The sequence below is a fragment of the Streptococcus mitis genome (genome assembly GCF_001579045.1).
In the GTDB taxonomy this organism is placed as follows: Bacteria; Bacillota; Bacilli; order Lactobacillales; family Streptococcaceae; genus Streptococcus; species Streptococcus mitis_D.
Genome location: NZ_KQ970261.1, coordinates 208205 through 308263 on the forward strand (window position 1 = coordinate 208205; position 100059 = coordinate 308263).

General features: G+C 39.4%; 85 protein-coding genes and 4 pseudogenes (1 of these 89 running past the window's edge). 8 read left to right on the plus strand and 81 right to left on the minus strand.

The genetic code is table 11. The annotated features are described in order from the left end of the window. The 8 genes from SMIDD28_RS01010 to typA all read right to left on the minus strand — a co-directional run. Positions 1 to 902: the 5' portion of a cell division protein FtsQ/DivIB gene (locus SMIDD28_RS01010; RefSeq protein WP_061424032.1), read on the minus strand. The gene continues 343 nt to the left of window position 1, outside the view; the window shows 902 of its 1245 coding nt (coding positions 1–902); it begins with the start codon at positions 900 to 902; its stop codon lies beyond the left edge, outside the window. Positions 903 to 911: 9 nt separating this feature from the next. Continuing rightward, positions 912 to 1970: a UDP-N-acetylglucosamine--N-acetylmuramyl-(pentapeptide) pyrophosphoryl-undecaprenol N-acetylglucosamine transferase gene (locus SMIDD28_RS01015; RefSeq protein ID WP_061424033.1), complete on the minus strand. Its 1059-nt coding sequence runs from the start codon at positions 1968 to 1970 to the stop codon at positions 912 to 914. 1 nt (position 1971) lies between these two features. Continuing rightward, positions 1972 to 3324: a UDP-N-acetylmuramoyl-L-alanine--D-glutamate ligase gene (gene murD / locus SMIDD28_RS01020; protein WP_061424034.1), complete on the minus strand. Its 1353-nt coding sequence runs from the start codon at positions 3322 to 3324 to the stop codon at positions 1972 to 1974. Next, positions 3321 to 3560 (minus strand): hypothetical protein, encoded by a 240-nt coding sequence (locus tag SMIDD28_RS11960; RefSeq protein ID WP_081103194.1) that lies wholly within the window; start codon positions 3558 to 3560, stop codon positions 3321 to 3323. Before SMIDD28_RS11960 ends, murD begins: the two co-directional genes overlap by 4 nt. Positions 3561 to 3580: 20 nt before the next feature. Next, the gene (locus SMIDD28_RS01030) at positions 3581 to 4222 is read right to left on the minus strand and encodes an ABC transporter ATP-binding protein (RefSeq protein ID WP_061424036.1); all 642 of its coding nucleotides are present in this window, start codon (positions 4220 to 4222) and stop codon (positions 3581 to 3583) included. Position 4223: 1 nt separating this feature from the next. After that, complete coding sequence (locus SMIDD28_RS01035) at positions 4224 to 6245, minus strand: bacteriocin-associated integral membrane family protein (RefSeq protein ID WP_061424038.1); 2022 nt, start codon at positions 6243 to 6245, stop codon at positions 4224 to 4226. 522 nt (positions 6246 to 6767) lie between these two features. After that, on the minus strand, positions 6768 to 7022 hold the full coding sequence (locus tag SMIDD28_RS01040; protein WP_050306033.1) for a DUF3165 family protein: 255 nt from the start codon (positions 7020 to 7022) through the stop codon (positions 6768 to 6770). A 19-nt stretch (positions 7023 to 7041) separates the two neighbouring features. Next, complete coding sequence (gene typA / locus SMIDD28_RS01045; protein WP_000164108.1) at positions 7042 to 8883, minus strand: translational GTPase TypA; 1842 nt, start codon at positions 8881 to 8883, stop codon at positions 7042 to 7044. A 161-nt stretch (positions 8884 to 9044) separates the two neighbouring features. Here typA and SMIDD28_RS01050 point away from each other — a divergent pair, with 161 nt between their 5' ends. Further along, positions 9045 to 9770, plus strand: coding sequence for a 16S rRNA pseudouridine(516) synthase (locus SMIDD28_RS01050; protein ID WP_061424040.1), 726 nt, complete (start codon positions 9045 to 9047; stop codon positions 9768 to 9770). Positions 9771 to 9803: 33 nt separating this feature from the next. On the opposite strand, the gene SMIDD28_RS01055 is transcribed toward SMIDD28_RS01050, so the two are convergent. Together SMIDD28_RS01055 and SMIDD28_RS01060 are read right to left on the minus strand one after the other, a co-directional pair. Further along, complete coding sequence (locus tag SMIDD28_RS01055) at positions 9804 to 10187, minus strand: rhodanese-like domain-containing protein (protein WP_061424042.1); 384 nt, start codon at positions 10185 to 10187, stop codon at positions 9804 to 9806. After that, the gene (locus SMIDD28_RS01060) at positions 10187 to 10456 is read right to left on the minus strand and encodes a YqgQ family protein (RefSeq protein ID WP_061424044.1); all 270 of its coding nucleotides are present in this window, start codon (positions 10454 to 10456) and stop codon (positions 10187 to 10189) included. Before SMIDD28_RS01060 ends, SMIDD28_RS01055 begins: the two co-directional genes overlap by 1 nt. Before the next feature lie 63 nt (positions 10457 to 10519). Between SMIDD28_RS01060 and SMIDD28_RS01065 the strand changes: the two genes are divergently transcribed. After that, on the plus strand, positions 10520 to 11428 hold the full coding sequence (locus SMIDD28_RS01065; protein WP_001222592.1) for a LysR family transcriptional regulator: 909 nt from the start codon (positions 10520 to 10522) through the stop codon (positions 11426 to 11428). A 207-nt stretch (positions 11429 to 11635) separates the two neighbouring features. On the opposite strand, the gene SMIDD28_RS01070 is transcribed toward SMIDD28_RS01065, so the two are convergent. The 9 genes from SMIDD28_RS01070 to SMIDD28_RS12465 all read right to left on the minus strand — a co-directional run bounded on the left by SMIDD28_RS01070 (position 11636) and on the right by SMIDD28_RS12465 (position 21758). Next, positions 11636 to 12838: a hypothetical protein gene (locus SMIDD28_RS01070; protein WP_231075094.1), complete on the minus strand. Its 1203-nt coding sequence runs from the start codon at positions 12836 to 12838 to the stop codon at positions 11636 to 11638. A 16-nt stretch (positions 12839 to 12854) separates the two neighbouring features. Further along, positions 12855 to 15617: an AAA family ATPase gene (locus SMIDD28_RS01075; RefSeq protein WP_061424048.1), complete on the minus strand. Its 2763-nt coding sequence runs from the start codon at positions 15615 to 15617 to the stop codon at positions 12855 to 12857. A 129-nt stretch (positions 15618 to 15746) separates the two neighbouring features. Then, on the minus strand, positions 15747 to 16052 hold the full coding sequence (locus tag SMIDD28_RS11965) for a hypothetical protein (RefSeq protein WP_231075096.1): 306 nt from the start codon (positions 16050 to 16052) through the stop codon (positions 15747 to 15749). Positions 16053 to 16063: 11 nt separating this feature from the next. Then, positions 16064 to 16672 (minus strand): hypothetical protein, encoded by a 609-nt coding sequence (locus tag SMIDD28_RS11970; RefSeq protein ID WP_231075097.1) that lies wholly within the window; start codon positions 16670 to 16672, stop codon positions 16064 to 16066. Between the two features lie 84 nt (positions 16673 to 16756). Continuing rightward, positions 16757 to 17173 (minus strand): hypothetical protein, encoded by a 417-nt coding sequence (locus SMIDD28_RS01085; RefSeq protein ID WP_061424050.1) that lies wholly within the window; start codon positions 17171 to 17173, stop codon positions 16757 to 16759. A gap of 192 nt (positions 17174 to 17365) precedes the next feature. Then, positions 17366 to 17548: a hypothetical protein gene (locus tag SMIDD28_RS11975; protein WP_231075099.1), complete on the minus strand. Its 183-nt coding sequence runs from the start codon at positions 17546 to 17548 to the stop codon at positions 17366 to 17368. 101 nt (positions 17549 to 17649) lie between these two features. After that, positions 17650 to 17898 carry a hypothetical protein gene (locus SMIDD28_RS11980; RefSeq protein ID WP_231075101.1) on the minus strand — a complete coding sequence of 83 codons (249 nt, stop codon included), beginning with the start codon at positions 17896 to 17898 and terminating at the stop codon, positions 17650 to 17652. Between the two features lie 51 nt (positions 17899 to 17949). Then, entirely contained in the window at positions 17950 to 18927 is a 978-nt protein-coding gene (locus SMIDD28_RS01095; protein WP_061424051.1) for a PspC-like choline-binding domain-containing protein, read from the minus strand. Between the two features lie 26 nt (positions 18928 to 18953). Further along, positions 18954 to 21758, minus strand: coding sequence for an SEC10/PgrA surface exclusion domain-containing protein (locus tag SMIDD28_RS12465; protein WP_061424053.1), 2805 nt, complete (start codon positions 21756 to 21758; stop codon positions 18954 to 18956). A gap of 339 nt (positions 21759 to 22097) precedes the next feature. Between SMIDD28_RS12465 and SMIDD28_RS01105 the strand changes: the two genes are divergently transcribed. The 3 genes from SMIDD28_RS01105 (at position 22098) to SMIDD28_RS01115 (ending at position 24187) form a co-directional block, all read left to right on the plus strand. Next, positions 22098 to 22661 carry a DUF3990 domain-containing protein gene (locus SMIDD28_RS01105; protein ID WP_061424055.1) on the plus strand — a complete coding sequence of 188 codons (564 nt, stop codon included), beginning with the start codon at positions 22098 to 22100 and terminating at the stop codon, positions 22659 to 22661. Further along, complete coding sequence (locus tag SMIDD28_RS01110) at positions 22658 to 22870, plus strand: hypothetical protein (protein WP_000603807.1); 213 nt, start codon at positions 22658 to 22660, stop codon at positions 22868 to 22870. Before SMIDD28_RS01105 ends, SMIDD28_RS01110 begins: the two co-directional genes overlap by 4 nt. 411 nt (positions 22871 to 23281) lie before the next feature. Continuing rightward, positions 23282 to 24187, plus strand: a complete 906-nt coding sequence (locus SMIDD28_RS01115; RefSeq protein ID WP_061424057.1) for a helix-turn-helix domain-containing protein — start codon at positions 23282 to 23284, stop codon at positions 24185 to 24187. 37 nt (positions 24188 to 24224) lie between these two features. On the opposite strand, the gene SMIDD28_RS01120 is transcribed toward SMIDD28_RS01115, so the two are convergent. From SMIDD28_RS01120 to miaA, 5 genes are read right to left on the minus strand one after another with little or no spacing between them, the layout of a single operon-like run. Further along, positions 24225 to 24980 carry an SDR family NAD(P)-dependent oxidoreductase gene (locus tag SMIDD28_RS01120; protein WP_061424059.1) on the minus strand — a complete coding sequence of 252 codons (756 nt, stop codon included), beginning with the start codon at positions 24978 to 24980 and terminating at the stop codon, positions 24225 to 24227. Positions 24981 to 25000: 20 nt separating this feature from the next. After that, positions 25001 to 25930 carry a ribonuclease Z gene (rnz, locus tag SMIDD28_RS01125; protein WP_061424060.1) on the minus strand — a complete coding sequence of 310 codons (930 nt, stop codon included), beginning with the start codon at positions 25928 to 25930 and terminating at the stop codon, positions 25001 to 25003. Between the two features lie 14 nt (positions 25931 to 25944). Then, entirely contained in the window at positions 25945 to 26568 is a 624-nt protein-coding gene (locus tag SMIDD28_RS01130) for a hypothetical protein (RefSeq protein ID WP_061424062.1), read from the minus strand. After that, the gene (gene hflX / locus SMIDD28_RS01135) at positions 26561 to 27799 is read right to left on the minus strand and encodes a GTPase HflX (protein WP_061424064.1); all 1239 of its coding nucleotides are present in this window, start codon (positions 27797 to 27799) and stop codon (positions 26561 to 26563) included. The genes SMIDD28_RS01130 and hflX overlap by 8 nt, the downstream gene beginning before the upstream one ends. Continuing rightward, positions 27792 to 28676, minus strand: a complete 885-nt coding sequence (gene miaA / locus SMIDD28_RS01140; RefSeq protein ID WP_061424067.1) for a tRNA (adenosine(37)-N6)-dimethylallyltransferase MiaA — start codon at positions 28674 to 28676, stop codon at positions 27792 to 27794. Before miaA ends, hflX begins: the two co-directional genes overlap by 8 nt. Positions 28677 to 28796: 120 nt before the next feature. Here miaA and SMIDD28_RS01145 point away from each other — a divergent pair, with 120 nt between their 5' ends. Continuing rightward, positions 28797 to 28967, plus strand: coding sequence for a DUF3042 family protein (locus SMIDD28_RS01145; protein WP_001051780.1), 171 nt, complete (start codon positions 28797 to 28799; stop codon positions 28965 to 28967). Positions 28968 to 29017: 50 nt separating this feature from the next. Here SMIDD28_RS01145 and SMIDD28_RS01150 read toward each other — a convergent pair whose 3' ends face one another. The 28 genes and pseudogenes from SMIDD28_RS01150 to SMIDD28_RS01285 all read right to left on the minus strand — a co-directional run bounded on the left by SMIDD28_RS01150 (position 29018) and on the right by SMIDD28_RS01285 (position 62531). Continuing rightward, positions 29018 to 29857 carry a thymidylate synthase gene (locus SMIDD28_RS01150; protein WP_061424069.1) on the minus strand — a complete coding sequence of 280 codons (840 nt, stop codon included), beginning with the start codon at positions 29855 to 29857 and terminating at the stop codon, positions 29018 to 29020. A 96-nt stretch (positions 29858 to 29953) separates the two neighbouring features. Beyond that, the gene (locus SMIDD28_RS01155; protein WP_061424071.1) at positions 29954 to 30913 is read right to left on the minus strand and encodes an ROK family glucokinase; all 960 of its coding nucleotides are present in this window, start codon (positions 30911 to 30913) and stop codon (positions 29954 to 29956) included. 126 nt (positions 30914 to 31039) lie between these two features. Continuing rightward, positions 31040 to 31210, minus strand: coding sequence for an Ltp family lipoprotein (locus SMIDD28_RS12470; protein ID WP_225208335.1), 171 nt, complete (start codon positions 31208 to 31210; stop codon positions 31040 to 31042). After that, positions 31196 to 32074: pseudogene (locus SMIDD28_RS01160) on the minus strand (Ltp family lipoprotein); the annotation flags it as partial. The pseudogene SMIDD28_RS01160 and the gene SMIDD28_RS12470, both read right to left, overlap by 15 nt. A 49-nt stretch (positions 32075 to 32123) precedes the next feature. Beyond that, complete coding sequence (locus tag SMIDD28_RS01165; RefSeq protein ID WP_061424076.1) at positions 32124 to 32741, minus strand: alpha/beta fold hydrolase; 618 nt, start codon at positions 32739 to 32741, stop codon at positions 32124 to 32126. Next, positions 32742 to 34463, minus strand: a complete 1722-nt coding sequence (gene pabB, locus SMIDD28_RS01170; protein WP_061424078.1) for an aminodeoxychorismate synthase component I — start codon at positions 34461 to 34463, stop codon at positions 32742 to 32744. It lies immediately after the preceding gene. Between the two features lie 73 nt (positions 34464 to 34536). Continuing rightward, complete coding sequence (locus tag SMIDD28_RS01175; protein WP_061424079.1) at positions 34537 to 40422, minus strand: ZmpA/ZmpB/ZmpC family metallo-endopeptidase; 5886 nt, start codon at positions 40420 to 40422, stop codon at positions 34537 to 34539. A gap of 2 nt (positions 40423 to 40424) precedes the next feature. Then, on the minus strand, positions 40425 to 40988 hold the full coding sequence (locus tag SMIDD28_RS01180) for a TIGR01440 family protein (protein ID WP_061424081.1): 564 nt from the start codon (positions 40986 to 40988) through the stop codon (positions 40425 to 40427). Between the two features lie 114 nt (positions 40989 to 41102). Continuing rightward, positions 41103 to 42794, minus strand: coding sequence for a cache domain-containing sensor histidine kinase (locus SMIDD28_RS01185; protein WP_061424082.1), 1692 nt, complete (start codon positions 42792 to 42794; stop codon positions 41103 to 41105). Continuing rightward, positions 42791 to 43528, minus strand: a complete 738-nt coding sequence (locus SMIDD28_RS01190) for a response regulator transcription factor (protein WP_061424083.1) — start codon at positions 43526 to 43528, stop codon at positions 42791 to 42793. Before SMIDD28_RS01190 ends, SMIDD28_RS01185 begins: the two co-directional genes overlap by 4 nt. A gap of 70 nt (positions 43529 to 43598) precedes the next feature. Then, a pseudogene (gene msrB, locus SMIDD28_RS01195) lies at positions 43599 to 44710 on the minus strand (peptide-methionine (R)-S-oxide reductase MsrB). Positions 44711 to 44719: 9 nt separating this feature from the next. Beyond that, positions 44720 to 45286: a redoxin family protein gene (locus SMIDD28_RS01205; RefSeq protein WP_061424086.1), complete on the minus strand. Its 567-nt coding sequence runs from the start codon at positions 45284 to 45286 to the stop codon at positions 44720 to 44722. Between the two features lie 19 nt (positions 45287 to 45305). Continuing rightward, positions 45306 to 46016: a thiol-disulfide oxidoreductase-associated membrane protein CcdA2 gene (ccdA2, locus tag SMIDD28_RS01210; protein ID WP_061424087.1), complete on the minus strand. Its 711-nt coding sequence runs from the start codon at positions 46014 to 46016 to the stop codon at positions 45306 to 45308. A gap of 420 nt (positions 46017 to 46436) precedes the next feature. Further along, positions 46437 to 47351: an Rpn family recombination-promoting nuclease/putative transposase gene (locus SMIDD28_RS01215; RefSeq protein WP_061424088.1), complete on the minus strand. Its 915-nt coding sequence runs from the start codon at positions 47349 to 47351 to the stop codon at positions 46437 to 46439. 144 nt (positions 47352 to 47495) lie between these two features. After that, a complete protein-coding gene (locus SMIDD28_RS01220; protein WP_061424090.1) occupies positions 47496 to 48044 on the minus strand; it encodes a GNAT family N-acetyltransferase in 549 nt (182 codons plus the stop codon). A 536-nt stretch (positions 48045 to 48580) separates the two neighbouring features. Then, complete coding sequence (nadE, locus tag SMIDD28_RS01225; RefSeq protein ID WP_061424091.1) at positions 48581 to 49405, minus strand: ammonia-dependent NAD(+) synthetase; 825 nt, start codon at positions 49403 to 49405, stop codon at positions 48581 to 48583. Continuing rightward, positions 49402 to 50862, minus strand: a complete 1461-nt coding sequence (locus tag SMIDD28_RS01230; RefSeq protein WP_061424094.1) for a nicotinate phosphoribosyltransferase — start codon at positions 50860 to 50862, stop codon at positions 49402 to 49404. The genes nadE and SMIDD28_RS01230 overlap by 4 nt, the downstream gene beginning before the upstream one ends. 115 nt (positions 50863 to 50977) lie before the next feature. Continuing rightward, the gene (locus SMIDD28_RS01235) at positions 50978 to 51466 is read right to left on the minus strand and encodes a DUF6773 family protein (protein WP_061424099.1); all 489 of its coding nucleotides are present in this window, start codon (positions 51464 to 51466) and stop codon (positions 50978 to 50980) included. After that, on the minus strand, positions 51456 to 51665 hold the full coding sequence (locus SMIDD28_RS01240) for a helix-turn-helix transcriptional regulator (protein ID WP_001107500.1): 210 nt from the start codon (positions 51663 to 51665) through the stop codon (positions 51456 to 51458). The genes SMIDD28_RS01235 and SMIDD28_RS01240 overlap by 11 nt, the downstream gene beginning before the upstream one ends. 447 nt (positions 51666 to 52112) lie before the next feature. After that, positions 52113 to 52841, minus strand: coding sequence for an ABC transporter permease (locus SMIDD28_RS01245; RefSeq protein WP_061424101.1), 729 nt, complete (start codon positions 52839 to 52841; stop codon positions 52113 to 52115). Between the two features lie 15 nt (positions 52842 to 52856). Further along, a complete protein-coding gene (locus SMIDD28_RS01250) occupies positions 52857 to 53702 on the minus strand; it encodes an ABC transporter ATP-binding protein (RefSeq protein ID WP_081103166.1) in 846 nt (281 codons plus the stop codon). 384 nt (positions 53703 to 54086) lie between these two features. Further along, positions 54087 to 54497: a GNAT family N-acetyltransferase gene (locus SMIDD28_RS01255; RefSeq protein WP_081103168.1), complete on the minus strand. Its 411-nt coding sequence runs from the start codon at positions 54495 to 54497 to the stop codon at positions 54087 to 54089. Between the two features lie 329 nt (positions 54498 to 54826). Then, positions 54827 to 55312 carry a hypothetical protein gene (locus SMIDD28_RS01260; RefSeq protein WP_061424103.1) on the minus strand — a complete coding sequence of 162 codons (486 nt, stop codon included), beginning with the start codon at positions 55310 to 55312 and terminating at the stop codon, positions 54827 to 54829. A 21-nt stretch (positions 55313 to 55333) separates the two neighbouring features. Beyond that, positions 55334 to 57247 (minus strand): AAA family ATPase, encoded by a 1914-nt coding sequence (locus SMIDD28_RS01265; RefSeq protein ID WP_061424105.1) that lies wholly within the window; start codon positions 57245 to 57247, stop codon positions 55334 to 55336. Positions 57248 to 57319: 72 nt separating this feature from the next. Next, positions 57320 to 58249 carry a PspC-like choline-binding domain-containing protein gene (locus tag SMIDD28_RS01270; protein ID WP_061424107.1) on the minus strand — a complete coding sequence of 310 codons (930 nt, stop codon included), beginning with the start codon at positions 58247 to 58249 and terminating at the stop codon, positions 57320 to 57322. Between the two features lie 17 nt (positions 58250 to 58266). Then, positions 58267 to 59358 carry a DUF6287 domain-containing protein gene (locus SMIDD28_RS01275; RefSeq protein WP_061424109.1) on the minus strand — a complete coding sequence of 364 codons (1092 nt, stop codon included), beginning with the start codon at positions 59356 to 59358 and terminating at the stop codon, positions 58267 to 58269. An 11-nt stretch (positions 59359 to 59369) separates the two neighbouring features. Continuing rightward, positions 59370 to 59726 (minus strand): hypothetical protein, encoded by a 357-nt coding sequence (locus tag SMIDD28_RS01280; RefSeq protein ID WP_061424111.1) that lies wholly within the window; start codon positions 59724 to 59726, stop codon positions 59370 to 59372. 3 nt (positions 59727 to 59729) lie between these two features. Next, positions 59730 to 62531: an SEC10/PgrA surface exclusion domain-containing protein gene (locus SMIDD28_RS01285; RefSeq protein WP_061424113.1), complete on the minus strand. Its 2802-nt coding sequence runs from the start codon at positions 62529 to 62531 to the stop codon at positions 59730 to 59732. A gap of 192 nt (positions 62532 to 62723) precedes the next feature. On the opposite strand from SMIDD28_RS01285, the gene SMIDD28_RS01290 reads away from it, so the two are divergent. After that, positions 62724 to 63650 carry a helix-turn-helix domain-containing protein gene (locus SMIDD28_RS01290; protein ID WP_061424115.1) on the plus strand — a complete coding sequence of 309 codons (927 nt, stop codon included), beginning with the start codon at positions 62724 to 62726 and terminating at the stop codon, positions 63648 to 63650. A gap of 125 nt (positions 63651 to 63775) precedes the next feature. Here SMIDD28_RS01290 and SMIDD28_RS01295 read toward each other — a convergent pair whose 3' ends face one another. From SMIDD28_RS01295 to SMIDD28_RS01355, 14 genes and pseudogenes are all read right to left on the minus strand, one after another. Next, entirely contained in the window at positions 63776 to 65140 is a 1365-nt protein-coding gene (locus SMIDD28_RS01295; protein WP_061424117.1) for an amino acid permease, read from the minus strand. 75 nt (positions 65141 to 65215) lie between these two features. Further along, positions 65216 to 65698 carry a transcription elongation factor GreA gene (gene greA, locus SMIDD28_RS01300; protein ID WP_000818768.1) on the minus strand — a complete coding sequence of 161 codons (483 nt, stop codon included), beginning with the start codon at positions 65696 to 65698 and terminating at the stop codon, positions 65216 to 65218. A 61-nt stretch (positions 65699 to 65759) separates the two neighbouring features. Further along, the gene (gene mltG / locus SMIDD28_RS01305) at positions 65760 to 67424 is read right to left on the minus strand and encodes an endolytic transglycosylase MltG (RefSeq protein ID WP_061424119.1); all 1665 of its coding nucleotides are present in this window, start codon (positions 67422 to 67424) and stop codon (positions 65760 to 65762) included. 80 nt (positions 67425 to 67504) lie between these two features. Beyond that, positions 67505 to 67999 (minus strand): GNAT family N-acetyltransferase, encoded by a 495-nt coding sequence (locus SMIDD28_RS01310; RefSeq protein ID WP_061424121.1) that lies wholly within the window; start codon positions 67997 to 67999, stop codon positions 67505 to 67507. Beyond that, positions 67996 to 68457 (minus strand): GNAT family N-acetyltransferase, encoded by a 462-nt coding sequence (locus SMIDD28_RS01315; protein WP_061424123.1) that lies wholly within the window; start codon positions 68455 to 68457, stop codon positions 67996 to 67998. Before SMIDD28_RS01315 ends, SMIDD28_RS01310 begins: the two co-directional genes overlap by 4 nt. A gap of 9 nt (positions 68458 to 68466) precedes the next feature. Next, complete coding sequence (gene murC / locus SMIDD28_RS01320) at positions 68467 to 69801, minus strand: UDP-N-acetylmuramate--L-alanine ligase (RefSeq protein WP_061424125.1); 1335 nt, start codon at positions 69799 to 69801, stop codon at positions 68467 to 68469. 10 nt (positions 69802 to 69811) lie between these two features. Then, positions 69812 to 70429, minus strand: coding sequence for a divisome accessory protein ZapJ (locus SMIDD28_RS01325; protein ID WP_061424127.1), 618 nt, complete (start codon positions 70427 to 70429; stop codon positions 69812 to 69814). A gap of 47 nt (positions 70430 to 70476) precedes the next feature. Beyond that, entirely contained in the window at positions 70477 to 73575 is a 3099-nt protein-coding gene (locus tag SMIDD28_RS01330; protein ID WP_061424129.1) for a pilus expression-regulating Snf2 family helicase, read from the minus strand. 92 nt (positions 73576 to 73667) lie between these two features. Continuing rightward, positions 73668 to 74834, minus strand: a complete 1167-nt coding sequence (locus SMIDD28_RS01335; protein ID WP_061424131.1) for a MalY/PatB family protein — start codon at positions 74832 to 74834, stop codon at positions 73668 to 73670. A gap of 7 nt (positions 74835 to 74841) precedes the next feature. Continuing rightward, complete coding sequence (locus SMIDD28_RS01340; RefSeq protein WP_061424133.1) at positions 74842 to 75936, minus strand: cystathionine gamma-synthase; 1095 nt, start codon at positions 75934 to 75936, stop codon at positions 74842 to 74844. Positions 75937 to 76093: 157 nt separating this feature from the next. Further along, a complete protein-coding gene (locus SMIDD28_RS12000; RefSeq protein ID WP_231075121.1) occupies positions 76094 to 76816 on the minus strand; it encodes an ABC transporter ATP-binding protein in 723 nt (240 codons plus the stop codon). A 186-nt stretch (positions 76817 to 77002) separates the two neighbouring features. Then, a pseudogene (locus SMIDD28_RS12005) lies at positions 77003 to 77776 on the minus strand (ABC transporter ATP-binding protein); the annotation flags it as partial. A gap of 375 nt (positions 77777 to 78151) precedes the next feature. After that, positions 78152 to 80110: pseudogene (locus tag SMIDD28_RS01350) on the minus strand (peptide ABC transporter substrate-binding protein). 205 nt (positions 80111 to 80315) lie between these two features. Then, positions 80316 to 81938, minus strand: a complete 1623-nt coding sequence (locus SMIDD28_RS01355) for a putative polysaccharide biosynthesis protein (protein ID WP_061424137.1) — start codon at positions 81936 to 81938, stop codon at positions 80316 to 80318. A gap of 105 nt (positions 81939 to 82043) precedes the next feature. Here SMIDD28_RS01355 and SMIDD28_RS01360 point away from each other — a divergent pair, with 105 nt between their 5' ends. Then, entirely contained in the window at positions 82044 to 83489 is a 1446-nt protein-coding gene (locus SMIDD28_RS01360; RefSeq protein WP_061424139.1) for a UDP-N-acetylmuramoyl-L-alanyl-D-glutamate--L-lysine ligase, read from the plus strand. Between the two features lie 45 nt (positions 83490 to 83534). On the opposite strand, the gene SMIDD28_RS01365 is transcribed toward SMIDD28_RS01360, so the two are convergent. The 15 genes from SMIDD28_RS01365 to SMIDD28_RS11795 form a co-directional block, all read right to left on the minus strand. Beyond that, positions 83535 to 83726 carry a CsbD family protein gene (locus SMIDD28_RS01365; protein ID WP_000051184.1) on the minus strand — a complete coding sequence of 64 codons (192 nt, stop codon included), beginning with the start codon at positions 83724 to 83726 and terminating at the stop codon, positions 83535 to 83537. Positions 83727 to 83826: 100 nt separating this feature from the next. After that, a complete protein-coding gene (locus SMIDD28_RS01370) occupies positions 83827 to 84477 on the minus strand; it encodes a DUF1803 domain-containing protein (protein WP_061424141.1) in 651 nt (216 codons plus the stop codon). Next, entirely contained in the window at positions 84461 to 84973 is a 513-nt protein-coding gene (locus SMIDD28_RS01375; RefSeq protein ID WP_061424143.1) for a YiiX/YebB-like N1pC/P60 family cysteine hydrolase, read from the minus strand. The genes SMIDD28_RS01370 and SMIDD28_RS01375 overlap by 17 nt, the downstream gene beginning before the upstream one ends. Positions 84974 to 85059: 86 nt before the next feature. After that, positions 85060 to 85995 carry a manganese-dependent inorganic pyrophosphatase gene (locus tag SMIDD28_RS01380; RefSeq protein WP_061424144.1) on the minus strand — a complete coding sequence of 312 codons (936 nt, stop codon included), beginning with the start codon at positions 85993 to 85995 and terminating at the stop codon, positions 85060 to 85062. A gap of 92 nt (positions 85996 to 86087) precedes the next feature. Then, positions 86088 to 86288 carry a hypothetical protein gene (locus SMIDD28_RS01385; RefSeq protein WP_061424146.1) on the minus strand — a complete coding sequence of 67 codons (201 nt, stop codon included), beginning with the start codon at positions 86286 to 86288 and terminating at the stop codon, positions 86088 to 86090. Continuing rightward, positions 86278 to 86562 carry a GIY-YIG nuclease family protein gene (locus SMIDD28_RS01390; protein WP_061424148.1) on the minus strand — a complete coding sequence of 95 codons (285 nt, stop codon included), beginning with the start codon at positions 86560 to 86562 and terminating at the stop codon, positions 86278 to 86280. The genes SMIDD28_RS01385 and SMIDD28_RS01390 overlap by 11 nt, the downstream gene beginning before the upstream one ends. Further along, on the minus strand, positions 86552 to 87301 hold the full coding sequence (locus SMIDD28_RS01395; protein ID WP_061424150.1) for a tRNA1(Val) (adenine(37)-N6)-methyltransferase: 750 nt from the start codon (positions 87299 to 87301) through the stop codon (positions 86552 to 86554). Before SMIDD28_RS01395 ends, SMIDD28_RS01390 begins: the two co-directional genes overlap by 11 nt. A gap of 52 nt (positions 87302 to 87353) precedes the next feature. Further along, complete coding sequence (locus SMIDD28_RS01400) at positions 87354 to 87716, minus strand: S1 RNA-binding domain-containing protein (RefSeq protein WP_061424152.1); 363 nt, start codon at positions 87714 to 87716, stop codon at positions 87354 to 87356. Position 87717: 1 nt separating this feature from the next. Continuing rightward, positions 87718 to 89118, minus strand: a complete 1401-nt coding sequence (locus SMIDD28_RS01405) for a bifunctional Cof-type HAD-IIB family hydrolase/peptidylprolyl isomerase (protein ID WP_061424154.1) — start codon at positions 89116 to 89118, stop codon at positions 87718 to 87720. 621 nt (positions 89119 to 89739) lie between these two features. Then, positions 89740 to 89979 carry a 30S ribosomal protein S18 gene (rpsR, locus tag SMIDD28_RS01410; RefSeq protein WP_000068664.1) on the minus strand — a complete coding sequence of 80 codons (240 nt, stop codon included), beginning with the start codon at positions 89977 to 89979 and terminating at the stop codon, positions 89740 to 89742. Positions 89980 to 90010: 31 nt separating this feature from the next. Next, positions 90011 to 90481: a single-stranded DNA-binding protein SsbA gene (gene ssbA, locus SMIDD28_RS01415; protein WP_061424159.1), complete on the minus strand. Its 471-nt coding sequence runs from the start codon at positions 90479 to 90481 to the stop codon at positions 90011 to 90013. Between the two features lie 11 nt (positions 90482 to 90492). Further along, complete coding sequence (rpsF, locus tag SMIDD28_RS01420) at positions 90493 to 90783, minus strand: 30S ribosomal protein S6 (RefSeq protein WP_001151785.1); 291 nt, start codon at positions 90781 to 90783, stop codon at positions 90493 to 90495. 163 nt (positions 90784 to 90946) lie between these two features. Continuing rightward, positions 90947 to 97648, minus strand: a complete 6702-nt coding sequence (locus tag SMIDD28_RS11520; protein WP_061424161.1) for a Rib/alpha-like domain-containing protein — start codon at positions 97646 to 97648, stop codon at positions 90947 to 90949. 318 nt (positions 97649 to 97966) lie between these two features. Beyond that, a complete protein-coding gene (locus tag SMIDD28_RS01430; RefSeq protein ID WP_061424163.1) occupies positions 97967 to 99052 on the minus strand; it encodes a YSIRK-type signal peptide-containing protein in 1086 nt (361 codons plus the stop codon). Positions 99053 to 99351: 299 nt separating this feature from the next. Continuing rightward, positions 99352 to 100059 (minus strand): mucin-binding protein (locus tag SMIDD28_RS11795; RefSeq protein WP_196756345.1); only part of this gene is annotated, 708 nt, incomplete at its 5' end.

A 100059-nucleotide genomic window follows, 5' to 3' on the forward strand; every position in this document is an offset into this window, starting at 1 on the left:
GTCACCTTGCTTGGGGCTAGTTCCACCTTTTGGATAGCAGATTTGAGTTCGGGGCTAATTTGAGAAAGTTCTGAGACAAAAGCCTTGATTTGTTCACTATCATTAAAGAGAACTGATATATAAGTTTCTGGCAGACTGACCAAACTCACCGCACTGGTCTCAAGCTGACCGCTGGAAAGAATAGGATAATGATTTTCACCAGAAACATAGTAGGCAACAATATCGTATTCTTTAACCTTGATAGTAAACTTGGTTGGAAATTGATAAACAAGCTGAGCTGATTCAACCCAATAATTAGACTTAATCTGCTCTTCATATTTTGCCTTATCTAGCAGAAGGTTAATCGTATAATCCGAATCCTGAATGCCTGAAGCCTGTCGAATATCATCAGCCGTAGTTTGTACCGTTCCCTCAACATGAATATCCTTCATGGTCGCATAAGGACTGAGTAGGTAGGCAGAGACAATCAATAAAAGCAGACTTGGAAATAAAATCGTTAGAGCTCGTAAGATATGGAGGCCAGGAATCTTTGCTTTGGCTGGTTTTTCCTTTGTAGCCTTTTTAGCAAGCTTTTTATCCTGGTTCTCCTTCTCTGTAGATTTTGATTCCTCTTTGGATACTTCTTTTTTGACGTCTTCTGACTCTTCTACTTTTTCCTCAGACTCTTCCTTAGCTGATTCTGGGTCCTTTGGGTCAGATTCACTCTCTTGGTCTTCAGTTTCATCTGAATCTTCAGATTTTGAAGCCATTCGAGCTTGTCTTTCCTTTTCCTTCTCCTCAGCTAGGGCTGCCTCTTCTTCAGCCTTCTTTTTTAAATATTCTTGGTTTCGTTTCTGCCATTCTGATAACTCTTTCAATTCTTCGAGGATTTCTTTGCCCTCATTTTTCTTATCTTTTGACATTTACTTTCCTTATGATAAATCTTTTTTCAATAATTGATAAAAATCTGCTAGAGATTTCAATTCCTTAGAAGCCTTCATCTTAGCTTGGTAATCTTCCTTGTGGCTTAGTAAGTGAGACAGCTTCTCTTCCAAACTATCCAAGGTCAAATCGCTTTCTTGAAGCTCTTCTGCATAGCCTTTCTTAACAAAGTAGGCTGCATTTTCAATCTGGTCTCCACGACTAGCTTCACGACCAAGCGGCACAATAACATGTAATTTTGCCATGGCCAAGAGCTCAAAAATCGTATTGGCACCACCACGTGTCACAACAATATCAGCCAATTCCATCAAGGGTTGATAGAGATTGGTCACATAGTCAACACGAAAGAGATTTTGGCTCAACTCATTCAGGCTAGAATCTCCAGTTAGATTGATAATATTGTAGCGCTCTGTCAGTTCTTTCTTATGGTCTGTCACCAATTGGTTAAAGACACGAGCGCCTGCAGAACCACCGACAAACAATACAGTTGGCAATTTAGGATTAAAGTGGGTTTGAATACCCACCAATTCATCTGGTTCTGGAGTTTTTTGGTCTGAAACCTTTGTCACTGCTCCCACATGCTCGACCTTAGACAAACTTGAAGCTTGTTCAAAGGTTGAATACATCTTCGTCGCAAATTTATAGGCGATTTTATTGGCCAAGCCCATAGATAGGTCAGATTCGTGAATAAAGACAGGCACTCCTAATACACGCGCTGCGATAACAGGCGGTACTGAGACAAAGCCTCCCTTTGAAAAAAGAGCCTGTGGACGAAGTCGTAACATGATAAAGAGCGATTGGACAATTCCCCAACCAACTTTGAAGACATCCAGCATATTTTGCCAAGAGAAATAGCGACGCAATTTTCCAGTCGCAATGGAATGGAAGGTGACATCTAGACCCGACTTGAGGATTTCTTGGTGTTCGATACCACGCTTGTCCCCAATATAGTGGACTTCCCAGCCATCTTCGATGAACTTGGGCATTAACAAAAGGTTGAGGGTCACGTGTCCAACCGTCCCCCCACCTGTAAAGACAATTTTTTTCATATTATTCCTTTAACTCCGCTACTGTGTCGATAAAGAGGTCGCCACGTACTTCAAAGTTAGCATACATATCCCAGCTGGCATTGGCTGGACTAAGAAGAACCACGTCTCCTTGAGTCGCAAGCTCGTAGGCCTTGCGAGTCGCATCTGCAATATCAGTCGCATCCACATAGGCCACACCAGCCTTATCTGCAGCCCGTTTGACACGTTCTGCAGACTGACCCAGGATGACCATCTTCTTGAGTCCAGTAATGTCTGGAACCAATTCGTCAAACTCATTGCCACGGTCCAAACCACCTGCAATCAAAATGACCTTGCTATTGTCAAATCCTGACAAGGCTTTTTGAGTAGCCAAGATATTGGTTGACTTGCTATCATTATAGAATTTGACACCCTTGATTTCATCCACAAATTGGAGACGGTGTTTGACACCACCAAATGCTGAAAGAGTTTCTTTGATGATCTGGTTATCCACACCACGAAGCTTGGCTACGGCAATCGTCGCAAGGGCATTTTCCACATTGTGGCTACCTGGAACTCCGATTTCATTCGCTGCCATGACCACTTCCCCACGGAAGTAGAGCTGACCATCTTCCAAATAAGCTCCATCAACCTTTTCCTGTGTTGAGAATGGTACAACAGTAGCTTGTGTTTTGCTAGCCAGTTCTTTTGCCAAGTCTTGGTTAAAGTTCAAGACAAGGAAATCAGCCGCTGTCATCTTGTTCTGGATATTCCACTTGGCTGCTACATATTCCTCAAATGAACCATGATAATCGATATGAGTTGGCATGAGGTTGGTAATAACCGCAATCTCAGGATGGAATTCTTGAACACCCATCAGTTGGAAAGAAGAAAGTTCCATGACAAGCGTATCCTTATCTGTCGCAGTTTGGGCCACTTGACTAGCTGGATAGCCGATATTTCCTGATAAGAGACCATGTTGTCCAGCAGCAGTCAAAACTTCCCCAATCATGGTCGTTGTGGTTGTTTTACCATTTGATCCTGTGATACCAACAATCGGTGCTTCAGAAATCAAGTAAGCCAATTCTACCTCAGTCAAGACTGGAATTCCCTTTGCCAAAGCCTTTTCAATCATGGGATTGCTGTAGGGAATACCTGGATTTTTCACCATAAGGGCAAACTCTTCATCCAAGAGTTCCAAAGGATGGCCACCTGTAATGACCTTGATCCCTTCTTCCAGCAAACTTTGCGCAGCTGGATTGTCCTCAAATGGTTTTCCGTCATTTACTGTCACAATGGCACCTAGCTTGTCCAACAAACGAGCTGCAGATTCACCAGACTTGGCCAAACCTAAAACTAGGACTTTCTTATTTTTAAATTGATCTATTACTTTCATGTCTCGAACTCCATTTCTACTCTTACTATTTTACCATTTTTATGGAAATAAAAAAGCCACAAAGTGTGTTTGTGACTCTTTCTTCTAACTGATACTCTTCGAAAATCAAATTCAAACCACGTCAGCTTCGCCTTGCCGTATATATGGTTACTGACTTCGTCAGTTTCATCTACAACCTCAAAGCAGTGCTTTGAGCAGCCTGCGGCTAGCTTCCTAGTTTGCTTTTTGATTTTCATTGAGTATGAATCTTGCCATATCATCTATGTGCTAAATCGGTAACTCGAATAACTTGGTCCACTTGTTCCCAAATCAGAGGATTGTGGGTCGCAATAATAATAGTTCGATTCGGATTTTTTAGAGATTCTAGGATAGAAAGTAATTCCTCAGAGTTTTTGGGGTCTAAGGAAGCGGTTGGTTCATCTGCAAGAATCAAAGGTGGATCCTTTAAAATTATCTTCGCTAATGCAACACGTTGTGCTTCTCCTCCTGATAATTCAAATATAGGTTGCTTCAAATCCAAATAAGAGAGGTTTACACGGTTTAGAGCTTGTTTCATCAAAGAGATTTTCTCTTTTTCCTTCAACTTTTTACCAACTAAACCCAGATTGAGATTCTCTTTGACGGTTTGGCTTTCAATTAAGCCAAAATCTTGAAATAAGTATCCCAAGTAATCTCTAAAGAAAACAGAAGGCTTGATGTCTTTAAGAGAGGTGCCATCATAGATGATTTGCCCTTTGTCATATGGCTCTAATCGTCCAATCATATTCAAGAGTGTTGTCTTACCGCAGCCACTTGTACCGATTAAGGCATAAATTTTCCCACCTTCAAAATGAAGATTCGTATCTGAAAATAGCTGACGGCTTCCAAATTTTTTAGATATATTCTTTAGTTCAATCATCCTATTTTCCTTTCATAATTGTCATAGAAACACGAGATTCTTTATGAGCTTGACGGTAAAGCGTCAAAACTGCACTAGCTAGAAAGACTAATAAAGTGAGCAAGCCAATCACCAAGTCTCGACTGCTTAAAATAAAGAAACTAGCACCAAATACAAAACTGGCAAATTGGCTAACCATATACTGAGCATGTGTTTCAAAAAATCGTAAACCTGAAATTCGTTTAATCAAGATATCTCGGCGGAATTGCTCGAAATATAGAAGATTGACAGAATAAAAGAGTAACAAGGAACTAGCTATCCCAACAATAGCTCCTAAGATTAAAGTTGCTGTTTCAGTTTGAACTTCATTATAACGAGTTAAATAAACACTTCTTCCTTCTTTAAGATAGGATACTTGCTCATAAATTCCAGCTTCCTTCAAGAGAGCTAGCCCACTCTCATATCCTTTGATAAAGAGTTGTTTTCCAGCATTGATAGACCAACTAGATTTAGAAATGATACTATCACCTGTAGATGTTGGAGTAAATACAACTAAAATCGGATCGGTTAAGTACTGAATAGATACTGGACTTTCACCGTTATTATAAACAAATCGTTTTTCTCCTGTTGGAAGATAGCTAACAATCGCTCTCATTTCATACTCTAAAGGAGCGTCTTTATCCTCGTTTGATTTTCCGTAATAGTTCAAACGTTCTTCAAAAACTTTCTTAAGTTCTGCTTCCTGTGAACGAAGAAATTCTGGTAATAAGAGTCCAAATTCACCTTTTTGAAGATGGGCTAGTTTCTGTCTAGTCTCACCATTTACAGCCACATTTTCCTTGTCTAAATAACTTGGACTGACATAGAGAACATTAGCATCTGGACTATAGGTATCCAGTGTCTCTCCCTGTTCATTTTTTCCTTGAGGATTTGCAAAATGAATGAGATTATCTTTTACAAATAGAGCCTGTTCTTTTTCAACTGCTTCTTTGGAAAATTCATACCACTTATTCAGATTTTCTGTATCTTTTCCTCTATCACCTAAACCAAAAGAAATTTGATAATAATCTGCTCTATCCTTCCATGCTTGTTTTGAAATTTCAAGTTCTTTCAATCGTTGGTAAGACGTCAAACCTGTCTTAACAGCGTAGCCTACTGTAAAAACAGCTACTAACTGACACAATAGGGTTAAAGCCATCAAGCGTTTAAGGGGTAATCTTCCCTTAATAACGGGAACTAATGCTTTATAACTCAAACTCATTAGATAAAGGAGCATTAGTAAAATTGAAATCGCCAATAAAAACAACAGATAGAAACTAATCCCAAAACCATAGGTGGCTAACAAGATAGGATAAAACAAACCTTGACTAAAAAGAACGACTCCCCCACCTAGGAAGGAAAGGAGGGCTGATAGAAGGAGCCATTTGATATCAGTAGATAAAGAATGCCCCATGATGGATAAGAGAGTCTGACCAGAAAAGAGTTTTATACCTGCTGCTCTCATTTCCTTAATCCGAGTAATAATCACTAAAGCAAAGAAAGATAAGCCAAATATTGCTAAACTAATTAAAATAAGGGGAATTAGTAACATCCTAAAAGCAAGAGAATAGGGCGGTGTCTTTCGGTCAGGAATTGCTTTATAACCCAAATCTCCTAATTTATCGGCTAGCTTTTCTTTCGTCAAGGAGCCTGACAAAAGGAGATAACTATTTAGCGGATCACTACGTTCACGACTTTCTTGGCTAGCTTCTTGGAATTCTTTTGGTAAAGTTCCCTGACCATAAGTTGCATAAGTAAAGTGAGTCGTCCCATCCTTACTCGGCTCTACGATTCTTCTAGCTATTAAACTCTGTTCTGAGTTTACAAAATTCTCTAATTCCTTTTCAAATACCTCACGCGTCGGTTCCTGAGTATCCTTTTTGACACGAAGTAAGGAGACGGAATCATAGCTTGCATATAAATATTGTGGCGCACGTAAGACAATAATCCAAGCAAGGAAGAAGCTGAGAAAAAAAGTTGATAATAATATGAATAGTTTCTTCATAGTAGACTCCTTGTATAAGAGAATAACTCTATAGAAAGAAATTTTACATTTTATAAATTCTTAGAATTATTTTCCTAGTTTAATCCATTACACCCTGAGCACCAAGACAACAATACTCTTCAAAAATCTCTTCAAACCGCGTCAACGTCGCCTTGGATTATATATGTGACTGACTTCGTCAGTCTTATCTACAACCTCAAAGCAGTGCTTTGAGCAACCTGCGGCTAGTTTCCTAGTTTGCTCTTTGATTTTCATTGAGTATAAATTTAATCCTTCCTCGTTTTGAAAACGATTTCTTATAACTTAAGTATATCACTTTCTATATAATCTGTCAACATATTTTACCAAAATATTATTAGTAATAGAATTTTATAGTTCCCTTAAAAATAGATGTCATTAACGAATTTTATTCCAGTTTTTCCCATTCATATTATCCAAGCAAAAGAGATGATGTTATAGTAAAAAAACAATTCAAACTATTGTAAAATTCCTACCAAAAAAAGAGAGCCAAAACTCTCTTTTTTATCTTCTTTTACCTTTTTTGACTGGCATAAGTGTGATGTCTCTCACACTAAAGTAAGCTAGGATTAACATGGCTATTGCTAGGAATATTTCTGTTGGTAATTGAAAGATTTTCAGAAAAGATAGAGCCAACAAAACCAAGAGTGCCACTAAAATACATACCATAGCGACGATATTGACTGTCCCTTTAATGCTTTCTGGTGTCGCAAATACATAGAGTAGAAGCAATAAAATTCCTAGGACTAAATAAACCATCTTTCTCTCTTTCTAGCTCTTATTCAGCTGATTTTTTCTTCTTGTTAGCTTTCTCACGCTCTGCCTTGTTAAGGATTTGTTTACGCAAACGGATAGACTCAGGCGTTACTTCCATGTACTCATCGTCGTTCAAGAACTCAAGAGACTCTTCAAGGGTCAAGATACGAGGTGTCTTGATAACAGCTGTTTGGTCCTTAGTAGCTGAACGGACGTTGGTCATTTGTTTCGCCTTCGTGATGTTAACTGTCAAGTCGTTCTCTCGAGAGTTTTCACCGATGATCATTCCTTCGTAAACCTCAGTACCTGGGTTGACAAAGATTGTACCACGTTCCTCGATAGACATGATTGAGTAAGTTGTAGCCTTACCAGCATCGATAGAAACAAGGGCACCACGGTGACGACCACCAATTTCACCTGGAATCAATGGTAAGTATTGGTCAAAGGTATGGTTCATGATACCGTAACCACGAGTCATTGACAAGAACTCAGTTGAGTATCCAATCAAACCACGCGCTGGAACAAGGAAGACCAAACGAGTTTGACCATTACCAGTTGAAATCATATCCAACATTTCACCCTTACGTTCAGAAAGGCTTTGGATAACAGACCCTTGGTATTCTTCTGGAGTGTCGATTTGAACACGTTCAAATGGTTCGCATTTAACACCATCGATTTCTTTTACGATAACCTCTGGACGAGATACTTGAAGTTCATATCCCTCACGACGCATTGTTTCGATAAGGATTGACAAGTGCAATTCTCCACGTCCTGAAACAGTCCACTTATCTGGTGAATCAGTTGGGTCAACACGAAGGGAAACGTCTGTTTGTAATTCGGCCTGCAAGCGTTCTTCCACCTTACGAGAAGTCACCCATTTACCTTCTTTACCAGCAAATGGTGAGTTGTTGACCAAGAAAGTCATTTGAAGAGTTGGCTCATCGATGTGTAGGATTGGAAGAGCTTCAATTGCGTCTGTCGGAGTGATGGTTTCACCGACAAAGATATCTTCCATACCAGAAACGGCAATCAAGTCACCCGCTTTAGCTTCTTGGATTTCACGACGTTCCAAACCAAAGAAACCGAAGAGTTTTGTAACACGGAAGTTTTTAGTTGTGCCGTCAAGTTTAGAAAGGGTAACTTGGTCCCCAACCTTAACTGTACCACGGAAGACACGACCGATACCGATACGACCAACGAAGTCATTGTAGTCCAAAAGTGACACTTGGAACTGCAAAGGCTCATCTGAGTTGTCTACTGGAGCTGGGATATGGTCGATAATTGTGTCAAAGATTGGTGCCATAGTAGCTTCTTGGTCAGCTGGATCATCTGACAATGAAGAAGTTCCGTTGATAGCTGAAGCATACACCACTGGGAAGTCAAGCTGGTCGTCATCTGCACCAAGCTCGATGAAAAGTTCCAAGACTTCGTCCACTACTTCTGCTGGACGAGCTGATGGTTTATCGATTTTGTTAACAACCACGATTGGCACAAGGTCTTGTTCCAAGGCTTTTTTCAATACGAAACGAGTCTGTGGCATTGTTCCTTCGTAGGCATCTACGACCAAAACAACACCGTCAACCATTTTCATGATACGCTCAACTTCTCCACCGAAGTCCGCGTGTCCTGGTGTGTCCATGATGTTGATACGAGTTCCGTTGTAGGCAACGGCTGTATTTTTAGCAAGGATGGTAATTCCACGCTCTTTTTCGATATCGTTTGAGTCCATAGCACGCTCAGCCAATTCAGTACGTGCATCAAGCGTTTCTGATTGTTTCAATAATTCATCAACGAGGGTTGTTTTACCGTGGTCAACGTGGGCGATAATCGCAATGTTACGGATATCTTCTCTTAATTTTGTCATGATTTCCTCTATAATATTCAAAATTTATTTTCTAACTGAACGATTATACCATAATTTCAGGTAAATAACATAATTCAAGCAAGTGTAAATGTTTTCACTCTGCTTTTCTTTTCACGTCAAGCCTTTTCAAAGCAAGCGACTTATGATAAGATAGGCACAGTATGCGTTTAGATAATTTATTAGCCCAAGAAAAAGTTAGCCGAAAGGCCATGAAGCAAGCCTTACTCAAAGGGGATATTCTCGTCGATGGTTGCCCAGCCCGCTCCCTAGCCCAAAATATCGATACAGGACTACAAGAACTCCTCTTTCGGGGCCGAATCATTCAAGGCTATGAGCACACCTATCTGATGCTTCATAAGCCTGCTGGTTTCGTTACAGCCAACAAAGACAGGGAACTTCCGACCGTCATGGACCTCCTTCCGCCTGACATCCAGTCTGACAAGCTCTATGCCGTCGGCCGACTGGACCGTGATACGACAGGACTCCTCCTCTTGACTGACAACGGTCCCTTGGGCTTTCAGCTCCTCCATCCCCAATATCATGTCGATAAAACTTATCAAGTTGAAGTTAATGGACTTCTAACACCTGACCATATCCAAGCATTTCAAAAAGGAATTGTCTTTTTAGATGGTACTGTCTGTAAACCTGCAAGACTAGAGATTCTATCTGCAAGTCCTTCCCTCAGTCAAGCCTCCATCACTATCTCAGAAGGGAAATTTCATCAGGTAAAAAAAATGTTCCTCTCAGTTGGTGTCAAGGTAACCTCCCTCAAACGCACCCAATTTGGCACTTGGAGTTTGGATGATAATCTTCAAGAGGGAGACTATCGCCCCCTCAACTCAAAAGAGCTGACAAGCATTCGTGAATTTCTCAGAAAAAGTGGTTAAAAAATGAGCTCGGAAACATCCAAGCTCGTTTTCTTATTTCTCAACTTTGACTTTCCCTTTCCAAGAATCCAAGCCATAAGAAAGGATATAAATCTCAGAAAAACCTTGTTTTTTCAAGTAAAGGGCTGCATTTGTCACACGTTGCGCACGTTGGTTTTCGTAAAGAAGGACAGGTTTATCCTTACGAAGGGCTGCAAGACTAGTCTTCAACTGACTTGAAGGAATATTGCGGGCCCCAAGGATATGTTTTCTGTGGAATTCTGCTGGGTCACGCAAATCAATCAATTGACCCGTACGAATCAAGGCTTCAAATTCTTCATTATCTATGATTTTAGCCGCACGGCGAATACGAAGATAGTTAAAGCCCATCCACGCCAACATTGCTAGTATAAGTGCCCACAAAATCCAAGTAACCATTAGTTCTTTTCTCCATTTTTCTCAATATAATCCAATTCTACCTTGTGCTCTCTGCGAAGAACCGCTTCCGCTTCCAGATAGTCTAATTTGTCCATCAACCCTGCATCGTAAATTCGAGAGAGCTCCAACTTCATCAGTTCAATATCATATAAGCGTTTTCCCATGTAAACAATAATACCAAATCGTTTGAGGAATTGCTGCACATCATAGAATGTTTTCATAAGACTCATTTTAGCAAAATTTTGTGTTTTTTTCAAGAAGAGACTCACACAATGCTCCTGATTTTCCTATCTTCTTTGGCGATTCTGACGCAAGTGTGGTACAATAAAAACATGAGAATTCAACAATTACACTATATTATCAAAATCGTCGAAACTGGCTCCATGAATGAGGCAGCCAAGCAACTCTTTATCACTCAGCCGAGTCTTTCCAATGCTGTGAGAGATTTGGAAAATGAAATGGGCATTGAAATCTTTATTCGTAATCCTAAGGGAATCACCTTGACCCGTGATGGGATGGAGTTTCTCTCTTATGCCCGTCAGGTTGTCGAGCAGACCCAGCTTCTGGAGGAACGCTATAAAAATCCTGTCGCCCACCGTGAACTCTTTAGCGTTTCGTCTCAACACTATGCCTTTGTGGTAAACGCTTTCGTCTCTCTGCTCAAGAAAAGCGATATGGAGAAATACGAGCTTTTCCTTCGTGAAACTCGTACTTGGGAGATTATCGACGACGTCAAGAACTTCCGCAGTGAGGTCGGTGTTCTCTTTTTGAACAGCTACAACCGTGATGTTTTAACAAAAATGCTGGATGACAATCACCTGCTGGCTCATCATCTCTTTACCGCCCAACCGCATATCTTTGTCAGTAAGACCAATCCTCTGGCAAAAAAAGACAAGGTCAAACTATCTGATTTAGAAAACTTCCCTTATCTCAGCTATGACCAAGGGACGCACAACTCCTTCTACTTTTCAGAAGAGATTCTTTCCCAAGAACACCACAAGAAATCCATCGTAGTCAGCGACCGTGCTACCCTCTTTAATCTCTTGATTGGTCTGGACGGTTATACCATTGCGACAGGGATTTTGAACAGCAATCTCAACGGAGACAATATCGTTTCTATCCCACTGGATATTGATGATCCAATTGAACTGGTCTATATCCAGCATGAGAAAACCAGCCTATCTAAGATGGGCGAACGCTTTATCGACTATCTCCTAGAAGAAGTCCAGTTTGATAGTTGATACTCTTCGAAAATCAAATTCAAACCACGTCAGCGTCGCCTCACCGTACTCAAGTACAGCCTGCGGCTAGCTTCCTAGTTTGCTCTTTGATTTTCATTGAGTATGAGAATCACTCTAAATCGAATAACCTAAAAACCTCAAGAACCAGTTTTCAACCCTAGTTCTTGAGGTTTTTTCTATAATAAATCAAGAGTATTTTATAAAATCTTATTTTTTAAACAAAAATATAGCAAGGATTAAAACAAGGACAAGTCCAGCTCCCACAACCAGTCCAAATACTGGAATGTTTTCAAATAGGTTGTCTTCTGTCTTTGTCTCCTCACTAGTTTCTTGAGTTGATTCTGCCACCGTATCACCTTGTTTCGCCACGTCTTGTTCTGCTTTTTTCTCTATTTTCTTAGGACCATAATTTGGATTTACAAAAGTTGCGAGCATGGTGGGCTTAGAATAGTCTTCCTCTCCTTCTTTGACTAACCATGACGCATTATATAAATTCCGTCCTTCCAATACCATCCCAAAATCAATTCGCTCACCAGGAGACAAAACTGCTCCTAAACCTACACTAAAAAAGAAAGCTTCTCCGTCATTGTTCTCTTTTAAGACAATAAATCCATTATCACTCACTTTTTTCAGTCGAGATAATTTTCCTCTAATATCTCCATCTTTAAAGGTTCCAGTGTAGCTTCCATCTTCTCCTAAAATGAGTGATGAAGCTCTACCAGGTCTAGTACCATTATTAGGTTCTTTATTAATCCAAGTACCTACTAATTCGGATGGGAGAGGAATTTCATCTCCAATTTTGGCATCGACAAGAGACTTAGGCATAGGAGGATTCGGATCCATATTATCTCCGATGATTGGGAGATTTAGAGAAGTATATTCAATAGTTGAGGTGTCTATTTTTGACTTTCCAGAAAAATCAATACCAAATCCCTCTTTTTCCTTCATATCAAATTCGACATTTTGAACAAGCTCCGCTTCTTTGTTCTCTTTTGAGAGTTGATAAAGTTTTGTTACTCCTTGTCCAGAACCTGAAGTCCATTCACTGATAGCAACACTTCCATCACCAAAAAGGCTAATAGATGTTCGACCTATGCTTTGAACCTCTGAGGTACTTTCAATCAGTTTTGTTGGTGTGTGATCATTTAAATAATAGACCGCATACAAACTCCAATTTCTATCATAAGAGCGACCAATTAATAACTCATCTGTCCCATTTTTATCAATATCGACTAGCGCATAACCTATTTGGTATCTAACTTTGTCCGATAAATTTTTGCTCTCCCACTTCTCAGTAATTTGTGGCAATAGTTGGTTGTAGTCAGTGCTGTCAGCTTGGGCTGAATTCACTAGTGAAAATAAGCCTATTATAAAAGAAAGCACCACCATTAGTTTATTTAGTAATTTCAAACGATTCTCCATATTTTTATAATCTCTCATATTCTAGCATCATTCTCTCAATATCGACTTTATCTATTGTCGATAAATCAGTCACGTTATCACGTGATACTCTAATTGATAAATTCTTAATGATTTTTTCATTGATATTTCTAATCCAGCGACCATTACTACAATCATTGATTTTGTTATACAAAGATTCAATAGTTTGAGTATAATAGTCCACATCAATAAAGTATCCTTGATTTTTTAATCCTAATAAACCAATTTGAATAATTTCATCCGCTGTATAATCTTCAAAATCAAAAGTGTTTGGAATTCGGCTTGGTAGTCCTGAATTTACTGAGAGAAACTCTTCCATTTCCTTTGTATATCCAGCAAAAATAATGACAATATCTCTTCTATGATCTTCCATAAATTTAAGAATCTCATCAATTGCTTCTTTACCAAATCGATCTTCATTAGAATTTGATAGCGTGTATGCTTCATCAATGAACAAAACTCCTCCTAAAGCAGATTTCAATACTTCCTGCGTCTTGATAGCCGTTTGCCCTACATACCCAGCTACTAAATCACTACGAGATACCTCTATGAATTTATTTTGAGGAATAATTCCCTTTTGATACAGAATTTTTCCTACGATACGCGCTACAGTGGTTTTACCAGTCCCTGGATTTCCCAAGAATAACGAATGTAGTGAGAACTCGCTCACAGCAGCACCTTGTTCTTCTCTCTTCTTATTCAGCTCTGCTAATGAAATAAATTGTTCAACCTGTTTTTTAACTTTCTCTATTCCTATCAAGTTTTGTAATTGTTCCAAAGCATCTTTTTGATTTTCTTCTGGTTGTTGGGTGCCTTGAAGAAGGACATCATCTATATCTTCATTGATAATTGTCACATAGTCATCAACCTGCGTCTCAACAACACGATTGGCTAAAGCTCTCATTAAGTGTTCATTAAAATTACGAATCCATCGTCCATTACTATGATCTAACGAGCGACTATAGGCCTGCTTGACTCTCATAGCATAATAAGCTTCGTCTTCAAGTTGATACGAAGATTTCTGAAGATTTTTCAATCCCATTTCGACAATTTCATCACCAGAATAGTCCTCAAAGAAGAATATATTTGGTACACGCGACTTTAATCCAGGATTTGTTTCAAAAAACTGTTCCATTTCTTTAGTGTACCCCGCAAATATAATCATAATTTCATTGCGGTAATCTTCCATATACTTTAGAATCGTGTTTATAGCTTCTAATCCAAAATTATGTTGAGATGATTTTCCTTTATTTAAAGTATATGCTTCATCAATAAAAAGAATACCACCTTTAGCCTTTTCCAATATTGCTTGCGTTTGTACTGCTGTCTCACCAATATGAGTTGCAATAAGATCCGACTCAGAAACCTCAATAAATTTAAATTCATCTCCTGGGAGGACACCTCTGTCAAATAGAACTCTACCTAACAATCTTGCTACTGTTGTCTTCCCTGTACCAGGATTTCCTGTAAAAACAGAATGTAGAGATTGTTCTTGAATTGGAAGGCCTTCTGATAATCTTTTTTGATTGAATTCGACTGTTCTTAGTAATTTTTGAACTTCTTTTTTTACATTATTTAAACCAATCAAGCTATACAATTCTTCCTCATAATTGCGTTCGATAGTCTCACTGATTTCCTCTTGTAGTTCTGAATTTGTACTCTCTTCATTCAAAATTTTACAGCTATCATCTGAAATATCCCATATTATACCATTCGTATCTTCAAATTCTTTAAGAATAGTATCTGCAATTAGGTATGAACTATCTGAAAGTCGAATATTTGGGGTAATATTACGATTTAATTTTATTGTATTTGCTATTAAGACAGAAGATCCACAATAAATATCAACTTTCTCCTCGTTCTCCCCTTTGATATCAACATAGTCACTAACTCTACAAAATGAATTTGATTCTAACATAAGAGATTCCCTAATGACCGTTTTCTCTATACAGACTCGACTACTAATTGCCCTTATTGATGTCAAAGAATCTCCAGTTGATTCAAGACTAGAGCTATTTTTTAAAAAAACAGCTGCTTGATACAACGGTTGAGTGACTTCTGTATTTTGTAATTTTGCAGTCGAACGGCTTAAAAAAACAGCGGGGTAACCTTGTTCAGCGTTCCCCCCTTTTAAGGCAGTATTTATGGAAGTTACTGATGAATCTTTTATATTTAATATATTAGAAACCCAATTCTCCATCACTGTATCTTCAATTTGAATAGATGAGCCCTTATCTGCATTCAATTTTATATTTAACTCTGCACGCTTTAGCTCTAAGCTAGAATTACTAACTTTAATTGATGTTGTACTGTAAGAACAATTATATAATTGATTGCCTGCATTTTCGATTGACAATTTCGACTTACCTTCAACCAATATGAAAAATTGTTTATTTTCTAATTGTTCATTAAAGTATACAGTATTTAGAACGACAGTTGAATTACCCTTTATCACTAGAGCAAAACGGTGGTCATCTACTTGAAACCAAATATTTTCAAACTGAACTGTAACGCCGTTCATAATTCTCAGAGTCGCTGCTATAGTATTGTGATAAAGCGTTCCTCCACCTTCGGTCCCAGAAATTTGTCCAACTATTTTGATACTTTTTTCTATCTTATAATGTCTTCCTGCTGGTAGTTCAAGCATAAAACCTTCTTCAAATGCAAGAATATCCCCATCTTTAGCCTTCGAATAAGCATCTCCAAAAGACCATGAACTAAAACTTGTTCCTACTCTATATGTTGTCATTTTTCTATTATCTTTCTAAACCATGAAAAATCTAAATAAAATGACTTATAGATATCATTTCATTTAGATTTTATCATTTATTAATCTATCTATCAATTTTATGCAATATTTAAGTTTTTATTTAACTGACTAAAACATTCTTCTGATTGAATCTTCCACAGAATGCTCAATACCTCTAAAAATTTGCCCAGTAACTTTAAAAGTAGAGAATAAAACTTTTCCTAAAACTTTGAAAAATCCAATACTAATTCTAAGTAAGATTGATAGCATTTTTTCCAAAATATTCCCAGCCTTTTCTACCCTTTCTTGAGTTAATAAATCAGACACTTTTCTTTTTTGCGAAGACATTTCTTGACTTCTATGAACACTCGATATTGGACTTTCAGAGTCCAATTCACTCCCCTGTACTTCAGGAACTGAATTTACTTTTTGCATTGAAGGCATTTTTACTGATTCATTTTGACTCTTTTTTTTGGAGGATGTTGACGATTATATTTAATAGCAAAAATCCAACCATAAAAGATGGTAAAATACCATGATGCAAATAAAGCTACTATCCCAAGACTAATACATACAACCCTAATTCCAAACTGGATAGCAAACATATTACCAAGTGCGTCAAGTGCACGATCAATTGCTCTATCATATACTGGTTCAATGGATGTAGGATATCCACGATAATCATAATAGATTCTATGATGTAAATAAATATCCCCTTTATCCATTTCTTCTCTATAGGCTGCACCTATTTGCTTAAACATTAAACTGAAGAAAAATCCTTTTGGGATAATATTTGAGACTACCTTAAAAATGTAAGAAAATACATACGGATACAATAGAATATTGATAATTGCCAAAATTATAGTTAACACAATATTCAACATTACAGAAAATTGACTTTGCGAATGAGTAACGTGGAATTTTTCATACTCAGCAATTTCTGAAAAGAATTTTACAGTATTGTAATAGGTGATAGCACCTATTACACCTACACCTAAAAAATTAATTGGATTTAAATAATACCAAAATGGAAAGCGAAATAAAATTTTTTTCATTTTAACCTAAAACCTTTCTTATCACTATATAATGCAGAATTTCTACTAGTACATCCATCCCAACTACAACTGAAAGAAAGTTATTTAATGAATCTGTTTACTAGTAGTCCTATCACCTTTTATAATCATAATCGCCGCAAAAATATTTATCAAAACACAGATAAAATATAGAATAGCTCCGTAACCTAATTGTGATCTACCAACTATTTCATTCAAGAATGTAAAATGAATAAACAAACTAAATGCACTTAATAAAATAATGACAAGTGACTGAATAATTGCTATCACTCTTCTATTTACTATAAATAAAGATAATAATAAAGTGATTACAAATGCACCGTACCAAACAATAAATACCATAAATCGGGAAGGCGCATTTAGATAATCAACTACGTACTCACTTACCGGAGCTAGTGATTGATTACCTGATGAAACAACAGGCAATAAGAAAGTAATTAGGCCAACCAAGCTGGCTAGAGTTATTAATTTTTTAAATTTCATTCATATTCTCCCTATATACAATTTCCTACCCCAGTAACTTTTAATACTCTTCGAAAATCAAATTCAAACTACGTCAGCGTCGCCTTGCCGTACTCAAGTACAGCCTGCTGCTAGCTTCCTAGTTTGCTCTTTGATTTTCATTGAGTATAAGGTACTGAGGTAAGCTTTTAACGTGTAGTCTATTTTACTCGGTTAAAGGTTTGATCTGGCAAGTTCCTTATCTTTTAACATATATTTTGTTTTTCCTAAATCTCTTCCTTTAGTGTCTGTGATTGTCAATTCTTTCTTTTTTTTATCAATTTTCACTAGTCTTTTTTCTTTGTCTCCGTCTGAATCTTCAGAGATGACGGTCCCAGAATTTCCTTTAATAACCATGACTAAATGATCACGTTTTGTTAAAATTTCATAAGTTCCATCTAATGGATCACTGGTTAATTTACGAACTCCAAAGAACAGAACAAGAAAGATAGCTAGGCTTATTCCGATAGATTGTAGAGGTTTTGTTTCAAATAATTTTTAATTTTTTCAATCGAACCATCCATATCTAGATTTTCGATTTGTTTTCCAGCTTTATCTACAAAACTTGATACCTCTTTTTTGATTGCTTCTACTCTATTAGGCTTCTCTGTCACTACTTCATGAATTGATTCTTCCATTCTTTCCGTAGTCTCTTCGACTTTTTCTACAGTCACTTCTTCATTCGTTTGGTTTTCATGTTTTTCCATTATTTTCTCCCAGTTTAAAATAAGTTTTATCTACACTATAGATTTATTTTCTTATTTCATCCACTTGCCTGAGCCATCTACTTGGTAGCCATCTGGTGTACGTTCGTTGACTGCCATCTTACCATTTGACTTGAGGTAGTAGTCACCTACCCATGTATTGCGAGCATAGCTTCCTTCTGATGTTAGGTAATAGTATGATTGGTAACTATTATCATAGATCCACTCACTCTTAGCCATTTTACCATCTGATTTGAGGTAGTAACTTCCAGCCCAAGCATTACGTGCATAGCTACCCTCTGCTGTCAAGTAATAGTATGATTGATAGTTATTGTCATAAATCCACTCGCTCTTAGCCATGTAGCCGCCTGACTTGAGGTAGTAACTTCCAGACCAAGCATTTTGAACAAAGTTACCTGAAGCATTTAGGTAGAAGTATGAATTGTACTGAACATCAAAAATCCATTGATTGACTACTTTCACACCAGCTTTGTAGTAAGAAGAACCTGACCAGCCAGTCTGACCTGAGTTAGAGTTAGTGGTTTGTTTTGGAGTTTCAGTAGCTTTTGGTGTTTCTGAATTTTTTATAGGTACATATTCTTTGTTTGATACTTTAAAGACTTCTGACCGACCAAAATATCGTTTTCCAAAGTCATCTTGACTATAAACATCAATATGATATCTTCCATCTTCAGCATATAGTAACCAAACATGTTCTTGACTTCTAGTTTGATTCCCAAAACTATTAAAGTAATAACTAGCTACAATAGCTCCTGTATCTTCATTAACTAGATCGTAATACAATGATGTTTTATCATTAGTAGAAGAATTTCTTTGAATATCTACCAGCACACTTGCTGAATAAAACGGGTTCCCAGTAGTGGGTATCAAGGTGATTTTCAAGGGATTTTGAGTATCCTTAACACTCATATCTGTTAAGGCATGAACCTCTGTCGGTTTAGAAGCCATAAGACCCACTGATAACAACGAACCTGCTAATAAAGAACTAACTAATATTTTTTTATTTTTCATGATTTCATTTTCCTTTTCTTTTTTCCTTATCCTATCCACTCACCGTTGGCATTGACCATATAGCCATCTGGTGTAGTGGTGTTAACTGCTAGAGCTCCTGAACTGTAGGCATAGTACCATTTACCAGAAACTGTAAACCAGCCTGTTGTCATAGCACCTGACTGGTCAAGATAATACCATGAGCCATTTTCTTTAACCCAGCCTGTAGCCAGTGAACCTGAGTTGTTCAAATAGTACCATGTACCGTTGTCTTTTACCCAGCCTGTAGCCATTGAGCCTGAGTTGTTCAAGTAATACCATGTGCCACCAGTCTTGACCCATCCAGTTTGCATCCAACCTGCGTGGTCAAAGTAATACCAAGTACCCTTGATTTGTTCCCAGCCGTTGGTTGTATATGAACCGTCAGCATGTTTGTACCACCAGCGACCAGCTGACTCAATCCAGTTACCAGCTTGTGAAGTTTTTGAAACCTCTACTTTCTTGATTTCTGTATCTGCTTTCTTATCCGCTTGTTTCCCTGCAAGATACTCCAGATACCAATCTGATAAATTGTAGTAGTCCTTTCTTTCAGCCTTGACTAACTTATCAAACTCTTCTTGGATTTCAGCTAATTTAGCTTGTTCAGCTTGCAATTTAGCTGTAACGGCGTCCAATTTATCTTGTGCCAATTTTGCAGTAGATTTTGCTTGAGTTAGTTTTGTTTCTAAATCAGCTACTTTTGCTTGCGCATCTGCAAGATTCTTATCTGCGTTTAGATAAGCACTCAATTCTGTCGCAATTGCTTTCGCATCTGAAACCAATTTGTCTTTTTCTTCATGTAGTTTTGCTTGTTCAGCTTGAAGTGCAGTCAACTTGTTTTCTTCTGCTTGCAATTTTGCTTGCGCACTTGTAAGAGCAGTTTCAGCATCTTTTTGAGCAGTTTTAGCTGTAGCTAGTTCAGCTTTAGCTGTTTCAAGAGCAGTTTGTTTTTCTGCTTGGCTTCTTGAGAAGTTTTCAACAGCTTTTTCAGCGTTTGCTTTACGAGTTTGAGCATTTGTCAAAGCAAGATTTGCTAATTGCAAGTTCTTTTCAGCAACTTCTGTTTGAAGTGGTGTTGCTGATTTGCTTGCCAATTCTTTTTCAGCTTCTGTTTTAGCTTCAAGTGCAGAAGCATATTTGCGTGAAGCTTCTGCCAATTCTGCTTTAGCGTTTGCAAGAGCAGTTTGAGCTTGGCTGTTTTGTTTTTGTGCTTCAGCTAGTTTTGCTTCGAGTTGGGCAAGGTCTTGGTTGAGATTGATTTTGTGTTGACCATCGCTACCAAATGAGTTAACGAACCAACGTTTACCATTGATGTTAGCGACTGTCATGGCAACACCACCACCGTTTAGGTTGTTAGCAGCGTGTCCCCAATTTGATTCATCATCTAAGAATGAATAGCTCTTGAAAGCACGCAATGCTGCATTTTTCAAATCTTGCATTGTGGAAATATCGTCACTAGCATAGATGAATGCCATATTTTCATTACCAACATTATCTTTAATGTGACCAGCAACAGCAGGGTCAGTTCCACGAGCTTCATATGCTTTAGCTTTTTGTTTACTATGCTCAAGAGTATCTTGTGCAGCATAAGCTCTATATGTTGTTGGATAATTCATGTTTTCTTGTAAAGCATTTACTAATTTAGCATAGAAATCACTAACTTCAGCAATTTCAGCATCTGTTAAATGGTCAATATCGACTTTACGGTTGGCATCGTTTTTATTGAAGTCAACTGTGAGAGCGTTATGCATTTTTGCTCCCATTGTCAACATTAGTTCATCAGCTTTACCTTTATTTTTATAACGATTACGGATATAATAGCTTGAAGCATCTTTAAATGTAATATCGTTTTTATCAAGACCATAGTAAGCTTTTTCTTCATCTGTCAAATGGTGAACTGGATTTCCCATTTTGATGACTGCTTCACCAGAGCGAGCTTTTTGTGCATCCAATGCAGTTTGAGCTTCTTTTTCTTTAGACGCTGTAGCATCTGCTTTTGTTTGGATAGAATCCACTTTATTTTGGTCGGCGTCCATCATTTCTTTAGCTAATTTCAATGCATCATTTTTGACATTCACATTGTTTTCAGCTTGTTTGATGGCATCTGCGCGGTTGCTATCTGCTTTCTTAGCGGTTTCGACAGCTGTTGTTGCGCTTGAGATATTCGCATTTGCTTGTTCAATATCTTTTTCAGCTTGGGCAAATGAGGCTTTAGCTTCGCCAAGTCCTGAACCATTTAGTGCGTCTTCAGCTGATTTTACATTAGCTTCTTTAGCGGTTACTGTTTTATCAGCTTCAGCTTTCTTACTTGTTGCGCTTGCAACGTTAGCTGTTTCAGTTGCTACAGTCTCAGTTTGCGCTTTAATCGCTTCAGTAGACGCTTCAGTTGCTTTTTGATTGGCTTCTTGAGCTTTTACGTTGGCGTCTTGTTTAGCTTTTGTAGCTGTGATATTTTCTTCTGTAGCATTGGCTTTAACAGCTTCCGCTGACTTCAAGTCCTCTTTAGCGCTTGTTAAAGCAGTTTCAGTAGTTGTAACAGCTTGGTTAGCAGAAGTAGCTTCAGCTTTTGCTGTTTGGCTTTCAGCTTCAACTTGCTTAACAGTAGACGCTTGAGCATCAAGAGCAGGTTTGACATCAGAAGATTTCTTCACTTCTGGTTTTGTATCAGCTACAGGTTTAGAAACAAGAGCTGGTTCGTTTACAGCAGTTGCATCAACTGCTGTTGTAGTAGTTGCTTCCTGAGCAAATGCAGTTCCACCAACAGACGCAAGCGCAATAGCTGTTGAGGTTGTGAGGGTTTTCAGTTTCTTCATCATTTTCTCCTTTGATGGCTGATAGAATAGGATTGAGTGATAAGTCAATCCTTGTTATACTAGTATAACAAGCCGGCTTTATTGGCTATTCTTTCCCTTATCATACCATAATAGATATTTATTTTTTTCGTCATTTAAACTATAGTTTCAATATAATTTTTAAAATAAAAAATTAGCATAGAATTCTAATGTTTTGTAACTATAGTTTACTTTTCCAAGTATTTTCTTTAAAATTTTGTATAATAGTCTTAGAAGAATTTTAAAGTAGTTGGCTTATCTAAACTAGAATTGAAACAGGTAGTAGGTGCGTAAATCCTAGAAAAATGCTATAATTATTTTATGGAAGAGTTCAACTTTAATAAGGAGTTTAGCAGTACAAAAATTTGGTATCACGGAACAACATCTACTCAAGTTGCTTCTTTGAAAGATGGAATAGATGTCTATCATAGTAAACGTAACTGTGATTTTGGTATCGGATTTTATGTGACATCTAAGCTTGGCCAAGCAATTAAATGGGCTCAGCGGAAAACAAAAGATGAAATTCCTTTTAATCCGAATGTAAAATCGGTTGTTCTAAGTTATCAATTTCAAGAACTTGATAATTCTGAAACTAAAATTTTTGAAATTGACAAAGAATACTTTCAGTTTGTTTATAAAAATAGATTGGAGTTAGATGCTAAGTCTGGAATTAATATTCATCATTTTTCAGCAGTATTTGGTCCAGTTCTTGATGGTCAAGTTACACGATTGAAAGAAACTTTAGATAATTATTTCCAAGGGTTGAATACCTTAGAACAAACTGCTAAAATTCTTTTGGGAAAATATCAGGATGATACTCAATTGTGTATATGTAGTCAACAAATTGCAGATAAACTAACCCTAGTTAAGGAGGAAACGATATGATTTTGTCAAATGAAAAACAAACTCTCAGAGCTGAAGTAGAACAGTTTTTAAGGAATAATTATCATATTGCTCCTGATACTGTTTCTCCTGTTACAAATGTCGTATTGGAAAACTGGTTTGAAGAGTTAGATAATGGAGGTTCTCATTTAACCGCAGACCTTATAGCTGATAATATCGTAGATATTGCCCACCGTTACTCAGTGCATTAATAAGTCATTTGAGTTTGGTTCATCAAATATTCTCAAAAACTATTCATGACCACATTAGGAATAAATTTCTCATAGTGAGAGGTGTTAACTCTACTATAAGGAATTTATTCCTTTTTGTGTTTATACAGCTTATTAGACTCTACCTACCTATCTATTTTTTTGCAAACTAATACTCTTCGAAAATCAAATTCAAACCACGTCAGCGTCGCCTTACCGTACTCAAGTACAGCTTGCGGCTAGCTTCCTAGTTTGCTCTTTGATTTTCATTGAGTATAAACTATAGTTTCAATCTTGTTCACAAAAATAAAAAATAGCATAGAATTCTAATATTTTGTAACTATAGTTTTCTTTCTCCATTTTTTTCTCTAAATTTTTGTATAATAGTCTTAGAAGTATATAAGGAGACTATTTATGGAAAACCTATATCCATTTGGAACTACATTTAAGTACCTACGCGAAGCACGAGGATTAACTCTCAAGGAAGCCACCTCAGATATCGTATCACCACAGTTCCTTAGTCAATTTGAAAAAGGAGACAAAGGAATTTCACTTGAAAACTTTGCCAAACTGTTAATTGTTATCGGAGTTGAATGGAATGATTTTGTTCTCGCCTATGCAAATAAAGGTGGAGATTGTTTAGAATTACCTGCTATTGAATTTGGCAAGCATGTGGTCCATGAAGAAGATATCCTCACTTATATTGAAGAATACGAAAAATTATTTGATGTCTACCTAAAAGACAATCCACTTCAAGCAGAAATGATTTTTAAATCTATTAAATTAAGACATTATCCAACCATATCAAAGAGTCCAGAAACTGTTGCCAGAATTCAAAACATTATCAATCATTTAATGAAATCGGATGTCTTTAATAGTATCGAACTTGAAATTTATCGCGTCATTGTCAATCATTGTCCGATGGAACTCATTGACCATATGGCCAAACAATTACTACTCATGTACAAAGAAAGTGCCAATACTGACACCTACATCCGTATTTTAAATGCTCTCACTTTCTCCGCAAAATACTTCTCAGAGCTGGGATACTATCAAAAGGCTGATGAGATTATTAAAAAAATTAAATCACTTCAGACCTTCGAACGAGGCTATCTAGCTATTCCACTCATGTTCCTAGAAGTTGAACATGTTTACAATCAATTTAGATGGAATAAACCTGAGGCTATTCCCCTAGCCAAAAATCTATTTAATTATCTTCAAAGCGCAAAATTTATTGATCAGCAGTACTACTCTAATTTTATCAACGCCTTCACCTATCATTGCCATGCATTAAATAAGACTGGTATTGATTTATTCTAATCGTCAAAAAAGTTGCTCCATTTTAGGAACAACTTTTTTATTTATAATTAAAAGTTTCCCCTGCCAACTTATCAGCTAGCTTGGGAAAGAGGGTATAAAACTTATGGGCTAGGTTCAACAAAACTGGGAGATTGAGTTCTCGTTTGTTTTTCCCCATAATCTTGACAATCTTTTTAGCCACTGCATCTGGTTCCAGCAGGAAGCGATCAACCGACTTGAGATAGGTGCCATCTGGGTCCGCTTGGTCAAAAAATCCTGTACGGATTGGCCCTGGATTGACTGTCGTTACGTAAACACCATGAGACATGAGTTCGAGACGCAGAGCATTTGAAAAACCAATAGCCGCAAACTTGGTCGCAGAGTAGAGACTAGACTTGCCAGTAGCGATCAAACCTGCCATGCTAACAATATTGATGATATGGCCTTTTCGACTTTCCTTCATTCGAGCCGCAAGGCGACGAGATAGATTCATTAGGGCAAAGGTATTGACCTCAAACATCTGATGAATATCTTGGTCGGAAATCTGGTCAAATTCCTCAAAAATCCCGTAACCAGCGTTGTTTATCAAAACATCAATCTTGCCATAGCGGAGATAGAGGTCTGCTACCAGAGTTTCTAAGGCTGAATCATCGGTAATATCGATTTCAATCCATTCTGCATGGGGGTGCTTCCCGTAGAGTTGAGCTAATTTTTCCTTATTTCTACCAAGCAAGATGAGTTGGTCATTGGGCAGGAGTTTGACCATTTCTTGGGCTAGACCACCGCTAGCTCCTGTAATGAGAATAGTAGGCATACTGTTCCTTTCTCAATCTTTTAGATTTCCACTTCTTCCAAGTCTTTGACCACATGAACATTTTCAAAAATGCTAGCAGCGTCTTTCTTGAGCTTGCTAATATCTTTTGAAAGGAATCGGGCACTGATATGGTTAAGCAATAGTCGTTTGGCTCCTGCTTCTACCGCTACTTGTGCAGCTTGCATGTTAGTAGAGTGACCATGATTGTGGGCAATCTTTTCATCGCCCTTACCATAAGTAGACTCATGGACAAGGACATCGGCATTGACAGCCAGACGCACACTGGCACTAGTTTTACGGGTATCACCAAGAATAGTGATAATTTTACCTGGACGTGGGGCTGAGATATAGTCAGCAGCCTTGATTTCAGTTCCGTCTTCTAGGACAACATCCTGACCGTTTTTGATTTTTCCAAAAAGTGGGCCAAATGGGACACCTGCCGCCTTGAGTTTTTCAGCATCCAGCGTTCCTTCTAGGTCCTTTTGCATGACACGATAGCCAACGCAGAAAATAGTATGATCCAGCTCCTCTGCATACACAGTGAATTTATCGGTCTCAAGGATTTTTCCTAAAGAATCTTGGTCAAACTCATGAAAATGAATGCGGTAAGGCAGGCGCGAACCTGACACACGAAGGCTGGTTAAGACAAATGACTTGATTCCTTGAGGTCCATAGATTTCCAAATCTGTCTGCTCTTCATTGGCCTGAAAGGCACGGCTAGAAAGGAAACCTGGCAAGCCAAAAATGTGGTCTCCATGTAGGTGGGTGATAAAGATTTTGCTGACCTTACGTGGTCGAATTGTGGTCTCAAGAATGCGATTTTGCGTACCTTCTCCACAGTCAAAGAGCCAAACTTCGTTAATCTCATCCAAGAGTTTCAGAGCAAGACTTGAAACGTTGCGGGCTTTAGAGGGCTGACCAGCCCCCGTTCCTAAAAATTGAATATCCATTCGATACTTTCTAATTAATCAATATATAACATGGCTGTGCGGTTTTCCGATCGGAAATAGCGCTTGCCAGAAAAAGCAACAGCTTCTTGCAATAAATCCTCTTGGCTATAGCCTTTAAGACGCTTGCGACCATCAGCCAAGCTTTCCAGAACAGTCAAAGCTGTGAGATTTTCCACGCTCACAACTTCCTCATCTCCGACAGCCTTCATGTAAATCTTGCCAGACTCTTCAAAGACTAATTGATGGGGGAAAATTTGCGCAATTTCAAAGAGCAAATCATCTGAGATTACCTCTTCATTTTCAGAGAAAATCCGACCCAGACCCTCACTCTCATAACAAAAACCAAAGGATTTACCAGACAGATTAAGTCGAATAAAAGGCTTATTTTCTAGGGTGAAACTTGGCTCAACATTGTAGAGATTCAGTTCCTGACTGAGTTCTGCAAAATAATCCGTCGCTGCTTCAGGACTCTTTTTCTGGTAGAGTTCTGCAAAGTAGGCATTGACTACACTCGGCGGAGGAGTGATCAGTGCCAACTGCTCTTGCTCTGTTTTACCAGCTAGAAGTTGATCCAGATAGACCTTATCCAGACTTGTATAGCCCCCATATTTTAGAGCCAACGCTTTAATATCAGTCATAAAATTCTTCTAACCTCCATTTGTTTTTCTCGGAAATGTAGCCTGTAATGACTTCGCCGTCTTCCTGATAATCACGTTCTTCCAAAATCGCAACACTTTCTAAATCATGAATCTTGTAGGACTTGGAAAAAGGCACGCGCAGGGTAAAGGTCTCAAAAATATCCTTGATTTTCTCTAAAAACAAAGCCTGCAAATTCTCACGACTATCCTCAGACTTGGCAGAAATGAGGGCATAGGGCGTTTGGGTCGGCGTAAAATCCTCCACCAAATCCGCTTTATTATACAGAGTCAGGCGAGGAATATCCTCCATGTCCAAGTCTTTCATGATGGAAAGAACTGTTTTTTCATGTTCCTCATGGTAAGGATTGCTGGCATCGATAACATGAACAAGAAGGTCCACATGCTTGCTTTCTTCCAAGGTTGACTTGAAGCTGGACACCAACTCTGTCGGCAAATCTTGGATAAAGCCCACGGTATCAGTTAAAGTCACCTGTAGATTACCTCCTAGATGGATACTCTTAGTTGTCGCATCCAGAGTCGCAAAGAGCTCGTCTGCCTCGTACTGGGTCTTGCTAGTCAAGGTGTTCATGATAGTTGACTTCCCAGCATTGGTATAACCAATCAAACCAATCTTAAAGGTGCTGGACTCCAGACGTTTTTCTCTGACAGTCGCCCGATTTTTCTCAACCACCTTGAGCTGGCGCTCGATATCCGTGATTTGATTGCGAACGCTACGACGGTTCAGCTCCAGCTGGCTTTCACCAGGTCCACGGGAACCAATTCCCCCTGCCTGACGGCTGAGCATAATCCCCTGACCAACCAAGCGAGACAAGAGGTATTTAAGCTGGGCAAGATGAACTTGGAGCTTGCCTTCGTGACTTCGAGCTCTCATGGCAAAGATATCCAAAATCAACTGCATACGGTCAATAACCTTGACACCCAGAACTTCCTCTAAATTGACATTCTGCCTTGGCGTCAGACGGTTGTTGACAATGACAGTGGTGATTTCTTCTGCATCCACCATAAGCGCAATCTCTTCCAACTTACCAGAGCCGACGAAGGTCTTGGAATCATATTTTTCACGTTTTTGTCTGTAGTTATCTACAACGACTGCCCCTGCCGTTTTCGCTAAACTGGCCAATTCTTCCATGGAGAGGTCAAAATTGTCCATACCCTGCAATTCCACACCAATCAGCAGGACTCGCTCCTCTTTTTTCTCCGTTTCAATCATCTAAAAACTCCTCTATCTGGCTTAAAATGCGGTCTTGCACACCAGTTTCTCCAATCTGATAAAAGGTGACCTGCATGCGATTACGGAACCAGGTCAGCTGACGCTTGGCAAAACGACGAGTCGCCTGTTTGAGACTCTCACTAGCTTCCTCAAGAGTTTGCTCTCCACGGAAATAAGGAAAGAGTTCCTTGTAGCCAATGCCTTTAGCAGCCTGAACATCAGGGTAATGGTCAAAAAGCCACTTGGCCTCATCTAAAATCCCAGCCTCAAACATCAAATCCACTCGATGATTGATACGCTCATAAAGTTGACTACGTTCATCATCCAAGCAGATAATCAATGGTTCATACAAGCTCTCTTGATTTTCCAAATCCTGACCAAAATGGGCAATTTCCAAGGCACGCATAGCACGACGACGATTAAACTGGGGAATCTCAAGACCTGCTTGCTCCACCAAATGAGCTAATTCCTCATCTGTATAAGGATCCAAACTAGCCCGATAGGCCAAAATCTCCTCATGGGGAGTCTCCCCACCCAAGTGGTAACCTTCTAGCAAGCTCTGGATATAAAGTCCAGTCCCACCAGCGATAATAGCTAGCTTGCCACGGCTGTGAATGTCCTCAATAGCCATCTTAGCTTCTGAAACAAAATCAAAAGCCGAGTAAGACTCGGTTACCTCTCTAACATCGATTAAATGATGGGGAACAGTTGCCTGCTCTTCTGAACTAGCCTTAGCCGTCCCAATATCAAGTCCTCGATAGACTTGCTGACTATCACCACTAACCACTTCGCCATTAAAACGCTTGGCCACTTCAATAGCAAGAGCTGTTTTTCCAACAGCAGTCGGTCCAACAATCACAATTATTTTTGTTTTCATCTTTTTTCCTTGAAAAATTCCCATTTTTTCGTTACTATTATTATAACACAAAAAGGTCAGTCAGAAAAATGTGACCTCTTGAAGAGGCTGGCTGATTAAGAAGATAAAGGAGGAAGACTCATGGCTAAAGGATTCGCTAAAGGTCTTGTAACAGGTGTCGCAGGAACTGTCGCTGCAGTCGCAGGTGCAGTATACGCATTTAAAAAGAAAGTGATCGAGCCAGAAGAGCAAAAAGCAGCTTTCATCGAAGAAAACCGTAAAAAAGCAGCTCGCCGCCGCGTATCACGTTAAAAAAACAAAAGAAGTTGGGATTTATTTCTCAACTTCTTTTTTCTATTCTTTTAAATAGCTAGGTCAAACTTCAACTGTGGCTTGACAGGGTCATAATCCACCAACTCAAAGTCCTCTGCTTTAATATCAAAGAAATTGGTCTTGTCTGGTACATTCAAGACCAAATGTGGTTGGCAATTTGACGGCTCACGACGAAGCAATTCCTGAGCTTGTTCAAATTGATTATCATAGATATGGAGGTTGTTGATAAAGTAGAAGAACTTTCCAACCTTCCAACCAAAATGTTTGGCGATCATCATCTGCAAGGCCACATACTGCATAGCATTGATGTGGTGGGCAACCAGCATATCATTAGAACGCTGGGTCAAGGTTGCATCCAGATAGATTTCCCCATCAACGCGACGGACATCAAACATGGTCTGAAAGGCGCATGGGAGCAGCCCTTCTGTTTCTTCGAAAGCTTGGTAATCCCAGAGCGAAATGATATTGCGGCGGTTCCAAGGGTTGGCTGCCAACTGCTTGAGAAGCTTATTGATGATATCGTGTTTCTTAACAACGGCACCATAACGTTCCCCAATGGTCCCTGTATCTCCCACTTCCCAGTCATTCCAGTAGTGAACATTGTACTTATCATTAAGTACCTCTAGGCTATTGGACTGGTCTTGATAAATCCAGAGTACTTCTTTGATAGCTGATTTGATGGCAATGGGGCGCAAAGTCGTGATGGGGAATTCCCCCTTAGCCAAATCATACTCAGCAAAGGCACCTGTTACGTACTTGGAGTTAGCAACTGTCCCATCCTTGTACTTGGGACGTGCTTGCTCTGAAAAGACACCGTCTTTGAGGATTCGTTCAATATTTTCTTTAAAAATCGTATCTGCTTTTGTCATTTACTCTCACCTCATTTACTGTCATAACTAGTATAACATAAAAAAGAAAAGAGGAACATTACTAACTCTAGGTTAGCATTTTCCCCTTTTTCTATCTTATTGTAAAACAAGTGATGCTGCTCCGATAACTCCAGCGTCATTTCCTAGAGTTGCAAGAGCTAATTTAGTAGATGTGCGTACTTGTGGGAAACTATTTTCATCGTAAACTTTTTGAACACCTTGTAGAAGGAATTCTCCCGCAGCTGATACACCACCACCGATGACGATTGTTGATGGGTTGAGGATTGAACCGATATTGGCACAAGCGATTCCCAAGTAACGTGAGAAGTTACGGTAAACGATCAAAGCAAGTTCATCGCCTTCTTTTGCGAGGTCAAAGACTGTCTTAGCAGTTACTTCTTCTCCGTTATCAATCAAGCGTTTCAAGGCTGCATCACCTTCGTATTCATCGGCATAGCGACGAGTTAAGTTGACAATCCCTGTTGCTGAAGCAACTGTCTCAAGGCAACCTTTCTTACCGCAAGTACATGCGATTGGTTGGTCAAAGTCAACAGTGATGTGGCCAAGCTCACCTGCTGCACCAGCAACACCATGAAGCAATTTGCCTTCAGCGACAATACCACCACCAACACCAGTACCTAGTGTCATAAAGACAACATCTGGTTGGTTATCACCAGCACCCAGCCAGCGCTCACCAAGAGCTGCTACGTTGGCATCATTATCGATGAAAAATGGAATGCCCAAGGCTTTTTCAATTTTTTCTTTGATTGGTTGAAGGGTTTTCCAGTTCAAGTTGTAGGCACCAATAACAGTCCCTTTTTCACGATCAACCACACCTGGTGATCCCATTCCAATACCTTGGAAGTCCTCTGCTACCAATCCAAGCAAGTCCAAACGGTGTTGAATAGACTCAATCATATCATCTACGATATGACTTCCCTCATCCAAAATGTTGGTCTTGATAGACCATTTTTCTTGGATTTCTCCTGCTGTTGTCAAGATTGCAAATTTGATAGAAGTTCCACCAAGGTCAATCCCAATAATCTTTTGACTCATCATATTCTCCTTTTTCATTATGAATTAATTGAAAATGCTTACAGATATAGTATAACAAAATTCAGTCATTTATGCAAAGGTTTGCGTAAATGACTTATAAGGAATTTTTTCGCCTGCCAGTATCTGTTAATCATCTAAATGATCAATTGCATATTGAGCTTCTTCTTCAGTAAATTCTTCACCATACGGTGAGACAAGCTGATCATAAATTGCTGATTTCGATTTATTAAGTAATTTTTGATAACTCTTGGCCTTAGCTAAAGCATTTGACTTATAATCTGCATCCAGATGATCAATTGCATATTGCGCAGCATCACTTGTAAATTTTTCCCCATATTGAGAAGTCAACTGTTTATATAAGCGTTTTTTAGACATCGTAGCCCATGAATTATAACTTTTTGCCTTTCCTAAAGCAGCAGAATATTCACTATTGCTATCATCACTAGAAGAAGAACTTGTACTCGCTTGCCCCTCCTTCCAAACTCCGTCAGCACCAACATAATAACGTCCACCATCAACCCATTCATTGGCAGCCATTTTACCATCTGATTTCAAATAGTAATTCCCTTGCCATGCACTATAAGCATAAGATCCATCTGATTTCAAGTAATACCAAGCTTGGTAAGTAGCATCATAAACCCATTCACCTTTGGCCATCTTACCATCTGATTTCAAATAGTAATTTCCTTGCCATGTACTGTAAGCATAAGATCCATCTGATTTCAAGTAATACCAAGCTTGATAAGAATCATCATAAATCCATTCGCTCTGGGCCATTTTCCCGTCTGCTTTCAGGTAATAGCTTCCCTGCCAAGCATTTTTCACTGGATTTCCATTTCCATCAAAGTAATACCAAGCACCGTCCTGCTTAACCCAACCACTTGTTGTTGATGAACTTGTATCAGTTTGAGTTGTAGTCTCTTGTTTTGCTTTAAAAGCACCCTTAGGGGCATTCTCCAATTCGCAAGCCACACCATCATGGTCGCGATCTAACTTGGCAGAATAACCAGGATCCCCCTCATGAAGATCTGAATAGCCATTAGCCCAAGCTTCCTTACAGCTAGAAAAATGGATGTTTTCTTCCGCTAAAACTGGTTGTGAAAACAAAGCTAAAACTGGCAACGTAGCTAGACTCATTTTTAAAAATAGACGTTTGTTCATTTGTTTCTCCTCTAACGATGTTATCGATTTCAATATTATTTTATCAAACTTATTTCAGCAATTCAAGGAAACTTCTGGTATTTTCTACAAACTCCTTTGGTTTTTCCTTATTCAAGACATGAGGGCCGTCTGGGATAATCTGAAATTGGGATTCTGATATTAGTTTATGAAGACTTCTCATAGAACTAAGATTCGGTTTATCTTTGCTGCCACAAATTAGTAAGGTTGGATAGGGGCAATTCCTTGCTATATCCGTTAAATCAAGTGTCTTCAATTTCTCAGAAACTCCGACCATAAGAGCCTTGTCTGCTCCCTGTTTTTCAAATACCCTTTTGGGAAGTAGTTTAAAAATCAGCAACTGAAGATAAAATAGGATATTACCGGACAATTTAAGTGGACATCCTGATAGAACCAAAGCTCGGAGATTTGGTAAATCGTAACTGGAAAGTTCTAGTGCTAGGGTCGCACCTAAGGACAATCCAACCAAAATAAAAGGTTCTGTCTCTTGAGCTAGATGCTGATAAACTCGCTCCTTAGCTTTTTGATAGCTACTAACTCCAGAAGGAAACAAGTCTAAAGCTTCAGAGGGATAATCTGTTAGTAGTTTCCGAACTTCTTTCCAAGACTCTGCTGACTGCCCTAACCCGTGTAAAAATATCAGTTTCATCTAGTTCTCCTCAAGACTTAGTTCATACAAGCCTCTCACTGCATTACAGCCGTAAATAGCTTCTGCTTGGGCAAAATCTGCCAAGGTCAAAGCTTTCTCTTCTGCCTGTCCTGTTTCTAGCAAATGTTGACGGTAAATTCCTGGTAAGATTCCCAGTCGGATAGACGGTGTGTAGAGTTTCCCAGCGATTTTCAGAACCAAATTTCCAATAGAGGTTTCAAGAAGTTCTCCAGACTTATTGTGATAAATAATCTCTTGCTCCCCTAGGTTCAAATGCGGTCGGTGAGTCGTTTTGAAATAGGTAAATGCTAGTTGCAAATTAGCTTCTTGCAGACAAAGTTGGGCCTGACAAAAACTTGGACTGAGGGTTGTTAATACTTGGCGATCGACTTCTATCTCTCCAGACTTGCTGAGAGAAATACGCAAGCGGTAATCTTGATTATCATCACAAGCATGACACTCTTCCTCTATCTTTTGTTTCAAGTCTTCTAAATCAAAAGGAAAAGCAAAATATCGACTAGCTGTTCTCAGTCTTTCCAGATGCTGTTCTTCAAACAGAAGTTGTTTTTGGCTGATTTTTCCAGTTGAAATTAATTGGAAACGAGCTTGTTTACGATAGAGAACAGCTGCCTTTTGATGAACCTCGCGGTATTCAGATTCCCAAGTGCTATCCCATGTAATGCCTCCGCCAACTCCATAGATGGCTTTTCCTTGATACAGTTGAATAGTTCGGATAGCAACATTAAAAATCCGTCGTCCATTTGGAAGCAAGAGACCAATCGTTCCACAGTAGACTCCACGCGGTTGTGGCTCCAAGTCCTTAATGATTTCCATAGTTGCAATTTTGGGTGCTCCCGTTATGGATCCGCAAGGAAAGAGTGAGCGGAAGATTTCAACAAGGTTCACATCCTCTCGCAACTGACTCTTGATGGTCGAAGTCATCTGCCAAACCGTTGAATACTGTTCTACTTGGCAAAGATGCTCCACGTGCTCGCTCCCCACTTCAGAAATACGGTTCATATCATTGCGTAAGAGGTCCACGATCATCATATTTTCAGACCGATTTTTAGGATCCTGCTCCAACCAGCCAGCCTGTTCAAGATCTTCTTGGTCAGTTACCCCACGCTGAGTCGTTCCCTTCATTGGACGAGTCGTTAATTCTCGGCCATTTTGCTCAAAAAAGAGCTCTGGACTCATGGAAATCACTGCCATCTCGTCATGTTCAACATAGGCATTGTAGCCCGCCTCCTGCTCTACCACCATACGATTGTAGATAGCAAAAGGATTGGCACTTAACTTTTGCTTGAGTTGGACGGTGTAGTTGACCTGATAGGTATCTCCCTGTCGCAAATGATGATGTATCTGGGCAATAGCCTTTTCATAGTCTGCTGCAGACGTTACTTCCTGCCAATTTGACGGCATATCAACTTCGTCATAAGTTAACGGAATACTAGATTTCTCTACACTATCATGAACTGTGAAATATAGTAGATACTCTCCCAACAAGGGTGCAGGGTGAACTGCTAATTTCTCCTCAAAAGCAGGTGCAGCCTCGTAGCTGACATAGCCCACCACATAATATCCTTGCTCTTGGTAGCTTTCCACTTGTGCCAGCAAATCTGCCACTTCTGCTACATCTCTCGTTTTCAATTCTTTAATCGGCTGGGTAAAGATGTATCTCTCCCCCAAAGCCCTAAAATCAATCACTGTTTTTCTATGCATATTTCAAGTATAGCATAAAAAGGCAAATCAAGAAAAACTTAATCTACCTTTTTACTCATCTATTTAATACAATCTATGCTTTAAAAAGATTTCCTGAGAATCCGTCTGTATTTTTAAGAAGTGCTTTGAAGACTTTTGATTTAAGTTCCACCGTTTTAGCTGTTCCTCCACCTACTAGGTCAGCCTCAACCGCTTTATCAAACAACACTTTTAGTTCAGCATAATTTGTAATTTGTTTACCATCAATCTCAATGGCAGTAAATCCTTTTTCACCTTTTGCTTTGACTTCCCTGAACCATTCTTTCTTCCAGTCTTCAAGGTTAGTGAATCTTCCATTAGAAACTTTCTTGATAATGAAGTCGTCGCCGAGTAAACCTTTATTTTCACTGTTTGCAGCACCTTGATATTTGCTAGAAGCATATCCAACAAATCCATTCTCATATCCGAAGTAACCCCACATACGGAATGTATTGTGTTTGAAGGATGCAGCACCAGGTGCACCTTGACTCGTATTACCGCCATAGATACCGGTCATCATATTCATATTAACATAAGCTGATCCAAAGTCTGATGGATTATAAGTACCATCTCCAGGAGCACCATGTTTAGTAATCAAGTTGTTATCTACCAAATCATCAATTGTATTGATGACTACTTTTTTCTCATCCTCTGTCAACTCACGAATTTTATCGAACTGATGACCTGAATTTCCACTACGGTATTGTCGATCCATTTTCTTGAACCAGCGACTCGTATTTCCATTTAAATGCGGTAATACAGCATCAGCCTCAAGATGGTCTAACATCATAAGCGCATCATTATAATTCTTCATATAATGATCAATCGCTTCACGTGAATTTAACTTATCAGGATCTGGGTTATACCATTGATTTCCATCATTTTGACGATGATAAGCCATATTAATACCAAGAGCACCATATTCACCATTAGAAGTAGAACTATCAGGCGTTTGTAACATACCCTGCGCATACGCTTCAAGATCTGTACCTTGACGATGTCCATGACCACCAAGATAGGCCATACGGTCATTGACGTGAGTAGTCTCATGTGTAAAGGCAGAAATACCGAATGGTTCAAACATATTTGTTACCATGAAGAAAACTTGTTCATCATTTTGTGGTGAACCATAAATTCTAGCAGTCGCACCCATACGCCAATCTGTCTGATGCCAACGACCGCTCGGACCAAATAATTCACGAACAGGGGTTGCGACTTTTCCACCGTCAGCATAACCCATACGATTAGCTCCGCCAATACCTGCATAAGCTTGGTTATCCCATACTGGTGTTGGGACCATATTTTGGCTCTTAAGTAGTTGATCACGAACATTCGGAAGTGCAAGACGTGACCAGAAGTCTAAGTATGTTTGTTGAGCTTTTGCAACTTCTTGAATACGTGCTTTATAGGCTTCACGTTCAGCTTCAGTGTTCTTACCATATTTCTCAAACGAGCTGTATGCCATGGTATTATAAGTTGAAATCAAGATAATATGTGATTTTTTCAAGTTCAACAATGGTAGAATCATACGAGCATGCATGTTATTATTTAGACCATCAAAGACGCGATGACGTTTATTTTTGAAGTCTGGATTTGTTGTTTCAGGTTCTACAACATAAACATTTTTCGCTGAGTGAATAAACCAATCATTAAGATCCGTGTCATTTGTGAAGAGATGCATATTATAATCTAAGAAACTACGTAAATCACCTTTACCAGTATCTCCTGCAATCATTTCACGGTACGCATCTTGAGTTCTATCACCCTTCAAGTTCTTTTCTTGCGAGCCAATTCGAATTAATCTGTCAATAACACTTGGTGTCTTGCCATAGAAATCTGGTTTAAACATCATCATATTCTTAATGTTCAAGTCACCATATTCAATTCCATAATAACGATTGAGGTAAGTAAGTGCCATCATAATTTTAGCTTTATTATCTTCTACTTTCTTAAGAAGTGCTTTGATGGCTGCCTCATCACCATTTAACTGATGATCTTCATTTTCAACAAGAGCTTTTACTAACTTATCAAGATTTGCTTTTGTATCTACAAAACTTTCTTCAAGGTATAATGCAGGAACATTATTTGAAATCGCACGAACTTCAGGAGATTCAAGAGTAATTGTATCTAATTTCGCTTTAACATCACTTAGTAATTGAGTACGATCTTTAACCACCATATTTGGTGTGTAAACTACGTCACCCAAACCATCAATGCTATATTCACGCACTTGCTGAACTTTAGAATCGGCTTTGAGCGTAACAGCTTTTTCTTCTTTCGTACCATCTGCATAGTGAATCATGATTTTGTTAACATCTGACAAGTCTGTTACAAATTGACCATCTTTCATACCTGTAACTGATAATACTTCTTTGGTTAACAAGTTTGAACCTTCTGCAAGTTTATTACCTTGATTGATAATCCACTCTTTATTGTAGAACGGTTGAAGTTTTTCAATATTACGGTATGCAAGTTCACGTTCTGCATTATAATCTTGAGTAGTTTTATACGTGTCTTCTTTATACGCTACGTGATTCAGTTTATCAGTCAAATATGGTGTGATTTCATATTTATCAGCTGTGATATTGAACGAAGCAATACGTTTATCCGCTTCTGCTTGATCGACACCCTTAATTTGTTTCGAACGGTTATAAGAAACGTTACCTGATGCAACATCGTTCACATACACATTGTTCTTGAAGTAATCAAATCCGAAGTATGGATCACCTGAGTCAACTGATCCAGAACCATACATCATTTCACCATTTGTCACTTTCATCATGCTGACGTTATTTTCAACCCAACCCCAGTCATAGTTTTCATGAATTAAACCACCACTTTGATTGTTCGTTTGAAGCGTCATGGTACCTTTGACAACAGATTTTGTTAATCGACCTTTTTGTTTAACATCATTTGGATTTCCACCATGGTTGACTTTGGCAACAAGTCCACCAAATTTAGCATTGTTAGCTTTAATGTTCGCGTCAACATAAGAACTGTCTACGTTACTTCTCCAGCTTTCGCTGACAAGTCCACCAGACCACCAACCTTTATTACCAACGCTTGTGATGTTACCAATAAAGGCTACATTACGCATATTGGATTCATCTAGTTTGTTGACCATACCTGTAACGTCGTTATTACCAACCACATTACCTGTAACTTTAATATTCTCAATCGTTGAGTTCTTAAATAGTTCTCCAAGTGGAGCTGTTTTATCAGCCCACGGCATATTGATATTCACATTACCAAAGTTGATATCATGAATATGAGCGTTTTCCACACGATTGAACAACGGACGAGCTAGGTTGTGAATGGTATAACGTTTATCACCTTCACTATACAACTTACCTTTAAAGGTGTTCGTCACGTATTGTTTATTCGGAGTCGGAACATTCACAGCATTCAAGTCTGCACCAAGTTTGAACTCACCCGTTGGATTAGCTTGCATATCTTTTACAAGCTCGTTGAAGTTGTAGTAAACGTTACCTTCTTTTGATTTTTGTTTTTCAAAGTAATGAACATACTCTTCACTTAGTGTATCATCGTCTCTACGTTGAACTAAGTCTGGAGCCTTCGCTACGACTTTGTACAATGTTTTTCCATCTACAACAACTTCTTCAACAGAACTTACTGCAAGTCTTGTCACTTTGTTGTCGTGAGTTGTCACACGTAAATATAATGGAGAAATATCTGTCGGCTTTTCAGTTAATAAGCTCTTATCTGTTTCAACACCAGCATCGTCTACACTCATCAAGCTTGTTTCTTTAATGTTTTTGATTTCAACTTTTTTAAGGTCTAATTGAATTTGTTTATCTTCTAATTTCTCAGTTTCTTCACCTTCTCCACGATCATAAACCATTGTAGTAGATAGGGTGTAACCTTGATAATATTTCAATTTATCTAAAGTAGCGTTTAAATTATTTTCAGCTACTGTTACTTCTTTAACAACTTGTCCATCTTTATCTTTTAGCGCTAATTTGATGGATTTAATTTCTACTCCAGCTGGCTTAGTCAATGTATAACTAGCTGTCGCACTCTTCTTCAAGACATCTTTTTCAGTATTAGCCCATTGTAATGTTGGTTTTTCTAAACCTTTTGTACCATTCTTTATAATTTTATCTTGAGGTTGTAAGATAACTTTTTCAGTAACTGTTGGTGGTTCAGTCGTTTTTTCACCACGAATTGTTTTATAAGTTTCAGTAATTTGTTTCTTACCATTTACACCTTCTTGAGTAACTTTAGTTGTTCCACGTTTTAAAGTGTCATCATCTTCTGTTTTTGTAGCGAAAGGAATGACTTCTTCTCTTGTTTCAACTTTTGTTCCTTCAATCGGTTTTGTACCTTTTTTAATAATTTTAGAAATAGCAGGAGTTTTCACTTCTGTAGTTGTAGAAACGACCTTATCTGTTTCTACACCTTCCACTGTTTCATAAGTTGTTTTCGTAACTTGAACTCCTTTAGTACCTTGACGTTCAACTACTTCTTCATCCACATATTTTGTGTCATCTGGAACTACTTCTGTTGTGAAATCCAATTCACTTTCGGTAGACTTCTCAACTGTACCTGTTGTTACTTTATATTCTGGGTTTACTTCTTGTACTGGTGCTTGACCTTCTTGACCAGGTTCTTGAGTTCCCTTTGTTGAAACTGGTTCTTTATATTCAGGAAGTTCTGGCTGTACTAAAGCTTGGCCTTGTTTCTCACCTTCTTTTACTTCTTGAACACCTTTTGCTTCATGATATTCTGGAAGTTCTGGCTGTGTAAGAGCTTGGCCTGTTTTCCCCTCCTCTTGAGTTCCTTTTTCTTCTACTGAGGCCTCTGGTAATTCAGGTTGCGTTAAGGCTTGGCCTGCTCTACCTTCTTCTTGGGTTCCTTTAGCTACTTGATGTGTTTGCTCAGTTTGTGGTACTGGAGTTGGGGCAGGTTGTACCTCTTTCTTAGTTCCGACTACAATGACTTGCGACACAGGATTTTGGACTACTTGGTCTTCGATGACTTCTCTAACTTCTTGACCGTTAACCATCGATACCTTGGTTACAAGACGACGCTGACCATTTACTCCAGCTGCGACGATACGAGTCTGTCCTTCTGCCAAATTAGCATCTGGGCTTGTGACCGTTTCAAAAGGGATCTCTACCAAATTCTCTTCCTGTCTTATCTGAGGCTTCTCAGAAACTGGTTTTGCTTCAACCGCAGGAGCAACTGGAGTCTCTACTACAGGATTCTCAACGATAGTTTCTGGAGCAACAGCAGATCTTTCTTGAACTACTTCTGTTTTCTCGATTTCATTTGCACTTTGCTTTTCTACTGGCAACTGAGGCTGCTCAGCTGAAGCTGGTCTTGAGGGATGGAGTTCTGCTTCCTTAAAGTATCCAATATATTCATAGCCATCAATGTGGATGATTCCTTCAGCCAAGCCTTCATGTGTAGAGGCTGAAATAGTTTGGTTATAAGAAAGCAATTCTTTATTTTCAAATGCGAATGTCCCATAAGGTACAAAGGTGCTGGCTCCTAAAGAACCAATCAAGAGAACACCTAGAACCTCTTTACGACCTTTTTTTGACACCAAAAAGACTGCTAGCGAGGCCGTTGCTAAGCCAAGGCCTGCCAAGGTTAATTCTTTACTTCCTGTGTAAGGGAGTTGTTGACTGTCAGTTGCCTTCTTGCGATAAACTACATAGAGAATATCTTCATCTTGAAATTCTGTAGGAACCTCATGGTGAATCAGGGCTTTTTCAGACTCGGTCAACTCCTGCTCCGCCAAATAACGGTAATGAACGCTATGAGCACCACCGACTTCATTGGCTTGAACCTTATCTACTAAAAGAGTACTGGCACCAAAAAGGAAGGCCCCAATGGCTACAGGACCTACCCCAATAGTTAGCTTACGAATCGAATATTTTGTGATTTTTTCTAGTTGTTGTTTTGTTTTTTTCATTCTTACGACTTTCTGATAGAATCTTGTGGATAATGCGCACGCGCACCTCCAATTAATTTTGGACGGCTAGCCAGCGCCGTTACATGGGCATGCCCAATTTCTCTCAAAAGAGGGCGAATCGGAACCTGAACATGCTTAACATGCATACCAATTGCAGTGTCTCCGATATCCAACCCAGCATGAGCCTTGATAAATTCAACCTCAACTGGATCTTGCATAAACTTGAAGGCTGCCAACTGACCCGAACCTCCTGCATGGAGAGTAGGAAGGACACTGACCATTTCCAGACCTAACTGCTCTGCCACCTGACGTTCAACAACGAGGGCCCGATTGACATGTTCACAGCCTTGAACAGCTAGATGAATTCCTTTTCCCTCTAGGATATCTAGGATGGTCTTCACAATGATTTCGCCAATTTCTTGACTGGATTCCTTGCCAATCTGACCACCTATCACTTCACTAGAAGAAAGGCCCAAAACAAAGATAGATCCTTGCTTCAAATTGGCCTTTTCTAATACATCTTTTACAATCTGGTTTGTTTCTCTTTGAATGTCTTTTTCCTTCATACTTGATACCTCTTTTGTCATTATCTATCATATCGTTTTTTCTTGTTTTTAGCAAGATAGACAACCTAGAAAGCTTGCCCAATTACGCATAAAACTCCCAGAATTGACTGGGAGTTAACTAGTTTCTATTCTATTTATGTATATTTCAACCGTCGTCCCTTTTGAGGGGGCAGAATCGATTTTCATCTGGTAATGTTCTCCAAAATGAAGTTTGAGCCGTTGATCAACATTTTGAAGACCAACTCCCCCACGTTTGAGCTGACTTTGACTACTATCACCAACATCTTGGAAACCAACGCCATCATCCTCAATACGGATGACCAATCCTGAATCCTGTTTCTGGACAGAGACTCTAATATGACCCTGACCTTCCTTTTCCTTAATACCATGGTAAAGAGCATTTTCTACCAAGGGTTGTAGCACCAACTTGGGTAAGACTAGATTATCAAAAGTAGAATCTTCATCAATCTCGTATTCCAGCTTATCCCCATAACGTTGTTTTTGGATAAAGAGGTACTGGCGGACATGATTGATTTCGTCAGACAGGCAAATCAAATCCTTGCCTTGATTGAGCGCCAAGCGGAAATAGGTTGCCAAGGACTTGGTCACCTGAACCACTCGCTGACTATCCTGAAATTCAGCCATCCAGATGATGGTGTCCAAGGTGTTATAGAGAAAATGCGGATTAATCTGGCTGGAAAGTGCTTGAAGTTCATACTGACGGGTTGTTTCTTCCTGCTTGCGAATAGCTGTCATCAACTGATCAATCTGATCCAACATGGCATTGAACTGACGAGTCACCTCTCTCAATTCATAAGCACCAGTTTCCTTGGCACGAAGATTCTGATTACCAGAAGCAATCTCCAGCATGGTTTCTCTCAAGTCATTCAGAGGAGCAATCCAGCGTTTAAGACTAAGCCACACCAAGCAGAGACAGGCAAGAAGAGATGTGACACTGGCTCCAAGCAAGGTCCACATGAGTTGACTCCGAACTTGGTCTAACTTCTCCAACGAAGACACACCTATAACCGTCCAATTAGTTCCAGCAATCTTTTCTTGACTGACATAGGATTTGTGATCTGGAGTATAACCCTGCCCTGTCTCAATATAGGGTTTCATGGCCTCCATTTCACTAGACGAACTATAAACTGTGTGTTGAGGATGGTAAACAAATTCATGGTTTTCATTGATGATAAAGGCAAAACCTTGCTGACCTAACTGAAGTTGATTGAGATAGGCTTCCAGAGTTTCGTAGGAAATATCCAAACGAAGCACGCCCAGATTGGCTCCCTTGGCATCAACAAGTTCCTGAGTGACAGAAATGACCCACTGACTGTCCGATTTACGGGCCGGAGTCAAAACAGGCATGGCTCCCTGATAAATGGCCTTTTGATACCAATCCTCAGCCATCATATCAGAAGAAGTTTTCATCTGCACACTGTCATCTGTAGAAATGACCTGACCGGACTTGGTTACCAAAACCACTGCTTTCAAGTCCTTATCTGCCTTTAAGATGGTCAAAAACAGATTTCGGATTCCCTTGACCTTGTCTTGGCTGGGATTCTCAGCATAGGCTAGGACATCCGTCTGCTGGGTCAAACTGGTAGAGGTAGTTTCTAATTTTTTGATATAAGACTGGATAAAGTGGCTAGTCTGACTGATAGTCGTTTGGCTATTGCCCTCAATGCTAGCCTCAATGGCTGATGAACTAGATTGATAGTAGAAAGTCCCAACCAGAGCTAGAAGAATGAGAAAGACCAGAAAGATGGAAATAACCATTCTGACTAGGAGAGAAGAACGCTTCATCGACCTTCCCCCTTCTTAAACTGACGAGGTGTCACGCCCGCGATCTGTTTAAAGCGTTGGGTAAAGTAATTCATATCTTCAAAGCCAACCTTTTCTGCGATCTCGTAAATCTTCAGATCTGTAGTTAAAAGCAAGAGCTTGGCTTGTTTGACACGTTCTCTCACCAGATAATCCTGAAAAGGCAAACCTAACTCTTTCTTAATCAATGAGCTCAGATAAGTCGGACTAAAGCCCAAGTCACTGGCCAAAGCCTTTAAACTAAACTGGCTATCAGCTAGATGAGACTGGATTTTCTGGGCCATGTTTCCTTCAAACTTATCAGTCAGTAAATCTTGTAACTGCTCTTCTTTCTCTTCCTTATCCAACTTTTGCTTGATTTTCCCCAACATCTCCTCAATATCCTGACGAGAAAAGGGTTTGAGCAGGTAGTCATCTACACCTAGTTTGACAGCAGACAAGGCATAATCAAAATCATCGTAGCCTGTTAAAAAGACCAAATGAACCTGAGGATAGGTTTCTCGTACCAGACTGGCCAACTGGATGCCATTCAGCTGAGGCATGTTGATATCGGTTAGAATGATATCTGGCACCTGCTTTTGTATCAATTCCCAAGCCTGTCTTCCATTTTCAGCCTGACCGATGATTTCCATATCGTAGGCTGCTACATTGACCAGCTTGGTCAAGCCTTGTCTTACCAGATATTCATCTTCTACGATTAAGATTGTGTGGGTCATGCTTCTCTCCTTTGTCACTTACTAGTATCAGTATAGCAAAATTCTCCTCTAACTGCTTAGGAAAGACCTCTTAATCAACATAATCTAGTAAATAAGCGTAACCTTTTTCTTCCATTTGATCTTTGGGAATAAAGCGGATAGAGAGACTATTAATACAGTAGCGCAAGCCACCCTTGTCCTGTGGTCCATCCGTAAAGACATGGCCAAGGTGAGAATCTCCAACTCGGCTTCTCACTTCCATGCGAGTCATATTGTAAGACTTATCTTCCTTGTAAGTGGCAACATCTGGACTGATGGGTTGGGTGAAACTAGGCCAACCACAACCAGACTCAAACTTGTCCTTTGATGAAAAGAGGGGTTCGCCAGTTGCTACGTCTACATAGATGCCAGATTCAAATTTATCCCAATAGCGGTTTGAAAAAGCCCGTTCTGTTTGATTTTTCTGGGTAACTGCATACTCCTCAGGTGACAGGGCCTTTTTCAATTCATCATCACTTGGTTTTGGGTATTTGCTGGCATCAATGACAGGGTAGGCAGCCTGATTGACATTGATATGGCAGTAGCCATTTGGATTTTTCTTGAGATAGTCTTGGTGGTAATCCTCAGCCACCACGAAATTCTTCAAAGGCTCCTTTTCAACTGCTAGAGGTTGATCGTATTTCTTAGCCACCTCATCAAAGACTTGGTTAATCACCTCTAAATCCTTGTCATCTGTGTAATAAACACCAGTACGGTACTGGGTTCCTACATCATTTCCTTGTTTATTTTTGCTGGTCGGATTGATAATGCGGAAGTAATGAAGCAAGATTTCCTTGAGAGAAATTTGCTTGGCATCATAGGTGACATGGACAGTTTCCGCATGTCCTGTTTGGTTAATCAATTCGTACTTGGTTGTTTCCCCTCTACCGTTCGCATAGCCTGAAACGGCATCTGTCACTCCGGGAACGCGGGAGAAGTATTCCTCCACTCCCCAGAAACAACCTCCAGCTAGATAAATTTCGTGCAAGTCTGCGTCTTTACTAATTTCTGTTTTTTCACTGTTTTTCCTCCTTGGCTAACTGCCGCTTTCTCAATTTGCGAGGCATCTGTCTGCCCTGCATTTCGCATCAATAGAAAATAGAAACCGGTTATGGCTAGGAAAAAGATTCCTGCCAAGACAAACAATTTTACTTTATCATTCATGGCCTTTCTCTACCCCACTTCTTTCAATGTTTTTAAAATCATATCCTTATCCATAAAACCAGGTTGCGTTTTGACCAGTTTTCCTTCCTTGTCTATAAAGGCTTGAGTTGGATAAGAACGGACACCATAACTTTCCAATAGTTTGCCCGACGGGTCAATTAGAACTGGGAAATTTTTATAATCCAAACCCTTGTACCAGTTCTTAAAGTCTGATTCTGCTTGTTCCCCCTTATGTCCAGGAGAGACCACTGTCAAGACCACATAATCATCACCAGCATCTTTAGCAATTTCATCCGTGTCAGGAAGACTGGCTAGACAGATGGAACACCAAGAAGCCCAGAATTTGAGATAGACTTTCTTGCCCTTGTAATCAGATAAGCGGTAGGTCTTGCCATCTACTCCCGTCAATTCAAAATCAGCAACTTCTTTCCCTTTAGCTGCGCTTGTTTTACTAGCTGTCTGCTCCATCTTCATTTCATCTTTCATTTGGTGTTCACTAGTCATGGACTTGCCTGAACAAGCCGTCAAACAAAGAAGCGAACCTGCTCCAAGAACACATGTTTGCCATTTTTTCATACTGATATTCCTTTCCATTTTATTCAAATAATTGACTTAAAATTGAAGCATTTCCAAACAGAACCAAGATTCCCATCACAATAATGAGAAAACCACCCACTTTTTTGAGGATTCCGAGATAGGGATGGAGTTTTCGAAAACGTTTCAAAACATAGCTGGAGGCTAGAGCTAGAACCAAAAATGGTAACGCCAAACCCAGCGTGTAAATCAACATGAGACCAGCTCCCTGCCAAGCACCTGAACCACCTGAAGCCGCTAAGGCCAAAACAGAGCCCAGAACCGGTCCCACACATGGCGTCCAAGCAAAACTAAAGGTCAATCCCAGTAAAAATGCCTGACTATAGCCCTTACCCTTTTGCCCCTGTCTCTTCAATTGTAGCCTTCTTTCCTTGTAGAGTCCCTGAAAATGTAAGACTTCCATCTGGTGCAGACCCAAGAGAATGATAACCGCACCTGTCACATACTGAAACCAAGAGGCATACAAAAGGTCTCCTAAAAAACCAGCACCATATCCCAGTAAGATAAAGATAAAAGAAATACCCGCTATAAAGGCCAGAGTTCGCAATAAACTGACAACTGAGATTGAAAATTTGCCACTAGAAGCCTGAGCACCATCTTTGTCATCCAACAAGACCCCTGCATAGACCGGTAACAAGGGTAAGATACAAGGAGAAAAGAAGGAAAGAATTCCAGCAAGAAAAGCACTGATAAAAAAGATAATCGTATCCATTGCCTTCCTCCATTCTTTGATTTGATAGGACTATTATAGCTCCAAAAATCAAGAAAAAATAGGGACAATGATAGGGAAAAATAGGAATTTAATCAGGTTATACTTTAAAAAATCAAAAGAAGCATAAATACAAAAGGTAAGCTACCTTACTGTTTCAGAGAACACATCAAGCATAACTGAAAACAGATTCTTCCATCTACCACGGAAAAATCTGTCATTAACTTATTGATTTGCAAAAACTACTCCTCAGAGTATCCCTTTATTCCAGCAGTTAATCTGCTTTACTAATCGCTCGAGTCGCTGGGTAAAGGGCTTGTTCCCAAAAAACTCCAACCATGGCTTGCACACTTTATCTTTGCTGGTTTCTCTGTATTTTTTAATTCCAAGAACGCCATCTTGACCAGATGGTTTTCTTGTCCATTATTGGTGATAATCTGTCAATAGCGCCTCAAACTCAGCGACGGTCATTCCCAATTGTTCACTCGCAAATTCGGAAGTTAAAACATGTTGGTGGACTAAGTCTAGAAAGGTAAAGATTTTCCCACGCTCCAGTCCCTGTTCAAGACCACGTTCTAAGCCCTTTTCCTCTGCTTGTTCCAAGGCATAGTCCTGCGCTAACAATGCCTGTTCTTCACGCATACGTAGTTGACTAAACATCTTCCTGTCCTCCTCGGACCAGCTCTTATAGTCTAGCAGTTGGTCTGCTTGGCTGATGGCTCGCTCGGGTTCTTGGGTAAAGGGTTTATTCCCAAAAAACTCCAACCACGGTTTGCGAATGCTATCTTTGCTGGTTTCTCTATATTTTTTTAATTCCAAGAACGCCATCTTAACTAAATGGTTTTCCTGACCATTGTTGGTAATGGTTAAAACCTCACCCGTCGTGTCCTCGCGCATACTAAAACTATGAAAAGCTTGATCATCTGAGAAGTAATTACTATCTACAATAGCGATAGCGTATACTGGTGCGATGTGTTTATAGCTCTGGTGGGTATCACCTTCTCGTTGGCGAATTTTTTCTAGGTTTTGATTGACCTGACTACACAGGTAAGCCCACAGACGATTGATGAAAAAATTCTGATGATGGACTTGAATCTCAATGATTACTTGAGTGCCATTATCTAGTTCAGCTAAGACGTCTATACTGGTATAGAAATCCTGCGCCGAGTACGGCATGGAAGGCAATACATGAATATTGCTCCCCTCTAAAATGGTCACATTTTTTGCAGGCAAGTCCAACATATCGCGAATAAATTGACAAGTGATTTCTGGATTGCTAAAGATTTTCTTAGCAACCAAGTCATTAGTTGGGCTGATGCCCGGATGTCTGAGAATCATCCATTCCCTCCTTCTATTATACCATATTTTAAAATCTAATTTTGCTAGATTCTATGGTTCTATCTATTTATTCGGAAAAGAGAGGATAAATGAAATAGTAAATAAAAAATAAGAACAGAGGATAAGCAATAAATGTTAAGCTTATCAGTCCTCCTTACTTATCTGATAATAAATAAGGTCCGCAAGATAGCCTTTTCTCTCTACACCATTGGTAATAGTCTTTTGATAGGACATTCCAGCCTTCTCCATGACACGACCTGAAGCTGGATTGAGACTGGCATAACGTGCCTTGACTTCTTGAAAGCCTGCTTGAGTAAAACAAAAATCCAAGGCCGCTTTCAAGGCCTCTGTCATAAGACCACGACCCCAATAGTTTTTTCCTAAAACATAGCCAATTTCACAAGAAGAATCGTTCTCATCTATTGCAACGATGCTGATATCTCCAATCACTTGTTTTGGGTCTTCTTTGAGGCAAATGGCCCATTTGTAATAGTTGGGATTAGCATAGGAAGCAACCCAATTGCGAATCGAGTTTCGAGTGATTTCGACATCAGGATGGGGATCCCAAGTGACGTAGGTTAGATTCTCAGCAGACGAAGCCCAATTCTGAAACATGGCTTCTGCATCACTTTCCACAAATCTTCGCAAGATTAAACGATCTGTCTGTAATATTTGTGTACCGATAGATTTCATGACGCTACCTCGCTTTCTGATAGATGATTCTATGTCCAATCTCAATTTAAATTTACTTTGCTTTTGAATTTCAAGACAAGAAGCTAAAAAGGTCCACCGGACCTTCCTCGCTTACCTGTTTCCATGCTCGGGGTAAAAATACTAAACTCAGTAACAACTAGAAAACGAGTTTTTCGTCTAATCCCTTGACGCAGTCGCTGTCTGGTTTGAAATGCGCTCTAGCAAGCTTTTTCAAACCTAGTCATCGTTGCGGGGGTGAGACGACGAAATCGAACTCTTCAAGTTACCGGACCTTCTCTCGCTTACTTGTTTCCATGCTCGGGGTAAAAAGGCTAAACTCAGTGACAGCTAGAAAACAAGTTTTTCATCTAGTTCCTTGACGCAGTCGCTGTCTGGTTTGAAATGCGCTTTTCCAAGCTTTTTCAAACCTAGTCATCGTTGCGGGGGTGAGACAACGGAATCGAACTCTGTGAGTTACCGGATCTTCCTCGCTTACTTGTTTCCGTGCTCGGGCTGAAAACCTCCACTGGAGGTTTTCACTCCCAAAAGTCATCAAATACGGTGATGGGTAGGTGGCGTTTGTGCTGGCCTTTATGCCACCAGTTTTCAATAGTCGCTTGAGCTTCTGGGCTAACTTGTTTGCCTTCTAGGTAGTCATCAATCTCTACATAGGTGACTCCGAGAGCTACTTCATCAGCTAGGCCTGGTTTATCTTCTTCTAGGTCTGCTGTTGGGATTTTTTCATAAAGGGCTGGGTCTGCACCAAGTTCCTTCAATAGTTGTTTTCCTTGGCGTTTATTGAGGCGGAAAAGAGGGAGAATATCCGCACCACCATCACCAAACTTGGTAAAGAAACCTGTGATATTTTCCGCAGCATGGTCTGTTCCAATGACCGCTCCGCTATGGGCACCAGCAAGGGCATATTGGGCAATCATACGGCAACGTGCCTTGATATTTCCCTTGTTAAAGTCTGAAACAGGGCTTCCTGTCGCTTCAACAACAGCTGTCATGGCATCAGCTGATTCCTTGATATTCACAACCAAGCTGACATCTGGCTGGATGAAAGCGAGGGCTTTTTGAGCATCTGCTTCATCAGCTTGCACTCCGTATGGCAGGCGGACAGCGATAAATTTGTAGCTATCATCTCCAGTTTCTGCGCGCAGTTCTTCCATAGCTAATTGGGCCAATCGACCTGCCAAGGTTGAGTCTTGTCCCCCAGAAATCCCTAGTACAAAGGTTTTTAGGAAGGGATGTTTTTTGAGGTATCTCTTTAAGAAATCAATAGAACGACGGATTTCTTCTTGGGCATCAATCACAGGTTTGACACCCAATTCTTGGATAATTGTTTCTTGCAAACTCATTCTTCTTCTCCTTCACCAAGGGCTTCCTTGCGCATTTTGTCAATCAAATCCATCTTGTCTTGCCATACATCACGCGCCAAATCCACTGGATAATGCTGCGGATTGAGCACACGCTTGTACTCATCCCACAACTTGTCAAATTCCTTACGGGCATAAGCCTGAATCTCAGTCAAGCTAGGCAACTTGTAAATCAATTGTCCGTCTTTGAAAATATCCACCAAGAGAGGAACAGCATCAAAATTACGAACTGTCTTCTTGATGTAGGTATAGGTCGGATGGAACATCTTGATTTCAGTCATGTCGCTCACATCCACACCATCATAGGTGATGTAGTCACCCTCTGACTTACCTTTTTCACGACTAGTAATGCGCCACACCTGCTTCTTACCTGGCGTAGACACTTTTTCCGCATTATTTGACAGCTTGATGGTGTTGCGCATCTGGCCACTTTCATCTTCGATGGCCACAATCTTATACACTGCCCCAAGAGCTGGTTGGTCATAGGCTGTGATCAGCTTGGTTCCCACACCCCAGACATCAATCTTAGCCTTTTGCATCTTGAGGTTGAGGATGGTATTTTCATCTAGATCATTTGAAGCATAAATCTTGGCCTCTGTAAATCCAGCCTCGTCAAGCTGCTGACGGACTTTCTTGGAAATGTAGGCAATATCCCCAGAGTCAATCCGCACACCCATAAAGTTAATCTGGTCGCCCAGCTCACGCGCCACCTGAATGGCAGCTGGCACACCGATGCGAAGGGTGTCATAGGTATCCACAAGAAAGACGCAATTTTTGTGGGTCGCAGCATAAGCCTTGAAGGCCTCATAGTCGTTCCCATAAACCTGCACCAAGGAATGGGCATGGGTCCCCAAGACAGGAATGTCAAAGAGTTTACCAGCACGCACGTTGCTGGTTCCATTGGCACCACCAATCACCGCTGCGCGTGTTCCCCATATAGCCGCATCCATTTCTTGCGCCCGACGTGTTCCAAACTCCATCAAAGGCTCATCTTCAATAACTGAACGAATACGAGCTGCCTTGGTAGCCACCAAAGTCTGGTAGTTAACGATGTTCAAAAGGGCTGTTTCGACCAACTGACATTGGGCTAGAGGGCCTTCCACCTGCACAATCGGTTCATTAGCAAAAACCAGATCCCCTTCTTGGGCAGAACGAACGGTCAACTCCAACTTGAAATTGCGGAGATAGTCCAAGAATGCCCCATGATAGCCCAGCGACTCCAAATAGGCAATATCACTATCTGAAAAACGCAAGTCTTCAAGATAGTTCACGATTCTTTCCAAACCAGCAAAAACCGCATAGCCGTTCTTAAAAGGCTGTTGGCGGAAATAAACCTCAAAGACCGCCTTTTTATTGTGAATCCCTTGGTCAAAGTAAACCTGCATCATGTTAATCTGGTACAAGTCCGTGTGCAATGTCAAACTATCATCTGGATACATACTCTTCCTACTTCCTTAACTAGAAACCCATGAAAATTTTCAAAAACTTTCATGTATTCCAATAAATTAGTACTATTATATCACATTTTAGCTGGATTGAGAAAAGTGTAACAAGCTATTCTCCACTCTCCAATTCATCCATGTCTTGCTCGAACTTTTTCTGAGCCCATTCGCCATAGCTCTTCAGACCAAGATTGCCGATAAAGACCCAAGGAAGGTAAATGACATAAGTAATGACCCAAGCGGACAGGTATTTAGCGTTCAAAGGATTGTGCTGATAAATTTCTATGTTGAATTGATAATTCTGCAACATCAATAGAGTTGTAATCGCCAAGGTTAGGAAAAAACAACCCAAAATCGTAAAATGAAAACGACTATAGTAGGTCACTCCCAGATAACGGGCACGATTGAAAAAGAAGAAAATTCCTACTATCAGAGTATAGACTAGAAAATTCGGATTAAAAAGAGAGGGAGCTAATACAGCCACCAAATAGCTTAGAAGCACAAGCACAATGAAGAGGGAAAAGGATTCTGCCCCAGCTTTATTGATTAGTTGTTCTTCTCTTTCGTCAAGTAATTGATAATGAATGAATTTATTTACCATCTTCTTCCTCCCAAAATAGTTGGTCTAGGGTTTTCCCTAAACATCTGCAAATGGACTGGCAGAGCGAGAGACTGGGATTGTATTTTCCCGCCTCTATCAAACCAATAGTCTGGCGCGTCACCCCGACAGCCTCTGCCAGTTGACCTTGTGTTAAATCAAGCTCGACTCGAGCTAATTTTAATTTTAAATTTTTAGCCACCTGCGTCCTCCTAATAATTTTAATACTCATCTACTCTTAAAAAATCCAAAACTAACACAAGCTGTCAGCTATTTATTATAACCTCATTAATTAGCACTCCAATATTATCTTCAGCCTAAAATCAGTATGTTAGATTGTTTGAAATAAACTCCCTAGCTGGCTATTTGATTTTTTTGTTTAGTATTAGCTTTAGTAGAGTCTTTTAAACGAGTTTTGATTACTTGTATTTCTTGTTTAGTTTAGTTGCTTTCATATCACTATTATATAATGCTTTTGGAAATGAGTCTAGTGTAAGACAAAAACGTGTACACAGCAAGAGCAGGAGCATACAAAGATGACTGATTTTTTTCATAGAGATACCTCCCGTGAAGAGACGAAAGCAAGATAGGTGCAAGTACTTTTTATTTTTTACTAGATTTTAAGTCTACAAAATAATACTAAACAAAACTAAAATGAATACTCCTTGCTTTTCTTGAGAGTGAAAAAGTACAATAAAATGATTGTAGTGATTGCCACAAGATACTGACTAATAGACATCGTATTTGAAGCAACAAATACAGGTAAGGAATAAAAAGGAAGAAGTTCAATTGCTTTGATAAACAAATCATTACTAGTATTCATCATAATCGTATTTAATATATTAGGGACAAAGAGTAGTAAAGCTACTAAAATACCAAATACCAAGCCACTTTTCAATTTGTATAAATAGAAAGTGTAAGATAATAGAAAATAAAATAGGACTAACAAAATTGTATTGACTACAATGGCTACTATAAAATCTAATCCTAAATCACCTGGAACACCCAATTTACTTACGATGACTAGTAACACAATGCCATTCAAAGCATAAATAATGGAAACTGAGATGGCATATAGAAAATTGGACAAGACGTAAATCATCCGATTTTTCTGTTGATTATAAAATAAACTTATCGCATTGTGGGAAAAATCCCTACTAATAATTCGGTTAGCATGTATAACAGCCATTAACATACCGAGCATAGCATAAAAATTTGAAATATGCTTAATACCAAGTGATGTCCCTTGACTCTTTAGAATAAAGAATGTAACCAGTATCGGCGGTATAAACGAGATAATCAATCCAAGATATATTACGCCTGATGAATATAAATCTCTTATATTTTCCTTAAGAAAATTTAATTTATTTAATTTCATGATTATAACCTTCCTTTATTTTGAACGATTTAGATAAATATCTTTAAGCGTCTCTTTTTTAGTTTCAAAATCAACTACTTTAATAGAGTTTTCGTTAAAAAATTTAAAAAGCTCACTACTTTGAATATTCCCAGACATAGTAATTTTCAGTCCCTCTTCCTGAACAATATCCCCAAATTCTTGTTTGGTAATGAAAATGTCTTTATCTACAGCTGATGAAAAAGCTATCTCAAACAAGCAATTATGACTATCTTTTCCTACTTTTTGGAATGTCAAAAGCCCGTTCTCCAAGAAGAGGACTCTCTCACAAATTTCTTCAATATCTTCTAATTTATGACTCGATATTAAAATTCCCACATTTTCACTTAAAGCTAAGTTTTTTAGAACCGCTAAAACTATTTGTGATGATTCAATATCTAAACCATTAGTCGGTTCATCTAAAATCAATATATCAGGTTCCGTAACGAGAGTTAGAAGCAAAGCTAATTTTTGTTTTGTACCCAAAGAATAGGTCTTTACTTTTTTATTAATAGACTGAGTCAAATCTAACTTTTGAATCAAACTCCCAAATCTTTCTTTATTGTAATCAACACCATATAAATTTGACAAATATTTTAAATTCTCTAAACCTGTTTTAGATAAAAATAACTTTGGTTCTTCGATTAAATACCCAACATTATCACTACTTATAATATTCCCTGAAGTCGGTTGATTATTCTGAACAAGAATTTTCATCAATGTACTCTTACCAACTCCGTTTCTCCCTACTAGACCAACAATTTCACCCTTGTTAAGTGCGAAATTTATATCTTTGAGAATGATTGAATGACCATAATGTTTACTTACATTTATAACTTCCATTTTGTAATTCCTCCATTAATATTCTTGGTTTTCTCTTTGATCATCATTAATTTTAAAAAGTTGCGCCTCTTTTTAACAACATTATATCATATATCTAACTTAATGCAATATATAAATGTCATTTTGTAAAATTTTATTAACAAAAAAACTCTCTACCATAAAAAATAGAGAGTGTTGAGTTTAAATATAGGATTTTAAAATATCGACGACATCAGTTCTTTTCTTAACCTGATAGGACTTGATTCCCAATTTCTCAACTGCGATTGTATTGTCCTCCATATCGTCTAGAAAGACACAATTTGTAGGATTTAACTGATATTTATCGAGAATCTCCTTTATACTTATGTCAAGAACCCCTCTTTGCCTTATACTTTCATATTCAGCTTACAAATCCTTTTGGTAATAAAATCTTTGCCCTGTATAGGGATAGTCTTGCAAGGTAAAAACTTCCTTGTAGCCATGCTTCTGATAAAAGTCTGGTGCCTGGAACTGGTAAGTATTGACAAAGGCAAAACGACAGTTTCGATTCTTAGCTTCACTTTCTGCCTGCTTCAATAGTTTTGAACCGATTCCTTGCCCTCGTAATTCCTCTTTTACAAACAAATATTCGATTCCCAACCAATTTCCAAAAGTCTCTGCTATCAAACCTGCCAGGAGATTGCCCTTTTCATCTTCGACATAAAGATTCAGTGGCTCACTTTCAGCCTCTTCTCTTTTTGAACGGTTATAAGCACGAATCAAATTCCCAATTTCCTGGACTTTCTGGGATTCCTCATTTTCCAATCTAAAGTACATCCAAACCTCCTAGAGAACGATTACAGCTTGATTATAGTCTTATTTCAATAGACTGTCAAACCAAAGAAAAATTGAGCATATCAGCTTGCATAAACATCAAATGAACAAACAAGCACCCCCTCTTGGAGATGCTTGTTACTTCGTTGTGAAGGTATATTTTTAACAATTTATATTTCCAAATATTCATCATAGAATATTGATATTGAACTCTTTCTTGCATTGCTAGTACTAGCAAATGGAACTTATATACTAGATTCTAAGCATCTCATTCTTTCACTGATGAATACATTTAAACTACTTTCATCTAATTTGGAAACTTTTCAAACGATTTAGTTTTCATTCCATATGTCTCTGCGTTCATTGGTAACATATAAAACTTGATTATGTTTTACAGCTTTTCTCCAGATGAAGAAGCCAAAAGCTGGAGCAGCTAATGTTATCCAAAAATAAACTAAGATATACTGTAAAATAGTTTTCTTTACTAATCCCCAGAATGTTCCATAGCGAACTAGACCATCCAAGAAATTCTGTATAATTCCCCCTTGATAATTCCAATAAGAATAGTGCCAAAACACAAAAGATAACCAAGTTAAGACAACAGCAATTAGAAAACCGAAAATCCCTAAAGGAGGAACCCAAAACATTATCCAAAAAAGAAAGACCAAGAAACTACATAATGTTTTTCTAATTACATATTGTTTACGATAGTCCTCTCTTAAATGATCCCTTACAGATTGTAAGAAATTACCAAATTTTTCTTTAGCAGCTCCTGCGGATGGTGGGGTTACATATTCTTTCTTAAAATTATCTGACATATACTTTCTTTCCTCTTTCTATTAAATATAACAATTCTCCAAGACTTCACTAGGTATCGTTTCTATGATCTCGATATTGTTTTCAAAAAGATACATTGCTACCTTGCGTAAAATTTTCTCATTTTGGTTTCTGACCCAGCGACCGTTACTAAAATCATTGCTTCTTTCAAAATTATTTTTCAGAAGTTTTTGATAAGCTTCTACATCTACTTTATAACCCTTGCTTACTAAATCATTTAGACCAATCTGATACAATTGCTCAATAGAATAATCTTCAAAATGAAATACATTTGGAATACGACTCCGCAATCCTTCATTCATTTCTAAGAATTTTTCCATATCCTTTGTATAACCTGCAAAAATTAAGACAATATCCTCTCGATGATCTTCCATGAATTTCAAGATTTCGTCAATAGCTTCCGAGCCAAAATCTTTTTCTCCACCTTTTGCAAGTGTATAGGCTTCATCAATAAAGAGAACTCCACCTAGTGCAGATTCTAATACTTTTCTTGTTTTGATAGCAGTATGACCTATATGCTGACCGACTAAATCACTTCGAGACGTTTCTACATACTTATCTGTTGGAATGATATTATTTTCATAAAGTAGTTTCCCCATCAATCTAGCAACTGTAGTTTTACCAGTACCAGGGTTTCCTAAAAACAATGAATGCAAAGTTACTCCAGATGTATTAAAGCCCTTATCTTTTCGGGATTTATTCATATTAGTAATAGCAATAAATTCTTGAACTTCATTTTTGACACTATCCAGTCCAATCATATCCTGTAACTTTTCAAACGTTGTTTTTTCACCAAAATGACTAATAGATACTTCATCATTTACTAAGGTATATTGATTATTTTCATCTAAGATAACATCTGTATAATCTTCATTGGTTTTTACTCTCAGTAATTCACCGACTTCAAATTTAACATTTCGTTCCAGTTTTATATCTGGGTTTGTTTTCATTCCTACAATTATTTTATTTAATCGTAGGTTAGAATTACCGTCAGAGTATACATTAATCTTATTATGATTTCCTCCTAAAACCATTAAGATATTTCCAGTAACAGATGAATGATCTTCAAAATCTCCAAGTTCTACCAATCCCAGATGGTCTTCAATATAGACTGACGATTTCACTGTTTTAATCGAATGAAGCATTGCAAAGCCTACAGATAAGGAACTCTCTTTTAGATAACAAGCGTTTATATACTTCTCATCATTGTCTAGAAAAACTCTCGTATCCAGTAAGGTTAAGCTTGATTGAGTACATTCAATTGTAGAGCGCTTATTTTCAAAACTTCCTGCAAATAAAATAGAACTTTTAATACTTCCTTCTGATTTTGTCCCTAAGAATATTCCATTATTATCCGAAACTTCTAACTCAATATTGGATAATTCAAATCGTGAGTTATCAAATACTGTTTGAACATAGATATTCGTATCTTGAATTAGAACTGTAGAATTATCAAAATATATACGCTGACGTTTATCTGGTTGAAAAGAACGAACTACAGAATTTTTAATCGTAACGGTTGAATCTTTAGAATAACAGATCGGATAAATTTCACCTTCAGTCTGATTTGATTCTAAAAGAACAGTATCTAATAGTACAGATGATCCTGGTTTTATATTCAAACAATTATATTTTTCTTCTTTGACATTTAAAGCTAGATTTTTAAACGTCACATTTACACCATCAATAGCAAACAAACCATCTAATGTAGGTAAAATGAGTTGCTCCTCTTCAATAACGTTTCCAATAAATGATAAATTTTTATCAATTAGAATTGATCCAAATTCTACTTTAAAATTTTCTTGGATTTCAATTGTATCTCCATCACTTGCAGCCGCAATTGCAGCATCAAAATCCCAAGTTGTTCTTTTAGAAAATAAAGAAGAATTATCTTTACCAACTAAAAAATAAGCCATTATTGTTCTCCTTAAATACGATATATCTAAAATATATTTTATCTATCAAGTATGACTATAGCTCTGTCACTCCTACACCCACTCACCATTAGCATTCACGCGATAGCCATCTGGTGTTGTAGTATTTACCAAAAGAGCTCCTGAGTTTGTGAAGTAATACCATGATTTTCCAACTTGAGACCAGCCACCTTTATTCATAGCACCTGAACCGTTTAAGTAATACCAAGTGTTCCCTTGATGAAGCCAACCTGTTACCATGACTCCTGAGCCATTAAGATAATACCATACACCGCCTGTTTGGAACCATCCTGTTACCATTGCACCTGAGCCATTGAGGTAGTACCAGGCATTCCCGATGTAGAGCCAGCCAAGTTGCATTTGACCATCATTAGCAAGGTAATACCAAACGCCACCTACTTGGAGCCAACCTACTTGCTTACGACCTGACTGGTCAAAGTAGAACCATTTACCGTTTTCTAAAACCCAACCTACTTTTTTAGCTTTTGGAGTTTCTTCAGATTTTTTTGAATTTCTGTTCAAAGGATCTCCTGATGTAAAACCTGGATCTGGGATTACGTAATTCTTTTTAGACTCGTTTTCTGGTCCTATAGGTTCTTTAGCTGGTGATGTATATTTTGGAATTGATGATGTCTTAACACCTACACCTGGCAGTGCATACATTGGACTAGATTCATTCTTCTTGTATTGGTGGAACAAGTTATCTCCTAATGGAGAATCAATTTTTACACTATTCACATAAGTATATCCTTCAATTGTCTCTGCAGGACCTCTTCCACGCCCCAAATACTTTATCTCTTCTTTTGTATCAATATCTACTAGAGTTGTGTAACCTGAAAAATTTATATCATTACCATCATCAGGACGAACTGTAGCTCTTTCAAAATGATATGAAAGATTCTTAGCTCCTACAGAATTCCATACCCCTGCCATCACGAGACTCAACCCCATCACTGTTCCTGTCAATACGTGTTTTAGTTTCATTTTCTATTTCTCCTTTTTTACTCACTAACCTTATAATAAAATTCGTTTGGATCGGATAATGCACCTGCATATTGGGCAATCAACAACCGATCCTTGCTACTGTCAGATACATCTGTGTAAGTTGCATCGCCTGCATTAAAGTCTGGATGCACAATTCCTTGTGGAATGAGGGTAACAGATGCGCCACCGACACCACTGCTTGAAGTCATGCCAAATTGAGCCATATTATTTACAATCTTCGGTGCTGCATCAGTCAAGACCGCTCCATTTGTAAAGCCATTCTCATCAAAAGTGACTTCGCCACCCTTGTTATTCTTCCAAGTACCTTTGATACTGCTAAAGTTTTTCTGATGAATCTCAGCCAGATGAGCACCAGGTCCCTTGGCCTGCTCCTCTAGGTCAATAAAGGGACGGCTAGCTGAAGCATCATCAAATATCAACCAGTTCAAGCCTTCTAAGTCCACCTGCTTAATCCCATCTAACCCTTGTAAACTTGAAGGATCCTTGGTTTCTCTCAAATCATAGTCAACTGAGCTGGCTTCCTGATAACGGCCATCCGCAAAGAGATAAGTTTTAGCAATGGCCTCCGGTCTAGAAGCGCTGAAAATCAAGTAAGAGATGGCGCCATTTTCATAAGGAATCAAGATTTGACGTGAACCACCTTTACCAGCAACCCCACCAGCCTTGACTAGCTGGGCTCCCTGATCTGTCAGATAGTAAATCCCAAGCAAGACCTTATCTTGCTTAATTAGCAATTCTTTCTTCCCATCCTTATTGATATCGTAGAAAGTATAGCTGATGTCTCTTCCTTGGTAATCAAACAAAATGGAATCGATATAAGACTCTTCTTTGTTACCTGTCGAATTCTGTGGCATTTGTTGTTTTTGCGCTGTCTTAACTCGCTCTCTATAGGAGTCTAAGATATTCTGATAGACAATCTGGTAATCAATTTTTGCTTGTTCAGCTTTTTTGTCTTCTGAAGCACTGGTTTGAACTGTAGCGTCAGCCGACTCAGCTTCGCTTGTCTGGCTAGCTTGCTGCCCACAGGCTGCTAATAAAAGCACTGAGCTAGCCACTAACAAGCCACTAAAGATGCCTTTCTTGGACATAATCCCTCCCTTTATTTCTTTTTAAAGGATTTGCCAGCTAGTACACCAGAAGGATCTGAAGTAATGGTCAACTCTCCACCTTTGATTTCATAACCTAGTTTCAGTGAAGACAATTCAAGAGTCTTTTCTTTCTGATTGACCTTCATCTCGTCTGTCTGCTCCGTTGGCTTACCTTCTGTTAGGATACCAATTGTTTTTCCGCTTGTATGAACTTGTCCCTTGTCACCCTTGATCTGGATAGTCACAGTTGCTTCTTCCATAAATGGCATGCTACCTTGATAGACATAAGTCCCATCTGCTGATGAGCAGGCTGCAAGAAGCAATAAGCTAGTCACTAACGATAATACAAATGCTAGTTTCTTTTTCAATTTTTATCCCTCTTTTTTCTTTAAAACAATGCCCAATCCTGCCAATAAGCCATATCCTAATAAAGCTAGGAGGCTGATTTGACTGCCAGTATTTGGCAATGCTTTTTGTCCAGCTTCTTCTTGGGCTGGAGATAGAACTGCTGGTGCTTGGTAGCTTGGTGCTTGTCCCACAGGTTTCACATCTTGGTTACCAGCCTGACCTGACTCTTGGCCTGGTTCTTTACCTGGCTCTTGGCCTGGTTCTTGGCCCGGTTCTTGGCCTGGCTCTTTACCTGGCTCTTTACCTGGTTCTTGGCCTGGTTCTTTACCTGGTTCTTTGCCCGGCTCTTTGCCCGGTTCTTGGCCTGGCTCATCATCCTTAGGCAATTTATCTAGTGGAAATTCTGGTAGTTCTGGTTGGATTAGACCTTCACCGTTCACGCCACCTTTGAATTCTGGTTGCTCTGGAATGATAGCGTCGTCGATTGTCTTACGTAGCAACAATTTTTGATACTCACGTTCTGCATCATCTTTGGCTTTTCTCGCTTTCTCAGCTTCGTCTTCTTTTTGCTTCACGTCGCGTTTCAAGTCGTCTACGTGTTTGCAGACTTCATCCAATTCTTTTGACTTAGCTTGCAATTCTGCTTCCAGTTTGCCTTTTTCTTGGCTCAAACGAATGGTTTCTGCCAACTTGTCTTTTGCTTTTTGTAGTGCGTCTTCTGCGTCTTTCAACTCTTTGTTCGCTTTCAATCGCTCAATCTTCGCATTTTCCAAGTCTTTATCTTTTTGCTGACTTTCTGCTAATTTCTTAGCCAATTCTTTGTCTGCTTCAGCTTTTGCCTTGCGAGCTTTTTCCAGACGTAATGATTTGGCATTGTCGTCGAGCGTTGCACGTTCCAACTTACGTTTAGCATCTTCAGCTTTTTCTTTGGCTCTTTCAAGCTCTTTGACAGCTTCGGTGCGTTTTGCTTCTTTAGTTGGTGTTTCAGATACTTCGTTTTCCAAGTCAGCAATGCGTTTCTCAATTTCTTGAAGCTCTGTTTTCACGTGTTCCAAGTTGTCTTCAGCTGTCTTCTTATCCGCTTTGGCTTTTTCCAATTCCGCTTCAACTTCTTGTTTGTCTTTCACCGTTGGTGTTGGAAGATTGGCTTTAGAGTTTGGTCCATAGAGTTCGTCAAACTTAGCTTTTTGCGCTGTTGAATCAGTGTCGTCGATATAATCTGCGTCTTTTACATGCAAAACGTGAATACGGAGTACATGGTCCAAACCGGATTCAATCGGATAATCGTCTACGGCTTTACCACCTTTAATCATTGATGTACTCAATCCTAGATTATCGGCAGTTAAGAGACTAAAGAAGTGGCCGTAGCCCCCCGTCAAATCACCTTCTGCGAAGAACACCATGAACGTTTCGGTCACCTGTTCTACTAATGCTCGTTTTGTCATCTTATCCCCACGTCTTACGATTGGCATAAGGTTTTCATAATATTGCTCTGTCGTTTCGACACCTGGCTTTTCAGAAGCCTCTAGCCCTCGTTTTCGTGCAACGTCATTGATGCCTTGTCCAAAATGGCCGTCTTCTTGGTAGTTATTGTCTTTGTAAACTTTTGCGACTTCTTTGGCAAAATCTTTATTATTTGTATTGATTTTTGCCTCTGGCAAGTTCAGTTGCTTACGAAGACTGTTGAGAAGTGTAATGAATCGGTCATTCAATTCATCTACGACATCTTGAGGGAGGTTATTTGGGTCATATTTAACCTCTGTTTCTTCATCTTGAAGTCCATCGGTGGTAATGTTGCGTACAAGTTCTAACCACTTGTCACGAGTACCTTCGTCAAGTTGACTCAATTCTTCCTGTAAACGACGCATTTCTTTACGGTGTTGTTCCAACCAAACGTTGTAACGAGCGCTCCAAGCTTCGTCAGCTTTGTTGATTTGGTCTAGGTCCATACCTGTCATATCTGGGTATGGTTCTGGATATGGTTCTTTGTATTTGCGAATCAACTCTTTTGCTTTGTCTCGCCATTCTGGAGTGAGGACAACCTCTTTTGGATATTGAGCGGTTTTCAGCTTTTCTTCCGCGTCTTTGATGGCTTGTTCTGCATCTTTGACATCGCCTTCTTTTGCTTTTTTATCCGCTTCTTTGTCGGCTTTGTTTTGACGTTCTTGTACTTTCTTAGCTTCACGCGTTTTGTCGTCTTCTTTTGCTTTTTCTAGCTCTGTTTCCGCATCGCGTCTAGCTTGGTCTTTGATACGCACATCTTTATCCGCGTCATCTTTTTCTTGTTGTGCCTTTTCTTTCGCGGCTGGGTCAAAGTCGTCCGTTGCGTCTTTCACTTCTTTGTCAGCCTTTTCAACCCCTGTACGAGCCTTGTCAAGTTCATCGTGAGCACGTTTGGCCTCGTCAGTCTTTTGTTCGACTTGGGTTGCCTTATCTTTGGCATCTACGTCTTTGTCAGCTTTAGCCTTTTCTTTCGCATCTACATCATCAGTTTCATCTTTGATTTTTTCAGGTGTAGCGCCTTTTGCCTTTTCAAGGTCTTTTTCAATGGCTTCTTTCTCAGCTTTCTTAGTGTCTTTGTCTTTTTGCGCTTTGTCAAGCTCGTCTTTGGCTTGACTGGCATCTTTTGCTTTTTGGTCAGCATCTTTAGCGGTATCTACAGCGCGTTTTTCAGCATCAGACAGGTCTTTGTCTGTGACCTTATCATTGACAGTAGCGTTGACCGTGCTTTCAGTTGGGGCTTCTGTAGCAAAGGCTGTTTGAGTAGTTGCAGTGACTCCCAAACCAGCCACTGTAGCAGTTGTTATAATTAGGGACTTTTTCATCCTTATCTCCTTTAGTTTTGATTGACTTGATTATACAGTAAATAATCCCCTTTTTGGATATTTCTACTGAAAACAGTAGAAATTTATACCCCCCCCGGATTTTTCAAAAAAAATCTACTAAAAACAGTAGTTTTTTCCAAAAATGGAGAAATTTAAGTTATAATAAAACCAATAGAGCTCAAGGAGAACATTATGAAATCAAAACACTATGGAGAAATCATTCATAAAATCCGTCAAGATCGCAATATGAGCCTTAAAGAGGCTGCTGGAGATGCTATTACCCCCAACAATCTCAGTCGTTTTGAAAAAGGATTATCAACTGTCAAAGTCGATACTTTTTTTGAAATTTTGAACAGATTTAATTTAGAGTCAATAGACTATGCAGAAGTGTTAAATATTCAAGATAAGGTTGCTCAAAGAGTAAAACAAGTTACGGATGCATTACATAAAAAGGATTTTACCAAAGCCAGACAACTATTAGGGGGAAAAAGTGAGTGGACAAGTGTCATAGAATATTACACCCTAAAATTACTCATTAGCAAATATTCAAGGAGATTGGATGAAGTCACTCCTGATGAACTAGAAGCTATTCATTACTTGATTGACTATATCTTAAGTATAGATACACTTTATATTCGTGATTTTGTTATTGTTAATGTTCTCCTTGATTTTGAAGGTCAATTTTTTGAAGTACAATTCCTTGAATACCTCGAAAATCTAATCGTTAAAGGATTAGATGAGGTTCAATATAGAATTGTAGATTTTACTCACATACATATTCACTGTGGTCTTAATTTGGTTAGGACTTACTCTCGCTATGGCTACTACGATAAAGCTGAAAAACTCATCTATAAGTTAAAACTAATACTAACTCAAGAATCCTACGCTACCATTGCAATACATTCCCTATTTTTTTTGAACATGTATAAAGTATACAATCTACTTCGACAAAACAACCCTAAGGCTATTGAACAAGCTAATAGTCTTCTTCATTACATTGATGCCCAGAACGACCTTTTCCCACTACCATATATGTTTACTTGGAAAAATACATTTATCCAAGAAGTTCAACGACTAAATAAAACGGGCATTCCATTCCCTAAAGAAGATGAAGAATAACTATCAACAGTAGTTCGGAACAAAATATTTACAACTTTAAAGCACCAAAGTCACTTTAGACTCGGGTGCTTTTTTGACTTGATCTCAAAGAAAAACTCACCAACCTGAGTTGATGAGTCCTTAATCTATTTTCTAAATTTCCACTGGCTGTAAATCCCAAAACCGATAATCCAGATAGCTGAACCGATCGCTCCTACAAATGTAGACTCTTGTAAAAAGAGGGTTACAAAGACAAAGACAAAGAAGAGCATGGTTAAGGGATTTAGGAAACGATAATGGGGCATGAGATAACCATCTGCCATAAAGTCTGGTGACTTGCGGTATTTAAGGTGAGCCACCATAATCAAGATATAAATGGCGATATAGACACCAGACGACGATGCCGTAATCAAGGCAAAGGCATCCGAAACACCTGGCAAGACATTGATAAAGGCTGCTAGGGCAATCAAAATTGCTGAAGCGATGATGGCATTTTGTGGCACATTGTGACGAGAAAGAGTATCTGCCTTAATCGCCTTTAAGAATGGATTGGGCGAATCATGGGCAATCTGATACAAATGACGACCTGTTGAATAAAGGGTTGAGTTAAGAGCAGATGCTGCTGAAGTCAAAACGACGAAGTTAATCAAGGCTGCCGCCCACTTGATACCTGCTAACTCAAATACTGTAACAAAGGGAGAATCAGCCGATGCAAGTTCACGCCACGGAATGATAGCCATAATGGCTAAGAGGGCACCACCGTAGAAAAAGGCGATACGCAAAGGAATTTCCTTAACGGCTTTTGGCAAGACCTGGCGTGGATTTTTTGTTTCTGAAGTCGTTACCCCGATAAACTCAATCATGAGGTAGGCAAAGAAAACCATCTGGAAGGCCATGACAAAGTTCACTCCACCATTAGGGAAGAGGGAGAAATTGTCGGCAATATTAGCCAAACTTGCTACTCCATGAGGTGTCTTAAAGCCTGTCAAGACCATAAAGACTCCTGTTGCAATCATGGCTAAAATAGCCACAATCTTGACCATAGCGAACCAAAACTCAACTTCCCCAAAGAGCTTCACCGCGATTAGATTGACCAAGGCTAGAATAGTCAAAAATCCAATCTCAATCATCCAACTTGGCCAGCTAGGGAACCAGAACTGAACATAGTGAGAAATCGCAGTGATTTCCGCCATACCGATAAAGACAACGGATAGCCAATAAGACCAAACTGAGAAATAACCCCAGCCCTTACCTAAATGGCGCGTGATAAAGTTGATAAAGGTATGTTGCTCAGGGTCTTGGTAAAGCATTTCCCCAACCGCACGCATCATGAGGAACATAAAAGCCCCAGTAATCATATAAATCAGTACAATGGAAGGACCTGTTAGGCTGATAGAGCGACCTGCTCCCAAAAAGAGTCCTGTTCCAATTGTTCCCGCAATGGCCATAACCTGCACGTGACGATTGGTCAGGCCACGCTCCATCTTATTTTTTTTCTTCTTTGAACTCATATCGTCTCCAATTCAATTTAAAATGGAAAAAGGAGTGAGTGAAGCGCACTGCCTCCCCACTCCTTTTTTTCTGTTTTAGGCTGTTTTTTCAACCTTTAAGATTTTTACATCATAGCTACCAACAGGTGTTTCAATAGTTGCTGTATCACCTGTTTTCTTGCCAATCAAGGCTTGTCCAATTGGGCTTTCATTTGAAACTTTACCCGCAAAGGCATCCGCACCAGCTGAACCTACGATAATATAAACTTCTTCTTCGTCCTCACCAATTTCTTGGATAGTGACTGTTTTACCAATCGCTACTTCATCTTGAGCAACTGAGTCGCTATTGACGATTTCAGCATAACGGATTTTTGTTTCCAAGCTAGAGATTTGTCCTTCAACAAAGGCTTGTTCATCCTTAGCCGCCTCGTATTCACTGTTTTCAGAAAGGTCACCGTATGAACGGGCAATCTTAATGCGTTCTACCACTTCTGGTCGGCGGACCAATTTCAATTCTTCTAATTCTTTTTCAAGTTTTTCCTTTTCCTCAAGGGTCATAGGATATGTTTTTTCTGCCATTTTTCTCAACTTTCTTCTGATGATATTTTCGAAAGAAAATTATGTGAATTATCACATAATTTTAGTTTGTTTGGTTTAATTTGCTGTTGACATGTTCAGCAACATTGCGGTCGTGGTCTTCTTGATTGTTAGCATAGTAGACCTTGCCATCTGTGACATCTGCTACAAAGTAGAGGTTATCGCTCTTAGTTTGATTGATGCTTGACTCAATCGCATCCAGACTTGGACTATCGACTGGACCAGGCATGAGACCTACATTTTTATAAACATTATAAGGTGAATCAATGTTGGTATCAATCGCAACATCCTCAGCTAGACTGATATTTTGCCCCAGTTTTCCTTGGGCATACAAGATTGCAATGTTACTTTGAAGTGGCATATCACGATTCAAACGATTGTAGAATACACCGGCAATGAGCTTACGATCTTCTGTCTTGGCACCTTCTTTTTCGACCAAGGAAGCAATGGTCAACAACTCATTGACAGTCAAGTTTTTAGATTTGATAGTACTATAGTAAGGAGATAGGTTCTTATCCATAGCAGCTAACATCTCATCAATCAAGCTCTCAATAGTTGTGCTTTCCTTGATAGAGTATGTAGCTGGGAAAAGGTATCCTTCCAAACGATAACGCGCCCCACTTTCCTTTGTAGGCAAGCTTTCAAGTAGACTCGGATATTTGGCAACTTCTTGACTGATAAAGTTCTCATCTTGAACTTTTGCTAGGAAAGCATCCGCTGTCAAAGGCTCTTTGAAGTCACCTTGCAATTGACCTACCGCTTGTGCAATTTGATCAATCGTATAACCTTCTGGAATTGTCAAAGTCGCAAGGACAGGTTCTTGTGGTTCATCTGTTCCACCTTTTTGCAACTCTTTGAGTAAGTCTTCTGTACTCATACTCTTTTGCAAATTGTAGTAACCTGCTTTCAAGTCGGTATAATTTTTATACTTGGCATAAAAGCTAAAAATCAGACCATGCTTTACCAAACCAGCTTTTTCAAGCGTCGTACCGATTTCTTGAACGTTTGAACCGTCAGGAATTTGAACCGTCACATATTTCTTAGAATTAGCATCGATAGGCAATAAAGAATCTACTACGTACTGATAACCAAAGTAACCACCTGCTGAGAGCAAAGTAAGGAATACAAGGAATGAAATCACAAAGGCTTTCACATGTGACTTCTTCTCTTTCTTAGGCTTAACGGGTTTTACTCCTTCTCTACGACTACGACGTGGTGTATCGCTGATGATATCCACTGTTTCTGTAGCAGGCGTAGGTGTTTCTGGACCTGCTTGTTCTGCTTTTTTCTCTGCCGTCTTATAGGAAACAGCTACCCTTGTTGGGGTTTCATTGTATTCTCTTTCAAATTTCTTAGGTCTAACAGGACCTGGACCTGGTCTTGATCCACTTTCTTCCGCTGGAGAAGAAGGTACATCTTGACTTGGATGACTTGGAACACCAGGAGTTTCTCTTTGAATCTCATCTGCTGGAGAAGCTGGTACATCTTGACTTGGGTGAGTAGGCACGGTAGGAGCTTTTCTCATAATCTCCTCTACCGTTGACAAGGAATCAGCCATGAGTTCTTCAGCTGAAGGTTCATTTGCAGGAGTGCGAACTACTGCCTTATCTTCTTTCAGAACTTCATCATAGCCTTTTACTTTTTCTAAATCTCTCAGAATCTGCTCTTTAAAGCTTAATTTCTCTTCTTCTCTTGACTTTTCACTCAAAAGTTTTTCCTCCTTGTTGACAATCCATAATATTATATCTTAAAAGTCCAAGAAAAGCAACCTATGATACTTTTCCTAGCTTATTTTTTCGTTTCCCATACCATATCATACCAAGTTTCCCCTGCAAAGGTTGACTGAGAAAAGCCTTCATTGACAAATCCATGTTTTTCATAGTAGGGGATGAGATAGTCATGGCAGGTGAGGTTAATGCCTTCTCTCTTATCCTCAAAAGCAACTTCTTTCAAGGCTGTCAGCAATTTTTGACCCAGTCCGAGGCCCTGTGCTTCTTTGGCAATAGAAAGACAGGTCACAGAGATATAGCCACCAGGCTCATGACTATAATCTTCTATCTCTTCTGTAAAAGACTGGTCTTGCAGATGGCGGTGGGGGCCAACTGGCCCTTCGATATAACCCATGATTCTACCTTCTTTTTCTGCAACCAGAAAAGAGGTCTGAATTTCTCGCAAATGCGCCTCAAAAACAGTGCGAGGAATGGCTTCTTCGATCGAAAAATTTTCTAGTTCAATCTCAACGATACGATCCAAATCTTCTAATCTTGCTTGTCTGATTTTCATTGTGCCTCCAGATAAAAGGGATTAAACCAAATCATACTAAAACTCTGGCTAGTTTCATAAAGAGAAGTTTCTTCATCAATAAAACCGTTCATTTCAAAATAGGAAAGCAGCTCAGAAGGACTCTCCAAACGAATAGCTTTGTAATCCAGCTCAACTGCCACCTCTTTCAAGGCTGCAAGAAGAAGTGTTCCCAAGCCCTGTCTCTGATGGTCAGCCTCAATGACTAAAGAATGTACTTTTAGACATTGCGGATTGTCTGACTGGGGACTTGATAGAATATAGCCTAAAAGTTGATTTTCATCCCTAGCTAGAAGAAAGGTATCCGCACACTTACGGATACTTTCTTCTAAAATATGGAAAGTCAGCTGCTTTTCAGCTGGAAAAGACGAAGTTTGAAGTGCCTCTATCTCAGCCAAATCAGACTTACTTGCCTGAATGATCTTAATTGGAATTTCCATGAGAATAACCTATTGAACATTACTGGTCAAGTTTGACAAGAGACGCTCAAATGAGTATTCATAGGTTTGGATGTCCCCTGCTCCCATAAAGACGTAAACAGCATTGTCATGGTCTAGGAGTGGAGAAACATTTTCAACAGTGACCACTTGGTGTTTTTTGTTGATTTTTTGGGCTAGGTCTTCTACCTTAACGTCACCATGATCTACTTCACGAGCTGACCCATAAATTTGCGCTAGGTAAACCGCATCTGCTTGGTTCAAAGCGTGAGCAAAGTCATCTAACAAGGCAATGGTTCTTGTAAAGGTATGCGGTTGGAAGACTGCTACAATTTCCTTGCTTGGGTATTTCTGACGAGCCGCATCCAAGGTCGCAATAATTTCTGTTGGATGGTGGGCAAAGTCATCAATAATTACTGTATCATTGACAATTTTCTCAGTGAAACGACGCTTAACACCTGCAAATGTTTTCAAGTGTTCACGCACCAAGTTCAAATCAAAGCCTGCTGTGTAAAGAAGAGCAATAACGGCTGTCGCATTCATGATATTGTGACGACCAAAGGTTGGGATGTGGAATTGCCCCAAGTCTTGTCCACGGAAATGAACCGTGAAGGTTGAACCAGTTGTAGAACGAAGAAGTTCGCTAGCTACAAAGTCATTACCTTCTGCTTCAAAACCATAGTAATAAATTGGTGCATCAGACGTAATTTTACGCAATTCTGCATCTTCACCATAGACAAAAAGACCCTTGGTAATTTGTTTGGCATAGTCGTTAAAGGCATTGAAAACATCCTCGAGACTTGTGAAATAGTCTGGATGGTCAAAGTCAATGTTGGTAATAATAGAGTATTCTGGATGGTAAGGCATGAAATGACGCTCATATTCGTCAGATTCAAAGACAAAATATTTGGCATTGGCCGAACCACGACCTGTCCCATCCCCAATCAAGAAGCTGGTGTCTGTGATGTGAGACAAGACATGAGACAACATACCTGTCGTTGAAGTTTTTCCATGTGCTCCTGCTACTCCCATGCTAACAAAGTCACGCATAAAGCTACCTAGAAATTCATGGTAACGTTTGTAGCTGATGCCATTTTGGTCCGCATAGGCAATTTCAACGTTGTTATCTGGACGAAAGGCATTTCCAGCGATAATTTCCATATCACCGTCTAGGTTCTTTTCATCAAAAGGAAGAATAGTAATTCCTGCCTGCTCAAGACCACGTTGAGTAAAGTAGTACTTTTCAACATCTGATCCCTGTACCTTATGCCCCATTTGGTGCAACATCAAGGCCAAGGCACTCATCCCTGATCCCTTAATTCCGATAAAATGATATGTCTTTGGCATGTTTTCTCCCCTATTCTGTAATTCTTGTCAGATTCAACTCTTGGGCAACCCGACGTTCTTGTTCTGTTTGTTTACTTTTTTTATTGTAGATTTGGCTCTTCTTCAGAAAATCATAGTTGTTTTTCTTTGGAGCAGGTGCTGACACTTCTTCATTCTTGGTAGGGATAGAATGAACTTCTTCCGCCAAGATATAATGAGACTGGGTCAATTTTTGGCTATATTTGACAAATTCACCAGGATTTTCCTTTTGGAAAGGAGCTGTCGGTTGGTTACCCTGTCTAACAAGGCCTGATTTAGAATGACGTCTCGTACGGCTGAAATCCTGAGTTAGGTAGTTAGCAGAGCGTTTCTTTTTCAAGTCTGCACGCGCTTCTTCACGCGCCACCTCCGCATAGCTCTTTCCTTCTTTTTTAACCCCTAAAGGAGCCTTTTTAGGTTTCTCGACTTGCTTTTCAATCGGTTTTACTGGCGCCTCTTCAGTAGTAGGAGCCCATTCTAAATAATTTTTATCCCGATATTCACCCTTGATATTACTGATCAAATCAGACTCATCATACAAGTTCATGACTGGCATTTCAGTCAACATGACCTCGTCATCTGACACCAATGGAAATCGTTCTTGTTTCATTTTCTATTTCCTTTCAACACTTCATTATAGCGTATTGTCTTGATTTTTCAAGTGCTGGCTTCAGAAATTCCCAAAATTTCTCTAATTTCTGCTAGGGTTAGACTGCCACGTGACTCTGTGCCATCCAATACTTGTGACACCAGATGTTTCTTTTGCTCTTGGAGTTCCTGAATTTTTTCTTCAATGGTTCCCCTGGTCACCAAGCGATAAACCTCAACCGTTTCTTCCTGACCCATCCGATGGGCACGGCCAATGGCTTGCGCCTCCACCGCAGGATTCCACCAAAGGTCAACCAAAATAACCGTATCAGCACCTGTTAGGTTCAGACCAACCCCACCCGCCTTGAGGGAAATCAGAAAGGCATCTCTTTCCCCTTGGTTAAAGGTTTTGGTCATATCTTGTCTTTCCTTGGCTGGGGTTGAACCCGTAATTTTAAAGGAAGTCAAGCCCAAGTCTGGCAATTCTTGTTCTATTTTCTCCAACATTCTCTTGAACTGCGAGAAAATCAAGACACGGTGTCCACCGTCTGCCACCTGTACCAGCAGGTCTCGGAGACTATCCAGTTTACCACTGGCTCCCTGATAATCCTCCATAAAGAGGGCAGGAGTGTCACAGATTTGGCGCAAGCGCATCAGACCTGATAAGATTTCCACACGACTTCGCTGAAATTCCTGATCTGACACTTGAGCTAGACGGTCCCGCATCTGTTGCAACTGGGCCAGGTAAATAGCCTTTTGCTGGTCTTCCAGTTCATTTTTATAAACCACTTCAATCAAGTCTGGTAATTCAGTCAGAACTTCTTCTTTCTTGCGCCTCATAACGAAAGGCTTGATAAACTGAGCCACGCGCTCGGCTGGCAATTTCATAAATTCTTTCTTGCTTGGCAAAAGTCCTGGCAAGACGATTTGGAAAATAGACCACAACTCACCCAGATGGTTTTCAATAGGAGTTCCTGACAAGGCAAAGACCGACGGCACCACAAATTGTCTCAAGGTCTGGGCAATCTTGGTCTGGGCATTTTTCATGACCTGAGCCTCATCTAAGAAAAGGAAGTCAAAGGCCATTCCCTGATAAAGCTCACTGTCCTGACGGAAGGTAGCATAGCTGGTCACATAGATTTGATGGCTCTCAGCAAGAATCTCTTCACGACTAGTTTTCAGACCATGCACAACAGCCACATCCAACTGTGGGGCAAATTTCTGAAATTCATCTGCCCAGTTGTAAATCAAACCCGACGGAGCCAAAATCAAAACCCGACTTTCTTTTGTCACTTGACTGGTCAAAAAAGCAATGGTCTGCAGGGTTTTACCAAGTCCCATATCATCAGCCAAAATCCCACCAAAACCATAATGATGGAGCATTTGTAGCCAGCCGATTCCCTTTTCCTGATAATCTCGCAAATCAGCCTGAACCTGAGTTGCTTGTCTAGGAAAGTCCTCTGGATGCGTCAAATCATGGGCCAAATTCTGGAATTCCTGTGAAAAAGAAACACGGTCACGCCCCTCAAAAAGATGAGCTAAACTGTAGGCCAAGGATTTTCGAGCCTGCAAGGAGCCATCTTTTAGTTCAAACTGCCCCAGCTCCTGTAGATTTTGACGAATTTTCTTGGTTTCTTCATCGAAAAAGTAGACTTGATTGGACGAATCAATGTAAAAATCTTGATTGGCAACCAAGGCTTGCATGGCTTGGTCGATTTCCTCTTGGGCGATATCTTGAAAATCGAACTGGATTTCCAAGAGACCTCCCTTGGAAGCAATCTGCACTTGAGGACTCGCTAGGCTATAAAGCTCTTCTAGCTTATCTGAGAGGTCAACATTTCCGAGTTTTTCAAAGACTGGAATGATTTCATGGAAAAAATGATAGACAGACTCTGCTTTTAAGGCCTGACGCCAAGATTGAAAGTCTGCTTCAAAACCAGCTGCCAAACAGACTTGGAAAATTCTTTCTTCTAAGTCAGCATCACTCGAAAAAGGTAATTCTTCTAGCTCTTGTCGGCTAGATACCTTCCTGTCTCCATAATCAAACTGAATTTCTAAACGAATCCGATTGTCCTCTTCCCTGTCAAAGTAAAAAGAGGGCGCAAAGGATTTGATTTGTAAGCGTTCTGGAGCTGAAACGGTGCCCATCTGGCTAAAAAGAGTTAAACAAGAAGCCAACTTATCTCGGTCACTGCTATCAAATTGCAGATATTTCTTTCCCTGTTGAACCAAAGGCAACGCTTTTATTTCCTTGAGAAGACGCATCTGCTGATCTGTTAGAAAATAAACCTGTCCTTTATGGAAAAGCACAGCTCCCTGATAAAAGACATTGACCCTGGGGCTCTCGCTGATCTCCATTTCAAAATAGTCAGAGTATTCTGTTACTGTAAAGGCAAAAAGATTAGCATCCGCATTCATATCCTGAAAAAGTAGGGTTTGGTAGCTATCCACTTGGTGGTCAAATTGAAAATGGGGCAAGGTCATCAGTAAATTCACACCCTGCTCAAAAAAGGTCAGAGGGAAAAAGAAGTGTCGACCTTGGTTTTGGAAAAAGAGATCTGAAGCCAGTCCTTCTTGCGTTAACCCCCGCAAGAAAGTAAGAAGTTCTTGGCTGGCTTCATCAAAGTCTTCCCAAGATAGAGACTCCTCATAAATCTTGCCAATCATATAAGACTTTCTCTGCTCGACAATTCTTAAAAAGAGTGGAATATCCCGAATGACGTAGTATTTTTGGCTATTGATTTGCCCGATTCTCAGAGTCCACAAGATATGATTGGTTCCTGCTTCCACCTGTCCCACAGCCGATAACTCATAGGAGCGGTCTGATTTTGGAGACAAGATTCGTTCTAAAAATTTGCCACCCAAGGTCACCTTGGTTTCAACAGCCTCTTTTTCTTCATGCCCTTCTTCCAGACTCTGCAAGATTTCCTGACCACGCTCATCATTTTTCAGAAAATGCTCTAGCGCTGCCAAATGCACACAGTAGCCCCTCTTTTGGAAAAAATCGCAGGCACAAAAAACCAAATCATCCGCTAAACTATAGCGCAGTTCTTCTTCTGCAACGCGAGCATAGAGCCGATTGTTCTTTTCCTTGATGATATCAACCTTACCAGTTTCATAAAGGGCAACGCCTTCGATACGAACTTTCCCCGGAATCAATTTAGCCATATTTTTACCTTTACCTTATCTTTTTATTATACCATATTTTCCCCTATGAAAATAGCCTTCTAGGATGACTTTTCTCCTAGAAGGCTGGATTTTTAACGTTTAGCAAAAGTCGTCACAATTCGCTGACACACTTCTTGCAACAGAGATTTAGGCATAGCTACATTGAGGCGGGCATGGAGACTTCCTTCCTCTCCAAAATCCAAACCACGATTGAGGATAACCTTGGCTTCATTTCTCAAAAGCTCTTGTAATTTTTCATCAGTCAGGTCATAGGCCGAAAAATCAAGCCAAATCAAGTAGGTTCCTTGCGGCTTCATGACCTTGATTTTAGTCTCTTTTCCAAATAAATCTACCACATAATTAATATGGTCTTCAAAGACTTGCTTGAGTTCCTCTAGCCAATCCTTCCCATAGCGATAAGCAGCTTCTGTCGCCAAATAACCCAAGCCTGAAATTTCATGCTGATTATTGGTCAACTGGCGTTTCTGGTAAGCCAGTCTCAACTTAGGATTTTCAATGACTGCATATGAATTTTTTGTTCCAGCAATATTAAAGGTTTTAGTAGCACTGGTCAAGACGATGGCAAATTCTTTAAAGTCAGGGTTGACGGTATTGAAAGACTGGTGTTTGTGACCAAAGAGGACCAAATCTTGGTGAATCTCATCTGAAACCAATAAAACACCATGTTTTTGGCAGAGTTGACCAATCTTCTCCAACACTTCTTTTTCCCAAACACGTCCACCAGGATTGTGAGGGTTGCAAAGAATATAGAGTTTGACCTCCTCTTCCACCAAATCCTTCTCCAGTTGATCAAAGTCAATTTCAAACAGACCATCCTTTTCCACCAAAGAATTGGTAATCAATCTACGGTTGTTCAACTTGACACTGCGAGCAAAAGGTGGGTAGACAGGTGTGTTAATCAGAACCGCCTCGCTTTCTTTTGTGAAAGCTTGAATAGCTGTTGAGATGGCTGGTACCACACCCTCGATAAAGACAAGAGCTTCTTTGTCAAAGTGGTAACCGTGTTGTGTAGCTTCCCACTTTTGAACTTCCTTAATTAACTCTTCACTGGCATAGGTATAGCCATAAACCAGTTGATCAGCGTAAGTCTGCACGGCTTGGCGGATTTCAGGCAAGACTACAAAGTCCATATCCGCTATCCAAGCTGGTAGGACTTCACTATCCGTTTCTGCTTCTTTCCATTTATAGGTATGGTGCCCTAAACGATTGGGCAGGCTTGTAAAATCATATTTTCCCATCTTTGTCTTATCCTTCCAAGGCTTGGCGCAAATCTGCAATCAAATCTCTAGCATCCTCAATCCCAATAGACAAACGCAAGAGGTCATCTGTCAAACCATAAGAATGGCGTACTTCTGCTGGAATATCAGCGTGAGTTTGCGTCGTTGGATAAGTAATAAGACTTTCCACCCCACCCAAACTTTCCGCAAAAGAGAAGACCTTGAGGCTGTTTAAAATGTGAGGAATGCGTGTTTCATCCGCTACTTTAAAGGAAATCATGCCTCCACGACCAGTGTAGAGAACTTCCTTAACTGCTGGAGAATCCTTCAAAAAGGCAACCACTTCTTGGGCATTAGCTGTTGAACGTTCCATACGAAGAGACAAGGTCTTGAGACCACGAATCAATTGATAACTGTCAAATGGAGACAAGACTGCCCCTGTCGTATTGAGATTGTAAAAGAGCTTCTCGTATAGTTCTAAACTATTGGTCACAACCACTCCAGCTAAGACATCATTGTGGCCTGCTAGATACTTGGTTGCTGAATGAAGAACCATATCTGCTCCATCTTCAATCGGACGTTGGTAGATGGGACTATAGAAGGTATTGTCCACCACCACTTTGGCACCCTTAGCATGAGCCAATTTTGCTAGTTTTTCGATATTAAATTCCAACATCAAGGGATTGGTTGGTGTTTCGATATAGAGAACGTCAACATCCTTTTCTAACTCGGCAATCAACTCTTCTTCTGTATTGGCATAGGTAAAATGGAAACGTCCTTCCTGCTCCACTTGGTTGAACCAGCGGAAAGAACCTCCATAAAGGTCACGCACCGCCAAGACCTTACTTCCTACTGGAAAGACGCTAAAGGCCAGTACAATAGCTGACATCCCTGAGCTAGTAGCTAGGGCATAGTCTGCGGACTCAATAGCCGCCAAGACTTCTTCTGCCTTACTGCGAGTTGGGTTTTTAGTGCGTGTATAGTCAAAACCAGTAGATCGACCAAACTCTGGATGCTGATAGGTCGTTGAAAAATGAAGCGGTGTCACCAAGGCCCCTGTCGCTTCATCTGATTTAATGCCCGCCTGGGCCAAAATTGTGTTGATGTGTAATTCCTTGCTCATACAATTCCTCCAAATCTATAGTAACTATTGTACCACTTATTTTCATCAACTCATTTTCTTCTTTTCAAGAGCTAGTTATAGTTTTAAACTATATAAAAAGGGAGTTTTTCCTGCTCCCTTTAATAGACTATAAAATGGTGAATCTCAAAAGACACCTTCACTCTATCATTTGCTCCTGCACAAAACGAGCATAACGCTCATGATTTTCCAGTAGTTCCTTATGAGTTCCTGAGCCAGTGATTTTCCCCTCCTCTAAGAAGAAAATACAATCCACATCTTTTACCGTTGACAAACGATGCGCTATAATCACAACCGTCTTCTCCTTTAATACAGAATAGAGGCTACTGATAATCGCATACTCAGAATCCGCATCAAGATTAGCAGTGGCTTCATCAAATATAAGAATTTCAGCATCTTTTAAGTAGGCTCTAGCTATTTGAAGTCTTTGGCTTTGTCCCCCTGACAAGAGTCGTCCGCGTTCACCAGCTTCAGTATCTAGTCCCTCTTTCATGGAGCGAATCTCATCACCTAGTGATACTAAGTCTAGCACTTTCATCAATTCATCATCAGCTACTAAGCGATTCAAACCGAGACAAAGATTGTCACGAATACTGCCAGATAAGACTGCATTATTTTGTGAAACCCAAGCGATTTTACCTCTCCATTCTTTTAAGTTAAAATCATATATACTTGATTGCTCCATTAGAATATCTCCTGAAAGCGGTTTATAAAACCGCTCTAACAAACGCACAATCGTTGATTTTCCTGATCCAGATGGTCCAACAAAAGCAATTTTTTGCCCCTTGAAAATGGAAAAAGTAATATCCTTTAAGACAGGTCGATTTTCATCATAACCAAAATAGACATGGTTAAAATTCAACCCTTGTCCTGATACCGATTCTCCTCCCTCAAATCTTTCTCTAGGAACTGCAAGCAAGTTCTCCAGTGCAACTGAAGATCCCTTGCTCCTAGAATAAACAGTTACAAAATTAGCTATATTACTAATAGGATTAAGTAATTGAAAGAGGTAAATCAAAAACGAAACCAAGGTTCCCACAGATATATATCCTGCGCTGACCCGATAACCCCCATAGGTTAGCATCACAGCTATAGTCGCAAAGATAAATAAGAGAGCAAATGGGGTCTCAAAAGAAGTAACCCTATCTGATTTCAATGAATTGTTTTGTACCCTTTCAATACAATTATCCAAAACATCCTGTACACTTTTCTCTGCTTGATTGGTCTTAATTAATTCATGTTCTTGAATCTTTTCAGTTAATTGCCCTGTTAAAAATCCGATTTCCTCCTGTAAACGACGACTATACTTTTCACTGATATTGGAAAGTGGCAAGATAATAAACATCATACAAGGAAGAGTGATGAATAAAAGTAGAGAAAGATTCCAATCAAGACTAAATAAGACTATGATGGAACCAAGTACCATAACTAAACTCAAAATAATATTTGGGAAAGTCGTAATTAAAAACTCACGAATGACACTCGTGTCATTAACAATGGCAGAAGTCAACTCCCCACTTTGGCTCTTATCAAAGAAGGATTTCTCTGCATAAATCAACCCCTCTATCACTTTTTTCCTGATTTTTGCTATCTTTTTTTCACCCGATTGACTAAACAAATAGTAACCAATAGAAGAAAACAAGGCTTGACCAATAAAAATCAAAAACGATTGAAATACTTTGGAACCTATATTTTCAATAGAACTCCCATCTATTAAACCTTTTAAGATAAGGGGAAGCAACAAAGCAAGTAGACTAGACAGAACAAGGAAGAAACTCCCCATAATTACCTTAGTATCTACTCTTAATAATTTTAGTTTCATAAACACTCCTTATAATATTTCAACGGATAAAGTCGGAAATAACTCATACTCTTGGAAAATCTCTTCAAGCCACGTCAGCGTCGCCTTGTCGCATATATGTGACTGACTTCGTCAGTCTTATCTGCAATCTCAAAACTGTGTTTTGAGCTGACTTCGTCAGTCTGATCTACAAACCTCAAAACTATGTTTTGAGCAGTCCGCGACCAGCTTCCTAGTTTGCTCTTTGATTTTCATTGAGACTCAATTGGAGGAGAAAGTCTAATAAATCTTCCTATAACAAAACGCATAACATCTAGGATTTTATATACCTGATATTATGCGTTTTTAATCACAAAAACTTCTTACCCAAACTTATCTACAATACATGGATAGATTTTATTTGACATGTTTTGCCAATTCTTCTTGGGCTTTTTTATTAGATTCTTCTTTTTCTTTCATCCATTTTTCTTTGGCTTTTTCATATTCGTCTTTTGTAACTGCCTTATCTTGTAATTTGAGGTATTTATATGATTCAACCCCTTTATTACCAGCCAATGAATAAGGTGATGAGAAAGGAACAGTTTTTCTCAATGTTGGTGTTCCACCCAGTGAAAGATTTGGAATCGCTAGAGAACTATCCACCAACCACGCTTGAGCATCAGCATACTTATCGTAACGTTTAGACAAATCTTGTTCTTTACCAGCTTCTTCAACCATCTTAGTATAAGTATCAATACCAGCTGCTTTCGTCTTATCATTTGGTTGACCAGGTTCAATTCCTAGATTTTGGAGAGAACCACCGCTTGATAAGCTAAGTGTATCAAGATAGCTAGAAGGATCTAGATAGTCTGCACTCCAACCACCATTATAGAGGTCATAGTCTTTTTGCGCAGCTGTCTCAGCTCTATAACCAATGCTTTCCATTTCATCAGGGCCTAACATTTGGATGTCAATAACTACATTATCAGCCCCCAAGACAGATTCGATAGACTGTTTGAATGAACTAGCTTCTTGGACACCTCTTTTAACAGTTTGGTCAACTGGCATATCCAAGTGGATTGGGAATTGAACCCCTTTAGCTTCCAATTCTTTTTTAGCTTTTCCAAAGGCTTCTTTGGCTTTGTCAACATTGTAATACGGATCCTGAGCATCATCAAATTTCATATCTTGCCATTCTTTACCATAATTGACAACTTTTGAAGCTACCATTTCACCAAAGTTCTTACCATCAGCTGAGACAAAGGTTGGTGGAACCAAAAGGTTTCTGAGAATCTTCGTTGCCCCATCTTCACCCTGAGATTGAGCTCCATAGGCTGTACGATCATAGGCAAAATTAATAGCTTGACGGAAGCTCTTATTTAGAACAGCTTCCTGAGTTGATTTTTTCTCAGCATCGCTTGTTTTTGAAGTGTATTTATAAGATTTTCTGTCTAGGTTAAAATTGTAATAGTAAGAAGTCGCATCTTGCATACTGTAGATGATATTATCTTTGTATTTTTCTTTAATAGCTTCAAAACTTGAATTATTTGGGTAGAGCCTAGCATAACTATACCCTCCCTCAGTAAAGTTGCGAGCAAGGGAATCTTGATCACTACCATCAAAATAAGTCAACTTCACATCATCTACAAAGACATTTTTTGCATCCCAGTAGTTTGGATTCTTTTTATATTCCATAACAGATTTTGAAGTGAAAGCCTTGAATAAGAATGGTCCGTTGTACAAGATATCTGCAGGATCAATTTTACCAAAATCATCTCCTTTTGAATTCAAAAATTCCTCGTTAACTGGGAAGAGAATACTTGAAGTTGTTTTTGAATTCCAGTAAGGTTCTGGTTGGTTCAAGGTATATTGAACGGTTTGGTCATCAAGAGCCTTAACTCCGACAGTTGAAAAGTCGCTTGTTTTACCGTTAATGTAATCATCCAAACCTGCGACGGATTCTTGCACTAAGTACAAGGCTTCTGATTTTTTATCAGCCGCATATTTCAAACCAGTGACAAAATCTTGGGCAGTAACAGGAGCATATTCATCTCCATCTGCAGTATACCATTTAGCATCTTTCCGCAGTTTGTAGGTATAGGTCAAACCATCCTGAGAAACAGTCCAATCCTCTGCCAAGGATGGCACTTAGTTCCCATACTGATCATTTTCCATGAGACCATCTACAAAGTTTGTAACAACGTCAAGTACAGTCGCACGATTGTCTTTAAGATAGTTTAAGCTAGTTGGATCAGAAACGTAAACATAACTATACGTTTTAGCTGCACTAGAAGAATTACTGCAGGCACTTAGTAGAAAACCTGCACTTAAAACGACACCTGCAAGTGTCAGATACTTGAATTTAGACTTTTTCATCTCCAAAACCTCCTGTTTTAAATATTTGCTTTATTATACATCTCGGGTTTTAATTAGTCAATAGTTTTTCTGAATTTTTTCAAAAAAATTACATTTTTCACTCGTGATTTTCACAAATACTTCTTATCAGTGATTAAAAAAGGAATAAGTTTCAAGTTCTCCTAAAAGATTGTTCAACTTATTCCTTTTATTTATAAATACTATCTTACGAAAGCTTACATTTTGCTCGCAGGCGATCTGCTTGGGCTTTTCCTATTACCTTATCTAATAAATAGGTACGCAGACTCATAACCATATAAAGTCCACCCCCCATGGCACCGACAAGGGCTACATATATGAAACTCCACAAACGTCCACTTGGTTGGAAGAAAAATCCTAACAGCCACTGGATGGTTCCTATTAACAGAAACATGACTAGGGTCAGCAAACTGATTAAAATGGTTCGCTTCAAAATCACCTTGCGCTTAACACCAGTTACCTTACAAATATCCCTATACATCAAAATATTAGGAATAATGAGACCGATGGTTGTGGAAATCAAAGGCCCGTAACTGTGAAAGAGAGCAATGGTTGGTAGTTGTAAGACCAGCTTGGCAATGGAACCATAGATAAAATAGAGAACGGCCTTGCGGTTACGGAACATGGCCTGAAGCATTGGAGACAAGACCATGTACAAGCCTAAAATAATAGACTGCAAAACTGCAAAGACAAATAAGCCCATAGCCAAACTATCTGGCTTACCATAGAAGACCGTATACAGAGGTTCTCCTACCATGACCACTCCAACCGTTGCTGGCAGTAGGAATATAAAAAGCATGGTAATGCTGTCCTGAACGAGACGAGAAGCCGCCTTCAAGTCCCCCTTGACATAGTTTTCAGTCAAAAGTGGTAAACCGACACCCCCAATTGAAACCCCAACAGAAATCAAAATCATCGTGATTTTATTAGGATTGGCTGAGAAATAAGAAAACATGACAACCAAGTCCTCATTGCTGTAGTTGGTAAACCAGCTCATACTATTGATAAAGGTCAGCTGATCCAAAATCTGGAAAAGCTGGATGGCAGACCCTGTCAGGATAAAAGGAATGGCTTCCTTAATGGTATCGACCAAAAGACGCTTACTGTTAATCTTATCTCCTGTTTCAAGGACTTTTTTGAGTAAGCCTTCTTGGGCAAGGAAATAAATCAAGACTGCAAAACTGGCTACCATACCGACAAAGGCAGCAAAAGTGGATTGGGTAACCGCTGCTAGGTAATCTCCTGAACCGAGCCTCATAATGATAAAGGTTGCTAGGAGCATCCAGATAACACGAATGACCTGCTCAGCAATTTGGCTCATGGCATAAGGTTTGAGGTTATTCATCCCTTGGAAAAATCCTCGGATAACACTCATAGATGGGAAAATCAAGACTCCCCAAGCCAAGCTTTGCATGATTGGGATCAAGTCTTTGCCCACGCCAGACAAGTCTGCTAGCCAAGGAGCAAAGATATACAAGATTAGGGCAAAAACGAGGCCTAGTCCTGTCATAAATCCTAAAAAGCTCCGAATCAGGGCAAAGCTATGCTCCTCTTCTCTCATGGTATTGTACTTGGCAACTTGCTTGGCCACTGCAACTGGAATACCTGCTGTTGAAACCAGCAAGAACCAGGCATAGATATTGTATCCCATGGTAAAGAGTCCATTTGCTGTAGCCGCATAAGACCCCATCCAGATGTACCAAGGGATAATGTAAATAGCCCCGAGTAGGCGACTGATAAAGTTACTGGCCGTTAGCCAAGCAGTCCCCCGTAACATCTGGGCCTGCTGATGATTGTTTTCGTGCGACATAGATTCCTCATTCAATTTTGATAACTAGGAAAAACTCCTTATTTTCCATTATAAACTTTTCCTTGTTACTTGTAAATTTACGACTTTCAGTTTACAATAGAAAGTATGATTAAGATTGAAACCGTATTAGATATTTTAAAGAAAGATGGTCTCTTCCGTGAGATTATCGACCAAGGACATTATCACTACAACTACAGCGAGGTTGTTTTTGATAGCATTAGTTACGACAGCCGAAAAGTAAAAGAAGACACTCTTTTTTTTGCAAAAGGCGCTGCCTTTAAGAAGGAATTTCTGCTTTCAGCCATCTCTCAAGGACTCGGTTGGTATGTAGCTAAAAAGGACTATGAGGTTGGTATTCCCGCCATTATCGTGAACGACATTAAGAAAGCCATGAGTCTGATTGCTATGGAATTTTATGGAAATCCACAGGAAAAACTCAAACTCCTCGCCTTTACTGGAACCAAGGGTAAGACAACGGCAGCCTATTTCGCCTATAACATTTTATCTCAAGGGCATCGACCTGCTATGTTGTCGACCATGAATACAACTCTTGATGGCAAGACTTTCTTTAAGTCTGCATTGACAACTCCTGAGAGTATTGACCTCTTTGACATGATGAATCAGGCTGTGCAAAATGACCGTACCCACCTCATCATGGAAGTCTCCAGTCAAGCCTATCTGGTCAAACGTGTCTATGGTCTAATCTTTGATGTGGGAGTTTTCCTCAATATCAGCCCAGACCATATCGGCCCGATTGAACACCCTAGCTTTGAAGACTACTTCTACCACAAACGTCTCTTGATGGAAAATAGCCGAGCAGTCATCATTAACAGCGACATGGACCACTTCTCAGTCTTGAAAGAACAGGTGGCAGATCAAGACCATGATTTCTATGGTAGTAAGTCAGACAACCAAATCGAGAACTCCAAAGCCTTTAGCTTTTCAGCTACAGGTAAACTCGCTGGTGATTATGATACCCAACTCATCGGTCACTTCAACCAAGAAAATGCCGTTGCTGCTGGACTTGCTTGTCTCCGTCTTGGAGCAAGTCTTGAGGACATCAAAAAAGGGATCGCTGCAACCCGAGTTCCTGGTCGTATGGAAGTCTTGACTCAGAAAAATGGAGCCAAGGTCTTCATCGACTATGCCCACAATGGTGACAGTCTGAAAAAACTCATCAATGTGGTTGAAACTCATCAAACTGGAAAAATTGCTCTGGTTCTGGGTTCGACAGGAAACAAGGGAGAAAGCCGTCGTAAGGACTTTGGCCTCCTCCTCAATCAACATCCTGAGATTCAAATCTTTCTGACTGCTGATGACCCCAACTATGAAGACCCAATGGCCATTGCGGATGAAATTAGTAGCTATATCAATCATCCTGTTGAAAAAATTGCAGATCGCCAAGAAGCCATCAAGGCAGCTATGGCTATCACAAATCACGAATTAGACGCAGTTATTATTGCTGGTAAGGGAGCAGATTGCTACCAAATCGTCCAAGGCAAGAAAGAAGCCTATCCTGGAGATGCCGCCGTAGCAGAAAATTATTTATAAGATAGTAAAAAATCAAGGGAAATGAAACCCTTGATTTTTTTATCTTTATTTAAAAGCGTTTTTCAAACCTTCAACGGCACCTTCTACAGCACCTTTAGCATCTTCAACTACTTCTTTTGCCTTAGCAACTGTCTTTTCTACAGCGCCTTCTGCTTCAGTCTTGCTATCCCCAGTAACCTTACCAAATCCTTCTTTGATAGCGCCTGTTGCTTGTTCCAATTTGTTTTCAAGTGACATATGATTGTCTCCTTTAGTTTATTCCGATATGTGTTACCGGTTACATACAGTTTATACCGAATACTAAGGAAAGTCAAACAATGTGCTCAGAAACAAGAAATCAGACCAAGTAGAAAGTTAATCTTTCCTTATCAAAATCGATAGCCAACTCATACTTTCCATCTTCCTTTTGGACAATATAACCTAGGACAACTAAACTGTCCACAAAGATGTCACGGCGTTTCTGCATCAGTTGATCTTTTTTGAGAAATTTCAACAAAAAAGTCGTCATGTATTTGAGAGCATACTCAGGATTAACATCTCCCAAAATGTCGTAAAGTTCCTGCTGTTTTTCTGTCAAAGGATACTGATGTTTGACCTTGTAGAAATAATTAGACAAGGTCATTTTTGTTCGCGCAAAGTCCGTCTTTTCAACTAAAATAGCTGCATTGGTTTGATTGCGCAACTCCGTCTCAAAACTCTGCTCCAACAATGCTTGATAGATCGGACTATCTTCTCTAACAAAAATCTCTTGGTCCAGTTCGAGACTATCAAGGGACTCAAGCATAGGAAGATTGAGGTAATAACGCTTATTTTCCCGTAGAATCAAGCCAGCCTTTATATACTCTTCCATGAGTTTATCAACTGCTACATCTGGAAATTGGGCCTTGATTTCCCGCAGAATCACATCCTCATGCTGGTCCAGATAGCGTATCAATTCTCCAAAAAATGGCTGTCTCGTCAAACGAGAGGGATTAAAAATCTGAATCATGAAGATTCCTTTCTTTACATTCTAACAGAGGTGACGCTGCCAACTGACTGGGATTGGTCCCAGCTTGGTTCAGAGGAACAGGCAGACCAATCTCCCTATAATATTCCCTCCAAAAATCACTAATCTCCTGCTCACCATCTCCAAATTTCATGGGAATGGTTTCAAAAATCGGGAGAATTTCTGCCATGTACTGGGAACAGTAAAAACCAGTTCCATCTGGATAGAAAGAAGCATTGTAGGGTGCTCCTAGATGTTTGCAAGCTTTTTCCTTCACAGACTGGATATCCATTTTTGGGTAGACATAGAGGTCGTACAAGTTATTTGGCTCAAAGAAGTCTGCTGGTTCCTGACAAACAACACCAACCTGTCCACTAGCGTGGTAAATCATCCCATCCAAACAAATCGCAGCATGGTTATAGCTGCCTGTGGAAGTCTGGATAGCCTGTCCCATATCTGACTCATCTCTCACAAAAATCAAATCGCCATTTTCTAACATACTTCACTCCTAGAAAAAAAGGAGCCGAAACTCCTTTCGATATAAGGCAAACTAGCCTTTCCGATTTTGAACTGACACCCAAAATCTTACGCATTAAAGCTTTCAGTCAATTGAGGTACCACTTGTTTCTTACGTGAAACGGCACCAGCAAGGAAGGCATGATTGTTTTCAAGTTTGAAGTTGAAAGCCGCTTCGACCTTGCCCATATTGGCACCAAGAGCCAAGATTTCTGAGTTTGAGTTAACGATATCTGTAATCATCAAGACAAAGTCAGAGTAGCCGTTTGCTTCGTTAGCAGCTTGCATTGCAGCTTCAATTTCTGCTTGACGTTCCAAGACTTCAGAGATGTCAACTGTGTTCACTTGGGCAACACGGACATTATTTCCGTTCAATTCAAAAGTTTTAGCATCGATGTCAATCAATTCTTCAGCAGATTTGCTAGCCAAGTTTGTACCAGCTTTCAACATAGCCAAACCATACTCTTCCAAGTTGACACCAGCTAATTCAGCCAATTCAGGAGCAATGACTGTATCTGTTGGGTGTGTTGTTGGGGATTTCAAAAGAAGGGTATCTGAAATCAAACCTGAAAGCATCAAACCAGCAATCTCTTTAGGCACAGCTACACCATGTTCTTTGAACATACGGTAAACGATTGAAGACGCTGAACCAACTGGCTCCAAACGCATGTAAAGTGGACTTGCAGTTTCAAAGTTAGCCACACGGTGGTGGTCTACAACACCATAAACTTCTACTTCAGCGATATCTGATACAGATTGTTGGAATTCATTGTGGTCAGTCAAGATAACTTGCTCTGCACCTTCTGCTTTGGCAGAAGTGATGACACGCGGTGCTTCCACACCAAAATAGTTCAAGACAAAGGCTGTTTCTTCATTTGGAGTTCCAAGGGCAACAGCTTCCGTATCCAAACCGTAAGCTTCTTTTGCAAGGTAGGCAAAGGCTACAGATGACCCGATGGCATCTGAGTCTGGATTTTGGTGACCAAATACTAGAATCTTAGACATGATAATACCTCATTTTGTTTATTCTCTTTATTGTAGCATTTTTTTCGCTTTTTGACAAAAGTAAGAGGAGTCAAAGGGCTCCTCACGATTCTTCAAAATAACTGATACTCTTCTAAAATCTCTTCAAACCACGTCAGCTTCGCCTTGCCGTAGGTATGGGTACTGACTTCGTCAGTTCTATCCACAACCTCAAAACAGTGTTTTGATCTGACTTCGTCAGTCTTATCTACAACCTCAAAGCAGTGCTTTGAGCAACCTACGGCTAGCTTCCTAATTTGCTCTTTAATTTTCATTGAGTCTAAGTAAATTTCTATCTTGATTTTCAGATAAAAATTGCTCCTTCTGTGGCCTCTTCTTACGCTTGAGAAGAGCTTCTGCTGACATGGCTTCTTCCTTACTGGCAAATCCTTCTGCATAAATAAGTTTCACTGGTAAGCGTGCTCGTGTATATTTGGCTCCCTTCCCACTATTGTGGACAGCGAGGCGTCTCTTCACATCAGTCGTATATCCTGTATAGTAGGATCCGTCACGGCACTCCAGCACGTACATATAAGCCTTATGATCCATAATAAATCTCTTCGAGTTCGGGCGTATAAGAGCCATCATCATTGTGAACAATGAGAGGTGGCAAGACCTTAAAACCGCTTGTTGAGCCATCCTTGATAGCTTCAATCAAGAGCATATTGGCTTCCTTTTCCTTTTTTGGATAGACAAATTGCAGACGCTTAGGTGCTAGATTATGTCGTTGCAAGCTGTCCAAGATATCTAAAAGTCGATCAGGACGATGAACCATGACCAAACGCCCATTAGATTTGAGAATACTCTGGGCACTACGACAGATTTCCTGCAAATTGGTCGTGATTTCATGTCGCGCCAAGAGATAATGTTCGCTCTCGTTCAAGTTTGAATGAGGATCCACCTTGAAATAGGGCGGATTACACAAAATCATATCCACCTTACTTCCCTGTATACGAGAAGGCATATTTTTCAAATCATCACAGATGACCCCCATCTGCTCTTCCAAACCATTCAAACGGACAGAGCGTTCAGCCATATCTGCCAAACGCTCCTGAATCTCAACAGCCAAAATCTGTGCCTGAGTACGAGTGCTAGCAAATAGCCCAACTGCTCCATTTCCAGCGCAGAAATCCACTATCAAGCCCTTTTTAGGAAAACGTGGAAAACGTGACAAGAGAACACTATCCACCGAATAGCTAAAAACCTCTCTATTTTGAATGATTTTAATATCTGTCGAAAAGAGCTGGTTAATACGCTCTCCTGATTTTAATAATTGTTCTTCTTCCATAGTCCTATTATAGCAAATTTATATTAACATTACAAAGGGTAGGGGTTTCTAACTAGTGCTTCTGATTCTTCAAATGTTGAAGGGCCTCCTTGGTCCAAATTGGCATCATTCGTTTAAGAGGCGCAAAGCCGTAGTTAAAACGGTCGCTCGAAAAACGTCTCCGTCTAGGAAACTGGTGCTTTTCTTCCTCCAAAGTGCGGATAGAAAGACTAGCTTTCCCTGTAAATTCATCTAAATCCACTACCTGAACCTGAACCTCTTCATCGACTTTCAAGGCTTCATAAATATTTTCAATAAATCCTGTTCGAATCTCTGAAATGTGAATCAGCCCTGTATCACCCGTCTCTAGTTCAACAAAGGCACCGTAGGGCTGAATCCCTGTAATACGCCCCTTTAGCTTATCACCGATTTTCATCTTAGTCCTCGATTTCAATGGTTTCAATCACAACATCTTCAACTGGCTTGTCCATGGCCCCTGTCTCAACAGCAGCAATATCATCCAAGACAGCGTAAGATGCTTCATCAGCTAGCTGACCAAAAACAGTATGACGGCGGTCTAAGTGAGGAGTTCCACCTTGGTTGGCATAGATTTCCGCAATCGGTTCTGGCCAACCACCACGAGCAATTTCTTTCTTAGAATAAGGCAAATGTTGATTTTGCACGATAAAGAACTGGCTACCGTTGGTATTTGGACCAGCATTGGCCATAGAAAGGGCACCACGGACATTGTAAAGTTCTTCTGAGAATTCATCCTCAAATGATTCGCCGTAGATTGACTCGCCACCCATACCAGTTCCAGTTGGGTCTCCACCTTGAATCATAAAGTCCTTGATAATACGGTGGAAAATGACTCCATCATAGTAACCATCTTTTGATAGAGCTACAAAGTTAGCTACTGTTTTAGGAGCATGTTCAGGGAAAAGCTTGATACGCAAGTCTCCGTGATTGGTCTTAATAGTCGCGATAGGACCTTCTACTGTTTCAATGTCTACTTGTGGGAAATGCAATTCTTTTTCTACCATACCAAATCCTTCTAAGGCATCAAAAATGCCATCTTCTTCTAATGTTTTTGTAATATAATCTGCTTTTTCTTTGATATTTTCATGAGAAATTCCCATGGCAACGCTGATTCCAGCATAATCAAAGAGTTCCAAGTCGTTGAGGCCATCTCCAAAAACCATAACGTTGTCTGGTTTCAAGCCAAGGTATTCCACAACCTTTTCCACACCCGTCGCTTTGGAGCCTGAAATCGGCACAATATCAGACGAATGTTGATGCCAACGAACCATACGAAGTTTGTCTGAGAGACTGTCAGGCAAGTGCAAGTCATCTCCCTTATCTTCAAAAGTCCACATCTGATAGATATCTTCTTTTTCATGGAAATCGGGGTCTACATCTAAATTGGGGTAAATTGGATTAATAGCTTCACTAATCATATCGGTGCGAGTCGACAACTTGGCATCATGACTCCCAACCAAACCATACTCAATTCCCTCTTGTTTGGCCCAAGAGATATACTCCTCAACATCTGACTTCTCAATCTGATGTTGATAAATAACCTGACCTTTTTTATCTTCAATATAAGCCCCATTCAAAGCTACAAAAAAGTCAGGCTTGAGCTCACGAATCTCTGGAACGACACCAAAAATCCCTCGTCCAGAAGCAATACCTGTCAAAATTCCTTTCTCACGTAATTGCTTAAAAACAGTTGGGATTGAAGTCGGAATAAAACCTGTCTTGGAATTTCGCAAGGTATCATCAATATCAAAAAAGACAATCTTGATTTTCTTTGCCTTATATCTTAATTTGGCATCCATCTCACTACCTCTTTCAATCTAACTCTTTCCATTATACCATAAAGTAGCTAAATCCCCTATTTTCAAAAAGTTTCCAGTTTTTATTGTAATACTCTTCAAAAATCTCTTCAAACCACGTCAGAGTCGCCTTACCGTATATATGTTACTGACTTCGTCAGTTCTATCCACAACCTCAAAACCGTGTTTTGAGCAACCTACGGCTAGCTTCCTAGTTTGCTCTTTGATTTTCATTGAGTATAAGTCTTTGAAGAGAAGAAAATTAATGTTTACGAAAAAATCCAACCGAACCCAACTCGCTCTTTCATTTCAAGGCTCGTGAAAAAAGACCCAACCGGGTCTTCATTCGCTTTCTTGTTTTCTAGCTCATGAAAAAGAGGTCCCCCGGACCTCAACTCGCTCTCTCATTTCAAGGCTCGTGAAAAAAAAGACCCAACCGGATCTGAAAAAGAGGTCCACCAGGACCCAACTCACTCTCTCATTTCAAAGCTCGTGAAAAAAAGACCCGTCGGGGTCTTAATTCGCTTTCTTGTTTTCAAGCTCATGAAAAAGAGGTCCACCCGGACCCCAACTCGCTCTATCATTTCAAGGCTCGTGAAAAAAAGACCCAACCGGGTCTTTTCTTTAATCTTCGTTTACGAAAGGCATCAAAGCCATTACGCGAGCGCGTTTGATAGCTGTTGTTACTTTACGTTGGTTTTTAGCTGAAGTTCCTGTTACACGACGAGGAAGGATTTTCCCACGTTCTGAAACGAAACGGCTAAGAAGCTCAGTATCTTTGTAATCAACATATTCAATTTTGTTTGCTGCGATGTAATCAACTTTTTTACGGCGTTTGAATCCGCCACGACGTTGTTGAGCCATGTTTTTTCTCCTTTATAATTTTAGTTGTCCATTAGAATGGTAAATCATCATCTGAAATATCCAATGGATTTGTTTCTCCAAATGGATTTTCATCACGTGAAAAGTCTGGTACTGAATTTGTAGGTGCTGAATAGTTTGCAGTTGGGGCAGAGTAAGCTCCACCTGTATGACCTTCACGCACACTACGGCTTTCCAACATTTGGAAATTCTCAGCCACGACCTCTGTCACGTAGACACGTTGTCCTTGCTGGTTATCGTAACTACGAGTCTGGATACGACCTGTCACCCCGATAAGTGAGCCTTTTTTAGCCCAATTAGCAAGGTTCTCAGCCTGTTGGCGCCACATAACGACATTGATAAAATCAGCCTCACGTTCGCCATTTTGACTCTTAAATGTACGGTTTACTGCAAGAGTAAAAGTCGCAACTGCTACATTTGATGGGGTATAACGCAACTCAGCGTCACGTGTCATACGCCCTACAAGTACAACATTGTTAATCATAGTTTACCTTCTTACGCGTCAATTTTGACGATCATGTGACGAAGAATGTCAGCGTTGATTTTTGAAAGACGGTCAAACTCTTTAAGAGCTGCATCGTCGTTTGCTTCAACGTTAACGATGTGGTAAAGTCCTTCACGGAAATCTTGGATTTCGTATGCAAGACGACGTTTTTCCCAAGTTTTTGATTCAACAACAGTTGCACCGTTGTCAGTCAAAATAGAGTCAAAACGTGCTACCAAAGCGTTTTTAGCTTCTTCTTCAATGTTTGGACGAATGATATAAAGAATTTCGTATTTAGCCATTGATATGTTCCTCCTTTTGGTCTAATGACCCCAAGACTTTGCAAGGGGTAAGTGAGGTTCGCTCACAATAAACTATTATACTAGAAAAAATTTTTTTACGCAAGTAAAAACACTAAAATAAAAAAAGAAGATGACGAATCATCTTCTCAAAAACTATGAGTTTTTAGTCTTCTTTTTTCTTGCGAGCAAGAAGTCCAAATCCACCTAGGACTCCAAGAAGTCCAAGCGCTGCGAGGCTAGCGTTAGCTTCTGTACCTGTGTTAGGCAATTCTTTTTGACCATCAACGTATTTAGGTGTTGCTGGTTGGGTGGCTGAATCAGTTGCTACTGATGGTTCAGCTGGTGTTGGAACAGCAGGTTGGCTTGGAGTTGTTGGTTGTTCCGGTTGCACTGGAGCTACTGGTTGTTCTTGATCGATTGGATTTGTCACTTTCTTATAGTGATGTAAGGTATTTCCTTTAGCATCCGTTGTCGAATGACTATATTCATATCCTTCCAACTCTATCGGATTGTGTTTTCCTTCTTTATCTGAAGTAATTCGGTTACCATTTTCATCTAGGTATTCCGTTACAATTTGAACTGTTGAATCACCATTTTGAGCAATGACTCCTCCACCATTTTGTGATTTAGGTGTTACTGTTACTGGTACGTCGACTGTAATAATACGACCATCCGGTAATTTTACTTTCACTTTAACCACTGGTTTTACTCCAGGTGTTTCAGTCGTTGGAATTTCTCCTACTTCTACAATTTCCCAACCTTCTGGTAGATCTACTTTCTTCTTAACATCTTCTTCAGTAATTGGTGTTCCCACTCCTACTACAATAGGCGTTACTTTCGGTGTTACGATTACTGGTACATCTACTTCAATTATCTCACCAGTTGGAACTTTAATTTTCACTTTAACGCTTGGTTTTACTCCAGCTGGAATTGTTGTTGGGATTTCTCCTACTTCTACAATTTCCCATCCTGGCTCTTTTGGTAAATCAATATGACCTTTTACATCATCTGGTGTGATTGGAGTTCCTTGTGGTACAACAATTTGTCTTACAGTTGGTGTTACGATTACCGGTACGTCGACTGTAATCTTACGTCCATCTGGTAATTCAATTTCCACTGAAACAACTGGTTTTGTTCCTGGTGTTGTAGTCGTTGGAATTTCGCCCACTTTTGTTACAGTCCATCCTTTTGGCAATTCGATATGTTTCTTAACATCTTCTGACGTTACAGGCGTTCCTACTGAAACTACTACAGGTGTTACTTTCGGCGTTACGATTACTGGGATATTCATCGTTACTCGAATTCCATTTGGCAATTCAACTACAACTGGAATACTTGGTCTTTCACCTGGAACATCTGTTGTAGGTTTATCTCCAATTGAGATAACTTTTACTCCTTTTGGAATGTGTTTTTCAACATCCTCAGCAGTAATTGGATCACCTTGTTTTTTAACAATATCTTCAATAGGTGTTACATTCACTGGGACTTCTACCGTAACTACTTTGTCATTTGGTAATGTAATCGTTACTTTTACTGGATCTTTCTTACCTGGTGTTGTTAAGTCTGGAAGATCTCCTACCTTAACTGTTGCTCCGTCTGGTACTTTAATTTGTTTTAATACATCCTCTGGAGTCAGTTTATCTTTTGTTACTGGTGTTTCAATTGGAGTGATTGGAGTTACATTTACTGGAACTTCTACTGTAATTACTTTTCCATTTGGTAATTCCACAGTTACTTTCACTGGATTTTTCTTACCTGGTGTTGTTAAGTCTGGAATGTTTTCTACCTTCGTTACCTTGCCACCTTCTGGAATCGTGATTCTCTTAGTGTAATCCTCTGGTGTTAATGGAGTCTTCGTAACCGGAGTTTCAATTTCCTTCACTGGTGTTACGTTCACTGGGACTTCCACTGTAATTACTTTCCTATTTGGTAATTCTACCGTTACTTTAACTGGATCTTTCTTACCTGGCGTTGTTAAGTCTGGAATGTTCTCAACATTCGTTACCCTGCCTTCTGCAGGAACTTTAACATATTTAGAAATATCCTCTTTTGTTAAAGGTGTATTCGTCACTGGGGTTTCGATTGGTTTTGGTTTAGCTTCCACTACTTTAATAGTTGCTGGAACTTCTACTAATACATTACCATTTTTATCTTTTACCACAACTGTAACTGGTTTATCCCCTGGAGTTGTTCCATCATATGGAGTTGTTTGTCCTTCTGGAACTTTGTATTCAAACGTTGACCCTTCTGGATAGTCACTTGGTGTGATACTATCTTCAGCTTTAGGTTTATCTTTATCTTCAGCGTTTACTGGAGTTAATTGTTCTTTACCTTGAACTACTTTAATCTTCGCAGGTACTTCTACAATTGTATCTCCATCTGAATCTTTCACGACTACAGTAACATCTTTTTCACCTGGTGTTGTTCCATCATATGGAGTTGTTTGTCCCTCTGGAGTCTTGTATTCAAATGTTGATTCTTCTGGATAATCATCCGGTGTAATGCTATCTTGTGGTTTTGGTTTCTTATCATTTTCAGCATTTACAGGGACATATTGTGTCTTAGATTCTACTACTACAATTGTCGCTGGAATTTCTGTAATTGGTTGTCCATTCAACTTAGCTACTACCGTTACAGGTTTCTCACCTGGTGTTGTTGTATCTACTGGAGTGTTATCTTTATATTCAAATGTTGTTCCAGTTGGGAAATCATTTGGATTAATGTTTTCTTTTGGATCTGGCTGTTTCTTAGCTGGATCTACTGGTACATATTTAGGATAACTTTCTACTACTCGTACTGTAGATGGTACTTCAACGATTGTATTTCCTTGTGGGTCAAGCACTTCAACAACCACGTTCTTATCTCCAGTTGTTGTTACATCAATTGGACTTGTTTGTCCTTCTGGAATTTTATATCTAAATGTTGATCCTTGTGGATAATCTGTTTTATCGATACTCTTCTCTGGATCTGGTAAAACATCATTATTTTCTTTTACAGGTACAATTTGTGGTACACCTTCAACTACTGTAACTGGTACTTTAACAGTTGTCATTTTTTCTTGACCATCTACAGTGTATTTAACTGGTACATCAACTTCTGTATCTTCTGTTAAGTCTGGCACTGTTACTGTAGCTGTTTCATCAATAGCAACTGTTGCACCTTGTGGCAATTTACCTGTAAATGTTCCGTCAGCAATTGCTTTTTTGGCTTGAGCAAGTACTTTTTCTTTTGCTTTGTCTTTATCCCCATTTTTAGGGACAAGAATTTCATCCGCTTCTGGTTTTGGTAACACTGTTACAGGGACACTTACTGTTTCTGTTAACTTACCATTGTCATATGTTACTGGTACGTCTACTTTAACGTCTGTTTCCCCAGCTTTACCTGCTGTTTCTGGTAATGTTGTTGGTTCACCTTTTGTTCCATCTTCTCCTGGTGTTACGGCTGCTTTCGCTTGCTCAGCTGTTACTTCATCACCTTCGAAAACAACGATTTTACTTGGTGTTGAGCTTACTACTGTTACTGGTACATTAATCGTATCTTCTGCTACTACTGTACCTGTAGCGTCTTTATATTGTACTTTTACTGGTACATTACCTTTATCACCATTTGAATCTGTTGCTGGAACAGCATAATTTTGATTTGGAACTAATCCTACTGTAACTCCTGATGGTAATGTGAGTTTACCTAGGGCAGCTTGTGCTTTTTCTTTGACAGCTGTTGTTAAATTTTCACCAGTTGTATCTTTTAATGTTGTTACTTTTTCTGGTGTTGCTTTTGGTAACACTTCAACTGGTACATTTACAGTTTCTGTTCCACTTGGGTATGTTACTGTTATTGGTACAGTTACATCTTTTGCTCCTACTTTACCTGTTGTTTCTGGTAAAGCAGTTTCTGTTGGTGTTCCTACTGTTCCTCCAGTACCTGGTGTTACTGCATTTTTAACTTTCTCAGCATCTGGTTTTGTTCCTTCTACAGTGTATACTGTTTTTGGTTCTGAACCTAATACGTTGATTGTTACTGGTACTGTTGTATTGTATGTTATTCCATCTACTGTGTAAGTTGCTGGAACATTTACAACACCTTTATTTGTCCCTTTTTCATTTGTTAGAGTTTCTGCTACGGCTTCTGTTATATCACCAACTATAACTGTTGCCCCTGTTGGTAATTTCCCTTTGAAGCCTGCTTCTTCTACTAATATTGCTGCTTTTGCTTTCGCTACTTCTTTGACTTTATCAACAGTTGAACCTTTTGGTACATCTGCTTCACCAGTTGCTTTTGGTAATACTGTTACTGGTACACTTACTGTCTCTGTTAACTTACCATTGTCATATGTTACTGGTACATCTACTTTAATATCTGTTTCCCCAGCTTTACCTGCTGTTTCTGGTAATATTGTTGGTTCACCTTTTGTACCATCTGTTCCAGGTGTTACAGCACCTTTAGCTGCATCAGCTGTTACTTCATCACCTTCGAAAACAACGATTTTACTTGGTGTTGAACTCACTACTGTTACTGGTACATTAATTGTATCTTCTGCTACTACTGTACCTGTAGCGTCTTTATATTGTACTTTTACTGGTACATTATCTTTATCACCATTAGAAGTTGTTGCTGGAACAGTATATGTTTGATTTGGAACTAATTCTACTGTAACTCCTGATGGTAGTGTTAATTTACCTAGTGCAGCTTGTGCTTTTTCTTTTACAGCTGTTGTTAGGTTGTCACTAGTTGTATCTTTTAATGTTGTTACTTTTTCTGGTGTCGCTTTTGGTAACACTTCAACTGGTACTTTTACAGTTTCATCTCCTGTTGGATATGTTACTGTTGTTGGTACGGTTATATCAGGTGTTCCTGCTTTTACTGTTGTAGCAGGTAAATCTGTTTCTTTCGGATCGTTTACTGTTCCTTCATTTCCTGGTGTTACTGCATTCTTAACTTTCTCAACACTTGGTTTTGTTCCTTCTAATGTATATATCGTTTTTGTTTCAGAACCTGCTACGTTGATAGTTACTGGAACTGTTGTATTATATGTTTTTCCATCTACTGTATATGTTGCTGGAACATTTACAACACCTTTATTTGTCCCTTTTTCTGCAGTTATTGTCGCTAGTACTTCTTCTGTAATATCACCAACTGTTACTGTTGCTCCTGTTGGTAATTTCCCTGTGAAATCTGCTGATTCTACTAATGCTGTTGCTTTTTCTTTTGCAACTTCTTTTACTTTATCTACTGAAGCTCCTTTGTGTACTTCTACTTCACCAGTTGCTTTTGGTAATACCAACACAGGAACTTCTACTGTTTCATTAATATTTGTACCATTTGAATCATGAGTAACCGTTGTTGGAATTTTCAATCCTGCTTCTCCAGCTTTTCCTGTCGTACTAAAGACATCTGCTTCGTTAGGATTGTTTACAACTCCCGCTTTAGTCTCGATTGTAGCAGGAGTGACTGAAGATTTAACCTGATCATTTGTAATCTTATCACCTTCAAATACTACTAACTTATCTGTAGTTGATTTAACAACATTTACTTCAATATCTACTGTTGTATCATAAGTTCTTCCATCAGCAGTATAAGTAACAGGAACTTTTACAACACCACGTCCATCAGCAGCTATTTTTGTGATTTCAACTTTATCTTTAGAATTAAGGGTAACATTCGTAATTTGACCTATTCCAGCTGTTGCATTCATATCTCTAAGCAATTGTTGGAAATTAGCTGAATTAACTTCTTCTTGTGCTTTTGCATAAGCAACTTCTTTTAACTGATCATTGTTAGTATTAATTGGAACAGTCACGGTACCTGTTGCTTGTAAGCTATTAATATAGATTATTTTTCCATATTCAAAATCTGGTTTATCAGAATTTGCCAATCCTCCTCGATTGAACTGATTTTCATATGCTGGTTTCAAACCATTAGTTGTATATGAATATAATTTATTTCCCTCTGCATCCGTATCTCCAAACCCACTTGTTGCTGTAACTTTGAAGTCAGCTGGTCCAATAAAGTTATTCGCAGTTGTAAAGACAATACTTGATGAACGAGTAGTTTTTTCAGCAGCAGCCATACGATTTCCAGCTGGCACATTATAAGTTAATGTTCCACCTTTAGAATTATCATTAGAATCATTTGGGATCCATTTAATGGAATTAGCATAAACACCTCCAAGAAATGCACTTCCGCCATTTGCATTAATAACTCGATCTTCTAAGACTACACCCTTTGGAACTTTAATCGTTACTTGCACTTGTGATGCAGCATAATAATCAATATTCATTCCAGCTGTATCTTTAAGCGTAAAGTTAAAACTACCTTTTTGATCTTTTTTGTAGATAGTGTCTGGTGTATATCCATACTCATTATTTTGTCTTCCAGAGCTGACATTTGTTACCACTTCTGCAGCTGGAGCTGTAGCAATACCGATACCTCCTACAAGGTATCCATCTCTGAGCGTAACCTTATTACCCCATTCTGTTTGGTTTTCAGTACCTCCATTTTGTGATCCCGCTTGGTCCCCAGCTTCGATTAAAACCTTAATTTTTGTAGTAGTTGCAGGAATATCATATAGACGAGCCATATAATTCCATCCGTTACTTCCCCCAGGACCTTGTTCCGTAGATAAAGGACCATTTTTCCCTTCAACTGGGTTAATAACTTCTCCTGTGAAAGCATCAACAATTTTAAGTTTAACTTTTTCTCCAGTTCCTGTAGTAGAAACATGACCATAAGCACCACCGTGAATCAAGTTAACATTAATTCTTGAATTTCCATTTACATCATATTCCTTTGAAATAGTCGTACCTTTACTACCTAATTCAAGATAATAATCACGATTTTTCACTTCTCCAAATGCATTATTCTTCATCGCATCGATAGTAGGCGTTAAAGTTGGAATGATACCACTACCGTTATTATAGGATAGTTGATGTCCTTCAGTATAGAATCGTTTTAATTCTCCATTGTTTGTATATATTTTTGATTTTGGTACTGTACGAGTACTTGGTGCCCCATCTTTATCTGTAACATTCGTTACATCAAGAGGTTGAACAGCATTTACTTGCTCACCAACTTCTATTTTCCAACCATTTAGTACGCCAGCTTCTGCATCAGCTTTTGTAATAGTTTTTTCTTTCCAGTTATAAGTTGCGCTACCAATTCCTGCAGTACGAGCATTAATTTCTCCTTAGCCTCTTTGTTGCTTAGCAATCGTTTCTGATTTAGTAACAGCATCCGTAAAGGTTACTTTATCCCCAAAACCTTCTTTCAGACTCTCAAAGACACCGTTTGTTGGGTTATTACCGTAAGCTACATGGTTTTCACTAACAGGTGCTCCTAAGTCTGCTTTACCAGCCAAATATAAAGCTAATAAATCACGCTCAGATTTAACAGCTTCTGCTTGTTGGCTCATTTTTTGAGCTGAACTTACATCCGCTGCATTTGCAGTTGTAATAACATTTTCTGCTTTTTGTTTAATATGTTTTAAAACATCAATTTTAAATTGATCTTTTTTATTCGTAGGTAGCGCTTCTTCTTTTGCTATTTCAGCTTGAAGTTTATCAATATTTGCTTGCAATTGTGGAATAGCTGCATCTCGAATACCTTTATATTTTTCTGCTTCCGACGCAGCATTTGCAGCTGTAGTATCTACAGTTCTAAACCCACTTTCCCCATGGCCAGAAATCTCTTGTCCATTACGTGAGTCTTGATTTTGTTTTTCTTCTTTCTTTTCTACTTTTGGCATACTTGAAAGAACGAAAGCTTGGCTATTCAATTCTTTAGCAACTTTATCTACTTCTGTTTGTGTTGCTTTGTCGTTTGACAGTAGGGCTTGAGCCTTAGCAAGTTCTGTTTTTGCTGCTTCAATAGCTGAGGCAGTCTTTTCAGATACTCCTGCTTTGCCAAGGGCTGCTTCCATACGAGCAATAGCTGCTTCCAACTTGCTTGTATCAGCCTTTGTAGCTAGGGCTTCTTCCGCTTTTGGTGTTTCTGCTAGTGCTGATGGTTGCTCAGTTGTTGGTGTCGCCACAGTTGATGTAGAAGTTTCAGTTGAATCTACAGGCTTGCTTGAATCTGCTTGATTTCCAGCATCGGGGTTAACCTGTTCGCTAGTCACTGTAGCTGATGTACCTTGCTCTTGAGCCTGAATAGTCGCTGCCCCACCAAACATCATATAGGCTGCTACAGCTACTGACGCTGCTCCAAAACTATACTTACGGATTGAAAAGCGCTGGACCTTTTGTCCGTGATACTTGTCCATTCTTGAATACATATTTTTTCCTTTTTAAATAAATTTTAGTTGCGGAATTACACCCAAGTATTTTGAAAGTTTCAATTTCTAAATCTGATTCACAGAGTTAAATATCCCTACTCTAAACATAGGTAAATAATCCATTACTTACATTATAACATTATTTTCATTAGAAAATCTACTATTTATATGTAAAATAAGCGTTTTTTAATATATATATATTAAAATATATTTTCTGCAAACTTTATATAAAAAAGCAAAAGACCATAGGGGTCTAAAAAAAGAAGATGACGAATCATCTTCTCAAAAACTATGAGTTTTTAGTCCTCTTTTTTCTTGCGAGCAAGAAGTCCAAATCCACTCAAAGCTCCAAGGAGTCCAAGTGCAGCTAGACTAGCATTAGCTTCTGTACCTGTGTTAGGTAACTCTTTTTGACCTTCAACATATTTAGGTGTTGCTGGTTGAGTAGCTGAATCAGTTGCTACTGATGTTTCAGCTGGTGTTGGAACAGCAGGTTGGGTTGGAGTTGTTGGTTGTTCCGGTTGCACTGGAGCTACTGGTTGTTCAGGAGTCTCTGGTGTTGATGGAACTGGTGCTGGTTCCGGTTTAGGCTCTGGCTTAGGCTCTGGTTTAGGCTCCGGCTTAGGCTCTGGCTTAGGCTCTGGTTTAGGCTCTGGCTTAGGCTCTGGTTTAGGCTCTGGCTTAGACTCTGGCTTAGGCTCTGGTTTAGGTTCTGGTTTAGGTTCTGGTTTAGGCTCTGGTTTTGTATCTGCTTCATAGTATACATCAATTGTTTTATCATCTGTTGTTGATGTTACTTCTGTCGCTTCTACTCTTGTGACACTTGGAACTTTGTAGTTTGCTATTGATTCTGGTATTACTTCTGACCAACTGCCCTTGCTCCATTCTCCGTATGTAACTTCTCCAGTGACTTTGTTTGTTGTTTTTGTTCTTGATAACGTCACGCTTTGTACCGCTGGATCTTTCAAGACTTTATTTGTACCTTTTTCTAGGTAGTTGATTGTACG

What these genes read in the sequence shown, in the direction of transcription:
- greA (WP_000818768.1), bottom strand. Translation starts at nt 65,698, where the DNA reads ATGGCAGAAAAAACATATCCTATGACCCTTGAGGAAAAGGAAAAACTT.
- SMIDD28_RS01110 (WP_000603807.1), top strand. Translation starts at nt 22,658, where the DNA reads ATGATTTTGTCAAATGAAAAACAAACTCTCAGAGCTGAAGTAGAACAG.
- SMIDD28_RS01395 (WP_061424150.1), bottom strand. Translation starts at nt 87,301, where the DNA reads ATGGAAGAAGAACAATTATTAAAATCAGGAGAGCGTATTAACCAGCTC.
- SMIDD28_RS01130 (WP_061424062.1), bottom strand. Translation starts at nt 26,568, where the DNA reads ATGACTGATATTAAAGCGTTGGCTCTAAAATATGGGGGCTATACAAGT.
- typA (WP_000164108.1), bottom strand. Translation starts at nt 8,883, where the DNA reads ATGACAAAATTAAGAGAAGATATCCGTAACATTGCGATTATCGCCCAC.
- SMIDD28_RS01075 (WP_061424048.1), bottom strand. Translation starts at nt 15,617, where the DNA reads ATGACAACATATAGAGTAGGAACAAGTTTTAGTTCATGGTCTTTTGGA.
- SMIDD28_RS01190 (WP_061424083.1), bottom strand. Translation starts at nt 43,528, where the DNA reads ATGACCCACACAATCTTAATCGTAGAAGATGAATATCTGGTAAGACAA.
- murC (WP_061424125.1), bottom strand. Translation starts at nt 69,801, where the DNA reads ATGCCAAAGACATATCATTTTATCGGAATTAAGGGATCAGGGATGAGT.
- SMIDD28_RS01220 (WP_061424090.1), bottom strand. Translation starts at nt 48,044, where the DNA reads ATGAAATCTATCGGTACACAAATATTACAGACAGATCGTTTAATCTTG.
- SMIDD28_RS11520 (WP_061424161.1), bottom strand. Translation starts at nt 97,648, where the DNA reads ATGAAGAATAATGCATTTGGAGAAGTGAAAAATCGTGATTATTATCTT.
- SMIDD28_RS01250 (WP_081103166.1), bottom strand. Translation starts at nt 53,702, where the DNA reads ATGGAAGTTATAAATGTAAGTAAACATTATGGTCATTCAATCATTCTC.
- SMIDD28_RS01235 (WP_061424099.1), bottom strand. Translation starts at nt 51,466, where the DNA reads ATGGTAAATAAATTCATTCATTATCAATTACTTGACGAAAGAGAAGAA.
- SMIDD28_RS11980 (WP_231075101.1), bottom strand. Translation starts at nt 17,898, where the DNA reads ATGGAAAAACATGAAAACCAAACGAATGAAGAAGTGACTGTAGAAAAA.
- SMIDD28_RS01230 (WP_061424094.1), bottom strand. Translation starts at nt 50,862, where the DNA reads ATGTATCCAGATGATAGTTTGACATTGCACACGGACTTGTACCAGATT.
- SMIDD28_RS01180 (WP_061424081.1), bottom strand. Translation starts at nt 40,988, where the DNA reads ATGAAGGAAAAAGACATTCAAAGAGAAACAAACCAGATTGTAAAAGAT.
- SMIDD28_RS01120 (WP_061424059.1), bottom strand. Translation starts at nt 24,980, where the DNA reads ATGCCTACTATTCTCATTACAGGAGCTAGCGGTGGTCTAGCCCAAGAA.
- SMIDD28_RS01295 (WP_061424117.1), bottom strand. Translation starts at nt 65,140, where the DNA reads ATGAGTTCAAAGAAGAAAAAAAATAAGATGGAGCGTGGCCTGACCAAT.
- SMIDD28_RS01335 (WP_061424131.1), bottom strand. Translation starts at nt 74,834, where the DNA reads ATGGGAAAATATGATTTTACAAGCCTGCCCAATCGTTTAGGGCACCAT.
- SMIDD28_RS01260 (WP_061424103.1), bottom strand. Translation starts at nt 55,312, where the DNA reads ATGTCAGATAATTTTAAGAAAGAATATGTAACCCCACCATCCGCAGGA.
- miaA (WP_061424067.1), bottom strand. Translation starts at nt 28,676, where the DNA reads ATGAAAACAAAAATAATTGTGATTGTTGGACCGACTGCTGTTGGAAAA.
- SMIDD28_RS01400 (WP_061424152.1), bottom strand. Translation starts at nt 87,716, where the DNA reads ATGAAAATCGGTGATAAGCTAAAGGGGCGTATTACAGGGATTCAGCCC.
- SMIDD28_RS01185 (WP_061424082.1), bottom strand. Translation starts at nt 42,794, where the DNA reads ATGAAGCGTTCTTCTCTCCTAGTCAGAATGGTTATTTCCATCTTTCTG.
- SMIDD28_RS01405 (WP_061424154.1), bottom strand. Translation starts at nt 89,118, where the DNA reads ATGGATGCCAAATTAAGATATAAGGCAAAGAAAATCAAGATTGTCTTT.
- SMIDD28_RS01375 (WP_061424143.1), bottom strand. Translation starts at nt 84,973, where the DNA reads ATGTTAGAAAATGGCGATTTGATTTTTGTGAGAGATGAGTCAGATATG.
- hflX (WP_061424064.1), bottom strand. Translation starts at nt 27,799, where the DNA reads ATGATTGAAACGGAGAAAAAAGAGGAGCGAGTCCTGCTGATTGGTGTG.
- SMIDD28_RS01145 (WP_001051780.1), top strand. Translation starts at nt 28,797, where the DNA reads ATGGCTAAAGGATTCGCTAAAGGTCTTGTAACAGGTGTCGCAGGAACT.
- SMIDD28_RS01430 (WP_061424163.1), bottom strand. Translation starts at nt 99,052, where the DNA reads ATGTATTCAAGAATGGACAAGTATCACGGACAAAAGGTCCAGCGCTTT.
- SMIDD28_RS01310 (WP_061424121.1), bottom strand. Translation starts at nt 67,999, where the DNA reads ATGAAAATCAGACAAGCAAGATTAGAAGATTTGGATCGTATCGTTGAG.
- pabB (WP_061424078.1), bottom strand. Translation starts at nt 34,463, where the DNA reads ATGCATAGAAAAACAGTGATTGATTTTAGGGCTTTGGGGGAGAGATAC.
- SMIDD28_RS01205 (WP_061424086.1), bottom strand. Translation starts at nt 45,286, where the DNA reads ATGAAAAAATGGCAAACATGTGTTCTTGGAGCAGGTTCGCTTCTTTGT.
- SMIDD28_RS01270 (WP_061424107.1), bottom strand. Translation starts at nt 58,249, where the DNA reads ATGAAACTAAAACACGTATTGACAGGAACAGTGATGGGGTTGAGTCTC.
- murD (WP_061424034.1), bottom strand. Translation starts at nt 3,324, where the DNA reads ATGAAAGTAATAGATCAATTTAAAAATAAGAAAGTCCTAGTTTTAGGT.
- SMIDD28_RS01165 (WP_061424076.1), bottom strand. Translation starts at nt 32,741, where the DNA reads ATGAAACTGATATTTTTACACGGGTTAGGGCAGTCAGCAGAGTCTTGG.
- SMIDD28_RS01325 (WP_061424127.1), bottom strand. Translation starts at nt 70,429, where the DNA reads ATGAAACAAGAACGATTTCCATTGGTGTCAGATGACGAGGTCATGTTG.
- SMIDD28_RS01360 (WP_061424139.1), top strand. Translation starts at nt 82,044, where the DNA reads ATGATTAAGATTGAAACCGTATTAGATATTTTAAAGAAAGATGGTCTC.
- SMIDD28_RS01095 (WP_061424051.1), bottom strand. Translation starts at nt 18,927, where the DNA reads ATGAAAAATAAAAAAATATTAGTTAGTTCTTTATTAGCAGGTTCGTTG.
- nadE (WP_061424091.1), bottom strand. Translation starts at nt 49,405, where the DNA reads ATGAGTTTGCAAGAAACAATTATCCAAGAATTGGGTGTCAAACCTGTG.
- SMIDD28_RS01035 (WP_061424038.1), bottom strand. Translation starts at nt 6,245, where the DNA reads ATGAAGAAACTATTCATATTATTATCAACTTTTTTTCTCAGCTTCTTC.
- SMIDD28_RS11960 (WP_081103194.1), bottom strand. Translation starts at nt 3,560, where the DNA reads ATGAAAATCAAAAAGCAAACTAGGAAGCTAGCCGCAGGCTGCTCAAAG.
- SMIDD28_RS01365 (WP_000051184.1), bottom strand. Translation starts at nt 83,726, where the DNA reads ATGTCACTTGAAAACAAATTGGAACAAGCAACAGGCGCTATCAAAGAA.
- rpsF (WP_001151785.1), bottom strand. Translation starts at nt 90,783, where the DNA reads ATGGCTAAATACGAAATTCTTTATATCATTCGTCCAAACATTGAAGAA.
- SMIDD28_RS01265 (WP_061424105.1), bottom strand. Translation starts at nt 57,247, where the DNA reads ATGGCTTATTTTTTAGTTGGTAAAGATAATTCTTCTTTATTTTCTAAA.
- SMIDD28_RS01030 (WP_061424036.1), bottom strand. Translation starts at nt 4,222, where the DNA reads ATGATTGAACTAAAGAATATATCTAAAAAATTTGGAAGCCGTCAGCTA.
- SMIDD28_RS01390 (WP_061424148.1), bottom strand. Translation starts at nt 86,562, where the DNA reads ATGGATCATAAGGCTTATATGTACGTGCTGGAGTGCCGTGACGGATCC.
- SMIDD28_RS01175 (WP_061424079.1), bottom strand. Translation starts at nt 40,422, where the DNA reads ATGAAAAAAACAAAACAACAACTAGAAAAAATCACAAAATATTCGATT.
- SMIDD28_RS01015 (WP_061424033.1), bottom strand. Translation starts at nt 1,970, where the DNA reads ATGAAAAAAATTGTCTTTACAGGTGGGGGGACGGTTGGACACGTGACC.
- SMIDD28_RS01155 (WP_061424071.1), bottom strand. Translation starts at nt 30,913, where the DNA reads ATGAGTCAAAAGATTATTGGGATTGACCTTGGTGGAACTTCTATCAAA.
- SMIDD28_RS01355 (WP_061424137.1), bottom strand. Translation starts at nt 81,938, where the DNA reads ATGTCGCACGAAAACAATCATCAGCAGGCCCAGATGTTACGGGGGACT.
- SMIDD28_RS01285 (WP_061424113.1), bottom strand. Translation starts at nt 62,531, where the DNA reads ATGAAAAAGTCCCTAATTATAACAACTGCTACAGTGGCTGGTTTGGGA.
- SMIDD28_RS11965 (WP_231075096.1), bottom strand. Translation starts at nt 16,052, where the DNA reads ATGCAAAAAGTAAATTCAGTTCCTGAAGTACAGGGGAGTGAATTGGAC.
- SMIDD28_RS01050 (WP_061424040.1), top strand. Translation starts at nt 9,045, where the DNA reads ATGCGTTTAGATAATTTATTAGCCCAAGAAAAAGTTAGCCGAAAGGCC.
- SMIDD28_RS01255 (WP_081103168.1), bottom strand. Translation starts at nt 54,497, where the DNA reads ATGTACTTTAGATTGGAAAATGAGGAATCCCAGAAAGTCCAGGAAATT.
- SMIDD28_RS01315 (WP_061424123.1), bottom strand. Translation starts at nt 68,457, where the DNA reads ATGGAAATTCCAATTAAGATCATTCAGGCAAGTAAGTCTGATTTGGCT.
- SMIDD28_RS01115 (WP_061424057.1), top strand. Translation starts at nt 23,282, where the DNA reads ATGGAAAACCTATATCCATTTGGAACTACATTTAAGTACCTACGCGAA.
- SMIDD28_RS01040 (WP_050306033.1), bottom strand. Translation starts at nt 7,022, where the DNA reads ATGGTTTATTTAGTCCTAGGAATTTTATTGCTTCTACTCTATGTATTT.
- SMIDD28_RS01290 (WP_061424115.1), top strand. Translation starts at nt 62,724, where the DNA reads ATGAAATCAAAACACTATGGAGAAATCATTCATAAAATCCGTCAAGAT.
- SMIDD28_RS01065 (WP_001222592.1), top strand. Translation starts at nt 10,520, where the DNA reads ATGAGAATTCAACAATTACACTATATTATCAAAATCGTCGAAACTGGC.
- ssbA (WP_061424159.1), bottom strand. Translation starts at nt 90,481, where the DNA reads ATGATTAACAATGTTGTACTTGTAGGGCGTATGACACGTGACGCTGAG.
- rpsR (WP_000068664.1), bottom strand. Translation starts at nt 89,979, where the DNA reads ATGGCTCAACAACGTCGTGGCGGATTCAAACGCCGTAAAAAAGTTGAT.
- rnz (WP_061424060.1), bottom strand. Translation starts at nt 25,930, where the DNA reads ATGGATATTCAATTTTTAGGAACGGGGGCTGGTCAGCCCTCTAAAGCC.
- SMIDD28_RS01385 (WP_061424146.1), bottom strand. Translation starts at nt 86,288, where the DNA reads ATGAAAATTAAAGAGCAAATTAGGAAGCTAGCCGTAGGTTGCTCAAAG.
- SMIDD28_RS11975 (WP_231075099.1), bottom strand. Translation starts at nt 17,548, where the DNA reads ATGGTTATTAAAGGAAATTCTGGGACCGTCATCTCTGAAGATTCAGAC.
- SMIDD28_RS01150 (WP_061424069.1), bottom strand. Translation starts at nt 29,857, where the DNA reads ATGACAAAAGCAGATACGATTTTTAAAGAAAATATTGAACGAATCCTC.
- SMIDD28_RS01245 (WP_061424101.1), bottom strand. Translation starts at nt 52,841, where the DNA reads ATGAAATTAAATAAATTAAATTTTCTTAAGGAAAATATAAGAGATTTA.
- SMIDD28_RS01275 (WP_061424109.1), bottom strand. Translation starts at nt 59,358, where the DNA reads ATGTCCAAGAAAGGCATCTTTAGTGGCTTGTTAGTGGCTAGCTCAGTG.
- SMIDD28_RS01330 (WP_061424129.1), bottom strand. Translation starts at nt 73,575, where the DNA reads ATGGCTAAATTGATTCCGGGGAAAGTTCGTATCGAAGGCGTTGCCCTT.
- SMIDD28_RS01055 (WP_061424042.1), bottom strand. Translation starts at nt 10,187, where the DNA reads ATGGTTACTTGGATTTTGTGGGCACTTATACTAGCAATGTTGGCGTGG.
- SMIDD28_RS11970 (WP_231075097.1), bottom strand. Translation starts at nt 16,672, where the DNA reads ATGAAAAAAATTTTATTTCGCTTTCCATTTTGGTATTATTTAAATCCA.
- SMIDD28_RS12465 (WP_061424053.1), bottom strand. Translation starts at nt 21,758, where the DNA reads ATGAAGAAACTGAAAACCCTCACAACCTCAACAGCTATTGCGCTTGCG.
- SMIDD28_RS01105 (WP_061424055.1), top strand. Translation starts at nt 22,098, where the DNA reads ATGGAAGAGTTCAACTTTAATAAGGAGTTTAGCAGTACAAAAATTTGG.
- SMIDD28_RS01370 (WP_061424141.1), bottom strand. Translation starts at nt 84,477, where the DNA reads ATGATTCAGATTTTTAATCCCTCTCGTTTGACGAGACAGCCATTTTTT.
- SMIDD28_RS01085 (WP_061424050.1), bottom strand. Translation starts at nt 17,173, where the DNA reads ATGAAATTTAAAAAATTAATAACTCTAGCCAGCTTGGTTGGCCTAATT.
- SMIDD28_RS01340 (WP_061424133.1), bottom strand. Translation starts at nt 75,936, where the DNA reads ATGAGCAAGGAATTACACATCAACACAATTTTGGCCCAGGCGGGCATT.
- SMIDD28_RS01215 (WP_061424088.1), bottom strand. Translation starts at nt 47,351, where the DNA reads ATGATTCTCAGACATCCGGGCATCAGCCCAACTAATGACTTGGTTGCT.
- SMIDD28_RS01380 (WP_061424144.1), bottom strand. Translation starts at nt 85,995, where the DNA reads ATGTCTAAGATTCTAGTATTTGGTCACCAAAATCCAGACTCAGATGCC.
- ccdA2 (WP_061424087.1), bottom strand. Translation starts at nt 46,016, where the DNA reads ATGGATACGATTATCTTTTTTATCAGTGCTTTTCTTGCTGGAATTCTT.